Here is a 99,075-nt window from a genome sequence, read left to right on the forward strand (position 1 = left end):
AGCCGCCCGCCGGCTCCGGCCGCGCGGCGCCCGGCGACGGCGACGGGGGCGGGGGCGGCGCGGAGCGCAGAGCGGCGAGGAGCTGCTGGGCGCCGAGCGTCTCGGTGTGGTCGGCGCCCAGCTCCTTCACGCACTCGCCGGCCAGCAGCTCCGCCGCCGTCTCCGCGTCGCCGTACCGGCCCTGCGCGATCAGGATCTCGACGATGCCGCGCTGCGCGCGGACGAGGATCTGCACGTCGGAGGCGGGCGGGACCCGCTGCAACTCGACCACGGTGGCGTAGACCGCCTCCGCCTCCGCCCAGTGCCCCTGGCGTTGCAGTGCCGCGCCCACGGCCGTCAGCGCCCTGGCGGCCTGTTCGAGGGCCTGGCCCTGCTGCCGCAGGCGTGTGCGCAGTTGTGACGTCTGTTCTTCCAGTTCGCCGATCCGCTTCCTGGTGTGGACCACGAGTTGCGGAGGGTGCGCCTCACGTCCCTCCGTCGGCTCGGTGACCTTGTATTGCACCGCCAGCCGATTCCAGGTGTTCTCCCACGCCTGCATCTCGCCCGGCTGGATTCCGCACAACTCGACGAAGGTCAGCAGAAAGGCCTTGCTGGGAAACCTGCGTCCGCGCAGAACCTCGCCGAGTGTGGTGCGGGGCAGTGCCCGTCCCCTTCCCAGGGTGGCGGCGGATTTCTCGAGATCCCGGTACGAAGGGCTGTCGGCCCTGGCGCGGAGCATGCGCAGAAAACGCGCGAGATCTTCCGTGCTGGTGGCCGGAGAGGGATCGATTCGACCCTCTGCCTCGTCATTCATTGGCTCCCCCGACTTCGGGGACGCTGTCCGGCAGCGTCCCGAAACGTCCACCAGGATAGGTGTCCCAAGCCAGGACGGGACAGTGATTGTCCCAACCTGGTGATGCGTCGTCCCACTGCGAGTCGTTTCGGAGCCGGGTTTCATCTGGCTTTGGCGTGACAGATGGTGGGACACCCCGTGGCCTGCTCCTATGAAGCGAGGGAACTCCGATCGGCGTGCAAGGAGGGGAATCGGTGAGCAGGACCTCCAGGCTCTGGTCCCGGATCGAAATGCTGCTGCACCTGGTGCGGTCCGCACTCGTGGGCGAGGACGCGTCACCGTCCCGGACGGCTTATGGAAATCAGGTGGTGGTCCTCGGCGCCCTCGCGGGTACGGGGGCCGGTCTGGCGATGACCTGGCTGGGGGCCTCGGCGGTGGACGCGGGGAGTTTCGGCCTCGCCACCGGCGCGGCGATCGTGAAGGTGCTGTCCGGTCCGCGCCGGGGCGGCGGCACGCCCGAAGGGGCGCCGGACGGAGCCGGCGCGGGTGAGCCGGCGGTGGATCCGTCCGGCGCGCCCGGGGGCGACGACCTTCCGTGCGGACGCACGGCCGACGCGCCGCACGGCTCCGACGGCGGCCGGCCGCGCGGCGAACTCGACCCGTGCGACGAGGGGTGACGCTCCCGGGAGGTGGTGACGCTCCCGGGAGGTGGTGACCCTTCCGGGAGGTGGTGACCCTTCCGGGAGGTGGTGACCCTTCCGGGAGGCCGGTCCCACGGCACATCACCCCGAGCCAAGGCTGATACGCAGCGTGATGTTCCGGGTGGGTCGCAGAGGGGCCGGACGGCTCGCAACCACCCTGAAGGGACGGGCGCGTGACGGCATGACGGGGGCGGGCGCGACGCGGAGGGCCCGGGGGACGAGGAACTCCCCGGGCCCTCCCGTTCCGTTCAAGACCGGCCGCGACCAGGTCTGATCGTCTTTTTTCGACTCCGGTACCGAAGGAGTCGGCGTGTTATCGGTCCTGCGTACGAGACCTCATACCAGAGCGGGACCCTGCCCGGGTGACTTTGTCAACTGCCCACCGCACATGATGCCTTGGCGACTACTGTGAGTGTCCGTCGGACGACGTGCGGCCGAATCTCCGGCTCTCTCGACCGACACCGCGATGGCGCATGCCCGAGTCGCGCACCCCGCGCGCACCACCACGCCCGACGGACAGTACGAGGACCCCGATGTCTCACCTCCGCGCACCGGCCGCACGCGCAGACCGCCGTGAGGGCGGACGGCACGGACGACCGGTCGCCCGCACCGCTCCCGCACCGGCCGAGACACACATACGGCCTCAGCTCCTCCGGCTCGCCGTGCTCCCCCCGACCGCCGTCGCCCTCAGCGCCTGCGCGGCCGTGCTGTTCGCCGTGCGCTCCACCGGCACCCGGCCCGGCCCGACCCTGTGGGCCGTGCTGACCGGCGCCCTCGGGGTGACCACCGCCGGCATCCTGATCGCCGCCGTGGCCGCCGACCGCGCCGCCCGCTCCGTCGCCGACCGCATCGACGCCCTGCGCCAGGACAGCGCACGGGACACGGCCGACCTGCGCGCCCTGCTCGACGCGCTGCGGCGTGGCGAGGTCCCGCCCCGGCGCACCACGCGCGGCCGCCCGCCCGCCGACGCCGACGAGCTGGAACTGCTCGCGGCCGACCTGTCCCGCGCCCACGAGGCGGCCGTCGACGCCGTCGTCCGGGCGGCCCAGCTCTCCAGCCAGGCCGGCAGCGAACAGAAACTCGAGGTCTTCGTCAACCTCGCGCGGCGCCTTCAGTCGCTCGTGCACCGCGAGATCTCGATCCTCGACGAGTTGGAGAACGAGATCGAGGACCCCGACCTCCTCAAGGGCCTCTTCCACGTCGACCACCTCGCCACCCGCATCCGCCGCCACGCCGAGAACCTCGCCGTGCTCGGCGGGGCGGTCTCCCGGCGGCAATGGAGCAACCCGGTCTGCATGACCGAGGTGCTGCGCTCCGCCATCGCCGAGGTCGAGCAGTACTCGCGGGTCAAGCTGGTGCCGCCGATCGACGGCGAGCTGCGGGGCCACGCCGTCGCCGACGTCATCCACCTGCTCGCCGAACTCGTCGAGAACGCCACCGTGTTCTCCGCCCCGCACACCCAGGTGCTGTTGCGCGCCAACCTCGTCACCTCCGGTCTCGCCGTCGAGGTGGAGGACCGCGGGCTCGGCATGCACGTCGAGGAACAGGACCGGATGAACGCCCTGCTCGCCGACCCCGACCAGGTCAACGTCGGCCGCCTGCTGGCCGACGGCCGCATCGGCCTCTACGTCGTCTCCCAGCTCGCCCGCCGGCACGGCATCCGGGTCCGCCTCCAGACCAACATCTACGGCGGCGTCCAGGCCGTACTCGTCGTACCGCAGGCCGTGCTGGGCTCGGCGCCGGCGCCGGCGCCGGACGCACCCGTGCCGCAGACGGAGGAACGCGGCAGGGGAGGGGCGGCGGAGGCGGACGGTGCCCGGGCGCGGGGTGCCCGGGCGATCCAGGCCGCGGCTCCGGCCCCGCCCGGGGGGCGGGTCCCGCCCTCGGCCCCGGTCCGGCCCGAGCGCCCGGGGCGGCACGCGGCCCAGGCACCGGTTCCGGGCCTGGCTTCGGCCGGCTCTCGAAGCCGAACTCCGGCCCAGGCGCAGGCCCCTGCGCAGGCTCCCGCACCCGTACCGGCACCGGTTCCGGCCTGCGATCCGGCTGTACCCGCTCCGGCTCCGGCCGCCGCACCGGTTCCGGCTCCGGCTGCCGCACCGGTTCCGGCTCCGGCTGCCGCACCGGTTCCGGCTCCGGCTGCCGCACCGGTTCCGGCTTCGGCTTCCGTACCCGCTCCGGCTCAAGCCTTGTCCTCGGTTCAAGCCTCAGTCCCGATGCAAGCCCACACTCAGGGGCAGGTTCCGGTTCGAGCTCCGGCCCCGACGCAAGCCCAGGCGCAGGCGCAGGACCCAGCTCTAGCCCCGGCCCGGGCGCAGACCCCAGCTCAAGCCCAAGCCCCGGTCGGGACACGAACTGCTGACCAGCCGCAGATCGGAGCCGGAACCTGGAGCGCGACCGCATCACGGCAGAGCGGCCGGGCCCAGGTCGAGCCGCAGCACCGCCCCCAGGCCGGGCCCCAGGCCAAGCTCCAGGTCGGGCCTCAAGTCGGGCTCCAGACCGGGCCCCAGGCCGGGCTCCAGGTCGGGCCCCAAGTCGAGCTCCAGACCGGGCCCCAGGCCGAGCCGCAGCACCGACCCCAGGTCGGGCCCCAAGTCGAGCTGCAAGCCGGGACCCAAGTCGAGCTCCAGACCGGGCCCCAGGCCGGGCCCCAAGTCGAGCTCCAGGCTGGGACCCAAGTCGAGCTCCAGGCTGGGCCCCAGGCCTGGCCCCAAGTCGAGCCCCAGGCCGGACCGGAGAGCTCCCCCCGTGCGGTCGGCGCCCTCGGCTCCCAGGGCGTCGGTCGACCCCAGCCCTGGCTCCCGTCCCGGCCCGACCCCCTCGGTCGGCCCGAGTCCCAGCTTCAACCCCAGCCCGAGTCCCAGCCTCAACTCCAGGGCCAGCCTCAACTCCAGGGCCGGCCTCGGCCCGACGCCCTCGACGGCCCTCAGGTCCCGGCCCCTCAGCCCCGTCGTACTCCCGACACAGATGCCCCGCACACAGCGGCCACCCACCCGGCCGACCCGGTCTACCTGGCCGCCCCGGCCCCGGCCCCGGCCCCAGCCGTGTCCGCGGCCCCGGTCACGACCGGCAGCCGCCATCGGACCGAAGTCGTGTCGGCACCGGACACGTCGGCCGCGGGTACGGCTCCGTCCTCGGCGGGGCCGCACCAGGTGTCCGGCCGGGCGTGGTCGCCGTTGACGCCGCCCGTGACGTCCGCGGAACCCGAGGCCGACCCCGCGACCCGCGCCCCCGACGGGGTGCCGGGCCCGGACGGCCGGACCCGGCACGACGGACGACGGGCGGACGGGCGCGGTCCGGCCCCCCTGCCCGTCCGCGGCGCGCGCGGGGAGCGGCCCAACCCGGCGGAGGCCGTGCCCGGCATCCGGTCCGGCGACCGGCCCGTCGTGGAGGGGCACGCGGGCCAGGCGCCGCTCCCGCGCGCGGGCGGCGCGGTCCGGGGCACGATGGGCAAGCCCCGACTGCCCCGCCGCCGCGCCCAGGAGCACATCGTGCCCCAGTTGCGCGGCGGCCCGGCGCCCCGTCAGGACACCGACCGGCCCGTCGGCCACGATCCCGGCCTGATGGCGGCCTTCCAGCGCGGCATCGGCCTCGCCGAGGCCCAGCAGAGCCTGGAGGCGGAGGTCCCGGGAGCGGCCGCCGCCGGACCGGCGGAGCCCCTCGCGCCCCCGCCGCCCCTGGCCGAAGGCCACACCGCGTCCGCACCCGCCCCCGGCGAGGCGCACCGCGCCGACGGTCACGACCACCACCCCACCACCCGGCACGACGGGAGCACACCGGCCGGATGAGCACCCCCCTGACCACCCCCACCCTGACCCCGATCCCCACCCCCACCTTGACCCCGACCCCCACCGCTCCCGCGGACCTTCGTACCCCTAGGAGTCGATCCACCATGGCGAGCGACGCGCCGACCGGCCATGTCTCCGATCTCGACTGGCTGATGAGCGGCCTCGTGCAGCGCGTACCGCACACGACCAGTGCGGTCCTCCTCTCCTGCGACGGCCTCGTGAAGTCCGTCCACGGCCTCGACCCCGACAGCGCCGACCACATGGCCGCCCTCGCCTCCGGCCTCTACTCCCTCGGGCGCAGCGCGGGCGTACGGTTCGGCGACGGCGGGGACGTACGCCAGGTCGTCGTCGAACTCGACTCGACGCTGCTGTTCGTCACCACGGCCGGCTCCGGCACCTGTCTCGCCGTGCTCGCGGGCCGCGAGGCCGACGCCGCCGTCCTCGGGTACGAGATGGCGATGCTGGTCAAGAGCGTCCGCCCCTACCTGGTGACGGCGCCCCGGCAGCACGCCGTCGAACCGTCGGTGATGGGGCCTTGAGCGTGGCGGCGGCCGGCGACGGGCCCTGGCTCGACGACGCGGCCGGACGGCTGGTGCGCCCGTTCACGGTCAGCAACGGGCGCACCAGACCCACCGTCGCCCTCGACCTCATGTCGCAGGTGAGAGCCACCGGGGTGACCCCCCTGGGCTACCTCGGCCCCGAGCACGCGCAGGCCCTGGAACTGTGCCGCGCACCCGTCCCGGTCGCCGAGGTCGCCGCCCACCTGAAGCTGCCGGCCGCGGTCACCAAGGTGCTGCTGTCGGACCTCGTCGACTGCGGGGCGCTGACCACCAAGCCCCCCGAGTTCCACCACCACCCCACCGACCGGGCCCTACTGGAGGCAGTGCTCGATGGACTACGACGACAGCTCTGAGCGCGACGAGCACGACGAGCACCATGCGCCTGATGCACAAGGTGCGCACGCCGCACACGCCGCGCACGCCGCACACGCCGCGCACGCCGCACACGCCGCGCACGCCGCACACGCCGCACACGCCCCACACGCCCCACATGCCGCGCGTGACGACGGCCCCGAGCCCTTCCCCACCGCGCTGAAGATCCTCGTGGCGGGCGGGTTCGGGGTCGGCAAGACGACGTTCGTCGGCGCGGTCAGCGAGATCGCGCCGCTCAGCACCGAGGAACTGCTCACCACCGTCAGCGCCGCGACCGACAACCTCGACGGCATCGAGAACAAGGTCGAGACGACCGTCGCGATGGACTTCGGCCGCATCACCCTCGACCCCCACCACGTGCTGTACCTGTTCGGCACCCCCGGACAGGAACGCTTCTGGTTCATGTGGGACGAACTGTCCGAGGGAGCCCTCGGCGCGGTGATCCTCGCCGACACCCGCCGGCTCCAGGAGTGCTTCGCGGCCGTCGACTTCTTCGAGGAACGCGGCCTCGGGTTCATCGTCGCCGTCAACGAGTTCGACGGCGCCCACCGCTACGCCTGCGAGGAGGTGCGCGCCGCCCTCGACCTGCACCCGCGGATCCCCGTCGTGCGCTGCGACGCCCGGATCTCCGCGTCCGGCGTCCAGACGCTGCTCACCCTCGTCAGGCACCTCATCGCGCACGCACCGGCGGCACCCCAGCCGAGCCGCGGCGCCCACAGGTGATCCCCGCAACCGACGCACCGGAGCCCCCCATGTCCCACGCCCACAGCGACGGAGCCCGGCCATGAGCTACGACCCGCCGCGCCCGGCCGGTCGACTGCTGCTCACTCCCGAGGACGAGGAAGCTCCCGCCCGCACCCGACGGCTGCGCCGACTCGGCCTCGGGGAGCGGCCGGAGCCCGCCCTCGACGCCTTCGCGGACCGTCTCGCCGAACTGGCCGGCGCACCGTACGCCATGGTCAACTTCATCGGCGAGGAACGGCAGTTCTTCGCCGGACTGCACACCCCGGACGGCGGCGCGGCCGCCCGCGGCGGCAAGCCCGCGCTGGGCCGCCGGCTGCCCCGCGAGTACGGGTACTGCCCGCACGTCGTCGTGCGGCGCAAGGCGCTGGTCCTGGAGGACGTCCGCGACTACCCGCGCTTCGCGGGCAACCCGGCCGTCGACGAGTACGGCATCCGCTCCTATCTCGGAGCCCCGCTCATCGACACGACCGGCATGGTGCTCGGCACGGTGTGCGTCGCCGACCTCGCGCCCCGGCCCTGGGGGAAGGCCGGCCTGGAGACCATCAAGGCGACCGCCGCCGACCTCGTCGTACGGCTCGACCGGCCGTCGGCGGACGGGCTGCCGTAGCCCGTCGCCGACCGGTGTGAAGGCCGGTGTGAATGCCGGTGCGTAGGCCGGTGTGAAGGCCGGTGTGAAGGAAAGCTGCGGCGCCGCTTAAGAAATCCTCGATGGACCGGGGCGGGCGGAGTACGGCAGATTGCTCCCCGAATCCACCCCTCTCCCCGGATGCGGGCCCCTTCGGCGTGCCCGCGGCCGGGACGTCACCACAGGAGCCGTAGCGTTGAAGGCGCTGGTCAAGGAGAAGGCTGAGCCCGGGCTGTGGCTCGTGGACGTCCCCGAGCCCGCCGTAGGACCCGGCGACGTACTGATCAAGGTCCTGCGGACCGGTGTCTGCGGCACCGACCTGCACATCCGGGCCTGGGACGGCTGGGCGCGGCAGGCGGTCCGCGCCCCGCTCGTGGTCGGGCACGAGTTCGTCGGCGAGGTCGTCGGGACCGGGCGCGACGTCACGGAGATCAGGGTCGGCGACCGGGTCAGCGGCGAGGGCCACCTGGTGTGCGGGAAGTGCCGCAACTGCCTCGCCGGCCGCCGCCACCTGTGCCGGGCCACCGTGGGCCTCGGCGTCGGCCGCGACGGCGCCTTCGCCGAGTACGTCGCCCTGCCCGCCTCCAACGTGTGGGTGCACCGCGTCCCGGTGGACCTCGACGTGGCGGCGATCTTCGACCCGTTCGGCAACGCGGTGCACACCGCCCTGTCCTTCCCGCTGGTCGGCGAGGACGTCCTGATCACCGGCGCCGGCCCGATCGGTCTGATGGCCGCCGCGGTGGCCCGGCACGCCGGAGCCCGCAACGTGGTGATCACCGATGTCAGCGAGGAGCGGCTGGAGCTGGCCCGCAAGATCGGGGTGAGCCTCGCGCTGAACGTCTCCGGCGCGACGATCGCCGACGGGCAGCGGGAGCTGGGCCTGCGCGAGGGCTTCGACATCGGCCTGGAGATGTCCGGCCGCCCCGAGGCCATGCGCGACATGATCGCCAACATGACGCACGGCGGCCGGATCGCCGTCCTCGGCCTGCCGTCCGAGGAGTTCCCCGTCGACTGGGCCCGGATCGTCACCTCGATGATCACCGTCAAGGGCGTCTACGGCCGGGAGATGTTCGAGACCTGGTACGCCATGTCGGTGCTGCTCGAAGGCGGCCTCGACCTCGCTCCCGTGATCACCGGCCGCTACGGCCACCGCGACTTCGAGGCGGCGTTCGCCGACGCGGCGAGCGGCCGCGGCGGCAAGGTCATCCTCGACTGGACCCTCTGAGACCTCCTAGGACTGATGATGTTCGACTCCGTGCGCGACGACCTGCGCGCCACCCTCGACGAGATCCGCGCCGCCGGACTGCACAAGCCCGAGCGCGTCATCGGCACCCCGCAGTCCCGGACCGTCGCCGTCACCGCGGGCGGCCGCCCCGGCGAGGTCCTCAACTTCTGCGCCAACAACTACCTCGGCCTCGCCGACCACCCCGAGGTGATCGCCGCCGCCCACGCGGCCCTGGACCGCTGGGGCTACGGCATGGCGTCCGTGCGCTTCATCTGCGGCACGCAGGAGGTGCACAAGGAACTGGAGGCGCGGCTGTCCGCGTTCCTCGGCCAGGAGGACACGATCCTGTACTCCTCCTGCTTCGACGCCAACGGCGGTGTCTTCGAGACGCTGCTCGGCCCCGAGGACGCGGTGATCTCCGACGCCCTCAACCACGCCTCCGTCATCGACGGCATCCGCCTGTCCAAGGCCCGCCGGCTCCGCTACGCCAACCGCGACCTGGCCGACCTGGAGACACGGCTGAAGGAGGCCTCCGACGCGCGGCGCCGCCTGATCGTCACCGACGGTGTCTTCTCCATGGACGGCTATGTGGCGCCCCTGCGCGAGATCTGCGACCTCGCCGACCGGCACGACGCCATGGTCATGGTCGACGACTCCCACGCCGTCGGCTTCGTCGGCCCCGGCGGCCGCGGCACCCCCGAGCTGCACGGCGTGACGGACCGCGTCGACATCGTCACCGGCACCCTCGGCAAGGCCCTGGGCGGCGCCTCCGGCGGCTACGTCGCCGCCCGGGCCGAGATCGTCGCCCTGCTGCGCCAGCGCTCCCGGCCGTACCTCTTCTCCAACACCCTCGCCCCGGTGATCGCCGCGGCCTCCCTCAAGGTCCTCGACCTGCTGGAGGCCGCCGACGACCTGCGCGTCCGCCTCGCCGAGAACACGGCCCTGTTCCGCCGCCGGATGACGGACGAGGGCTTCGACGTCCTCCCCGGCGACCACGCCATCGCGCCCGTGATGACCGGCGACGCGGCGACGGCGGGTCGCATGGCCGACCTGCTGCTGGAGCGCGGGGTGTACGTGACCGGCTTCTCCTACCCGGTCGTCCCGCAGGGGCAGGCCCGCATCCGCGTCCAGCTGTCCGCCGCGCACTCCACGGACGACGTCCACCGCGCGGTCGACGCGTTCGTGGCGGCCCGGGCGGAGCTGGAGGCCTGAGCACTCCGGACGGACTGGGAGAATCGCTCCGATGATCGAAGCGCGGCGCCTGCACATCCTCCGTGCGGTGGCCGACCACCGCACGGTGACGGCGGCTGCCGCCGCGCTGTACCTCACCCCGTCCGCCGTCTCCCAGCAGCTCACCGCCCTCGAACAGGAGACCGGTCACCGCCTGGTCGAACGCGGCGCCAAGGGCGTACGGCTCACCCCGGCCGGCGAGATCCTGCTCGCGCACACCCACGCGGTCCTCGCCCAGCTGGAGCGGGCGGAGGCGGAGCTCGCCGCCTACGGCTCCGGCGCCGCCGGGACGGTCACCGTCGCGGCGTTCGCGACCGGCATCGCCCTGGTCGTCGCACCCGCGGTGGCCCGGCTCGCCCATACCGCCCCGGGCATACGGATCCGCGTCCAGGACGCCGAGGGCGACGCCAGTCTGCCGATGGTCCTCGACCGGCAGGTCGACGTCGCCGTCGCGGTCGAGTACCGCGGGGCCCCGGCCGCCGACGACCCGCGCCTCACCCATGTCCCGCTGTACGCCGAGCCCTTCGACGCGGTCGTCCCGGTCACCCACCGGCTGGCCGACGAGCCCCGGGTGCCGCTCGCCGAGCTGGCGAAGGACCCCTGGATCGGCCCGTACCCCGGCAACCCGTGCCACGACGTGGTGGTGCTCGCCTGCGAGCACGCCGGGTTCCAGCCCCGCCTGGAGCATTCCTCCGACGACTTCCGCGCGGTCGTCGCGCTGGCCTCGGCCGACGCGGGGGTGGCACTCGTCCCGCGCTCGGCGCTGCGCGGCATGGAGCTGACGGGCGTGGTGGTCCGCCCGGTCTACGGGGCCGCCCCGACCCGCCGGGTCTTCGCGGCGGTGCGGCGCGGCGCGGAGGGCCACCCGCTCATCCGGCAGGTGCTGGACGCGCTCGCGGAGGTCACCCCGGCCGCCACGAACTGACCCGGCCCCCCAGGGGATTCCCGTATCTGGGATACAGTCCCGGATATGAAACAGTCACTCGAGGTCGCGGAGGCGGTCGACGCCCGTCTCGCCGCCCGCCTCGCCCAGTTGCGCGCCGAACGCGGCTGGTCGCTGGGGGAGCTGGCCGAGCGCAGCGGCGTGAGCCGGTCCACCCTGTCCCGTGCCGAGCGCGCGGAGATCAGCCCCACCGCCTCCCTGCTGAACCGCCTGTGCCACGTCTACGGGCGGACCATGTCCCGGCTCCTCAGCGAGGTCGAGGCGGAGCCCGCGACGCTGCTGCGGGCCGCCGAGCAGCCGGTGTGGGAGGACCGCGACTCCGGTTTCGTCCGCCGCTCCGTCTCGCCGCCGCACCCGGGACTGCGCGGCGAACTGGTCGAGGGCCGGCTCGCCCCGGGCGCCGACATCGCCTACGACCGGCCGCCCGTCCCCGGCCTGGAACAGCACGTCTGGGTCCTGGCGGGCGCCCTCGACGTGACCGCGCAGGACGTCGTGCACCGCCTCGGCGACGGCGACTGCCTGCGGCTGCGGGTGTGGGGCCCGACGCGCTTCCGGTGCGCAGGCGACGCGGAGGCGCGCTACGTGCTGGCGGTGGTGCTGCCGTGACGACGATCCGGCCGGACGGCACCCGCCCCGACATCGCCCCGCTCGACACCGTCCGGCTCCAGCACCGCCTCGACGCCCTGACCGACCTGCTGATCGACACGGTGGACGGCGGCGCCTCGATCGGCTTCCTCGCCCCCCTCGGCCATGCCGAGGCCGCTGCCTGGTGGCAGGGGAGGGCCGTCGGGGTGGAGGCCGGCCGGCTCGCGGTGTGGGCGGCCCACGACGGCGGCCGCGTCGTCGGCACGGTGAGCCTGGACTTCCCGGACAAGCCCAACAGTCGCCACCGCGCCGAACTCGTCAAGCTCATGGTCCACCGCGACGCCCGCGGCCGGGGCCTCGGCCGCGCCCTCCTCGCCACCGCCGAGCGGGCCGCCCGCGCCGCCGGGATCACCCTGCTCCACCTGGACACCGAGACCGACAGCCCCGCCGAGCACCTCTACCGCACCGCCGGCTGGACCAGGGCCGGGGTGATCCCCGACTACGCGGCCGACCCCGCCGGGGCCCTGCGACCGACCACCCTGTACTACAAGCACCTCGCCACCGGCTGAGTGTCAGTGGCAGCGGCTACGGTGCGAGACATGCCGGACGCCGAAGACGTACGCCGTATCGCCCTGTCCCTGCCGGACACGACGGAGAAGACCGCCTGGAGCATGTCCACCTTCCGGGTCGCCGGGAAGATGTTCGCCACGCTGCCCGAGGACGAGACCTCCCTCGCCGTGCGCTGCCCCAAGGAGGAGCGGGACGAACTGGCCCTCGCCGAACCCGGGAAGTTCTGGATCGCCGCCCACGAGGCGCAGTTCGCCTGGGTCCGGGTCCGGCTGGCCGCCCTGGAGGACGAGGACGAACTGCGGGACATCCTGGCCGACTCCTGGCGCCAGGCCGCCTCACCGCGCCTGCTGGAGGCCCATCCGGGACTGGGCGTGCCGGCGGACGGGTGAGCCGGTCCGGGGCGGGCCGCCGTAAAGGGGTGCACGACCACCGATCCGAGTGCGGTATGGTTTTCCTGCACGTTCGGCCGGGGGAAACCCCAGGTCAGACGGGCAACGGGACGTGGCGCAGCTTGGTAGCGCACTTGACTGGGGGTCAAGGGGTCGCAGGTTCAAATCCTGTCGTCCCGACCAGCTTCATCGCAGGTCGGAAGGCCGTTTTCCCATCACCTGGGAGAACGGCCTTTGTTGTGTTCGTGTTGTTCGGGTTGGTCGGGTTGCGTTCGGTCTGTCGTCGGGGCTGGGCGCGGGGTGTTCTCGGGGCACACCCGCGGCATGTTCCGCGGGCCGCCTCACCGGCGGCCGCGCGTCCGCTTCTCCCGGGGCGGGCTGATGAACTGGAGCTCCAGCGTGACCGGCGGCTCGGTGACGCCGGGTCCGCCCGCGGCCGCCCAGTCCAGGATCTCCTCCGTGCAGTCGTCGTCCATCGCGAAGCCGACCCAGGCGGCCCGGCCGCCGGCCCGGCGACCGGCGGCGGAGGGCTGCACGACGATGACGTTGGCCTGGTCGCACGGCCCGAGGCAGTCCGTCGTACGGACCTGGAAGGCGCCGTCCGACGCGGCGGCCGCCGCGCGCAGCCGGTCCAGCTGCCAGACGTGGTCGTAGCCGGGGTGCTTGCGGCCGTCACCGCAGCAGCAGCCCCGGCACACGACGAGCGTGCAGGGGCGGCGCGCGGCGGCACCGATCGCCACCGCGCGCCGGCCCGGCAGGGCGGAGTCCGTTCCCACGCCGGTCAGGAGGCCGACAGGCCGACGTGGGCCAGCGCCTGCCGCAGCAGGAAGCCGTGCCCGCCCGGCATCTCGCTCTGCACCGCGGGGGAGGCCGCCTCCTGCGGGTCGAACCACACCAGGTCCAGGGCGTCCTGCCGGGGGCGGCAGTCACCGGTCACCGGCACGATGTAGGCGAGCGACACCGCGTGCTGGCGCGGGTCGTGGTACGGGGTGATGCCCTGCGTCGGGAAGTACTCGGCGACGGTGAAGGGCTGGAGCGAGGCCGGGACGCGGGGCAGGGCCACCGGGCCGAGGTCCTTCTCCAGGTGCCGCAACAGGGCGTCACGGACCCGCTCGTGGTGCAGTACCCGGCCGGAGACCAGGGTCCGGCTGACATTGCCGTCCGGTCCGATCCGCAACAGCAGGCCGATGCTCGTCACTTCACCGCTGTCGTCGACGCGCACGGGCACGGCCTCGACGTACAGGATCGGCATGCGGGCGCGCGCCAGCTCGAGCTCGTCGGCGCTCAGCCATCCGGGTGTGGTCTCGGTCATGTCAGACATTGCTTGATCATACTTTCAGTGTGCGTCGGGGAGCCGGTACACCCGGCGGGCGTTGTCCGCTCCGGCCCACCGGGCCAGCCGCAGCGCGTCGGCCAGGTCCAGTTCGTCCGCGTCCACCCGGTCCTGGAGCAGGTCGCCCAGCCCCCGGCGGAACGCCAGCGCGCCGAGCCCGTAGAACTCGGCGACACCGTAGGCGTCGGAGCTGTACAGCAGTTTGCGGAACGGTGTGATCTCCAGCGCCTCCTCCAGGACCGCCCGGGCCCGGGCCGGGCCGACGTGGTGCAGGGTGAGCCCCACGTCCAGGTACACCTGCTCGTACACGGCGGCCAGGTAGGCGGCCTGCCGCTGGTAGGGCCAGCAGTGCAGGAGCAGCACCGGGATCGTGCCCGCGGTCAGGCGCAGCCACTCCGTGAGATGGCTGGGATCCACGTCGTGCAGGCGGATGTCGCGGTCGCCGAAGCCCGTGTGCAGCTGGAGCGGCAGGCCCAGGTCGACGGCGGTCCACAGCAGGTGGCGGACGAGGACGGGCTCGTCCAGCCGGCCGCCGCGCGCCAGCCAGCGCCGGGCCGCCCGCGTCACCTCCGCGTCCGAGGGGCGGGCCGGGTCCAGCACGAAACCGGTGCGGTAGGCGGCCACCGACTTCACCGCGACCACCCCCGGGCGGCGCACCGCGTCCAGCGCGGCCGCCCGGAACGCGTCGGCGTAGCCGCCCGCCCCGACGCCCCGCGCGGCCACCTCCTCGGCGACCGGCTCCAGCCGTACGACCTCGTGGGCGATCGCGTCCGCCGCCCCGGCGAGTTCGGCGGGGGTGGTGAGCCGGTGCGCGTCGAACCCGGTGTCCACGCAGAGCACGCCGGTACGGGCGGCCCGCAGGAAGCGCCGGTTGACCTCCGCCGGGCCCAGTTCGGCCCGCCGGGCCAGGTACGCGTCGGCGGGGGCGTGCCGCTCCAGGCCGAGGACGGGCGCGCAGTGGCGCCGTACCGCCACACCGGCCGGGGTGTCGAACGGCGAGACGCCCGGCCAGCGGTCGCCCTCGGTGAGCAGCGTCTCGAAACCCGCCCGGTCCAGGGGGCCGGTGACCACGCCGTGGCAGTGGTGGTCCACCAGCTCCAGCTCGTCGAGCGCCTCGTGGACCGGCCCGCGGGCGCCCATGTCAGTACCTCCGGCGGTAGGCCGGGCGCCCATGTCAGTACCTCCAGCGGTAGGCGGCGGCCACCCGCTCGTCGTCCAGCCCCTCCACCGCCGCGATCTCCCCGCGCCGTACGGCGGTCACGGCGTCGGCGAGGACCGGGCCCAGCGCGGCCCGCAGCACGTCGTCCGCACGGAACTCCGCCACCGCCTCCTCCAGCGAGACCGGCAGCCGGCGCACACCGCGGGCCGCGGCCCGGCCGGCGTCGAGCCCCACCGGGTCGCCGGAGGTCTCCTCGGGCAGGGTGGCGCCCGAGGCGAGTCCGTCGAGGCCCGCGGCGATCAGACAGCCGAGGGCGAGATAGGGGTTGGCGGCCAGGTCCACGGGCTTGACCTCCAGGTTCGCCTGTTCCGCGCGCCGGCCCGCGGTGCCCCGCACCAGCCGCAGCGCCGCCTCCCGGGTCTCCAGGCCCCAGGCGGTGAACACCCCCGCCCACTGGGACGGCCTGAGCCGCAGATAGCTGGCCAGGCTCGGCGCGGTCACCGCCGTCAGGGCCGGCAGGCGGTTCAGCACACCGGCCGTGAAGGCCTCCGCGTCGGCCGTCATGCCGTGGCGGCGGTCGCCGCCGGCGTGCAGGTTCACGCCGTCGCGCCAGGCGGAGAGGTGGACGTGGCCGCCGTTGCCGACCCCGCGCGCCTCGACGGCGGGGGAGAAGGAGACCCGCAGGCCGTGCCGCCGGGCCACCGCGCGGATCGTCTGGCGCACGAGCACGCTGCGGTCGGCCGCCGCCACCGGGTCGAGGGCGCCGACGGAGATCTCGAACTGGCCGGGCGCGTACTCGGGATGGACCTGTTCGACGTCCACGCCCTGCGCCGCGCACGCCGCCAGCAGGTCCGCGGCGCAGTCGCTCACCTCCACCTGCCGGATCGCGCCGTACGCCGGTCCCGTGGCCGCCGGGACGAACGCGCCGGCGGGCGCGGAGTCCAGGCCGACCACCCACTCGATCTCGATGCCCGCCCGGAAGGACAGGCCGTGCGCGCGGGCCGCGTCGGCGACGATCCGGCGCAGGAACGTGCGGGAGCAGCCCGGATGCCGGTCGCCGTCCTGGGTGATCCGGTCGACCGGTGCCCAGGCCCAGCCGGGCTGCCCGGCCAGCACCACCAGCCGGTCGAGGTCCGGGAAGAGGCGCAGGTCGCCGTCCGGGGAGCCCAGCACGCCGGTGGTGACGACGCTGTCGTCCGACAGGAAGGTGTCGAAGACGGGGGACATGCCGACGCCCCAGGCCGTCGCCGACGGCAGACCGGCGACCGGGACCGTCTTGACCCGGCCGACACCCGCGGTGTCGACGTAGGACAGGACGACCCCGTGCACGCCGCGCCCCGACAACTCCCCGCTCAGGGCTCTGGCCCGTTCCACGTCACCGGGGCGTCCGCCGGGCAACGGGTCGGCAAGGGTGGTCATACGGCCTCCACGGTCATGGCCCGCACGGGCGGTCGCCGGTCAGGGTCGCACGGCCGGCGCGCCGGACCGCGGCACCACGGCGGCGGAGTCCGGCCCCCGGCCCGTCACCGTGAGCAGGACACCGGCGCGTCGTGCGCCGCCGCGGTGTCCGGCCGCGCCGGCCCGTTCGCCGCGTGTCCGCCCCGCTCACGTCACCGTTCCTTCCCGCGGTGTGCGGTCCGTACGCCACGGTGCCGCCGGGTGATCGACGCCGTCCCGGGAACCGGTGCGGCGGAGACCGCTCCCGCGGGGCACACGGGGTCCCCCGGTAGGGTGACATTCCGGTCGCCCCCCGTACAGGAAGCAGGACATGCCCTACTCTCACGCCCCCCAACTGTCCGTCTCCGAGCCGTCGGCCGCCGCCGCCGACATCCGTCTGATCGTGACCGACATGGACGGAACCCTCCTCGACGACGACAAGCGGGTGCCGCGGGGGCTGTGGGAGGTGCTGGCCCGGCTGCGTGAGCGCGGCGTGCTGTTCGTCCCGGCGAGCGGACGGCAGTACGCGACGCTGGCGCGGGAGTTCGCCGAGGTCGCCGACGGGATGGTCTTCATCGCGGAGAACGGCACCTACGTCGTCCGGGACGGCGCGGAGGTGAGTTCCGACCCGATGGCGCCGGGCGTGGTCACGGACGTCGTGGCGGCCGTACGGCGCCTCGCGGCCGACGGCGTCGACGTCGGGGCGGTCGTGTGCGGGAAGCGGTCGGCCTACGTCGAGCGGGCCGACGAGGCCTTCCTGGCCGAGGTGGCGCGCTACTACGTCCGGCACGAGGTCGTCGAGGACGTCACCGCCGTCGACGACGACGTCATCAAGGTCGCGCTGTTCGACTTCGGGCCGGCCGAGCGGACCACCGCACCCGCCCTCGCGCGCTTCGCCGGCACCCACCAGGTCGTGGTCTCCGGCGAGCACTGGGTCGACGTCATGAACCGCACCGCCGACAAGGGCGCGGCCCTGCGCCGCCTCCAGCGCGACCTGGGCGTCACGCCCGCGCAGACCGTGGTGTTCGGCGACTACCTCAACGACCTGGGGATGCTGGACGCCGCCGACTGGTCCTTCGCCATGGCCAACGCCCACCCCGAGGTCCTCCGCCGGGCCCGCCACCTGGCCCCCTCCAACAACGACAACGGTGTCCTCAAGACGGTCGTACGCTTGCTCGACCTGCCGGTGAGCGGCCTCTGACCGCCCCGGGCCCCGCACCACCCCGGTGCGCGGGACGTCGGTACGCACGACATCGGTACGCAGGACATCGGCACGAAGGACATCGGTATCCCGAAGGGGAGGGAACGGTATGAGTGAGCCGGCCGTCGTCGCGCGTCGGGCCCGCGAGGTGACCTCGGGGCTGAAGGCGGCGGAGCTGGAGGAGTTCTACCGGGACCTGCACCGCCATCCCGAGCTGTCCTTCCAGGAGCACCGCACGGCCGCACGCCTCGCGGCACGGCTGCGCGCGGCCGGGTTCGAGGTGACCGAGGGCGTCGCCCGTACCGGGGTGGTGGGGGTGCTGGCCAACGGGGACGGGCCGGTGGTGTGGCTGCGCGGCGACATGGACGCGCTGCCCGTGCGGGAGGCGACCGGCCTCGCCTACGCCTCCACCGTCGACGGCGTGATGCACGCCTGCGGCCACGACCTGCACGTCACCTGGCTGGCCGGGGCGGCCGAGGCGCTCGCCGGGGCCCGCGAACTCTGGTCCGGCACGCTCGTGGTGGTCGGGCAGCCCGCGGAGGAGGCGGAGGGCGGGGCGGCGGCGATGCGCGCGGACGGGGTGCACCGGCGCTTCCCGCGCCCCGACGTGCTCCTCGGCCAGCACGCCACGCCCGGGCCCGCCGGCTTCTTCCCGCACACCCCGGGGCTGACCCTGTCGGCCTCCGACGACCTGGAGGTCGTCGTCCACGGTGTCGGCGGGCACGGCTCACGCCCGGAGTCCACGGTGGACCCGGTGGTGACGGCCGCGCACATCGTCACCCGGTTGCAGACCGTGGTCTCGCGCGAGGTGTCCGCCGCCGAGTCCGTGGTGCTGACGGTGGGCCGGTTCCACGCCGGGACCAAGCCCAACATCATCCCCGCCGAGGCGCGGCTCTCGCTGAACGTGCGCACCCAGGACACCCGGGTGCGCGAGCGGGTCCTCGGCGCGGTCCGGCGCGTCGTGGAGGGGGAGTGCCGGGCGGCCGGCTGCCCGGTGCCGCCCGAGATCGATCTGATCCCCGGATATCCGGTCACGGTCAACGACGCGGCCCTGGACGAGGAGATCGCCGCCGTCCACCGGGAACTCTTCGGCGCGCACACCGTGTTCGACTTCGGCCGGGCGATGGGCAGCGAGGACTTCTCCCTGCTCGCGCCGGACGGCGTGCCGTACGACTACTGGTACGTCACGACGACGCCGGCCGCGGTGTGGGAGGCGGCGCCGGGCGAGGAACTGGCGGAGAAACTGGCCGCCGTGCCCGGCAACCACAGCCCGTTGTTCGCCCCGGACCTCTCCGTGGTCGTCCCCGGCGTGCAGACGCTGGTCTCGGCCGCGTTGAGCCGTCTGGGGTGACGGGGTGGCGGCGGGGCCGGTTCCGCGGGCGGCGCCGAGGTGGCCGCGGGCGCGGTTCGACGGTCGCGGGCGGCACCGGGGCGGCTGCGGGCACGGTGCCGTGGTCGGCGGGGCGCTGTCCGGCTCGCCGCGTTCGCCGGTCGCGGGCGGGCACCGGGGCGGACGCGGGCGCGGTTCGACGGCCGGCTGTGGGCCGGCGGCCCTCACCCGATTGGCGGCCCGCAGCCGGCCGTCAGGTGAGGGCCGGCGGTCCGTCCGCGGCGTTCACGGCTTGAGCGGGTCGTGGCCGATCGTCATCAGGCGGTGACGCCGGCGGGTGTCGTCCGCCGACTCGGTCTCGGGCTCGCTCTCCGGATCGGTCTGCGCGGTCACCGTGTCCACGACCCGGTGCATCACGCGGAGGTCGTCGTCGGTGAGGTCGGTGCGCCGCTTCTGGAGGATGGCCAGCACGTGCTGCCCGGTCTGGGTGCCCGCCTCGTCGGGCAGGGACTCCGTGTTCTCGCCGGCGTCCCGCACCCGCAGCCAGGCGGCCAGCTCCTGCGAGGTCATGTTCACCACGCGGTGGAACTCCTCCCACAGCGCGTCGAGTTCGAGGGCGTCGGTCATGGTGTGCCCCTTCGTAGGGTGGGGCCCCGTCGTTGCACGGGCGCCCCGGGCCGGGTGGGTCAGTGGTCGCGCGGCCAGTTCTCCGCCTCGAACATCCACCGTTGCTTCTCCAGCTCGGCGGTGATGCCGATGAGCAGGTCCTGGGTGACGGGGTCCGGCTTCTCCGTGGCCTCGATCCGCTCCCGCAGCCGCCCGATGGCGGCCCCCAGGCTCTCCGCGATCACCCGGACGACTTCGTCGTCGCGCAGCCAGCCGTCCTTCGGGGACGGCAGCGTGAACGCCGAGGCGATCGTCTCCGGGCGGCCGTCCGGGGGCAGGCCGAGGGCGGCGGCCCGTTCGGCGACGGTGTCCGCGTGGGAGCGGGCCGCCGAGACGACCTCGTCCAGCTGGAGGTGGATCGAGCGGAAGCGGGGGCCCACGATGTTCCAGTGGGCCTGCTTCCCGATCAGGGAGAGCCCCAGTAGATCGACGAGGGTGCTCTGCAACGCGTCGAAGGTGACCTGACGGGCCGGTTCGGGAAGCGGGCTGTTCACGACAGTCATACCGAGGTTTCTCCTAGTCGCGTCGTTCCGTGCGGGGGAGCGGTGCGACGCGTTTCGCCTTCGCGGGCCCCGCCCCCTCCCCGTACGCCGGGTGTCCGTCCGACGCCCGAAGGCGTGGGCCGGACGGCCGGCGGCGACGGGGCGACGGGCGCGGACGCTCCGGGCGCGGACGTTCCGGGCGTCCGCGCCATCGTGCGGGACCGGTCAGGACGTGCCCACGGGCCACGACGGCCCGGAGTCCTCGCGCCCGCCGACGGCGCTGCGCCACCACTCCATGGGGGCGCGGGTGCCCCGGGCGAATCCCCGCAAACACAGCGTGCGGCGGGGAGGAAGGTGCGGGCGGGCGCCGGGCGCCCCGGCGGGCGGGGCCCGCCCGCTCCGGTCGGCGGCGGGGCCGGTGCCGTGGGGTGGCCGTCCGATGCCGTGAGACGGCCGTCCGGCCCGTGGGGCGGCCGTTCGGTCCGTGGGGCGTCCGTTCGGCCCGGTGGGGCGGCTGTTTGGTCCGGTGGGGCGGCTCGGTGGGGCGGCAGTCCGGTCCGGTGGGGCGGCCGTCCGTGCTCATGGGGTGAGTGGTCCGGCTTCTGGGTCCGTGGGGCGGGCGGCAGTCCGCTCTCGTGGGGTGAGCGGTCCGGCTTCCCGGTCCGGGGGCGGCAGCCGGCCCTCACGGGGCGAGGAGGCCGGCCTCCCGGGCGAGCACGCCGTCGAGGAAGTGGGTCAGGTCGGCGAACACCTCGGCCCGGTTGGTCTCGTGGAACACCTCGTGCCGGGCCCCGGGGTAGATCCGTTCGGTCAGACGGCCCCCGTTGAGCCGCTCGACGCCGATCCGGCTGCCGTCGAGCGGGACCAGCCGGTCGTCCTCGCCGTGCAGCCACAGCACGGGGAGCGTGCCGACGTCACCGCCCCGGGCGACGGCCTCCAGGGCCCGTACGAACGCCTCCAGCGTCGGTCGCCTCATCGGCCCGTGCCACACCAGCGGATCGTCCGCGTACGCGGCGCCCACCGCGGGGTCGCGGGAGAGCGCGGCCGGGCTGACCGGGGTGTCCGGGAGCTCGGGGAGGGCGAGCAGGCGTCCGGGGAGTTCCCAGGTGCCGATGACCGGGCCGGACAGCACGAGCGCGGCGAGCCCGTCGCCGTGCCGCTGGGCGTAGCGGGCGGCGACCAGCCCGCCCATCGAGTGGCCGATCACGACCACCGGCAGCTCCGGGTGGGCGGCCCGCGCGAGCCGGGCCGCGGTGTGCACGTCGGCGACCACGTCCTCGAAGTCCTCGATCACCACACGGTCGCCGGCCGACCGGCCGTGGCCGACGTGGTCGACGGCGAACACGGCGGCGCCGTGGCCGGCCAGGGCGCGGGCGGGGCCCTCGTAGCGCCCGGCGTGCTCGCCGTAGCCGTGTACCAGCAGGGCGACGTAGCGCGGCCGGGGATGCGGCCACTCGTAGGCGGTGAGCGGGCCCCGGGTGCCCGTGAGGACGTGCTCGGCCATGTCTCCTCCGGCAGGGTGGGTGCGGGTTCCCGGGGATCTTCCCAGGGGGCGGGGCACCGGTCTATAGTCCGAAACTAGCAGTGCTAATTAAATGTGCCGTGCCACGGCGTCGGTGCCGTGCCGATCACCCGGTGTCGTCGTCCGCGGCGCCGTCGGTCAGGAGTCCAGTCGTGCGTCCCGTCCATTTCGCGGCCGCCCGCCGCACCCCCATCGGAAAACTGCGCGGCGCCCTGTCCACCGTGCGTCCCGACGACCTCGCCGCAGGGGTGATCCGGGCGCTGGTCGCCGAGGTGCCCGCGCTCGACCCGGCCCGTATCGACGACGTGTACTGGGGCGCCGCCAACCAGTCCGGTGAGGACAACCGCAACGTGGCCCGCATGGCCGCGCTGCTCGCAGGCCTCCCCGAGACCGTGCCCGGCGCCACGGTCAACCGGCTGTGCGCCTCCGGGATGGAGGCCGTCACCGCCGCCGCCCGCACGATCGCCGCCGGCGAGGCCGACATCGTGCTCGCGGGCGGCTCCGAGTCGATGAGCCGCGCCCCCTTCGTCCTGGCCCGTCCCGACGACGCCCTCCCGCACCGCGTCGAGACCGTCGACACCCGGCTCGGCTGGCGTCTGGTCAACCCCGCGATGAAGGACCTGCACGGCCTGCTGGCCATGGGCGAGACGGCCGAAGAGGTCGCCACGCGGTACGGCGTCCCGCGCGAGCGCCAGGACGACTTCGCCCTGCGCAGCCACCGGCGGGCCGCCGAGGCGCGCGAGAACGGCCACTTCGACGACGAACTCCTGCCGGTCCGGCGCCCGGACGGCGTGGTCGTCGACGCCGACGAGGGCATCCGCGAGGACACCTCGTACGAGAGGCTCGCCGGGCTCCGGCCGGTCTTCCGGCCCGGAGGCACGGTCACCGCGGGCAACGCCTCACCGATGAACGACGGCGCCGCGGGCCTCCTGCTGGTCAGCGAGGAGGCACTGAACGACCTGGGGCTGGAGTCCCTGGGCCGGTACGTCGCCGGCGCCTCCGCGGGAGTGCACCCCGACGTGATGGGCATCGGCCCGGTGCCCGCCACCCGCAAGGCGCTCGCCCGCGCCGGCTGGAGCGTCGACGACGTGCAGGAGGCCGAGGTCAACGAGGCGTTCGCCGCCCAGGCGCTGGCGTGCGTGGACCGGCTGGGCATCGACCCCGGCCTGGTCAACCCCAGCGGCGGCGCCATCGCCCTGGGCCATCCGCTCGGCTGCTCGGGGGCCCGCATCCTCACCACGCTGCTCCACCGGATGCGGCGCACGGGTGCCGCGCGGGGGCTGGCGACGATGTGCGTGGGCGTGGGCCAGGGGAGCGCGGTGCTGGTGGAGAGGCACTAGCCGCACGTTCGTCCGTCCCTCCGTGGAGATGCCCGGCCTCACGCGGACGCGCCGCGGCCCCGCGGGGTGCGCCGTCAGGCGAGACGCCGCTTACCGCCGCCCGGTAGGTGCGCATAGCATCTGTTCCTGCAATGAACATGATGACCTTGTGGCACCTCACCGGCTGGGAGTTCGCCGCCCTCGCCCTCGCCGCCCTGCTGGTCGGCTTCTCCAAGACGGCCGTGAGCGGCGCCAACACGGTGAGCCTGGCGATCTTCGCCGCGGTCCTGCCCGCCCGCGCCTCCACCGGCGTCCTGCTGCCGATCCTGATCGCCGGCGACGTCCTGGCCGTCCTCACCTACCGGCGGCACGCCCACTGGCCCACGCTCTGGCGGCTGTTCCCCGCGGTCGCGGCCGGTGTCGTCGTCGGCACCCTCTTCCTGGTGTGGGCCGACGACGCGGTCGTCCGGACGTCGATCGGCGCGATCCTGCTGTTCATGGCGGGGGTCACGGTCTGGCGGCGCCGCACGGCCGAGGCGGCCGACGACCCCGACGCCGTGGTCACCCGGGCGGGCCGGGTCAAGGCCCGCTCCTACGGCGTCCTCGGCGGCTTCACCACGATGGTCGCCAACGCGGGCGGCCCCGTGATGTCGATGTACCTGCTGTCGGCGGGCTTCCGCAAGCTCGGCTTCCTCGGCACCTCCGCGTTCTTCTTCCTCATCGTGAACGTCTCGAAGGTGCCGTTCAGCGTGGGCCTCGGCCTGATCGACGGCCGTTCCCTGCTCCTGGACGCGGCGCTCGCCGTGTTCGTCGTGCCCGGGGCGCTGCTCGGCAAGTGGGCCGTGCACCGCATCGACCAGAAGCTGTTCGAGCGGCTCGTCATCGCGGCCACCGTGGCCGGCGGTCTCCAGCTGTTGCTGCGGTAGACCGGGCGGGCGCACCCGCCCGCGACACCGCCCCGCGCGCCTTCCTCAGGCGTCCCCGGGGTTGCGGCGCAGCAGGTACGTGTCCATGATCCAGCCCTTGCGCTCGCGCGCCTCGGCCCGCAGCCGCTCGATGCGGGGACCGGCCTCGGCGAGGGGGCCGGAGACGAGGATCTCGTCCGGGGTGCCGATGTAGGCGCCCCAGTAGATGTCGATGTCCTCCCGCGCGTACCGCCGGAAGGTCTGGTGGGCGTCCAGCATCACCACCACGTCGTCCACCCCCTCCGGGAAGCCCTCGGCCAGCCGCCGCCCCGTCGTGATCTGCACCGGCCGCGCCACCCGGTTCAGCCCCGTCCGGTGCCGGGCCACGAGCGCCGAGACACTGCTGATCCCCGGCACCACGTCGTACGTGAACGCCACCGAGCCCCGGGCCAGCACCTCCTCCAGGATGCCCAGCGTGCTGTCGTAGAGCGCCGGATCCCCCCACACCAGGAACGCGCCCCGGTCGTCCTCGCCCAGCTCCTCGGCGATCAGCCGCTCGTAGATGTCGGCGCGCGCGGTGCGCCAGTCGCCGACGGCGGGGGAGTAGGCCGCGCCGCCCGCCCGGCGGTCCCGCTCCGGATCGCGCGCCTCCACGATCCGGTACGTCCCCTCCGGCACGTGCGTGTCCAGCATGTCCCGGCGCAGCCGCGTGAGGTCGCTCTTCACCTCGCCCTTGTCCAGGACGAAGAACACGTCCGTGCTCCGCAGCGCCCTGACCGCCTGGAGGGTGAGCTGGTCGGGGTCGCCCGCGCCGATACCGATGACATGAATCTCTCGCACGACCACGAGTCTGCCGTACGCCACTGACAGTGACGGCACCGGATCCCACCGGCCGCCCCCGCGGCCGGGGCGCCGCCTCTGGGGCCGGGGCGCCGCCTCTGCGGCCGGGGCGCCGCCTCCGATCACCGTCATCGCGGCCCGGGCGCCACCTCCGTCACCGCGGCCGGGTCGCCGTCTCCGGCCGTCCGTCGTCGGCCGGGGCGTCGCCTCCGGCCGCCGCCTCGATCGCCCGTCACCGCAGCCGGGGCGCCGCCTCCCGCGCGTCCACCACGGGGTGCGCGCCCTCCACGGTTCCGGCGAGCCCCCGCGCCCAGTCGGCCAGTCCGGCGACGTCGATCCCGTGCGGCCGCCACTGACCCGCGCCCCGGGCCCACTCCTCCAGTGCCCCGGCGCCACGCCGCAGCAGCCGGGCGCCGCCCGTGACGTTGCCGCGCGCGGCGTGCGTGAGCCCCACCGCGAGCTGCGCCAGCCCCCGCCACAGGGCGCGCTCCGCCTCGGGGCCCGACTTCCAGGCGTCCTCGAACACCTCGTGCGCGTGGAACGGCTTGCCGGCGTCCAGCAGGGCCTGCGCCTCCACGACCGTCTCCCGCGGTGTGCGCACCACCCCCTCGGGCTGCCGTTCCACCCCGGGCGCGCCGTACGGCAGCGGCCGCCCCAGCCCGTCCCGGGGCCGGGCGTTACGCGCCCGCCCCTCCGCGTCCCGGTCCCGTACGCCGGCGGGCCGGCCGTCGTCGTTGTCTCCTGTGCTGCCCATGGGGCGATTGTCCCGCGCCGGTGCCCCCTTCGGCGCAGCGCCCGGTGTGGGGTAAAGTGCTGTTCGCGCGATCACGCGGAACTCCGCGGGAAGCGCACCGGGACGTGGCGCAGCTTGGTAGCGCACTTGACTGGGGGTCAAGGGGTCGCAGGTTCAAATCCTGTCGTCCCGACTCATAGGAGTCGCAGGTCAGGGCCGTTTTCGGAGGCATCCGAAAACGGCCCTCGATCATTTTCGGGGACCGGCGGGGACCGATGGGGACCGGTGTCCTTGATCGGCGTCAGCGGGATCGCACGGACACGGGTCGCGGCCGCCGAAGCGCCGCTTCCGGCACACCTCGACGCGCTCCGCGCACCGGGCCCGCCACCGGATCCGCCGCCGGGTCCGGTCGTCGTTGCGTACACGACCCCCACCGCAAGCCAGGACACTCATGAGCATGACAGTCCGCTCGGGTGCGCGTGGCACGGGGCGGCGATCTTTTCCCGGGCCCGTTCTCGGCGCCGTGACGGCCCACCTAGCTTTTGCACTCCGCTTTTCCGCCGTGGATCGAGGAGTCCGACGTGCGCCGTGCATTCGTTCCGAGGCCGGCGGTCTTCGCCGCTGACACGGCGGTGAGCGCCGCGACGCCGGCGCCGAGGTGCCGGAACCCCAGGAGCCGGAGCCCGGAACACCGCGGCACCTGCCCGGCCCGGCCGGAGCCGTCGTCCGGGGGCGCCGGCGCCGTATAAGCCCCGGCCGGCGATCAAGCGCGCTCGTTATCGGAAGTGGTGGCGAAGGCAGATGTGGCGGCTGTTCCTGCGTGCTGTACGCCGACCCGGACGACCGGTCCGGTTCGGTCGCCCCTCCCGCGGTCTCACCGGGCACACCGGCCTGTCCGGTGTCGCCATGACGGCCCGGCCGCCCGGCCCCCGGCCGCCCGGCCCCCGGCCGTCCTCCGGCCGGCTGCTGACCGTCATCGCGCTGGTCGCGTTCGTGAGCACCGCGGACAACGCGGTCCTCGTCGCGGCCCTGACGTCCATTCGGACCGACCTCGGTCTGGGGATGGCGGGCGCCCAGTGGCTCGGCATCGCCTACATGCTGACCTTCGCCGGGCTGCTTCCGGCCACGGGACCGCTGCTCGACCGCTGGGGGCCGGCGGGGCTGCGGGCGGGGCTGGCGCTCTTCGCCTCGGCGTCGCTGGCCGCCGCGTCGGCGTCCGACGCCGCCGTTCTCGTGGCTGCCCGGGTGGGGCAGGGCGCAGGGGCCGCGATCGTGGTCCCCGGCACCCTGCGGCTGTTGCGCACCGGGCTGCCGGCCCGTCACCGGCCCCTGGGGGCCGCCGTCTGGACCGCGGCCCTGGCCGCCGCGCTCGCGCTGGGACCGTGGCTGGGCGGTGTGCTCACCCAGCACGGCCACTGGTCATGGATCTTCCTGGCCCACCTGCCGCCGCTGGCCGCCGCGGCGATCCTGCTCGGCAGGCCGGCGCACGACGGGGCCGATCCGGTACGCACCGCGGTCCCCGTCGGCCCCGCACTGCTGGCGGTCGCCGCGAGCACGGCGGTGACGGCGGCCATCGTGGGGTGGGGCCAGGACTGGTCCTGGCTGCCCGTGGCCGTGGGCGCGGCCGCGCTGACGACGCTCGTACGCCACGAACTGCGCAGCGCCACACCGCTGTTCCCCCGCGAGGTCGTACGGAACTCCGCCGTGCTCGGTTCGGTCGGGGTGCTGCTGCCCTGGGGGATCGGGGTCAGCGGGGCCGTCTACTTCACCCCGATGGTGCATCAGGACGCCTTCGCCCAAGGCCCTGTGGCGGCGAGTCTGCCGCTCGTCGTCATCGCGATCGCGGTGGTGGCCGCCACACCCGCCGTGGTGCGCATGACGAGGTGGTTCGGGGTGCGTGCGACCGTCGCGGCCGGCTGCCTGGTGGGCGGCGGCGGGTTCCTGGCGCTGGCGGGCACCGCTCATGCGCCCGACCTGCTGTCGCGGGTCCCCGGTCTGGTGCTGCTCGGCCTCGGGGCAGCGTGCACCGCGCCTCTGACGGCCCACCCACTGGACACGGTCGCCGGCCGGGACTCCGGCACGGTCGCGGCACTGCTGACCGCGGCACGCGAAATGGCCGCCGCACTGGGCGTCGCCCTGCTCGGCCTGGTGCTGGCCCGGAACGCGGTGGCCGACCTCGCACACGGCTACGCCACGGCGCTGGTGGTGGCGGCCGCGCTCCAGGCCGTCGCCGCGACCGCCGCGCTGACGCTGCTCCGCCCGCCCGAGCAGGCGCCCCCGTGATCTTTCCCCCTCACGTTCCCCGTCCCGTTCCCTCCACGATTGCCGAGAACCCCATGCGCGTGCAACGAGCCGAACCCGCCACCCCCACCCCCACCTCCGAGGCGCCGTCCCCGCGGACGCTGTCCGGCCTGCTGCGCCGATGTGCCGACCGCCGAGGCGACGAACCCGCCGTCACCCACCTCGACCACTCCCGGGTCCGTGACGGCGTGGCCACCACCGTCACCTGGAGAGAACTCGACGAACGAGCCGACGCCGTGGCCGCCTGGATCCGGCCCCGGGCGTCCGCGGGCGACCGGGCCGCGGTGATGTGCGCCCAGTCGATCGACTACCTCGCGTCGTTCCTCGGGGTGATCCGCGCGGGGCTGATCGCGGTGCCCCTGTTCCCTCCGGGCGACGCCCGGCAGTGGCAGCGGTTGTCCGGCGTGCTCGCCGACTGCGCGCCGGCCCTGCTGCTCACCACCTGGCGTGAGGTCCACGCCGTACAGGAGTTCGCGGGCGCCCAGGGCTTCGCCGAGGGCCAGGTGGTGGCGGTCGACGCCCTGCCCGCCGCCGGCGAGCGCATCGCCGAACCCGTCCGGACCGACCCCGACGACATCGCCTACCTGCAATACACCTCCGGGTCCACCAGGGCCCCGGCCGGCGTCATGGTGAGCCACCGCAACGTCCTCGTGAACTGCCGTCAGGTCCTCGACACCTTCGGCATGCGGCCCGGGCACACCGTCAACGTGTCCTGGCTGCCGCTGTTCCACGACATGGGACTGGTGATCGGACTCGCCGCCCCCGTGGTGTCGGCGACCCGGGCGGTGCTGATGGACCCGGAGGCGTTCCTCGCCGACCCGGCCCGATGGCTGCGCGCGATGTCGGCCAACCCGGGCGCGATCACCGCCGCACCGAGTTTCGCCTACGCCTACGCCGCCACGCGTGTCACCGAGGCCGATCGCGCCCTGCTGAACCTCGACCACGTCGTCGCGCTGATCGACGGCAGCGAACCGATCCTGCCCGCGAACATCGAGCTGTTCCGGGCGGCGTTCACCGACTGCGGCCTGCCGCCCCACGCCCACCGCCCCGCCTACGGGCTGGCCGAGGCGACCGTACTGGTGTCGGCCTCCCCCGCAGGGGAGGGGCCGCGGATGATCCGCCTGGACCGGGACGCCCTCGCGGCCGGACACGCCGTCGAAGCGGAAGGAGCGTCGGGAGTGAAAGGAGGGGCGGGCGCGGAAGGAGCGGCGGGCGTGGCAGGAGTGGAAGGAGCGGAAGGCGCGGCGGGCGCGGCCGGAGTGGAAGGCGCGGCGGGTGCGGCCGGAGTGGCCACGCTGGTCGGTTGCGGTCTTCCGGCCGGCCAGCGGATACGGATCACCGACCCGGTCACGGCCGCGCCGCTGCCCGAGGCCCGGGTGGGAGAGATCTGGGTCAGCGGCGGCAACGTGGGCCTGGGCTACTGGGGCAGGCCGCAGGAGACGGCGGCCGTCTTCGTCGAGGACGGGGAGGGCCGCTGGCTGCGCACCGGCGACCTCGGTGTGATCGTCGACGGCCACCTCTGCATCACCGGGCGCATCAAGGACCTCGTGGTCCTGGACGGGCGCAACCACTACCCGCAGGACATAGAGCTCACCGTCGAGCGGGCGCACCCCGGCGTCCGCAGGCACGCGGTGGCCGCCTTCGGTGTCCCGACCGACGACGGCGAACGGCTGGTCCTGCTGGCCGAGCGGGCCAAGGGCGTCGACCCGGACGCCGTCCCCGACAGCGAGATCATCGCCACGGTGCGGACGGCACTGACCGACGTGCACGGCATCGGACTGCACGCGATGGTGCTGCTGGGGCCGGGAGAGGTCCCGCGCACCTCCAGCGGAAAGATCAGCCGGTCCGGCGCCCGGGCCCGCTTCCTGCGGAACGCGTCGTGACGGCCACGCCGCGCGACGAGCGCGCATGGCTGCTCTGGTTACGCACCCTGGTGGGCACCGAGCTGGGCCACGAACTCACCGACGCCGACCTGTCCCGCCCGCTGCGCGAGTGCGGGCTGTCCTCGCGGCAGACGGTCGCCGTCGCCGCGGCCGTCGCCCGCCGGGCCGGCCGCGACCTGCCCCCCACCCTGCTGTGGAGCGCGCCCACGGTCACCGACCTGGCGAAGGTCCTCGCCGAAGCCGCCGGCCCGGACGAAGCGGTCGAGGCGCGCGCGGCCGCCTTCCCGCCGGTCGCGGTGGTGGGCCTCGCGTGCCGGGTCCCCGGCGCCGCCACGGCCGAGGCGTACTGGTCCCTGCTGCTGGAGAGCCGGGACGCGGTCGGCGAGGTCCCCGCGGAGCGCTGGCCCCAGGCGGGCGACGACGTGCCCCGGCAGGCGGGCGTGCTCGCCGGCATCGCCTCCTTCGACGCCGAGTTCTTCGGCGTCTCTCCCGAGGAGGCCGCACTGATGGACCCGCAGCAGCGGCTGCTGCTGGAGGTCGCCTGGGAGGCACTGGCCCACGCGGGGATCCCGCCGGGGCGACTGCGGGGCACCGACACGGGCGTCTGGGTCGGGCTGTCGGCCACCGAGTACTCGCTGCTCACCCTCGCCGACACGGCCCGGGCCGACGCGTGGTCGAGCCAGGGCGCGGCGGGCTCGATCGCGGCCAACCGGCTGTCCTACGCCCTGGGCGTCCACGGTCCCAGCATGACCATCGACACCGCGTGCTCGTCGTCACTGGTGGCCGTGCACCAGGCGGTGCGCGCGCTGGCGCTCCAGGAGGCGGACGCCGCCCTGGCCTGCGGCGTCAATCTGCTCACCACGCCAGGGGTGAGCGCGTCGTTCGCCGCCGCCGGCGCGCTGGCCCCCGACGGGCGGTGCAAACCGTTCGACGCGGCCGCCGACGGCATCGTCCGCGGCGAGGGCTGCGGTGTGGTCGTCCTCAAGCGGCTCGCCGACGCCCGCCGGGCGGGGGACCGGGTCCTCGCCGTGATCCGTGGCGGGGCCGTGAACTCCGACGGCCGCTCCAACGGCCTGCTGGCCCCCAATCCGCTGGCCCAGCGGCGACTGCTGCGTCAGGCGTACGCCGCGGCCGGGGTCCCGGCGTCCACCGTCGACTACGTGGAGGCGCACGGCACCGGCACCCTGCTGGGCGATCCCATCGAGGCGGCCGCCCTGTCGGAGGCCCTCGCCGCCGACCGGCCCGACGACCGCCCGCTGCTCATCGGCTCGGTCAAGAGCAACATCGGCCACCTGGAGGGCGCCGCGGGCATCGCCGGCCTGATCAAGACCGTGCTGGCCCTGCACCACGGCCGCATCCCGGCCAGCCGCAACCACACCGAACCCAACCCCCACATCGACATGTCCCGGCTGCGGGTCGTCACCGAGAGCACCGTGTGGCCCCGCCACTCGGGCCAGGCCCGTGCGGGAGTGTCCGCGTTCGGGTTCGGCGGCACCAACGCCCACCTCGTCCTCGAGGAGTGGCCGCGCTCCGCACCACCGCCGGGCCAGCCGCACGGGCGCCCCGCCGTGATCGGCCTCGGAGCACCGACCACCGAACGGCTCGCGCGCGACGCCCGGGCACTCGCCGACTGGCTGACCGAGCGGGACGTGCCGCCGCACCGGCTGGCCGCCGCGCTGGCCCACGGCCGCGACCACGGCGTCTGCCGCGCGGCGATCGTCGCCACCGACCGGTCCGGCGTCCTCGCCGCGCTGAGAGCCCTCGCCGCCGGCCGCCCCCACGCACTGCTGGACACCGCGCGGCCGTCCCCGGCGCTCGACGAGGCACCGGTCTTCGTGTTCTCCGGCTACGGGTCGCAGTGGCCGGCGATGGGCGCCCGGCTCCTCCAGGAGGAACCGGCGTTCGCCCGAGCGGTGTCCGCACTGGACGGCCACTACGCCGACCTGGCGGGATTCCGGCTCTCGGAGGCCCTGGGCGAGCACGCGGGGGCCCAGGACTTCCGGGTCCACCAGCCCGCACTGTTCGGCATGCAGCTCGCCCTGGCCGAGCTGTGGCGCGCCCACGGCGTGACACCCGGCGCGGTGATCGGCCACTCGATCGGCGAGATCGCCGCCGCCGTCGTGGCGGGGGCGCTGAGCGCTCGGGACGGCCTCCGGGTGGTGCTCGCCCGTACCGCCCTGCTGGCCGAGGTCGACGGTGCGGGCGCGGGGGCGATGGCCGCGGTCGAACTGTCGGCGGACGGACTCGCCGAGCTGCGCGAGGCGTTCCCCTCGGTCACCGTCGCCGTCCACGCGTCCCCGGCCCAGTGCACCGTCAGCGGACCGCGCGAACAGGTCGCCGCCCTGGTCGCCCACGTCGGCGCGGGCGGCGGCATGGCACGGATGCTGAAGGTGGGCGGCGCCGGCCACTCGGCCGCGGTGGACCCCCTGCTGGGCCGGTTCCGCGCCGACCTGGGGCCGGTCCGTCCCGCCCCGCCCACGATCCCCGTGTACTCCACCGTCACCGACGACCCCCGGAAAGAGGCAGCCTTCGACGCCGCCTACTGGGCGGCCAACCTGCGCCGTCCGGTCCGGTTCACCCAGGCCGTGGCGGCCGCCCTCGACGACGGCCACCACAGCTTCGTCGAGGTGTCCGCTCACCCCATAGCGACGATCGCCGTCGAACAGACCGCGGCCGGCCGGGAGCCGGCCGCACAGGTGCTGGCGACCGTACGCCGTGACCCGGACGGCTCGACCGGGGGATTCGCCGCCGCGGTGGCGCGCGCCCACGTCCTGGGACACCCGGGTGTCCTGCTCGCCCGGCACCCCGACCGGGTGGTGCTCGACCTGCCCGCGCCGGGCTGGGAGCACCGCGAGTACTGGGTGCCGCCCGCCCCGGCGGGCCGGCCCGCCGGGGGCCATCCCCTGCTGGGGGAGGGAAACGAACTGCCTGAGGGCGACGGGCACGTGTGGTTCGGCGACGTCGGACTGGCCGACCACCCGTGGCTGGCCGATCACGCCGTCGACGGCGTACCGGTCCTGCCGGCCACCGCCCACCTGGAGCTGGTGCTCGCCGCCGGACAGTCGGTGCTCGGTCCGGTCGGGGTGCGCGACCTGGTGCTGCACCGCATGCTTCCGCTGGCCGAGCGGACCCGGGTGTGCCTGCGCGGACGCCGGACCGGCACCGGACTGGCCGTACGCGTGTACGGACCCGTGGGGGACCGGCACGTCCTGCTGGCCGACGCCACCGCCGTGCCGGCCCGGCGCCACACGGCCGATGCCACCGCCGTGTCGGCCCGGCGCCGTACGGCCGATGGCACCGCCGTGCCGGCCCGGCGCCGCACGGCCGACGCCTTCGCCGTGCCCGACGGCGGCCCGGTCGATGCCTTCGCCGTGTCCGACGGCGGCCCGGTCGATGCCTTCGCCGTGCCCGGCGACCACCCAGCCGATGCCTTCGCCGTGTCCGACGGCGGCCCGGTCGACGTCTCCGCCGTGCCCGGCGACCACCCAGCCGATGCCTTCGCCGTGTCCGACGGCGGCCCGGTCGACGTCTCCGCCGTGCCCGGCGACCACCCAGCCGACGCCCTCGTCGTGCCCGACGGCGCCCCGGTCGACCTCTACCGGCGTCTCGACGGCGTCGGACAGCGCTACGGGCCGGCGTTCCGGGCGCTGCGGTCGGTCACGGCGTCGGCGGGCACCGCCCGGGCCGACCTCGCCGTGCCCGCGCACCTGCGCCTGCGCCGCTTCCACCTGCACCCCGCCCAGGCCGACGCCTGCCTGCACGCGCTGGCCGCGGCGGTCGACGCCGACGAGGCCGCCCGCACGGCCTGGCTGCCGGTCCGCTTCGGCGGCGTCCACGTGAGCGGCGACGCCGCCGCGGGCGTACGGGTCCGGGCCAGGCTCGCGCCGGCCGGACAGGGAGCCGTCCGCCGCGGGGACGTACAGCTCCTCGACGCCCGCGACCAGGTGGTGGCGACGTTCGCGTCCGTCGAGTGCGCCCCCCTGAGCGCTGGAGACCTTCCCCTGGGCCTCGACCGGCTCGGCCATCACGCCGTCTGGACACCCCTGCCGTACGACGGGCCGCCCCGGCCCACGGGACCTCACGGCACCCAGGTGCTGCTGGACCACGGAGCCACCTGGACGGCCGAGCTGGCCGACGAGATCACCGCACACGGGGGACGGGCACACGTGGCCCCGGCGCACCAGGCCGCCGCCCACGCGGCCGGCCGCGACAGCGTGGTCCTGGCCATCGGCGGCCCCTCCGCACCGCTCGATCCGCGAGCGGCCCGCAGGCTCGTCGCCTCCGTCGCGGACACCGTGCGCGCCCTGGCCGAGCTCGACGCCCCGCCGCGGCTGTGGCTGGTGACCCGGGGCGCCGTCCCGATCACCGACGACCAGCCCGGACACCCGGGTCGGGCGGCACTGCGCGCGCTGGTCCGCGTCCTCGCCTTCGAGCACCCGGAGCTGCGCGCCACCCTCCTGGACCTCGACCCGGCGCCCGACGAGCGGTCCGTGGCGGAGGCGGCCGCCGAGATCCTCGTCTCCCCGCCGGACGACGAGGTCGCGTGGCGCGGCGGCGTCCGGTACGTGCGCAGACTGCGGAGCGGCACGCCACCCCCGCGCACCCCGCGCACCCTGCGCACCTCCCGCACCTCCCGCACCCCGGTCGTACGGCCGGGCTCCTACCTGATCACCGGCGGTCTCACCGGCCTCGGTCTGGCCACCGCCGAGTGGCTCGCCGAGCGGGGCGCGACCCGGCTGGTGCTCGCCGGCCGCCGGCCGCCCGCGCCCGCCGCCGCCGGGAGCATCGACCGGATGCGCGCGACGGGCGTCGAGGTGGCCGTGGTCAGCGGTGACATCGCCGACGCCCGCACCGCGGACCGCATGGTCGCCGCGGGCGGCGCGGACGGCATCCCGGTCCGCGGCGTGATCCACGCCGCGGGCGTCCTCGACGACGCGGCCGTGGTGGCCATGACCGACGGCCAGCTCGACACCGTCTGGCGGGCCAAGGCCGACGGCGCCCTGCGGCTGCACGAGGCGACGGCGGCGCTCGATCTGGACTGGTGGGTGGACTACTCCTCGGCCGCGGCCCTGCTCGGCTCCCCGGGGCAGGCCGCCTACGCCACCGCGAACGCCTGGCTCGACGCCTTCGGCGCCCACCGGCGCGCGCGGGGTGTCCCGGTGGTCACCGTCCACTGGGGTGCCTGGTCCGGGATCGGCGCCGCCGTCGCGGCGGCGGAGTCCGCGGCCGCGCGCCTCGGCCCCGTCGAAGGGTTCGCCGCCCTGGGGGAGCTCCTGGCCTCGGGACTGTCCCAGGTCGGTGTGTTCCGACTGGACATGAACTCCGTGCGGGACATGTTCCCCGACGCCGTGGGCCGGGCCTACTTCGCGGAGTCCGCGGCACCGGCGCCGGCCTCGGCGCGGGCGGCCGTCGGCACCACGCCGGAGGCGATCACCGGCCATCTGCTCGTCGTGTTCGGCGAACTGCTCCGTGCCGACCCGTCGTCCCTCGACCCCGACGCGCCGCTGACGGCACTGGGACTGGACTCGCTCACCGCCATGCGGGCACGCTCCACCGTCGAACGCGACATCGGGGTGCCGCTGCCGCTCCCGTTGCTGTTGCGCGGCGCGTCGACCACCGAGCTCGCCGCCGCGCTGGCCGAACGGCTCGCCACCGGGACGACAGCGGTGCCCCGGCAACGGCCGGGCACCGACAGCGCCCCGGGCCCGGAACCGCGCGACACCGCCGAGCGCTGGGTCGCCCGGCACTGGCGCGGGGTGCTCGGTGCCCACGGCCGTGCCGTCGACGTCACCCTGGACACCGCGGGCGCCACGGACGCGGACCGGGTCCGCCTGGCGCACGAGATGAACGCCGCCCTGCCCGGAGACGACCCCGTCCGGCTCACCGGCACGGACACGATCGCCACCGTCGCCGATCTTCTGCGCCACCGGATCGAGGGCGGCGCCGACGGACCGGTGCGGGTGCTCGCCGACCACGGACGGGAAGCGGCGCTCTTCCTGTTCCACCCCGCGGGCGGACCCACCGCGGTCTACCGGCCGCTCGCCGACCGGATCGGCGGGGCGGCGAACTGCTACGGGCTGGAACGGCTCGACGCCGTCGACACCGTGGAGGCCAAGGCCGCCGCCTACATCGCCGAGATCCGCCGCCTGCGCCCCCACGGGCCCTACCGGCTCGGAGGCTGGTCCTTCGGCGGCTGCCTGGCGTACGAGGTCGCGCGGCAGCTGACCGCGGCCGGCGCCGAGGTCGACCTGCTCTTCCTGATCGACGCCATCCTCCCCCTGCCCACCGACGACGTCGACAGGGCCCGCCTCACCCGCGTCGCGCGTTTCGCCGAGCACGTCGAGCGCACCTACGGCGTGCCGCTCGGCCTGGACGCTCCGGCCCTCGGCCAGGGAACCGACCTCGACCTGTTCGACCAGGTCGTCGCACGCATCCGCGAGCGGGTCCCGCAGCTGGGACAGGCCGCCCTGCACCACCAGTACACCTCGTACCTCGACGCGCGCATCGCCGAGACCTACCGGCCGCAGCCGTACGGCGGCCCGGTCCTGCTCTTCCGCGCCGCCGAGCCGCACCCCCTCACCACGTCGCTGGACCCCCGCTACCTGCGCACCGACACCGCCCTGGGCTGGGACGCCCTGTGCCCCGGCCTCGACGTCGTACCCGTCCCCGGAGACCACATCTCCGTGATCGATCCGCCCCACATCGACGTCGTGGCGCATCGGCTGCTCAAGGAACTGGAGTCGACGACACACGTCCCAGGAGGCCACCGTGGCTGACCGCCGCTCCGACGGCACCGCCGTGGACATCGCCGATCTGCTCGCACGCGACGACGAAGTCCTGCGGGTCAACGAGAAGAGCGCGGGCGAACGCCAGCACGCCAAGGGCAAGCTGACCGCTCGTGAGCGGATCGACCTGCTCGTCGATCCCGGCTCCTTCACCGAGTTCGACCGCTTCGCCCGGCACCGCTGCACCGACTTCGGCATGTCGGACCACCGTCCCTACGGCGACGGCGTGGTGACCGGCCAGGCCACCGTGGACGGACGCCCCGTCTGCCTGTTCTCCCAGGACTTCAGCGTCCTGGGCGGCAGTCTCGGCGAGGTCTTCGGCGAAAAGGTCCTCAAGATCATGGACCGTGCCCTCGACATCGGGTGCCCGATCGTGGGCATCAACGACTCCGGCGGGGCCCGCATCCAGGAGGGCGTGACGTCACTGGCGTACTACGCCGAGATCGCCATGCGCAACGTCGCCGCTTCCGGGGTGGTGCCGCAGGTCTCCCTGGTCCTCGGGCCCTGCGCGGGCGGTGCGGTCTACACCCCGGCCCTCACCGATTTCACCGTGATGGTCGACGGGACGGCGCACATGTTCGTCACCGGACCGGACGTCGTCGCCGCCGTCACCGGTGAACGCGTCAGCGCCGCCGACCTCGGCGGCGCCGCCGTCAACAGCGCGGTGTCCGGCAACGCCCACTACCGGGCCGGCGACGAGCCCGACGCCGTCGACTGGGTCCGGACCCTCCTGGGGTACCTCCCGGCCAACAACATGGACCCCGTTCCCACCTACCCGTCCCCCTCCGGCGACGAGATCACCCCCACCGACCGGGCGCTGGACTCCCTCGTCCCCGGCGACCCCGACCGGTCGTACGACATGCGGGAACTCGTCGCCGCCCTCGCCGACGACCACGAATTCCTGGAGGTGCACGACGGGTTCGCGCCCAACATGCTCTGCGCGTTCGCCCGGATCGAGGGCGGCACGGTCGGCGTGGTGGCGAACCAGCCCCGCCACCTCGCCGGAGTCATCGACATCGACGCCTCCGAGAAGGCGGCTCGTTTCGTCCGGTTCTGCGATGCCTTCGGGATTCCGCTGCTCACCCTCGCCGACGTCCCCGGATACCTGCCGGGAGTGGCCCAGGAACGGGCGGGCATCATCCGGCGCGGAGCGAAACTCCTCTACGCGTACGCCGAGGCGACCGTCCCCAAGGTGACCGTCGTGGTCCGCAAGGCCTACGGCGGTGGCTACGCGGTCATGGGCTCCAAGCACCTCGGGGCCGACGTCAACCTCGCCTGGCCCTCGGCGGAGATCGCGGTCATGGGTGCCGAGGGCGCGGTCGCCGTCCTGCACCGGCGCACCCTGCGGGAGACCGACGCGGGCGACCGCGACCGGATCAGGCAAGCCCTGGTGGACGACTACCGGGCCAGGACGGCGTCACCGTATCCGGCCGCCGAGCGGGGCTACGTCGATCGCGTCATTCGCCCCGCGGCGACGCGTGTCGAGGTGGCACGGGCCTTTCGCTCGCTCCGCTCGAAACGCAAACAACTCCCCGCGCGCAAACACGGGAACATCCCGCTGTGAGTTCCGCCCCCCGTCGCCGCTCGCCGGCCCCTCCTCGCCCCTCGTCAGGAAAGGAAAGAGCATGAGAATTCCAGGCGGATATCGTGCGGCTGCCGTGGCCCTGCTGGCCGCCGCGCTGACCGTGACCCCCCTCACCCCCGCGGCCGCGCCCGCCGTCGCCGCGTCCGTGTCCGTGCCCGCCGACGACGGCGCGAGCGTCGTGAGCGAGACCCGGATCGACGACCGCACCGTCGATCTGGAGATCGATTCCCCCGCCCTCGGCCGGCGAGCCATGGTCCGCGTCCTCCTCCCCGAGAACTGGGACAGCCGGACCGACCGGACCTGGCCGGCCCTGTGGCTGCTGCACGGCTGCTGCGACACGGCCGACTACCGCGCGTGGACCCAGTTCACCGACGTCGAGGAGTTCACCGCCGACAAGGACGTGATGGTCGTCATGCCCTCCGACGGGCCGGCCGGAATGTACTCGGCATGGTGGAACTTCGGCCTCAGTTCGAAGCCGGACTGGGAGACCTTCCACGTCACCGAGGTGCGGCAGATCCTCGAACGCAATTACCGGGCCGGCACCCAGCGGTCCGTGGCCGGCCTGTCCATCGGCGGATTCGGCGCCATGCACTACGCGTTCCGGCACCCGGAGCTGTTCGGGGCCGCCGCCTCCTACAGCGGAATGCTCAATACGCTGTCCTTCGGTGTTCCCGCGCTGATAAAGAGCATCCTCGTCCGGGAGGGAATCTGGAACTGGACGGCCCTGTGGGGCGAAGAGCTCCTGACCAACGGATTGTGGCGGTCCCACAATCCGTACGACAACGTCGAGGCACTCCGCGGAAAGGCGCTCTACGTATCGTCCGGAAACGGCCTGCCCAGTGATCTCGCGCCGGACGAGGGCGCGGACGCCCTCGAACCCGCCGCCCTGGGCACCTCACAGCAGTTCGTGGCGAAGCTCCAGGCCAACGGACTGCCGGTGACCAGCGATTTCTACGGGAACGGCACGCACGACTGGCCCTACTGGGAGCGCGCGCTGCACCGGTCCTGGCCCACTCTTGCCCAAGGGCTCGGCATGTGAGACAAGTTGTCAGCAGCAGTTCACACCGTGCCGGCTGGAGGTGCTCGGAGTGGGAAGGAACAACGTCACGGCCCCGATCTACGACCCTTGGTTCGAGTTGCCGGTCGAGATGGCCCACGTGCTGCGGCCCCGAGCGGACACCATCGCCACCGAGATGATCCAGGTCATCCAGCGCAGCGTGGCCAGCTACCGCGGATCGCTGGAGTCCCCCGTCGGGCGCGACCTGGTCGGCGCGGTCCGGCGCGCCGTCTACCAGTTCGTGGAACTCATCGAGGACCCCGGCCGGCCGCAGGACCAGGTCACCGCCTATTTCCGCAGACTGGGCCGCACCGAGTTCTTCGCCGGCCGCGACCTCGACCACCTTCAGGAGGCGTACCGCATCGGGGCGCAGGTCGCCTGCCGCTGCTACGTCGAATCCGCCCGTCAGGCCGATCTGCCGCTCTCGGCGGTGCTGCGCCTGGGCGAGGCCGTGCTGGTCCACATCAACGCCTTGGCCAACGAGTCGACCAAAGGCTATGCCGAGGCCAAAGCGCTGGGCACCGACGAGATCGCCGACCACCGCCGCGCGCTGGCCGAGCGTCTGCTGCAACGCGACCTCGACGGAGGCGCCGCACTGGAGGTCCTGGCCGACAAGGCGCGGTGGCCACTGCCCGACCAGGTCTCGTGTCTCGTCGTCGAGAACCAGACCACGCCACCGCTCGGGCATTTCCCCGACGTTCTGTTCGTCCCTCGCGGCACCGAACTGCGTGCGGTCCTCCCGGTCAGGGCCGGACCGGAAGGGGAGCAGCGCCTGCGGGCGGCGTTCCCCGGCCGGCGCCTGGTCGTGGGGCCGGCGGTCCCCCTGGCGGAGGCGTGGCTGTCGCTGCACTGCGCCCGCCTGACGGTGCACCACATCCGCCGGGGCCGCATCCCGGGCGACACGTCACTGGTGAAGGCCGAGACACATCTGACCGACCTCATCCTGCTGGCGGGCGATCCCGTCAGCGCCCTGGTGGCCGAGCGGCTGGTCGATCCCCTGGAAGGACTGTCACTGGGCAAGGCCAAACGCCTCGAGGAGACGCTGCGCGCCCTGCTCTCCTCCTGGAGCCGGTCCGCGCCGGAGGTCGCCACGGCGCTGGGCATCCATCCCCAGACGGCCCGCAACCGGCTGCGTCAGCTGAGGGAACTCTTCGGGGACCGCCTCGGCGACGCGAACTTCCGGTTCGACGCCGAGCTGGCGCTCCGCCTCCGGGACACGTCGTGCGGACGGGGCGGAGCAGCCGACGCGTGAGGGCCGCGGCGACGGTGACCGTACCGAGCGCGTTTCCGGCGGGCGCCCGCGGCCGGGGCGGCGCCTCGCCCCGAGCGCTACGGCGCCTGGTCCGGCAGGTACGACTCCATGGCCACCTCCATCTCGTAGGCGCGCGCCAGCGCCTGTTCGAGCTCGGACAGCCCGCGCATCGTGTCCGGCTTCGGGGTGTCCACCCGGATCAGGTCTCCCTGGTCCAGCAGCTTGCGGAACTCCCGCTGGTCACGGATCCTCTCGTCGCCGTCCGGGGTGCCGGGGACGGGCGGCACGGTGAGGTCCACCCCGAAACGGGGGATCCGCGCCGCGGGCCGCGCCGGATCGTGCCGGCGTGACACCGTCAGCCGGATCCCGGCCCACCGGCCCAGCCATTCCGGGACCCGGCGCCACCGGGTCGCGCGCCACCGCTCCCGCCGCTCCCGTTCCCGGCGCACCGCGGCCCGGCGGTTGGCCTCCTGGTGCAGCCGCAGCCACCACGCGGCCCCGGCCGCCTCGTCCCAGCCGGCGTACGCGTCCCAGGCCACGTTCGCCGTGTGCCGGGTCATGGCCTCGATGGCCTGCTCGTACTCGGCGGGCCGCTCGCGCGCGAGGTCCTGGAGGAGCAGCAGCGCCCGCACCGCCGTACGGACCGCCTGGGTGTGCGCGCCGGCCCCGCTGAGCGCCCCGGCCCGGGTCCCGAGCACCCGGGCCAGCGTGGGACGGTGGATGGTGGGCTGGTCCTCCACCAGGTGCAGCGTCACCCGCAGGCATTCGTCGATGACCCGCACCGCCGCCGAGTAGCGGTTCAGCGCGGTCAGCTCCAGCGCCTGGTTGTGCAGGGACTCCACCAGGGCGGGCAGGTAGGCGTCCGGATGGACCTGGGCGAGCCGGCGCCGGATCAGGACGGCGTGGGTCACCGTCTCCAGGGCGTCCTGGCCCGGTGAGCGCCGGTTGGCGAGGTTGTGCAGCGCCCCGGCGAGCAGGGCGAGGTGCTGGCGGGTGGGCCGGTCGCGGACCAGTTCCTCCAGGATCTCCACGGCCTCCTCACCGGCGCTGAGCGCCTCCGCGCGCAGGTACCGCGAGGCCAGCACCACGGAGAGGCTGCTCAGCGCCTGCGCCAGCCGGGCCCGGTGCGGCATCGAGGCGGCCGCCGTTCGCGCCTCGGAGCCGGCTGCCGTTCGCGCCTCGGAGCCGGCTGCCGTCCGCGCCCCGGACCCGCCCGCTGTCCGCACCCCGGACCCGCCCGCCACCAGCCGCCGGCCGACCTGCACCGCCTCCGTGCAGTCCGCCAGCGCCTCGCGGTACCGGCCCAGTTCGAACAGCGCGCCCCAGCGCACCCCGATCGACTCGGCGAGCAGCGGGAGGTACGCGCCCGGGTCGCTGCGGGCCAGCCCGCGGTACAGCCGTACCGCACGGCCGCTGCGTTCCACGGCGTCCGTCCACCGCCGTACGGAGCTCAGCCGGACCGCGAGGTTGTGTTCCGCCCCCGCCAGGTCGGCCCGCACCGGGGCCGGGGCGAGGACGCCGCCCGCGAGACGGGCCCGGCGGCGGTGCGCGTGGACGAGTCGCCGGGCGATGTCCAGCGCCTGCTCGCCCAGCAGACGGCTGCGGTCCGGCACCGCCGCGTGCAGCACCTCCAGCAGGTCGAGCGGCAGGTCCGGCCGCTCCACCAGCCGGTGCAGCGCGTGCAGCAGGAAGCCCGGGTTCTCCGACCGCCCGGCGACCACCACCGCCGGGACGGCCAGGGCGTCGGGGTGGCCGACGATCAGGTCCGCCACCTGCTCCGCCAGATCCGGGCAGGGGCAGCCGGGCTGGGCCTCGGCCCGGGCCAGCACGGTCAGCGCCCGTTCGGCCTCACGGCCGCCCAGCCGGGGCAGCAGCGAACCCAGCAGGGCCCTGTTCCCGCGGCACCGCAGGGCCACGTGGTACTCGCCCAGCAGATCGGGCTCCAGGGCGCCCCAGTACGACGCCTCGGTCGGCGGATACAGCCGGTGGAGCCATTTGGCCGCGGCCCTGATCCGCTCCTCGCCGGCCAGGCCCGGGAGCAGTCCCAGCAGTTCGGTGGCGCGGCGCGGATCGGCGGTCCTGGTCAGCGTGGCCGTCGCCACCGCGTCGGCCAGCACGTCGTGGCCGAGGCCGTCGAGTTCGGACCAGGCGCCGGCGGTCCGCTTCCAGTACCGCCGTTCGTGCCCGAGGAGCTGCGCCCGGACGTCCGGCTCCCGGCCCGGGCGGGGGATCCGCGGCGCGGCCGGGCCCGGGCCGGCCGGGGCACGGCTGCTCCCGCGGCTGCCCCCACGGCCGTCCGGAGGGCCGTCCGTCGGCCGGTCCGTCCGGAGGTCGGCCTCCGTGAGGAGGTGCAGCAGGGCCCGCATGTGCAGATGCAGGGCGGAGCCGTTGTCGAAGTCCCGGTAGGGCCGCGACAGAACCGCCCGCTCGACCTCGGCCCAGTCGACGCGGGCGTACTCCGTCAGCTCCCCCAGCCCGGGCAGCCGCCGGGCCAGCGCCCGCACCGCCTCCTCGTACATCAGGGCGCGTCGCGCGGGCGTCGTGGCGACGTCGCGGAGTTCGACGGTGTGCGCCCCGCTCAGCGTCCCGGCGCTGCGCGCGGTGGCACCCGGGAGCTGCTCCCACCACTCGCCCGCGCTGCGGATCAGCACGATCCGTACGGGATGGTGGCCGCCGCGCGCCTCCAGCACCTCCAGCACGTCGCCGATCAGCTCGGGGCTGGTCTCGGCGTAGTCCATGACGAGCAGCATCCGCTGGTCGACGGCGGTCAGCGCCCGCAAACCCCGGACCAGGCCGTCCCGTTCGGCGGCGGACTCGCGCAGCAGCGCGGCGACCCAGCCGCGGGTCGCCATACGCGCCGACAGTTCCCGGGCGAAACGGGACTTGCCCTGGCCGCCCAGCCCGGTGATCAGCCGGGTGGCGAGGCCGCCGCCCTCGACGCACCAGTCCTCGAAGTCCCGCAGCTCCCGGTCCCGGCCGGTGAAGGGCACCGCTTCGGCCTGCGGGCGCAGCAACTCGGACGGCAGCCGCGGGGCGCGGCTGGGCACGGCGGGTTCGCACAGCGCCTCCAGTTCCACCGCCTCGGCCGACGGCACGTACCCCGTGCGCCGGGCCAGCAGCGACCGGAACTCCTCCTGGGCCAGCAGCCGGTGGGCCGGTACCGCCTGGAGCTTGCCGTGGTTCCAGTGCGCCGAGTCCACCACCACCACGCCGCACAGCAGCGGGCCGCTCCACAGCGCCGCCCCCGACATCCCGCTCCACGGGGACTCGCCGAGGTCGGCGGGGGCGCGGTCGACACCGAGTTCCCAGCGGTCGGCGATCATCCGGTCCCCGGGGCTCACCGTGCCGGAGACCTGGGCGGTCTCCAGACCGGCGGGGGAGGAGGCCTGGGCCCGGGCGAACCCCAGGGCGTCGGCGGGCTGCCCCGCCCGCAGGGTCACGAACCGGCCGAACCGCACCGGGGAGTCCGCGACGTCGGGCGGCCAGTCCTCCGGCGCCACCTCCAGCAGGGCCGCGTCGAGGCCCGCCGGCCGGCCGTCCCAGACGACGGCGGCGGGTACGAGCCGCCGGGCGGTGAACAACTGCACCCGCACCCGCACCCGTGCACCGGCGGCCGGCCCGGCGGTCTCCCGCGGGGGCAGCGCGTGGCCCGCCGTCAGCACCAGGCGGGGCGCGATCACGCACCCCGAACCGACCCTGCCGCCGCCGCTCTCCCCGTCGGCACGCACGGCGACCAGCCGGCTTCTGTTCATGGCGTCCGTGCCCCTTCGCGCGGGAGGGGCGGTCAGGAGGCGTCGGGCGCCAGGAAGAGGGCGGAGCCGTCGTCGGCCCCGCCGTCGTCGCCCGGCAGGCCCCCGTCCGCCGGGTGCCCGTCCGCCAGGTTCCGGGAGATCTCCACCGCCCGGCCGTCGGCCCGCTTCGGCGTGAGGGTCAGCGAGACCTTGTGGGTGCGGGTCCGGCCGGCCCTCGCCTCCGCGTCGCCGGACAGGACCCAGGCCCGGAAGCCGGTCTTCGCGGCGACGTCCCGGCGCAGTTCGACCGTGAACTCCATGCCGACCGGGCCCACCTCGAAGCGCAGGTCGTCATGCGTGTCGGCGGCGGCGCTCAGCAACGCGTCGCGCACCAGCCGTACCGCGGCCGTCAGTTCCAGCTCCTCGGGCATCGTGTCCCCCTCGCCGGCGCGGACAGAACGCGCCCCCGTGGTCCTGAGGTGACAGGGTGCCAGACGGGGTGGGGGAGGACCAACGCGGGCGGACCCGGGGATCGAGCGGCGGGGCGGCGGCGGCCGGGCGCGCGGTTACGCTGGGATCATGCCGTCCACCCGCCGTACCGCCCGACAGGCCGACCTGCTGGAACGACTCGTCGCGCTGCTCACGGCGGAGGGGTTCTCGGACCTCACCCTCGACGACCTCGCCGTGCGGCTGCGCTGTTCGAAGACGACGCTGTACCAGCTGGCCCGCAGCAAGCAGGGGCTGGTCGTGGAGGCGGTCAAGCACTACTTCCGGGGGGCGACCGAGGTCGTCGAGAAGCGGGTGGCGCAGACCGTGGACCCGTCGGACCGGGTCCGTGCGTACCTGACGGCCGTCGCCGAGCAGCTGCGTCCGCTCTCCCGCCGCTTCCTCGACGACGTGGCCGACTTCCCGCCCGCCCGGGAGGTCTACGAGGCGAACACGCGGATGGCCGCGGAGCGGGTCCGCCGGCTGATCGCGGAGGGCGTCTCCGACGGCGCGTTCCGCGACGTGCACGCCGCGTTCGTCGGCGAGGTCGCCGCCGCGACCATGCGGCAGATCCAGCAGGGCGAGCTCAAGACGCGCACCGGCCTGACCGACGCGGAGGCCTACGAGCAGCTCGCGTCACTGATCGTGCACGCCGTCGCCCCCTGACGCCCGCTACCCCGCCGTCGCCCCCTGACGCCGACTTCCCCGCCCCCGCCCCTGCCCTCTGACGCCCGCTTCCCCGCCGCCGCCCGCGGCCGCTCCCGCCGCTGCCCGCCGCCCCCGGGGGTGATCTCCCCTCGCGAACGGGTGCCGTCCCACCCTCCCGTGCCGTACTCTGATTGATACGTTCGTACGCACTCCAGTATCACTGGGAGTATCACCCGGAGTGCTACTCGGAGCACTACTCAGTGGAGGTCACCATGCCTGCCACCCGCGCCCTGCCGACCGAGGAAGCCGTCGAGCTCATCCAGCTCACCCGCACCCTCGCCGCCAAGGAACTCGCACCCCGGGTCGCCGACGCGGAGGCGGACGGGGCGTTCCCCCGCGACGTCTTCCGCACCCTGGGCCGCAGCGGACTGCTCGGGCTGCCGTTCGCCGAGGAGGACGGCGGGGCGGGCCAGCCGTACGAGGTGTACCTCCAGGTGCTGGAGGAGATCGCCGCGGTCTGGTCGAGCGTCGCCGTGGGACTCTCCGTGCACGCGCTCTCCTGCTTCCCGCTGGCCCGGTTCGGCAGCGAGGAGCAGCGGCGCGCCTGGCTGCCGGACATGCTGGGCGGGGAGCTCCTCGGCGCCTACTGCCTGTCCGAGCCGCACGCCGGCTCCGACCCGGCGGCCATGCTCACGCGCGCGGTCCGCGACGGCGACGCGTACGTCCTCGACGGAGCCAAGGCATGGACCACGCACGGGGGGTACGCCGACTTCTACACGGTCATGGCCCGCACCTCCGACGACCGCACCCACGGCATCTCCTGCTTCCTGGTCCCGGCGGACGCCCCGGGGCTGAGCGCCGACCCGCCGGAGCGGAAGATGGGGCTGACCGGGTCGGCGACCGCCACCATGCGGCTCGACGGCGTGCGGGTGCCGGTCGCCCGCCGGATCGGTGAGGAGGGGGCGGGACTGGGGATCGCGCTGGCCTCCCTGGACTGCGGCCGCCTCGGCATCGCCGCCGTCGCCACCGGCCTCGCCCAGGGCGCCCTCGACCACGCCGTGCGCTACGCGCGGGAGCGGGAGACGTTCGGCAAGCCGATCATCGAGCACCAGGGGCTGGCCTTCGTCCTCGCCGACATGGGCGCCGCCATCGAGTCGGCGCGCGCCACCGCCCTGGCCGCCGCCCGGCTGAAGGACCTCGGCCTGCCCTTCACCCGGGAGGCGTCCATCGCCAAACTCGTGGCCACCGACAACGCCATGAAGGTGACCACGGACGCGGTGCAGGTCCTCGGCGGGTACGGATACACCCGCGACTTCCCCGTCGAGCGCTACATGCGCGAGGCGAAGGTCATGCAGATCTTCGAAGGGACCAACCAGATCCAGCGCATGATCATCTCCCGTGCGCTGGACCGGAGCGAGGGCGGTGTGCTCACCGTCCTCGGCAAGGAGTGATGATGCAGCTCGAGAACACCGCCGCCCTCGTCACCGGCGGTGCGTCCGGCCTCGGCGCGGCCACCGCGAGGGCGCTCGCCGAGCGCGGCGCCACGGTCTTCGCCCTCGACCTGAAGGACGGCATCGACCGGGCCCCGGAGGTCGCCGGCGTCACCTACGTCGCCGCCGACGTCACCGACCCGGAGCAGGTGCGCGCCGCCGTCGCCACCGCCGCGGGCGCCGGCGTCCCGCTGCGCACGGTCGTCAACTGCGCCGGCATCGGCCCGTCGATGCGGATCCTCGGCAGGAAGGGCGTCCACGACCTCGCCCTGTACGCCAAGGTGATCCAGATCAACCTGATCGGCACCTTCAACGTGCTCGCGCTCGCCTCGGAGGCCATCGCCGGCACCGAGGCCGACGGCGACGGACAGCGGGGCGTGATCGTCAACACCGCCTCCATCGCCGCCTACGACGGCCAGATCGGCCAGGCCGCCTACTCCTCCTCCAAGGGCGGTGTCGTCGGCCTGACCCTGCCCGCCGCCCGCGACCTGGCGCAGTACGGCATCCGGGTGTGCACCATCGCCCCCGGCGTCGTGGAGACACCGATGCTGGCCACGGTGTCGGAGGAGATCCGCACCTCGCTCGCCGCCGGCGTGCCCTTCCCGCACCGTCTGGCCCGGCCGGAGGAGTACGCCCGGCTCGCCCTGGCGATCGTCGACCACGACTACCTCAACGGCGAGACGATCCGCATGGACGGCGCCCTGCGCATGGCGCCCCGCTGAGCCCGCGGCCGCCCGCCCCGGGGCCGCCCGCCCCGCGGCCGGCCCCGGGGCGGAGGGTGACGGCGGTGCGCACGGGGTAGATCGTGACCGTCGGGTGCGTCACCGTCGGGCGCGTCGTCGCCGGGTGTGAGGTTCCCGGCCGCGATCGGATCCTCGTTCCCCGTCGTCCCCGTCGCACAGTGAGGTGCTGGAAAGATGGACAGCTCTTCCCCCTCCCGATCCCGCAGACTCGCCCCGGCCGTGGCCTTCGCCGCGGCGGTGGCCCTGACCCTCGCGGGCTGCTCCAGCGGTTCCGGTGGCAAGAAGGCCGAGGAAGGCGGGAGCGGCGCCGCCGCGGGCAAGGCCGGCACACCGCGGATGACGGTCGCCCTGATCACCCACCAGGCGCCCGGCGACACCTTCTGGGACATCGTCCGCAAGGGCGCCGAGGCCGCCGCCGCGAAGGACAACGTCAAGCTGGTCTACTCCCGCGACCCCAACGCCGGCAACCAGGCCAACCTGATCCAGAACGCCGTCGACCAGAAGGTCGACGGCATCGCCGTCACCCTCGCCAAGCCCGACGCCCTCAAGGCCGTCATCGCCAAGGCGACGGCCGCGAAGATCCCCGTCGTCGGCCTGAACTCGGGCGTGAGCGACTGGCAGCGGCTCGGCCTGCTGGAGTTCTTCGGCCAGGACGAGACGGTGGCCGGCGAGGCCCTCGGCGACAAGCTGAACTCGCTCGGCGCGAAGAACGCCGTCTGCGTCATCCAGGAGCAGGGCAACGTCGGCCTCACCCAGCGCTGCGACGGCGTGAAGAAGACGTTCTCCGGCACCGTCGAGAACCTCTTCGTCAACGGCACCGACATGCCGTCCGTGAAGTCCACGATCACCGCCAAGCTCAAGCAGGACGCCTCCATCGACCACGTCGTCACCCTCGGCGCGCCGATCGCGATGACGGCCGCGCAGTCGGTGTCCGAGACGGGCAGCAAGGCGAAGGTCGCCACCTTCGACCTGAACAAGGAACTGACCGGCGCCATCAGCGAGGGCACCATCGAGTTCGCCGTCGACCAGCAGCCCTACCTCCAGGGCTACCTGGCGGTCGACTCGCTGTGGCTCTACAAGAACAACGGCAACTACCTGGGCGGCGGCGAGCAGCCGGTGCTGACCGGCCCGGCCTTCGTCGACAAGTCCAACGTCGACACCGTCGCCGGCTTCGCGGAGAAGGGCACCCGGTGATGAGCGGGGCCCCGCACGCCGGGCCGGCGGTGGGCACCCCGCCGGCCCCCGGCCCGAAGGGGACCGACGGCCGGACCGCGCGCCGCCCCCTGGTCCGCAGGCTGCTGGCCCGCCCCGAGGTCGGCGTCTTCCTCGGCGCGGTCGCGGTGTACCTGTTCTTCCTCGCCACCGCCCCGCCCGTGCGCGACGGCAGCTCGATGGCCAACATCCTCTACCAGTCGTCGACCATCGGGATCATGGCCCTGCCGGTCGGCCTGCTGATGATCGGCGGCGAGTTCGACCTGTCGGCCGGCGTCGCCGTGATCAGCTCGGCGCTCACCGCGGCCATGCTCAGCTACCAGCTGACCCTGAACGTGTGGACGGGCGTCGTCCTCGCCCTGGTCTTCTCGCTCGCCGTGGGCCTGTTCAACGGCTGGCTGCTGATCAGGACCGGCCTGCCGAGCTTCCTGGTCACCCTCGGCACCTTCCTGATCCTCCAGGGCGTCAACCTCGCCGTGACCCGGCTGGTCACCGGCGACGTCGCCACCGACGACATCAGCGACATGGACGGCTTCGACCAGGCCAGGGCGGTCTTCGCCTCGTCGTTCGACGTCGGCGGCGTCCAGGTGAAGATCACCGTCGTGTGGTGGCTCCTCTTCGCCGCGCTCGCCACCTGGGTGCTGCTGCGCACCCGGTACGGCAACTGGATCTACGCCGTCGGCGGCGACCGGGAGAGCGCCCGGGCCGTCGGCGTACCGGTCACCTTCACCAAGATCTCGCTGTTCATGCTGGTCGGCCTCGGCGCCTGGTTCGTCGGCATGCACCAGCTGTTCTCCTTCAACACCGTGCAGTCCGGCGAGGGCGTCGGCCAGGAGCTGATCTACATCGCCGCGGCCGTGATCGGCGGCTGTCTGCTGACCGGCGGCTACGGCTCGGCGATCGGGCCGGTCTTCGGCGCGTTCATGTTCGGCATGGTGCAGCAGGGCATCGTCTACGCCGGCTGGAACCCCGACTGGTTCAAGGCCTTCCTCGGCGTGATGCTCCTCGGCGCCGTCCTCATCAATCTGTGGGTCCAGCGCACGGCGACCCGGAGGTGACCCCCATGACGACCGACAACACCGGCCCGCACGGCGCCGCCCTCGCGGACCCCCCGCCCCCGGGCGGCGAACGCCCGCTGGTCGAACTGCGGGGCGCCGGCAAGTCCTACGGCAACGTCCGCGCCCTGCACGGGGTGAGCCTCGTCGTCCGTCCCGGCCGGGTCACCTGTGTCCTGGGCGACAACGGCGCCGGCAAGTCCACCCTCATCAAGATCGTCTCGGGACTGCACCAGCACACCGAGGGCGAGTTCCTCGTCGACGGCGAGAAGGTCCGCTTCACCACCCCGCGTGACGCCCTCGCCCGCGGTATCGCCACCGTCTACCAGGACCTCGCCACCGTCCCCCTCATGCCGGTCTGGCGCAACTTCTTCCTCGGCTCGGAGATCACCAAGGGGCCCTGGCCGGTCCGCCGCCTCGACATCGACCGTATGAAGAGGATCGCGGACGGGGAACTGCGCACCATGGGCATCGTCCTCGACGACCTGGAACAGCCCATCGGCACCCTCTCCGGCGGCCAGCGCCAGTGCGTCGCCATCGCCCGCGCCGTCCACTTCGGCGCCCGCGTGCTGATCCTGGACGAGCCGACCGCCGCCCTCGGCGTCAAGCAGTCCGGCGTGGTCCTGAAGTACATCGCCGCCGCCCGCGACCGCGGCCTCGGCGTCATCTTCATCACCCACAACCCCCACCACGCCTACATGGTCGGCGACCACTTCAGCGTGCTGCGCCTGGGCACCCTGGAACTCTCCGCCGACCGCAGCGAGGTGGGCCTGGAGGAACTCACCCACCACATGGCCGGCGGCGCCGAACTCGCCGCGCTCAAGCACGAACTGGCGCAGGTACGCGGCGTGGACGTCGAGGAGCTCCCGGAGGCGGAGGACCTCACCGCGCCCGTCGCGGAACCCGGTGACGGGACGCCGCCCTGACCCGCCCGCCCCCCGGCCGGAAACGGAGAGACCGAACGCCCTGGCCCGCCCCGCCCCCGCCCTGGAGAACGGAGAGCCTGAACACCCGTCACGTACGCTCGGCCGCATGGACGACGAACCGGTACGTCTGACCGCGGGCGCCACCGCGTCGGCCCCCGCCCTGCTGCTGCGCCCCTGGCGCCCGCGGGACGCGGCCCCACTGGCCGGGGTGTACGCGGATCCGGCCATGCGCCGCTGGTCCGGCGTGAGGGTGGCGGACGCGGCGGACGCGGCGCGCTGGGTGGGGGAGCAGCGGCGGGGCTGGCGGACGGGGCGCCGCCTCGCCTTCGCCGTCCTGGAGGTCCGCCCCGGCGACGACGACGGCCGGCTGGCCGGGAACGTCGTCCTCAAGACCCCGCACGGAGCCGCCCCGGAGGTCGGCTACTGGACCGCCGCCCACGCCCGCGGCCGGGGCGTCGCCCCCCGGGCGCTGGGCGCCCTGACGGACTGGGCGTTCACCGCCTTCGCCGGGCTCACCCGCCTCACCCTGCTCCACCAGGCCGACAACACCGCGTCCTGCCGGGTGGCGCAGAAGACCGGCTACGGGCTCGACGGCCTGCTGCTCGCCGCACCGCCGGAGTTCCCGCTCGACGCCCATGTGCACGTACGCGAGCGCGGGAGCTGACGAGCCGGGCGGGCGGCCCGTCCGCGCAACCCCGTCCGTGCGGGGCCGGAGATGAAGGGCGCGCAGGGTGCGCGCCGGTCCCCGGCGGGGGCGGGACACCCGGGCCGGCGGCGGGGCTCTCCGGGGCGCCGCCCGCGGGCCCGGGGCGTGCGCGTCGGCGGAGGTGCCGACAGGCAGCGGTCCGGGACCGCTCCTATCCTGGTGCCGATGGGCCGCATGCGGCCCGTGCCCCTGGTGCGGCCGTGGCCTGCGGCGAACGTCTCCTCGTGGAGGAGTGGGCCCATGACCCACCTGCGTCATCGACTGCGCAGCGGGGCCGTCGTCGCCACGGCGGTGGGCGCGCTGGTGGCACCGGCCGGCGCCGGTGCTGCGCCGCCGCCCCCGGCCGCCGCCCAGGCACCCTCGCCGTCGCCGTCGGGGGACGACGTCCGCGAGCTCACCCCCGCCGTGCAGCGGCAGATCGACCGGGCCGTCCGACGCGTCATGGAGGAGGCGGCCGTACCCGGCGTGAGCGTCGGCATCTGGACGCCCGACAAGGGCCGGTACGTGAAGTCCTTCGGCGTCGCCGACAAGAGCACCGGCGAGGACATGCGGCCGGACCTGTACACGCGGATCGGCAGCGAGACCAAGACGTTCACCGTCACCGCGCTCCTCGAACTGGTCGACGAGGGCGAGATCGGCCTCGACGACACCATCGGCACGTACGTCGACGGTGTGCCGGGCGGCGACGAGATCACCCTGCGCCAACTGGCCGGGATGCGCAGCGGGCTGTTCAACTACTCGGAGGACGACGCCTTCACCAAGGCGCTGACGTCCGACCCGCAGCGCCCGTTCACCCCGCGGCAACTGCTCGACTACTCCTTCCGGCACCCCGTGCTCTTCGCACCCGGCAAGGAGTTCTCCTACTGCAACACCAACCTGATCCTGCTCGGCCTGGTCGTCGAGAAGGTCAGCGGCCGGCCGCTCGCGGACTACGTCCATGAGCACGTCCTCACACCGGCCGGCCTGGACGACACGCTCTTCCCCGAGGGCAACGAGTTCCCCGAGCCGCACGCCCAGGGCTACACCGACCAGACCGCGACCGGCGAGGTCGAGAACGCGACCGACTGGAACCCCTCCTGGGGCTGGGCCGCCGGGGCCATGATCTCCACCCTGGAGGACCTGCGGGTGTGGGCGCGCACGGTGGCCACGGGCCGACTGCCCGACGGGCAGCGGATGATCAGCCCCGCCACGCAGAAGGAGCGGCTGATCACCCCGCCGACCACCATCCCCGGCGCCGGATACGGGCTCGGCATCTTCGACGTGCAGGGGTGGATCGGCCACAACGGCTCCCTGCCGGGCTACGAGTCCCTGACCGTCTACCTGCCGTCGGCCGACACGACCCTCGTCGTGGTGCTGAACACCGACATCGACCACGACGACCAGGAGCCCAGCACCCTGTTCGGCGACGCCATCACGACGATCATCTCCCCGGAGCACGTCTTCGACCTGCCGGCCCAGCCCGCGGCGAGATGACGGCCGTGCGCCCGCCCGCGGCCACGGGCGCACTCCGCGGCCGACACCGTCACCCGGCGCGCACCTCCGCGAGGGTCACCGGCCGGTGCTCGCGCAGCGACAGCGTGCACGCCTCCGCGACCCAGCCGGCCTCCAGGGCGTCCCCGATCGTGCAGGGGGACGGCCGGGTGCCCGCCACCACCTCGGTGAACGCGGTGAGTTCGGCGCGGTAGGCGGCCGCGAAGCGGTCCATGAAGAAGTCGTGGGGCGTGCCGGACGGGAAGGTGGCGCCGGGCTCCACCGACCGCAGCGGCAGCTTGTCCTCCAGGCCGACCGCGATGGAGTCCCGGAAGCCGTGCAGTTCCATGCGGACGTCGTAACCCCGCGCGTTGTGACGGGAGTTGGAGACCACCGCGAGCGTGCCGTCGTCGAGGGTGAGGAGCGCGCCCGTGGTGTCGGCGTCGCCCGCCGCCTCGATGTAGTCGGCGCCCCGGTTCCCGCCGGCCGCGTACACCTCGGCCACCTCACGGCCCGTCACCCAGCGGATGATGTCGAAGTCGTGCACCGAGCAGTCCCGGAAGATGCCCCCGGAGGCCGCGACGTACGCGGCGGGCGGCGGCGCCGGGTCCAGGGTGGTCGAGCGCACGGTGTGCAGCGCGCCCAGCTCACCCGCCCGCACGGCGGCCCGGGCGGCGGCGAAGCCCGCGTCGAAGCGGCGGTTGTAGCCGATCTGGACGGGCACGCCCGTACCCTCGACGGCGTCGAGCACCGCGACGCCCTCCCGCATGGTCCTGGCGACGGGCTTCTCGCAGAAGACGGGGACGCCGGCCTCGACGGCCGCGAGGACGAGCCCCGGATGGGCGTCCGTCGCCGCGGCGATCACCACCCCGTCCACGCCCGAGGCCAGCACCGCCTCCGGCGAGTCCGCCACCTCGGCGCCGAACCGCTCCGCGGCGGCCTTGGCGGCCTCCGCGAACGGGTCGGCGACGACGAGCGACTCGACGGCGTCGAGGCCGGAGAGGGTCTCGGCGTGGAAGGCGCCGATGCGGCCGAGGCCGAGGATTCCGATACGCATGGGGTTGCAGCTCCTTACGAGAGGGTCCAGCGCCACCAGGGGGAAGGGAGGGGAACTAGTCCAGGCCGCCGAGTACGTTCTGGTCCCAGTCGATCACCGAACCGGTGACCACGCCGGACCGCTCGGACAGCAGGAACACCACGAAGTCGGCGATCTCGTCCGGCTGCCCGAGCCTGCCCATCGGCAGCCGCTCCGCCGCCCGCTCGCGCCAGTCGTCCCCGGCACCGTGGAACGCCCGCTGGGTCGCGTCCTCGCCCTCGGTCGCCGTCCAGCCGATGTTCAGGCCGTTGATGCGGACCCGGTCGGAGCGGTGGGCGTGCGCGGCGTTCCGGGTCAGGCCCATCAGCCCCGCCTTGGCGGCGACGTACGGGGCGAGGAAGGGCTGCCCGGCGTGCGCCGAGGACGTGATGACGTTGACGACCGTGCCGGGCGCCCCGCGGCCCACCATGTCCGCGACCGCCGCCTGCAGGGCGAAGAACGGCGCCCTGAGGTTGATCGCGATGTGCTGGTCGAACAGGTCGGGCGTGGTGTCCAGCAAGGTGCCCCGCGCCGTCAGGCCGGCGGAGTTCACCAGGCAGTCGATCCGCCCGTACGCCTCCACCACCCGGGTGACGGAGGCCTTCGCCTGCTCGGCGTCCGCCAGGTCGGCCCGCACGAACAGCGCCTCGCCGCCCGCCCCGGCCAGCTCCGCCACCAGGGCCTCGCCCGGCTCCGGCCGCCGCCCGGTGACCGCCACCATCGCGCCCTCGCGGACGGCGGCCCGCGCGACGGCGGCGCCCACGCCCTGGCTGCCGCCGTTGACGAGGACGACCTTGTCGTCGAGAAGTCCCATGATCGGGGTCCTTTCCACTCCGGCGCCCGGTCGTCCGGGTCGTCCCGGTCGTCCCGGTCATCCCGGTTATCTCGGTAACCCGGTCGCTCGGCGCCCGGTCGTCCGTCAGTTCGCGCCGCTCGCGCGCCGCTCGGCGCCGGCCCGCAGCTCGTCCCGCAGTGCCGCCGGTGTCCACGCCTCGCGCAGCGCCCGTCGTACGGTGTCCGCCTGCGAGGGCGGGGCCAGGCCGTCGACCGGCGGGTCGCTGTCCAGGTTGGTGGGGAAGGGGTAGCCCTCGGCGCTCGCGGCGATCACCCGCTCCAGCGCGGCCGGGTCGGCGCCGTCGGCCGCCTGCTCCAGCAGCACCGGATAGACGGCGTTCACCACGGCCTCGCGGTCGACGGTCTCCATGGCCCGCCCGAACGCGGAGGACACCTGGAGGAGGTTGGCCGTGCGGCGGATGCCGGCGGAGCGGTTGGTCCCGGCGGCGTGGAAGAGGGCCGGGTTGAAGAACACGGCGTCGCCCTTCGCCAGCGGGAGCTGGACGTGGTGGGCGTCGAAGTACTCCCGGAACTCCGGCAGCCGCCACGCCAGATAGCCCGGCTCGAACTTCTGCGAGTGCGGCAGGTACATGGTGGGGCCGGACTCGACGGGCATGTCGCAGTGCGCGACCGCGCCCTGGAGGGTGAGCACGGGGGAGAGGCGGTGGACGTGCGCCGGGTAGGCGGCCGCGGCCTCGTTCGAGAGGAACCCCAGGTGGTAGTCGCGGTGTGGGCTCTGGGCGGCGCCGCCCGGGTTGACCACGTTGACCTGCGAGGTGACCTGGTAGCCGGGGCCGAGCCAGGCGGTGGAGACCAGGGCGAGGAGGTCGTTGGCGTAGTAGTCGGCGAACGCCTCGGGGTCGTGCCGGGCGGCCTTCTCCAGGGCGTTCCAGACGCGGTCGTTGGCGCCCGGCCTGGCGAAGTGGTCGCCCGCGGTGGCGCCCGAGGCGCGCTGCGCGGCGATCAGGGCGTCGAACACGGCGGTGAGCCGGTCGACGACCGCCGGGTCGGGGAACGCGCCGCGCAGGACGACGACGCCGGGGCCGTCGGCGAGCGCGCGGACCACCTCCTCCCGCACCGCCGGTCCGTCGGCGGCCCGCAGCCGGTCACCGTCGTAGACCAGGGCGTTGCCCTCCACGGACGCGGCGTGCGGGTGGTCGGCCAGGTCCGTGGCGCGCTCGACGAGCGCACGGAAGGCGTCGAGGTCGCAGTCCCGCTCGCTCAGCCGGACGGAGGGCGGCGCGGAGGTGGAGGACATCGAGGACATCGTCGTCCCTTCGGTGCGGGGAGCCGGGCGGTACGGGGTCGGGCGCGGTGCGGGGAGCCGGGCGGTGCGGGGTCGGGCGCGGTCCGGGGAGCCGGGCGGCCCTGTCATTCTTGTCAGTACAAACCCCTCGAACAACCGGCGGCGAGCCATCAAAAACCCCTCAGGGCCCGCCTCGACACCCCTCCCAGGAGCCTGCTGTGGGCCATCCCTTCCCGATCCGGGAGATCGCACGTCAGGCGGGCCTGAGCGAGGCCACCGTGGACCGGGTCCTCAACGGCCGCGGAGGCGTGCGCGCGTCCACCGCGCAGGAGGTGCACCGGGCCATCGCCGACCTCGACCGGCAGCGCACCCAGGTCCGGCTCGTCGGCCGCACCTTCATGGTCGACGTCGTCGTGCAGGCGCCCGAACGGTTCACCACCGCCGTACGCGCCGCCCTGGAGGCGGAGCTGCCGTCCCTGCGCCCGGCCGTCCTGCGCTCCCGCTTCCACTTCCGCGAGACCGGCACCGTGGCGGAACTGGTCGCGACGCTGGACCGCATCGCCCGGCGCGGCTCGCAGGGAGTGCTCCTCAAGGCGCCGGACGTCCCCGAGGTCACGGCGGCGGTCGGGCGGCTCGTCGCCGCCGGCGTCCCGGTCGTCACCCTCGTCACCGACCTGCCCGCCAGCGCCCGCCTCGCCTACGTCGGCATCGACGACCGGGCCGCCGGCGCCACCGCCGCCTACCTCATGGGCCAGTGGCTCGGCGACCGGCCCGGCAATGTGCTGACCAGCCTCAGCAGCGGCTTCTTCCGCAACGAGGAGGAGCGCGAGATGGGGTTCCGCGGCGCCATGCGCGCCCGCCACCCCGAGCGGACCCTCGTCGAGATCGCCGAGGGCCAGGGCCTGGACGCCACCCAGTACGACCTCGTCCGCGCCGCCCTCGCCCGCGACCCCGGCATCCGCGCCGTCTACTCCATCGGCGGCGGCAACATCGCCACCCTGCGCGCCTTCGCCGACGTCGGCCGTGAGTGCGCGGTGTTCGTCGCGCACGACCTCGACCACGACAACACCCGGCTGCTGCGCGAGCACCGCCTGTCCGCCGTCCTCCACCACGACCTGCGCCAGGACGTGCGCGAGGCCTGCCACGCCGTGATGCGCGCCCACGGCGCCCTGCCCCCCGCCGGACGGGTCCTGCCGTCGGCGATCCAGGTGGTGACGCCGTACAACATGCCGCCGCAGACGGTGACCGGGTGATCCTCCCGTGGCCGGGTCTCACACCGGCGGGGCGACGCCGACCCATGTCCCGCTCGCCGCCGAGCGGGACATCGCGTCCAGGACGGCCGCGCTGCGCACCGCGTCCGTGAGTGTCGCGCCGTACGGCCTGCCCTCGGCGACCGAGCGCAGGAACCGGTAGGCCTCGATCACCTTCAGGTCGTCGTAGCCCATGGCGTTGGCCGCGCCGGGCTGGAACGCGCCGAACTCGCCGGCGCCCGGGCCGACGTACACGGTGCTGACCGGCTGGTCCTGGTACGTCGTGCCGCGGCTGACGGCCAGCTCGTTCATCCGGCGGAAGTCCCAGAAGACGGCGCCCCGGGTGCCGTGCACCTCGAAGCCGTAGTTGTTCTGCTCGCCGACCGACACACGGCACGCCTCCAGGACGCCGCGGGCGCCGGAGGCGAAGCGGAGCAGGCAGTTGACGTAGTCCTCGTTCTCGACGGGCCCGAGGTCGCCGCCGGTGGCCAGGGCGTGGCCGGCGGTCGCGCCGGCGGGCCGGGCGCGCCGGGGGAGGAAGACCGCGGTGTCGGCGGTGAGCGCGGTGATCTCGCCGAGCAGGAAACGGGCCAGGTCGGCGCCGTGCGAGGCGAGGTCGCCGAGCACCCCGCTGCCGCCGCGTTCCCGCTCGTAGCGCCAGGTCAGAGCACCGTCGGGATGGGCCGCGTAGTCGCTGAACAGACGGATGCGGGCATGCGTGACCGTGCCGATCTCCCCGGAGGCGATCAGCTCGCGGGCCGACTCCACGGCGGGCGCGCCGCGGTAGTTGAAGCCGACCGTGCCCTGTACGCCCGCCGCGGCGACCGCGTCCGCGACCGCGCGGGCGTCGTCGGCGGTGAGGCCCACCGGCTTCTCGATCCACAGGTGCTTGCCCGCCCGGGCCATCGCGACGCCGATCTCGCGGTGCAGGAAGTTCGGCGCGGTGACGCTGACGGCCTCCACCCGAGGGTCGGCGGCGACCTCGCGCCAGTCGCGGGTCGTGGCGGCGAAGCCGTACCGGGCGGCGGCCTCCTCGGCCCTCCCCGGCACCTCCTCGGCGACCGCGACCAGCTCCGGCCGCACGGTCAGCCGCGGGAAGTGATGGTGCACGCGCGCGTACGCCTGTGTGTGCACCCGGCCCATCCAGCCGAACCCGACGACCGCGACCCCCAGCGCCCGCACCATGACGGCCCCTCTCAGCCGGTGCCGGACCGGTCCACAGCCGCTCCGGACCCGTCCTCGAAGCCACCCTGTGGTCCCTCTCCACCCCTGTCAACCACGCCCCACGCACCCCGGGGACGGCCCCGACGGCGTCGGTCGTCGGTCGGTGGTCGGTGGTCGTCGGTCGTCGGTCAGAGGGTGATGGCGTACGCCTTGCGCAGCGTCTCGTGCACGGTCCACGTCGTCCGGTCGCCCGCGCGCAGCACCGCCATGTCCCCGGGGCCGACCGTCAGGGTGGGCCCGTCCTCGACCTCGATCGTCGCCGAGCCGCTGACGACGACGAACACCTCGTCCGCCTCGGTGTCGGTGACGACGCCGGGCGTGATCTGCCAGACGCCGCGGATCTGCCTGCCGTCCTCCGACTTCCACACCACCCTGCCGGTCACCTCGGGCGTCCCGGAGACGATCTGCCCGGGGTCGAGCGGCTCGGGTCCGAGGTCGGCGTCGGCGATGCGGAGAGCGAAGCTGTGCGTCATGGGCCGACCCTAGCCAGCCTGTTCGCGTCGGCGGTGGCGACAGAGTGTGCGGTATCGCCCCGGCGCGCGCGACACATCGTCGCGCCCCGCACGACGCGCTTTTCCGCCACCCTCCTGCACGCAATACGGCAGACAAAATTGTTGACAATCTTGTTTGGCTAGATTTACTTTCGACAGGCACTCACTCAGGGAGGGCACGATGCCGAAAGAAGCCCGTCCGAGCACCGGGGAGCAAGCCAAACAGCATGCGTTCGCGCAGCTGAGGCAGGCGATCCTGCACGGCGAGATGGCGCCGGCGCAGCGGCTGGTGGAGAACGAGCTCGCCGAGCAGTTCGGTGTGACGCGGGCCAGCATCCGCGCGGCACTCATCGACCTGGAGTCCCAGGGGCTCGTCGAGCGGATCCGCAACCGCGGTTCGCGCGTGCGGGTGGTGACCGTGGAGGAAGCGGTCGCCATCACCGAGTGCCGCATGGTCCTCGAAGGACTGTGCGCGGCGAAGGCGGCCGTCGCGGCCAGCGACGACCAGCTGATCGAGCTCACCGATCTCGGCACCGCCATGACCAAGGCGGTCGCCGACGGCGAACCGGTCACCTACTCCGACCTCAACCACGAGCTGCACGTCCGCATCCGGGAGTTCTCCGACCAGCGGACCGCGCAGGAACTGCTGGAGCGGCTCAACGCCCAACTGGTGCGGCACCGCTTCCAGCTGGCATTGAGGCCGGGACGCCCGCAGCAATCCCTGAACGAGCACCTGACCATGATCGAAGCGATCCGGGCCAGGGACCCGCAGGCGGCCGAGTCGGCCGTCCGTGCCCACCTCACCAGCGTGATCGAGGCGCTGCTCGACTGAGAGCCGCGGTCGGTGCGGCCGCAGCCGGCACCGAGGCCGTCATGGAGCCGCGGCCGCGGCCTCGCCGTCGCGAAGCCGCAGGGCCGCAGCGTCACAGCGGCGGGCGGAGCCGTGATCGCGGAACCGCAGCCGGCGGAGGCGCTGTCGGCGGAGCCGTCGCCGGCCGAGCCGGCCGGCGTGCGTGGCAGCCTTCGAGCCGTCCGAGGCGGGCGCCCACCTGTCACCAAGGAGATTTCAGCAATGACCCAGGCCAACGGGCCCGCCCCCCCACGGGCGACCCTCGTCGTCACCGCCGCGCCCGCCGGGGACGTCGTGGGGCGTGCGGGCGGCGCCATCGCCCCGGCGGCCGCCCGGGAGGAGACGGTCACCTTCGCGTGCCCGACCTCCGGTGAGCGCGGCGAGTCCGCCGAGGCGTGGCGCGAGGGCGGCGAGCCCGACGGGATCAAGGTGATCCGCCGGGACGGGGCCGAGCGTGCCGCCGCCCCCCTCGGCGCCCGCGCCCAGCGGCAGCCGTGGGACCACCACACCGGCCTGGCCGCCCGCCGCGGCGTCCGGCTCGAACACCACGCCGGCCCCCACCGGGGCCCGGCGCACCAGACCCAGACCATGACCGAGGCGCACGCGCGCCCCCACTCGCAGATCGTTGAGGAGCCGGCATGAGCGGCGTGATCGTCACCAACCCGCCGAAGGCGGACCTGAAGGACGTCGACGCGCTGGCCGGCTACGGCGTGGCCACCGTCAGCGAGGCGATGGGCCGCACCGGCCTGCTGGGCCCGGACGTCCGTCCGATCCAGCAGGGCGTACGGGTCGCCGGCACCGCCGTCACCGTGCTCAGCTGGCCCGGCGACAACCTCATGATCCACGCGGCCGTCGAGCAGTGCGGCGAGGGCGACATCCTGGTCGTCACCACCACCTCCCCGTCCACCGACGGCATGTTCGGCGAGCTGTTCGCCACCGCGCTCCAGCAGCGGGGCGTCCGCGGACTGATCATCAACGCGGGCATCCGCGACACGCAGGAACTGCGCGAGATGGACTTCCCGGCCTGGTCGCGGGCGGTCTCCGCGCAGGGCACGGTGAAGGCCACCGGCGGCTCGGTGAACGTGCCGGTCGCGATCGACGGCCAGGTGATCCGTGCCGGTGACGTGATCCTCGCCGACGACGACGGCGTCGTGGTCGTCCCGCGCGAGCGCGTCCGCGCCACCGTCGAGGCGTCCGAGGCCCGCGAGGTCAAGGAGGCCAAGGCCCGCGCCGCGTTCATCGACGGCGAGCTCGGCCTGGACCGCTACGGCCTGCGCGGCACCCTCGAGCGGCTCGGGGTCGAGTACAAGACGTACGAGGAGTACGCGGGAGAGCGGTCGTGAGCCGCCTGTCCGAGGAGGTGCCCTGCCTGCTGATGCGGGGCGGCACGTCCAAGGGCGCCTTCTTCCTCGCCGACGACCTGCCCGCCGATCCCGCCGAGCGTGACGGTCTGCTGCTGCGGATCATGGGCAGCCCCGACGACCGCCAGATCGACGGCCTCGGCGGCGCCCACCCGCTCACCAGCAAGGTCGCCGTGGTCTCGCCGTCGGCCGACCCGGACGCCGACGTCGACTACCTGTTCCTCCAGGTGGTCGTGGACCGGCCCGAGGTGAGCGACCGCCAGAACTGCGGCAACATCCTCGCCGGCGTCGGCCCGTTCGCCGTCGAGCGCGGACTGGTCACGGCGGGGGAGGAGGAGACGTCCGTCCGGATCCGCATGGTCAACAGCGGTGACCTCGCGACGGCGACCTTCCCGACCCCCGGCGGGCGCGTGGACTACACCGGGGACGCCGAGATCTCCGGCGTGCCGGGCACCGCGGCCCCCGTGGTCATCGAGTTCCCGCCGAGCGCGAACCCGCTGCTGCCGACCGGCAACGTCCGGGACGAGATCGACGGCGTCCAGGTGACCTGCGTGGACAACGGCATGCCGACCGTGCTCATGGCGGCCACCTCCCTGAAGGTCACCGGCTACGAGGCGCCCCGGGACCTGGAGGAGGACCTCGCACTCGCCGACCGGCTCCGCTCCATCCGGCTCCAGGCGGGCCGGCTGATGGGCCTCGGGGACGTCTCGGACGCCACCGTGCCCAAGCTCACACTGCTCGCCGCGCCCCGCGCGGGCGGCGCGGTCACCACCCGTACCTTCATTCCGGTGCGCTGCCACACCTCGATCGGAGTGCTCGGTGCGGCCAGTGTCGCCGCCGGCCTTCAGATCGAAGGCGGCGTCGGTGCGGACCTGGCACGACTCACGCCCGGTAGTGACCGAATTCGCATAGAACATCCCACTGGGTTCCTGGACATCGAAAGTAGTCTCGGAGCCACCGCCGACGGCCTTCCCTCGGCCCGCCGCACCGCCGTGGTCCGCACGGCCCGCAAGATCTTCGACGGCACCGTGTTCCCCCGCTCCGCCGGAACGGCACCGCTCACCCCGCACCCCCAAGGAGGTCAACGATGACTCCGCCGCTCGGCGACATCGCCCACATCGGCCACGCCCAGCTCTTCACCCCGGACCTGGACGCCAGCGTCGGCTTCTTCACCGACTACCTGGGGCTCACCGTCTGCGGGCAGGACGGCGACACGGTCTACCTGCGCACCTTCGACGACTACGAGCACCACAGCCTGGTCCTCACCGCCCGCGAGCAGCCCGGCCTCGGCCGGCTCGCCCTGCGCACCTCCAGCGAGGAGGCGCTCCAGCGCCGGGTGAAGGCCGTCGAGGAGGCCGGCGGCACCGGCCACTGGGTCGAGGACGAACCCGGCCTCGGCAAGCTCTACGTCACCACCGACCCGGACGGCCACGAGCACGCCCTCTACTGGGAGAGCGAGCACTACCGGGCCCCCGACGAGCTCAGGCCCGCGCTGAAGAACCAGCCGCAGGCCAAGCCCAACCGGGGCGTGGGCGTACGGCGCCTGGACCACATCAACTTCCTCGCCGCCGACGTCCTCGCCAACGCCGAGTTCCAGCAGAACGTCCTCGGCGCCCGGCCGACGGAGCAGATCCAGCTCGACAGCGGCAAGATAGCGGCCCGCTGGCTGACGTTTACGAACAAGTCGTACGACGTCGTCTACACCTCCGACTGGACCGGTTCCGCCGGGCGGCTGCACCACATCGCCTTCGCGACCGACACCCGCGAGGACGTCCTGCGCGCCGCCGACCTCGCCATCGACAGCGGTGTGTTCATCGAGACGGGCCCGCACAAGCACGCCATCCAGCAGACGTTCTTCCTGTACGTCTACGAGCCCGGCGGCAACCGGATCGAGCTGTGCAACCCCCTCACCCGGCTCGTGCTCGCGCCCGACTGGCCGCTGATCACGTGGACCGAGGAGGAGCGGAAGAAGGGCCAGGCCTGGGGCCTGAAGACCATCGAGTCCTTCCACACCCACGGCACCCCGCCGGTCGCCTAGAACCGGCACCACGGGGGGTGGGCGCGCACTGCGGTGCGGGTCCACCCCCTTTCCGTTCCATATCGTTGGAAAGATTGTTGACAAAAGCGTTGACACTCAGGGGAACGGATCCTTAGCGTCTAGCGCACACGGGGTAAGCCGCACGAGCCGCGTCGCCCCTCCCCCGCCCCTCGCCTCGCATCGAGCGGGGGAACCCCGCCACATGAGTCCCCCTCCAGGGAACGCCTCCTGGACGAGAGGAAAACGACGATGTCCTCCTCCCCCGCTCTGTCCGCCCGCGGCAGCAGACTGGCCCTTCTGGTCGTCGGTCTGTGCTGGCTGGCCGTCCTCTTCGACGGCCTGGACATGTTCATCTACGGCTCGGTGCTGCCGCACCTGCTGGAGACGAAGACCTTCGGCCTCACCCCGGACCAGGCCGGCGACCTCGGCAGCTACGCCACCTTCGGCATGCTCGTCGGCGCGCTGACCGCGGGCACCGTCGCCGACCGGATCGGCCGCAAGAAGCTGATGGTCGTCTGCGTGATCGTCTTCTCGCTGGCCTCCGCCATGTGCGCGATGGCGGACAGCGTCGCCGTCTTCGGCCTCGGCCGCACGGTGGCGGGCATCGGTCTCGGCGGTCTGCTGCCGACCGCGATCAGCATGGTCTCCGACTACGCCCCGCGAGGACGCGGCGCGATCGTCATCGGCCTGCTGATGACCGCCCACCACGTCGGCGGCATCCTCTCCGCCTACGTCGCCAAGTGGCTCATCGACCCCGTCGGCTGGCGCGCCGCGTTCTGGGTGTGCGTGCTGCCCCTGCTCTTCGCGCCGGTCCTCGCCAAGTTCCTGCCCGAGTCGCTGAGCTTCCTCGTCGCCAAGGGCCGCACCGAGGAGGCCCAGGAGCTGGCCACCCGCTACGACGTCGAGCTGCCCGCCGCCAAGTCCGGCAAGGCCGGCGCGGGCGACCGCTGGACCAACCTGGCCAACCTCTTCCGCGGCGGCGAGTGGGTCCAGACCCTGCTGTACTGGCTGGCCTCCTTCGGCGGCCTGCTCCTCGTCTACGGCGTCGCCACGTGGCTGCCCACCCTGATGCGCGCCGAGGGCTACGAGCTGGGCTCCGCGCTGTCCTTCGTGGTCGTCTTCAACCTCGGCGGCATCGTGGGCATGCTGGTCGCCGGCCGCGCCGCCGACCGCTTCGGCGCCCCGCGCATCTCGGCCCTGTGGTTCGCGCTGACCGCCGCCGGCGTCTTCCTGCTCAGCGTCCACATGCCGATGACCGTGACCATGATCGTCGTCTTCTTCGCGGGCCTCTTCCTCAACAGCGCCCAGACGATGATCTACGCGACGGTCTCCATCCGCTCCAACCCCGGCACCCGCGCCACCGCCGTCGGCTGGACCTCCGGCATGGGCCGCTTCGGCGCCGTCTTCGGCCCGTGGCTCGGCGGCCAGCTGCTCGCCTCCGGCCAGGGCGAATGGGGCTTCACCGCGTTCGCGATCGCCGGTCTCTCCTCCATGGTGTTCATCGGCATCGCCGCCCTCCGCAGCTCCAAGCCGGCCGGCGAGGACGACCGCAAGGACGAGCTGGTGGCCGCACACTGAGCGACCGGGCAGCGGTCAGGGGCTGCCCGGCCACCGGGGGAACGGACGAACGCCGGCCACCGCACGAGCGAGGTGCGGAGGCCGGCGTTCGGCGTTTCCGTCGCCGGTGCCGGTGCCGGTGCCGGTGCCGGTGCCGGTGCCGGTGACGGGGGCCGCGGTCCCCGGGCCGGTCCCCGGGCCGGTCCCCGGGCCGGTCTCCTGGCCGGTGGCCGGTGGCCGGTGGCCGGTGGCCGGTGGCCGGTGGCTGGTGGCCGGTGGGCAGTGGGCAGTGAGCGGTGGCTGGTCGGGACGGGCCGGTGCCGGCGGGCGGTGGTCCTGGCCGCCCGGGGCCCTGTGGGCCCGCGGGACGCAGGCAGCGTGCCCTGGGCCCTGTGGACCCGCGGGACGCAACCAGCGCGCCCCGGGCTCGCCGCCCCGCCCGCTGCTTGCCGCCCGCCGCCCGCTGCCTGCCGCTCGCTGCCCGCCGCCGGGCTCCGGCTGCTTGCCGCCTGCCGCCTGCCGCCTGCCGCCTGCCGCCTGGTCCCGGCTGCCTGCCGCCTGCCGCCTGCCGCCGGGTCCCGGTTGCCTGCCGCCCGCCGCTTGCTGCCGGGCTCCGGCTGCTTGCCGCCTGCCGCCTGCCGCCTGCCGCCGGGTCCCGGTTGCCTGCCGCTTGCCGCCGGGTCCCGGTTGCCTGCCGCCCGCCACCAGGCCCCAGTTGCCTGCCGCCTGCCGCCGGGCCCCGGCTGCCTGCCGCCCGCCGCCTGCCGCCGAGCCCCGGCTGCTTGCCGCCTGCCGCCTGCCGCCCGCCGCTTGCCGCCGGGCCCCGGCTGCCTGCCGCCTGCCGCCGGGCCCCGGTTACCGGCCTCGGGCACGCCTGGACGGACAGCCGGGCGCTTCGCGTCCGCCGCCGCGCGCCCGTACGGCCGGACCGCGTCCGGTGGGCCGTCGCGTGCCGTGGGCCGTCGTCGCGCTCCTGCCCGCCCTCAAGGGCTCGTACGGCCGCCCTGCGCCGTCGTACCGAGGGCGCAGGGCGGCCGCGGGGCGGGCCCGGAGCCGGGCATGCCGAAGCCGCCCGCGGTGAGGCGGGCGGCGGTGGTGCGGGGCTCGGGGCCGGTGGTCGCGGTGGGTCCGCGGGGCAGGGCGCGCGGCGGGCCGCCGCCGGCTCGACGGGACCGCCCGGCGGCACGGCGCGGGGCGCCCGACGGTCGCCCTCGGCGGCGGCCGGCGGAGCGGACCGGTACACGGGCCGCCCGGGGAGGGGGCGGAGCAGGCCGGGCGGACGCGGAGCGGCCGTGCGTGCCGGGCGTCGCGACGCCGCGGAGATCCGTCAGAAGCGCCCTAGTCGTCCGACCCCATCTGGTCCTCCGCCGACAGGTGCTCCACCGTCTTGCCCGTCTCGGTGAACGTGCGGGTGACGTGCCCCGAGGAGTACACCCACAGGATGCGCAGCGGGCGGTCGCCGATGTTGCGGAAGAGGTGGGGGATGGGGGAGGGGATGTAGGTCGTGTCGTACCGCTCCAGCTTGGTCACCTCGCCGTCGACCCACACCTCCGCCTCGCCGTCGAGGATCGTGACGTGCTCGTCGCAGTTGTGGGAGTGCAGGGGCGCCCCGGAGCCGACCGGGTAGACGCTCATCCCGCTGGTGATCCGGTTCTCCCCGTTCGCCGACGGGGTGGTGATCAGCGGCGTCGTCACCACGGCGCCGCCGCGGTCGAGCAGCGGCACCGACGCGACCTTGATGATGGTGGTCATCCGGAGTTCCTCGTTCCTCTCCACTTCGCAAGGCATTGCGTCGAACGACGTTAGGTCGCCGTCCCGCGAATGGGGGGCCTCCGCCGTGCAGCTTTACCTTGCGCTCCGAGATGGGTGAGCCGCTCGAACACGGCTGTACCTTCACCTGGCACCGCACGGCTTTCGGACCCGTGACCGTAATGCGCTGGAAAGAAAAGGCAGGTATCGGCCAGATGAGGCTCCCCGTACTCGACGAGAATCACATGGACGCGCGGCAGCAGGAGCTGGCCGCCCGCATCGCCGGCCGCCGGGGTGCCGTCCGCGGTCCCTTCCGGGTCTGGCTGCACAGCCCGGAGATGTGCGAGCGGGCCGAGTCCCTCGGCGCCTTCGCCCGCTTCGACTGCAGCCTCCCCAAGCACCTGCGGGAGCTGACCCTGCTGATGGCCGCCCGCAACTGGGACGCGCAGTACTCCTGGAACGCCCACGTCCACCAGGCGATCGAGGCCGGTATTCCGGAGGCCGCCGTCAAGGCGATCGCCGAGAAGCGGGAGGCGGTCTTCGACAACGAGGCCGACCAGGCCTTCTACCAGTTCTGCCGGGAGATCCTGGAGGAGCACTTCGTCACCGACGAGACCTTCGCCCGCGCCCACGAGCACTTCGGCTCCAAGGGCCTGGTGGACACCATCGGCGCGCTCGGCAACTTCACCATGCTCGGCATGTGCCTGAACACCTTCCAGGTGGACCTCCAGGCCGACAAGGAGCCCCCGTTCCCGGACGTCCGCGGCTACGGCCGGGTCGCCCCCGCCACGGACGCCTCCCAGCCGTGAGTCCGCTGACCGACCCGGGCGCACCGGAAGGAGCCGCCGTGACCCCGACGACCCCGGCCCGCGCCGTGGTGGCCGACGGCACCGGCGCCGAGCCGCGCGCCGTGCTGCGGGTGCGCGGCGTGACCAAGCGCTTCGGCGGTGCCCTGGCCCTCAAGGGCGTCGACCTCGACCTGTACCCGGGCGAGGTGCACGCTCTGATGGGCATGAACGGGGCCGGCAAGTCGACCCTGGTGCAGGTCCTCGCGGGCGTCCACCAGGCCGACGGCGGCACCGTGGAGGTCGACGGCGTGCCGCAGTCCGGCCTGAGCGTGCGCAAGGCCCGCAAGCTCGGCATCTCCTTCGTGCCGCAGCGCCGGGAACTCGCCATGGGCCTGACCGTCGCGGAGAACGTCCTGCTGGGCGACCTGCCGACCCGGGGACGCGCGGTGAGCTGGCGGACGGTCCGCGCCGAGGCGGGGGCCGCCCTGGCCGGGCTCGGCATCGACATCGCCGTCGACCGCGTCGCGGGCACCCTGACGGTGGCCGAGCAGACCATGGTGGAGGTGGCGCGCGAGGTCCGCCGGGGCGGCCGGGTGCTGATCCTGGACGAGCCGACCGCGTGTCTGAGCGCCAAGGACGCCCACCGGATCCGCGCCCTGGTGCGCAGGCTGCGGGACGAGGGCGTGGCCATCGTCTACATCTCGCACTACATCGACGAGGTGATGGCGGTCGCGGACCGGGTCACGGTCCTGCGGGACGGCCGGCTCGTGCGCAGCGCGCCCGCGACGGAGATGGACGCCGCGGGCCTGGTGCGCAGCATGGTCGGGCGGGACGTGGTCTCCACCCGCCCCGAGCGCCCCGCGCCGAAGGAGGACAGCGGCCTCACCGTCCGCGGTCTGTCCCACGGGCGGGCCATCCAGGACTTCTCGGTCCAGGTGCGCAAGGGCGAGATCGTCGCCGTCCTCGGACCGGCCGGCGACGCCCAGTCCCGCCTGTTCGACCTGCTGTCCGGCCGGCAGCGCCCGGAGACCGGCGAGATCCACGTCGACGGCCGCCGGATCCCCCTCGGCCGGATCCGGGCCTCCCTCGCCGGCGGTCTGCGGTGTGTCACGGGCGACCGCCGGGCCCTGGGCCTGGTGGCGGGGCTGTCCCTGGACGAGAACCTGATGATGGCGGGCGACCGGTTCGCGCGGCGGCGGCTGCACCGCCGCGGTGAACTCGCCCGCCGGGCCGCCCCGCTGCGCGACAACTACGGCGTGGTCGCCCTCACCGGCAACCCGCCGGTCGGGTCCCTGTCCGGCGGCAACCAGCAGAAGGTGCTGCTCGGCAAGTGGCTGGAGACCGAGCCGGTCGCCTGCTTCCTGGAGGACCCCACCAACGGGGTGGACGTGGCCGCCATGGCCGACATCCACACCCTCGTCGACGACCTCGCCGCCCGCGGCGTGGCCGTACTGCTCGCCTCCTCCTCCGCCGAGGAGGTCATGCGCCTGGCCGACCGGGTCGTCGTCGTGAGCGCCGGCCGCACCGTCGCCGAACACGACATCACCGCCATCACCCGCGACGAACTCGTCGCGACCGCTCTCGGAGGTCAACCGCAGTGAGCCTCAAAACCCCCTCCGCCTCCCCGGACGTCGCGGCCGACGCACCGCCGGGCAAGCCCTCGGGCCTCACCTCCGGCAAACTGCTGCACATACCTCACGGCGGTCTGATCCTCGTCCTCGTGCTCGTGGCGGTCTTCACCGCCGTGCAGGCGGATTCCTTCACCACCTCGCAGAACCTGCTCAACGTGCTGCGGCAGGTCAGCGTCAACGCCGTCATCGCGGCCGGGCTGACCCTGCTGATGACCTCGGGCGGCATGGACTTCTCCATGGGCAGCAACGCCGCCGTGACGCTCTCGGTCGCCGCGCAGCTGCTGCACAGCGGCTGGTCCACCCCGGCGGTGGTCGTCGTCAGCCTGGCGCTCGCCACGGCGATCGGCCTGGTCAACGGCCTGGTGGTGACCTTCACCCGGGTCGCCCCGTTCGTCGCCACGCTCGCCTCCGCGATGCTGCTGGACGGTGTCGCCCTGCTGGTCCTGGACGGCATGAGCGTCACCATCGGCGACAAGATGACCGGCCTGGGCAACGACAAGCTCGCCGGCATCCCGTACCTCACCGTCGTCGCCGTGCTCGTCCTGGCGCTGACCGGCGTGACGATGAAGTTCACGACCTTCGGCCGGGACGCCTTCGCCATGGGCGGCAACGAGCACGTCGCCCGGCTCAGCGGCATCAACGTCCCGGCCCGCAAGCTGGCGCTGTACGCGCTCGCCGGTGTGCTGGCGGGCCTGGCGGGCCTGATGCTGCTGTCGCGGCTCGGCGCCGCGGCGCCCAACACGGCGGGCCTGATGACCCAGCTGACCGCCGTCGCCGCCGTGGTGATCGGCGGCACCTCGCTCGCGGGCGGCCACGGCACCGTCGTCGGCACGGTCCTCGGGGTGATCCTCCTGGGTGTCGTCGCCAACGCGCTCAACCTGCTCCAGGTCAACAGCAACTACCAGTACGTCGTCACCGGCGGCGTCCTGCTGGTCGCGGCGGTCATCAACGAGTTCCAGCGGAAGTCCGCCCCCGGCGGCCACTGACCCGCCGCCGACCCGCCGCCGACCCGCCGCCCCCGGCGAGCGGCCGCTGACCCGCAGTCACCGCGCTCGGTCACCATGCTCGGTCACCATGCTCGGTCACCGCGCGCGGCCACTGAGCCGCGGCCGCCGACCCGCCGGTGACCCCCGGCCGCCGCCGGCCCGCGGCCGTCACCCCGCCGGCCCCGGCCCGCGCCCCCGCTCCGCGCCCGCCCCACCCGTGCGCGCCCCCCACCAGCACCGCACCTTCTCTTCAACGATGCAGGAAAGGCCTACCCCATGAAGCCCATCGCCAGATCCCGCCGTGTCACCGCGGCCTCGCTCGCCGGCGTCGCCGCCCTGGTGCTCTCGGGATGCGGCTCCCAGGACGACGGCGGCAGCGGCGCCTCGGGCGGATCCGTCTCCCTCGGGTTCGTCAACGGCTCCAACACGCACTTCCACAGCTGTCTGCTGAAGGCGGTCGAGCAGGAGGCGAAGGCCCAGGACGCCAAGGTCTACTCGGCCAACTCCAAGCAGGACGCCGGCACCGAGCTGTCCAACATCGAGGACATGATCGCCCGGAACGTGGACGCCCTGATCGTCCAGACCGTGAACGTGGACGCCCTGGAGGGCGACATCGCCAAGGCCAAGGCGGCGGGCGTGCCGATCTACCTCACCTCGGTGGCCACCTCGGACATGGACGACGTCCTCGGCGCGGCCGTGGTCGACCTGAAGAAGGTCGGCGGCATGGACGCGGACTGGATCGAGAAGGACGCCGCGGGCAAGGACGTGAAGGTCGGCATCGTCGCCGGCGCCCCGGGTGCCGCCTCCGACCTGCTGGTGGGCGGGTTCAAGGACGCGCTGCCGGCCACCGCCAAGGTGGTCGCCAACCAGCCCGGCATGTTCAACCCGGCCAAGGCGCAGGACGTCGCCGAGAACATGATCCAGGCCAACCCCGACCTCGACTACGCCTTCGTGGCCAACGAGGAGATGGCGTTTGCGGTCCGAAAGGCTTTTGACGCGGCCGGCGCCAAGGATGTCAAGATCGTGTCCGTGAACGGAACCGAGGACGGCGTCGCGGCGGTCGAGGACGGCCGTCTGTCCGCGACCGTCGCGAACTCCGCGATGACCATCGGACAGACCGCCGTGAAGAGCGCGGTCGGCCTGCTCGACAAGAAGGAGGGTGTTGACAAAATATCCGACATTCCTCTTGTGTTGGTCACGAAGGACAACGTGAGCGAGGCTCCCCAGTACTGCCCGAAGTAGGGCCCCCACCGGGAACCGGCGCCCCCGCACCGCGTCCGAGCCGCATCATTCCCGCCACAAGGCCACCTGTCCCGTAGCCGATGCCTGCCGAGACAGCGTGGCCTTGCGGCGGACCCCTCGCTTCCCGCCATCCGTCGCCGGTCGGGCGGGGAGTGCCGTCGGAGGAAAAACATGGATCGCTTGCTCCTCATGCACAGTTTCGTCACCGTCGCCCAGGCCGGGAGTTTCAACGGGGCCGCCAAGAAGCTCGGCTCATCGGGCTCCCTGGTGTCACGGCACGTCGCCGAACTGGAACGACAGGTGGGGGTCCGCCTGGTCAACCGCACCGCCCGCTCGGTGAGCCTCACCGAACCGGGACAGCGGTACGCCGAATTCGCCGCCCGCATCCTGGACGAGATCGAGGCGCAGGACGCGGCGATCGCCGACTCCCACGACCGTGCGGAGGGCACGCTCAGCATCATCTGCCCGAAGTGGATAGGCAGCCTGGACCTCGGCGACGCGATAGCCGCGTTTTCCTCGGCCCATCCGAAAATCCAGGTCCGCTTCGAACTCGGCGGAATGTCCGACCGCACCTACGACTTCCTGGACAGCGGATTCGACATCGCCTTCCACACACGGGACCTGCGCGACTCCAGCGTCCGGCTGAAGAAGATCGCCTCCCTGCCGTTCGTGCTGTGCGCCTCCGCGGACTACATCAAGCGGCGCGGCACCCTCGCGCACCCCAACGACGTCGCCCACCACGACTGTCTGGTGCACGTCAACGACCCGGTGTGGCGCATCGGCCACGGTCACGCCAGCACCCTGCACAAGATCCGCAACATCGCCTTCTCGTCCAACTCCTACCTCGCGCTCCAGAAGGCCGCCGTGCACGGCCGAGGCATCGCCCTGCTGCCCCAGCGGCCGGCCTACGACGACCTCGGCTCCGGCGCCCTGCAAGTGCTGCTGCCGGACCTCGCGGTCCCCGACCGCCCGCTCTACGCCATCTACGGCCCCGGCCAGGACACCCCGCGCAAGATCAGCGTGTTCCTGGACTTCCTCTCCGAGTGGTTCTCGCAGAACCCCATTCCGGCGATCCGGTAACCGGCGTCGGTGACGGGACGCGGGCGCAACTAACGATTGCGCGTTCCGTAGAGCTCGGGCCATTGAGGCCCCGGCGACCCCAAACCTACGCTCACCTGGCGACCCGGAAACGAGGAATCATGGGAATCCAGAGAATCGAATCGGTCACCTACAGCATCGCCGACCTCGACGAGTGCGTCCGGTTCTTCGACGACTTCGGTCTGTTCCTGGTGGAACGGACCGAGGAACACGCGGTGTTCGAGACGCTCACCGGGCAGACGCTCCACCTCGACACCGACCCCCATCCGCTGCTGCCCCCGCCGGTGGAGGACGGGCCCACCCTGCGCGAGGTCGTGTGGGGCGTCGACACCCGCGAGGAACTGCGCCGGCTGGTGGACGCCGTCGGCCGCGACCACGCGGTGCGCGAGAGCGCCGACGGGATCTTCCACACCGTGGACCGCAGCGGCTTCGGCGTCGGCCTCACCCTCGCCCGGCCGAAGAAGACGGCCGTCGAGCCCCGGCCCGCCAACACCCTGGGCGGCGTCAACCGCTGGAACACCGCCCTGGAGCCGCTCACCCGCGCGTACCCGCTGCGGATGTGCCACGTGGCGCTGAACATCGCGAAGGAGGGCAAGGAGGAAGCGGTCGCCTTCTACACCGGCCTCCTCGGCTTCCGCCCCACCGACGTCGTCGAGCCCATGGGCGTCTTCATGCAGGCCCCCGGCGACGACGACCAGCACACCATGCTGCTGTGCCACCGCCCCGACCGCGTGGGCGTCAACCACATCGCCTACGAGGTGCCCGGCTTCGACGACGTGATCGAGGGCGGCAACCACATGATCGAACGGGGCTGGCGGGAAGCGCGCAAGCTCGGCCGGCACACCATCGGCTCCAACGTCTTCCGCTTCCTGCACGCCCCGTGCGGAGGCCGCGTGGAGTACGCCGCCGACATGGACCGCGTCGACGACACCTACGAGACCCGCGTCCACGAGACGACCCCGCCCCACCACATCTGGGCCCTGCGCACCAACCGCGACCAGGACGCCGCCACCGGCGCCTGAGTCCCCACGGCACCCCGACTCACCCCCAGCCTGAGAGGGCACCCACCCATGACCACCGACCACGGCTACCCCGCCGTCCGCCTGTACATCGCCGGCGAGTGGTGCCAGGGCGGTACCGGAGGTACCGCCCCGATCGTGAACCCGGCCACCGAGGAGGTGATCGGAGAAGTACCCCTGGCCACCCCCGCCGACCTGGACCGCGCGCTCGACGCCGCCGCGGAGGGCTTCGAGATCTGGCGCGCCACGCCCGTGGCCGAGCGCACCGCGATCCTGCACGCCGCCGCCGACCTGCTCACCGAGCGCGCCGCCGAGGTCGGGCGGATCATGACCCTGGAGCAGGGCAAGCCCCTCGCGGAGGCCACCGGCGAGGCCCGCCGGGTCGCCGGCACCCTGCGCTGGCACGCCGACGACGCCCGCCGCGCCTACGGCCGCCTCATCCCCTCCGCCCCCGGCACCGTGCTCTCCGTGCGCCGCGAGCCGATCGGCCCCGTCGCCGCCTTCGTACCGTGGAACTTCCCCGCCGGCGGCCCCATGCGCAAGATCTCCTCCGCGCTGGCGGCCGGCTGCTCCATCGTCATCAAGGCCTCGGAGGAGACCCCGGCCACCGCCATGGAGCTGGTGCGCTGCTTCGCCGACGCCGGACTGCCGGCCGGCGTGCTGAACCTGGTCTTCGGCGAGCCCGCCGAGGTCTCCGCCCACCTGATCGCCTCCCCGGTGATCCGCCTGGTCGCCTTCACCGGCTCCGTCCCCGTCGGCAAGCTCCTCGCCGCCCGGGCCGGCGAGGTGATGAAGCCGTCGCTGATGGAGCTCGGCGGCCACGCCCCCGTGATCGTCTGCGCGGACGCCGACCCGGTGAAGGCCGCCCGCAAGGCCGCCCAGGCGAAGTTCGCCAACGCCGGCCAGGTCTGCACCTCGCCCAGCCGCTTCCTCGTCCACGAGAGCATCGTCGAGGAGTTCACCGCCGAGTTCGTGAAGGCGGCGGAGGCCGTCGTCGTCGGGGACGGGCTGGCCGAGGGCACCACCATGGGCCCGCTCGCCAACGAGCGCCGGCTGAAGGCCCTGGAGCGGCTCACCGCCGACGCCGTCGCCCGCGGCGCCAAGGTCCTCACCGGAGGCGACCGCCCGGACCGCGCCGGCTACTTCTTCGCGCCGACCGTCCTGACCGACGTACCCGAGGACGCCGAGCTGCTGCGCGAGGAGCCGTTCGGGCCGATCGCGCCGATCCTTCCGTTCACCGACCTCGACGACGCGCTCGCAATCGCGAATTCGCTGCCGTACGGTCTGGCCGCCTACGGCTTCACCGACTCCGCCGCGACCGTCGAGAAGCTGTCCGGCGAGCTGGAGGCCGGCATCCTGTCCATCAACCACTGCGGCGGCTCCGTCCACGAAGCGCCCTCCGGCGGCGTCAAGGACAGCGGCTACGGCCGCGAGGGCGGCCCCGAGGCGCTCGACGCCTACCTGGTCACCAAGCGCGTCTCCCACCTGCTGGCGCCATGAGGTACGCGCGACTCTCGGTCGGCGGCCGCGCCGTGTGGGGCCGGGTGGGGGAGGAGGACGTCGAGCTGCTGTCCGGCTCCCCGCTGGAGGGCGAGACCCACGTCACCGGCACGGTGCCGCGGGCCACGGCCGTCTGGCTGCCCCCCGTCGTCCCGCCCGTCTTCTACGCCGTCGGCATGAACTACCCCCGGCACATCGAGCACGCGGCGAAGCTCGGCAACGCCGCCGCCGTCATGCCGGAGCGCCCCGAGGTGGGCTACCGGGCCAACAACGCGCTCACCGGCCACCTCGCGCCGATCGTCAAGCCGGCGGAGGTGGAGGGGCGGTTCGAGGCCGAGCCGGAACTCGTCGCCGTCATCGGCCGCACCCTGCGGCACGCCACCCACGACGAGGCCCGCAAGTCCGTCTTCGGCTGGACCATCGGCAACGACATCAGCGCCCGCGCCTGGCAGCACCAGGACCGCAGCTTCTGGCGCAGCAAGAACAGCGACACCTTCAAGCCCATGGGCCCGTGGATCGAGACCGACGTCGACGCCCTGGCCCAGACGACCACGCTGCGCGTCAACGGCGAGGAGAAGGCCACGTTCCCCACCGGCGACATGGTCTTCGACCCCTTCGACCACATCGTCGAGATCACCCGGTACATCACCATGCACCCCGGTGACGTGCTGTGGATGGGCGCCGAGTCGACCTGCCAGATCGAACCGGGGGACACGGTGTCGGTCGAGATCAGCGGCATCGGCGTGCTGTCCAACCCCGTTCAACCGGAAGAGGAACAAGGGAAACGGCCATGAGTGCAGAACCCCGCTACATCCACCACGTCAACTTCCCCACCACCGACCCCGACCGCACCGCCGAGTGGTACACCAAGGTCTTCGGCATGAAGCGGATCCAGCCCAAGTCCAACACCCGCGTGGTGCTGATGACCCGGGGCAACTTCGACCTGCACTTCACGCCGGTCGAGGAGATGGAGCGCATGGCGCCCTACCACTTCGCCGTCGAGGTCGACGACTGGGACGAGTTCCTCGCCCACCTCAAGGAGCTGGGCATCCGGCACACCCGCCCGATCCAGCGCCCCGAGAACCAGTCGAAGTTCTGCTACATCCACGACCCCGACCACACCATGATCGAGCTGGTCTACCACGCCAAGCGCCCCAACTGACCGGCCCGCTGAGGAGTTCCCTTCCATGCCCTACGTCGACTCCGACGGCACCTCCATCTACTACGAGCGCCACGGCAGCGGTCCGGCGATCATGTTCGTGCACGGCAGCGGCGGCCACCACGCCGCCTGGTGGCAGCAGGTCGCCGCGCTGCGCGACGAGTTCACGGTCATCACCTTCGACCTGCGCGGCTTCGGCAAGTCCGACGCACCCACCCCTCCGCACTCGTCCAGGCCCGAGTTCGACGGCCAGGACTTCCCCGGTGACGTCGTCGCCGTCCTCGACCACGAGGACCTCACCGACGTCATGCTGGTCGGCCAGTCCATCGGCTCCGTCGCCGCGCTCCGGGCCGCCCTGCTGCGCCCCGAACGCGTCTCCTCCGTCGTCCTCGGCCACTCCCTCGGCGGCATCAGCCACGCCGAGCTGAAGGAACTGGCCGCCGCCGACCGCGCCGAGGCCGTCAAGCTCCCCGTCATCGACCGCCTGCTGACCAAGCCGTTCCAGCAGGACCGCGCCGACCTCACCTTCCTGTTCCAGCAGATGGGCACGTTCAACGTCGCCCGGATGCAGGACCTGCGCAACCTGGACACCAACGGCCCCTCCCTGGAGGAGATCGAGGCCTCCGGCGTCAAGGTCGCCTTCCTCGCGGGCGAGAAGGACGCGGTTCTCGGCGTCAAGACGGTCACCCGCGCCCATGAGCTCCTGACCGGCTCGCACCTGGAGATCGTCCCCGGCGCCCCGCACTCCATGTACTGGGAGACGCCCGACGCCTACAACGAGGCCGTCGCCCGTCTGCGCCGCACCCTCACCGCACCCAAGGAAGTCGCATGACCAGCCTGACCCTGGCCGCCGCCGAGGAGATCATCGAAGCCGCCCACCAGCGGGCCCGGGCCGTCGGGAAGGCGGTGAGCGTGGCCGTCGTGGACGCCGGCGGTTTCCCCGTCGCCATCCGCCGCCCGGACGGGGCCCGCCCCCTCACCCCCGACATCGCCCGCGCCAAGGCCTACACCGCCGCGATCATGCAGCGTCCGGGCACGATGCTGAAGAAGTGGCAGGAGAGCCAGCCGGTCTTCTTCTCCCAGCTCTCCCAGCTCCCGGGCGCCGCCCTGCCGATCATGGCCGCCGAGGGCAGCGTCACCATCAAGAAGGACGGCGAGATCATCGGCGGCCTCGGCATCGCCGGCGGCACCGCGGACGAGGACCAGCAGATCGCCGAGGAGGTCCTCGCCTCCCTGGGCTACGAGCTGGAGTTCGCCGCCTGGGGCGTCGCGGGCAAGCCGGCCGGAAAGGACTGACCACCATGGCGGACACGTTCAACTACCGCATCGACCACCACGGCAGCCTGGTCCGCCCGGCCGAGCTCATCGCCGCCCGCGCGGCCGGCGACCCCGAGGCGCTCAGGGCGGCCGAGCTGAAGGCGGTCGAGGAGGCGGTCGTCCTCCAGCGCAAGCTGCGCTCCACCGTCGTCACCGACGGCGACCACCCGCGCGAGGACTTCCGCAGCGCCGTCCTCGACTCCGTCTCCGGCTTCCGCCGCACGGACGAGGTGGACGCCGACGGTATGGTCCGCTGGGTCGCCGAGTCCCTGCCCAAGGCCAACGGCCCGCTGCTCGCCGACTGGGCCGCCCGGCTCGCCGAGCAGACGGTGATCGCCCCCAAGGCGTCCCTGCCGTCCCCCGCCTACCTCGCGGCCACCACCTTCCGGCCCGGCCTCGGCGTGGCCTCCGCCCGCGAACTCGGCGAGGCACTCGCGGAGATCGTCCAGGCGGAGATCGCCCTGCTGGTCTCCCGGGGCGTACGGCTCATCCAGCTCAACAACCCGCTGCTGCTCGGCCAGGTGGCCACCGACCCGGCCGGTCCGGGCGCGCTGTCCTTCGAGGACGCCCTCACCGTCGAGGCGCTGGCGGTCCGGCTGGACGAGCGGCCCGAGGGCGTCCGCATCGGCGTCGCCCCCGGCTGGACGGCCCCCGCGGAGGTGGACCGGGCCCGCGCCGAGAAGCTGTACGGCGAGGTCGCCGCCGACCGCTGGATCCTGCCGTTCGACCAGGGCACCCCGGCCGAGCTCGACCTGGTCCGGGCGCTGCCGGAGGACCGGGACGTCTGCCTGGGCGTGGTCGACGCCACCGTGCCGGAGCTGGAGGACATCGACACGGTGATGAGCCGTATCGACGCGGTCGGCGAGTTCAAGGACCTGGAGGACGCCGCCGTCTCCCCCTCCCGCGGCTTCGCCGACGTGGCGAGCCGGCCGCTGCTGGACGCCGAGGGCCAGCGCAGGAAGATCGTGCTGGTGGAGACCATCGCCCGCTACTGCTGGGGCAACGAGTTCTGAGCAGCGGGGAAGGGCCGGGCGACTCCGAGGAGTCGCCCGGCCCTTCCGCCGTGGCCGCGGTGTGCCTCACAGCACCTCGGCGAACGTCACCGTCCGGTCCGTCAGCAGCGGCCACACCGTCTCCACGATCAGCTCCTCGAAGTGGCCGGCCGCCTTGTGCGCCTCGAAACCGGCCCGGTCGGCGTACCGCTCGTACAGCAGGAAGCCACCCGGCTCCCCCTCGACGGCGTGCACCTCGTACGTCTCGTTCGCCGGCTCCGCCCGGGTGTGCTCGCGCACCTTCAGCAGCGCGGCGCGCACGCTCGCCTCGTCCTCGGGTGCGCAGCGGTAGTGGGCGACGACTGCGTAGGACATGTCCGTATCTCCTCACCAAGTGCTTCCCCGGTGACCCTTCGCAGGCCTCCGGCCTGCCGATTCCAGCACGGAACACGCCTGCGCCCACCCGCGCGCGGCGCAATCAATGACTGCCGCCGCGGGGCTGGCGGCACCGCCCCGACATGGTGTGTTGTCGCTTCCGGCCCCAGCTCAGACCGCACGGCCCCGCACCGCGGCCGACGAAGGAAGTGACCCGACATGCGTACCGTGGAAACCCTCTCCGGCGGGGAGTGGGTGGCGACCGCCGAATGGATCGACGTCCTCGACCCCGCCGACGTCCGCACCCCGATCGCCCGCATCCCGGCCCTCACGGCCAAGGACGTGACCCGGGCCTTCGACCACGCCGAGCGCGGCTTCGCCGTCTGGAAGCGCACCAGCCCCTTCGAGCGGGCCCGCGTCTTCACCGACGCGGCCCGGCTGATCCGCGACCGGGTCGGTGAGATCGCCGCCGACGTCACCGCGGAGAACGGCAAGACCCTGGCCGAGGCCACCGGCGAGACCCTCAAGGCCGCCGACTTCCTCGACTACTACGCGGGCCTCGCCCGCCAGGGCTACGGCACCCTCCTGCACGACGTACGGCCGAACCACCGCACGCACACCCAGCGCGAGCCGATCGGCGTGATCCTGGTGATCAGCCCGTGGAACGACCCGCTGATCACCCCGGCCCGCAAGCTCGCCCCGCTGCTCGCGGCCGGCAACGCGGCCGTGTTCAAGCCGGCCACCGAGACACCGCTGTCCGGACTGCACTTCGCGCGTGCCCTGCACGACGCCGGACTGCCCGCCGGAGTCCTCAACGTGGTCACCGGCCGCACCGCCGAGATCGAGGAGGCGCTCCTGGACGACCCGCGGATCGTCGGCATCACCTTCACCGGCTCCAACGCGATCGGCAACCGCATCCGCCGCCGCCTCGCCGACCGCAACGTCCGCTTCCAGGGCGAGCTCGGCGGCAAGAACGCCACGGTCGTGCTGCGGGACGCCGATCTGCCGGCCGCCGCCAAGGCCGTCGTCGCGGCCTCCTTCGGCCAGGCCGGGCAGCGCTGCACCGCCACCAGCCGCGTCATCGTCGACCAGCCGGTGTACGAGGAGTTCACCCGGCTCCTCGTCGCCGAGGTCGAGGCGCTGAAGGTCGGCCCGGGCAGCGACCCGCACACCACCCTGTGCCCGCTGTCCAGCCCCAAGCAGCGCGACAGCGTCCTCGCCGACCTGGCCAGGGCCGTCGAGCAGGGCGCGACCGTGCTCACCGGCGGCGGGGCGGACACCGAGGGCGACCGGGCGCACGGCTGCTACGTGCAGCCGACCGTGCTGGCCGGCGTCACCCCCGAGACGGCGATCTGGCGCGAGGAGGTCTTCGGGCCGGTCCTCGCCCTGCGCGAGGTGGACGGCTTCGACGCGGCCGTCGAGGCCGTGAACGACTCCGACTTCGGGCTCGCCGCCGCCGTCTTCACCCGCGACCTCACCTCCGCCCACCGCTTCGCCGACGAGGCCGAGTGCGGCCAGGTCGCCGTCAACACCACCACCACCGGCTGGGACGTCCACCTGCCCTTCGGCGGGTTCCGCGACTCCGGCACGGCCTACAAGGAGCAGGGCGAGGAAGTCCTGCGCTTCTCCACGCGCGTCAAGACGGTCGCCGTCCACTTCGGCGCCTGACGATCGGGAGCAGCGAGAAGAGAGAGGAGGATGCCGATGGCTGACGAGACGATCGGCGTCGTCGGCGCCGGCATCGTGGGTCTGGCCACGGCCCGCGAGATCGCCCTGAGCCGGCCCGGCACCCGGGTCGTGGTCTTCGAGAAGGAGCGGGAGGTCTCGCTCCACCAGACCGGCCACAACTCGGGCGTGGTGCACGCCGGCATCTACTACACGCCCGGCAGCCTCAAGGCCGACCTGTGCGTGCGCGGAGTGTCCCTGCTGCGCGAGTACTGCCAGGACCGGCAGCTGCCGTACCAGGAGATCGGCAAGCTGGTCGTCGCGGTCCGCGAGGACGAGCTGGGCCGGATGGACGCGCTCTACGAGCGGGCCCGGAACAACCACGTGCCCGACCTGAGGAGGATCTCCAAGGAGGAGATCCGTGATCTCGAACCCAACGCCGGCGGTATCGCCGCCCTGCACTCGCCGCGCACCGCGATCACCGACTACCCGGCGATCGCCCGCGCCTTCGCCCAGGACGTCACCGGCTCCGGCGGCGAGGTGCGGCTCGGCTTCCCGGTCACCGGCATCACCAACGTGCCCGGCGGCATCGAGGTGGCCTCCGGCCAGCAGCGCGTGCGCGTGGACCGGCTGATCCTCTGCGCCGGCCTGCACTCCGACACCGTCGCGCACCTCGCGCAGGACAAGCAGGAGCCGAAGATCATCCCGTTCCGGGGCGAGTACATGCTGCTCAAGCCGGACCGGACGGCCCTGGTGCGGGGCCTGATCTACCCGGTGCCCGACCCGCGCTACCCGTTCCTGGGCGTCCACTTCACACCCCGCGTGGACGGCTCGGTGGAGGTCGGCCCCAACGCCGTCCTGGCCCTGGCCAGGGAGGGCTACACCCGGACCAGGGTCTCCCCGCGGGACCTGCTCGGACTCGCCCGCTACCCCGGCGCCTGGAAGATGGCCGCCCAGCACTGGCGCACCGGCGTCAAGGAGTACCGCGGCTCCTTCTCCATGGCGGCCTTCATGAAGGACGCCAGGCTGTACGTCCCCGGCGTCGGCGTGCAGGACGTCGTACGCGGCGGTGCGGGCGTGCGCGCCCAGGCCCTGGACCGGGACGGCACCCTCGTGGACGACTTCCGCATCCACCAGGTGGGCCGTATCACCGCCGTGCGCAACGCGCCCTCGCCGGCCGCGACGGCCTCCATGGCGATCGCCGAGCACATCGTCGACGCCGTGTTCAAGGACGCCTCCGCAACCTGAAAGTGCCCTGCGTGCAGCGCACTTTCACGCAACAACAGCTTGCGCTCCCAGGGGCTCCGCAAGGCCTCACCACCCGCCTAGCGTTCCCTCCGCAACGCCCCACCACCGAGCACCACCGAGCACCACCGGGCTCCACCGATCGGCTCCACCGACCGGCTGCACGGATCCAGCTCCACGTATCCAGCTCCACCAAGAGAAAGAAGTACGGGACATGTTCGTCGTCGACACCCAGATCCACATCTGGAAGGAAGAGACCCCGGACCGCCCCTGGGTCCCGGGCGCCAGGGAGCGCATCCGGCTCAACGGCCACCGCGAGGACCCCTTCTCCTACGAGGAGGCCCTGGAGCTGATGGACGAGGCCGGCGTCAACCGCGCGCTGATCCTCCCGCCGTCCTGGGAGGGCGACCGCATCGACTACGCCCTCGAGGCCTGCGAGGCGCACCCCGACCGGTTCGGCATCATGGCCCGCATCCCGCAGAACAAGCCCGAAGAGGGCAAGGCCATGCTGAAGGACTTCGCGCAGAACCCGCACGTCAAGGGCACGCGCCTGACCTTCCACCGCCCGCAGGACCGCAACTGGATGATCGACGGCACCAACGACTGGTACTGGCCGATCGCCGAGGAGCTGCGCATCCCGACGATGGTGCACGCCCCGATCTGGAAGAAGGAGCTCGGCGAGATCGCCGCCAAGCACCACGAGCTGAAGATCATCATCGACCACATGGGCATCATGGCCCGCTGCGTCGACGACGCGATCGGATACTGGGTGTCGGAGACCGCCGACCTGGCCGCCCACCCGAACATCTACGTCAAGGTCTCGGCGCTGCCGGGCTACTCGACGCAGCCGTTCCCGAACAACAACATCCAGAAGTACGTGCGCGAGATGGTCGACAAGCTGGGCCCCCAGCGCTGCTTCTACGGCACCGACATCACGCGGCTCCTGGGCCACGGGATCACGTACACCGACACGATCGAGCAGTTCACCAAGCACTGGGACTTCACGCCCGAGGAGCTGGAGTGGATCATGGGCCGCGGTATCTCCGAGGTCCTGAACTGGCCGATCGAGGGCTGAGGAACCACCAGAGATGACGGACAGCAAGAACACGCCAGGCGCCGACGGCGGTGACGCCGTCGTCTCCGCCTTCAACGCCGTCGGCGCCGACTACATCTTCTGCTCATCGGGGTCCGAGTGGGCCCCGGTGTGGGAGTCGCTGGCCCGCCGCCACCGCGACGGCGAGCCGGCCCCGCAGTACCTGGACCTGACCCACGAGACCGTCGCCGTCGGCATGGCCACCGGCTACGGACTCGTCAAGCGCCGCCCCCAGGGGGTGCTGCTGCACGCGGCCCCCGGCCTGCTCCAGGGGTCGATGGCGGTGCACGGCGCGCTCCTCGCGGGCGTGCCCATGGTGGTCACCTCCTCGGAGTCCACCACGTACGGCGACGCCCCCGGCCACGACCCGGGCGGCCAGTGGTACCGCAACCTGTCGATCGTGGGCGGCCCGCACGGCATCGCCCAGCCGTTCACCAAGTGGTCGAACGAGGCGGCCAGCGTGCACACGCTGCCGACGATGATCTCCCGCGCCGCCGAGCTCTCCTGGCGCGCGCCGCAGGGCCCGGCGTACCTGAACATCCCGCTGGAAGTCCTGCTGGAGCCGTGGGACGGCCGCGAGGCCAAGGCGATCGTGGAGCCCGGCTCCACGCACAGCTCGCCGGAAGAGGTCGACCCGGTCGCCCAGATGATCCGCGAGGCGAAGAACCCCGTGATCGTCACCGAGACCATCGGCCGCGAGGCCGGCGGCTTCGAGGCCCTGGTCGCCTTCGCCGAGGCCTGGAACATCCCGGTCGTCGAGCCCGACTCGGCGGTGTGCGGCAACTTCCCGCGCACCCACCGGCTGCACGCCGGCACGGACATCGGCCCCTGGATGGACACGGCGGACCTGATCCTCCTGGTCAACTGCCGCGTCCCGTTCTACCCGCCGAGCCGGAAGCCGTCGAAGGCGAAGATCGTCGTCATCGACCAGGTGCCGCAGCGGCCGCACGTCGTCTACCAGGTCCTGTTCGCGGACACGTACCTGGAGGGCAACGCCGCCAACACCCTGCGCCAGCTCGCCAAGCGCGCCAAGGACCTGAACGAGGCCGAGGTCGCCGAGCGCGTCGCGGCCCAGGAGACCCGGTTCGCCGCCGAGCAGGCCGCGGTCGCCCAGGCGGAGGCCAAGGCCGCCGGCTCCGAGGGCGTCGACCCGGTGCAGGTCGCCACCCTGCTGCGCAAGCTGCTGGAGGGCAAGGACGGCATCGTCGTCGACGAGACGATCACCCACAGCAAGATCGTCAAGCGGCACGTCCAGACCGACGCCCCCGACTCGTACTTCTACGTGCAGGGCGGACTCGGCCAGGGCATCGCGGTCGCGCTCGGCGTCAAGCTGGCCGCCCCGGAGCGCCCGGTGGTCTTCACCGTGGGCGACGGCGCCTTCGCCTACAACCCGGTCATCCAGTCGTACGACGCCTCCAAGGCGTACGGCATCCCCGTGCTGATCGTGGTCTTCAACAACCGCGTCTACAAGTCGATGAACCTCAACCACCGCAGGTTCTACCCCGAGGGCGCGGCGGCCGAGACCGGCGAATGGCTCGGCCAGGACCTCACCCGCCTGCCCCGACTGGCCGGTTTCGCCGAGCCGTTCGGGCTGCACACCGAGACCGTCGACACCACCGACGCTCTCCTCCCGGCCCTGGAGCGCGCGCTCAAGGCCGTGGAAGAGGGAACCACCGCCGTCGTCGACGTCCTCGTCACCCGCTGATCCAGGAGGCACCCGCCCCATGTCCGACACCCCCACCCCCAAGCCGGGCAAGGTCCTGGTCCCGGCCGAGGACCTGCGCACCTTCTCCGCCGCCCTCCTGGAGAAGGGCGGCCTGAGCGCCGAGCACGCCCGCACCACCGCCGACGTGTTCGTCTGGGCGGCGCTGCGCGGGGTCGACTCGCACGGCATCGCCCGGGTCCCCGCCTACCTGGACCTGCTGGAGAAGGGCGTCGCCAACGCCGACGCCGACATCACGGTCGAGTCCTCCACCCCGGCCGCGGCCGTCCTGGACGCCGACCGCGCCCCCGGACCGGTCGCCCTGTCCGCCGCCGCCGAGGTGGCGGTCACCCGGGCCAGGACGAACGGTGTCGCCGCGGTGGGCGTACGCCGCACCGTGCACACCGGCGCCATCGGCTACTACGTGTCCAAGATCGCCGAGCAGGGACTCGTCGGGATCGGCTTCGTCGCCGGCATGCCCAACATGGGCTACACCGGCGTCAAGGGCGCGGCGGTCGCCACCAGCCCGCTCGCCGTCGCCGTACCGGCCGAGCGGCACGCGCCGCTGCTGCTCGACATGGCCACCGCCACCATCGCCCTGGGCAAGATCCGGCAGGCGAAGGCGAGCGGCACCCCGCTGCCCGAGGGCGCGGCCGCCACCGAGGACGGCACCCCGACCACCGACCCGGAGAAGGCGGTCATGCCGCTGCCGCTGGGCGGGGCGAAGGGCTCCGGCATGTCGCTGGCGTTCGAGCTGCTGACCAGTGTGCTGGTCGGCGCGCCGATCTTCGCGTCGTTCCACTCGGACGACCCGGCCGGACGCAAGCACCGCCAGAACGCCCTGCTCATCGCCGTCGACCCGGCCGCCTTCGGCGGAGCGGACGCCTTCACCGAGGCCGTCGACTCCACCCTGGGCACCCTGAAGGGCCTGCCGGCGGCGGACGGCGCGGAGGGCGTGTTCTACCCCGGCGAGCGCAGTGCCGCGGTGGCCGCCGGGCGCGGGGAGAAGGGCATCCCGGTGGCACCGAAGGTGTGGCGCGACCTGACGGAGCGCGCCGGGAAGCTGGGCGTCGCCCTGCCGGAGACCGCCGCATAGGGGGAACGGTCTCCAGGGCGGCGACCCGGGCACGGGGGAACGGGCCCCGGGCGAACGGGGGCTCGGGGGGCGGGGGCCGGGAGATTAGGGCCCGGGGGAACGGGGGAGGCCGGCGGGTGACGGGCTCCGGTGCGGCGGACGCGGGCCTTCCCCCGGGCCCTCCCTCTCGGCCCCGCCCGCACCGTGTGCGCGGCGGCTGCCGTGCCGCGGGCCCGAGGCACCGCGCGGTACGCGGTCCCGTGCGCTTACGGTAGTGTTTACCTGCGCGTTCGCACGGTTCACCCGGTGCCGGACGCGACGGGACGTGGCGCAGCTTGGTAGCGCACTTGACTGGGGGTCAAGGGGTCGCAGGTTCAAATCCTGTCGTCCCGACTCGCGAGAGTCGTGGTTCAGGGCCGGTTTCGGAGACATCCGAAACCGGCCCTGCTTCTTTCCGTGGGGTGCGCGGTGATCCGCGCTCATGGACATGCCCTGGTGGCCTTGAGTGCCGAGACGCGCGACAGGTCGATCGTGACCTCGCCGGCCGAGGTTCTGAGGACCAAAGTGCCCCGGCCCACCCGGACGGTGGAGCCGCAGAGAGTGCCGGTGGGTGTGGTGACCTGCGTCATCGGGGCAGCGCGCTCCGGGCCGTACCACGTGGTCGCCACCGCGCTCAGCAGCAGGAGCGCGCAGGCGAGGGTCAGCGCGATCCCTCTGCGGAGAGCCTTCGCACAGTCGAGTGCCTCGATGTGGTCGCCGACGGGAGGCGGCAGCAGATCCCGGGCCGGGGTGACGGCCGGCCGGCCGTGGGCGGCGCGCAGGAGCAGCAGTGCTCCCGACGTGCCGGCGATCAGCGCCGCCAGCAGCAGGAACCCCACGGCCACGGCCCAGCGCTCGGCCAACTGGCCGATGTCGGAGCGGCCCCTGATCAGGCTGAATCCCACGAGGGCGGTGAGCAGCGCGCCAAGCCCGTTGCGCCACGCGGTGGCCGCCTCTCGTACGCGCGGCAGTTCCGTGCGCAGCAGCCGGTCGCGTTCCTGTGCCCGGCGCAGGTCGGCGGGGCCGGCCGGCGCGGGGTCCGGTGAGAGCGGGCGGCTCACCGCGGTGCCTCCGGTACGCGCACGGACCAGTAGGCGCCGCATCCGTACCGGCCTTCCGGCCGGTCGGGGTGGTCCTCGTCGCAGGTGCACATCATCAGTTCGACCCGCGGCTCCGCCGCCGCCCCGTCCGGTGCCCCCTGCCGTCGCCTGCCGAACCAGGGACCTCCGCCCCGGAAGACGCCGCTGACGACCGGGATGTCGATGGCTGCCGCACAGCGGGGGCAACGGCCGCTCAGGACAAGTGTGTCGGGCCTCGGCTCGGTCACGGTGAAGGTCCGCGCCACATGCGTTCCGAACTCCTCGGCGGTCGTCTCCCGGTAGGGCAGCGGTCCACGACGCCGGGCGAGGAAGCCGAAGGCCATGGTCCCTCCTGAGGGGTGTCCGGGGTGGAGGGCCTGGGTCAGGGCCCGGTATGGGTGAACGGTGTCCACACACCGGGCGCGAGGCGCCGGTCGTCCCGCAGCGCGCGCACCGCCGTGTGCAGGGCGCGGGCCGACCGCGCGGGCTCGAACCGCCCGGTGGAGGTGAGGTCGCGGTACACCGCTTCGGCGACGTCGGCGGCGATGTCGTCGTACACCGACCACAGGGTCCCGACGACCTGCCGGTAGCCGGTGTAGTGCAGGGCCGCCGCCAGCGTGATGGTCTCGTCGGGGAGCGTCGCCACGCCGGTGGCGGTCTGGCAGGCCGACAGGAACGCGAACTCGCCGCGATGCCGCTGGACGCCGATGTCGGCCACACGGAGAACGTCGCCACCGTGCAGCGACAGGCCCCCTCGGGACGGGTCCAGCAGATCCTGGCCCCCGTGACAGCTGAAGTGCACCCACCGGTGCCGCGGGAGCTCGGAACGGACGAGGTCCGCCGTGGCGTCGCCGCCCTCCAGCAGGGTGTGGCGGCTCGGGAACAGGGAGGTGAGCATCTCCCTTTCGCGGGCGACGTCGGTCAGCGGCACCTGGGCGGGATCGTCGGGCAGCGAGACGATCAGCAGGCGCTCGTCGTCAGGACGGGCGTGGAGCGGCCGCCGGGCCTCCACCAGCGCACGCAGCGTCGGGGTGTAGGACGACACCACCCGGTCCAGGACAGTGCGGAGGCTGCCGTCGTGGTGGCCGGCACCGTGCAGCGGGAGGAGGGTGAGGAGACCGGTCGGACACCACCACAGCCGCGGCCACTCGGCGGTGTCGCCGTCGGGCGGCTCGACGAAGCCCAGGACCGCCAGCACCGGTTCGGCGACGGTGTCCCACAGCCATCGCAGGAGCGACACCAGCGTCGTCTCCCGCTTGTCCAGAGCGCGGTGCAGGGACAGCATCGCCTGCGAACGGCGCCTGGCCGCGGCCGCGGTGGCTTCGCCCGGGCCGTGCTCCAGGCGGGCCGCCCGCAGGTCGTGGACGGCCAGGTCCACTTCCTGGAGGGCTTCGAGGTAGGTCAGGGTGCGGTCGACGATCGACTGCTGGGACAGCCGGGGCAGAGGCTCGACGTGTACGCCGCCCGTGGTGACCACCAGGGCGTCGCACCGCCACCGGCTGGTGTTGAGGATGACGACCGGTCCGGCCTGCGCGGCGGGCAGGAGGGTGCGCAGCCGTGGTGCGAGGAAGTCCTCGAACCCGTCGAGGCCACGGGCCTGTTCGACGAGCCGGTCCCACTCGCGTGCCAGGGCCATGCGTCTTTCGGCCCGGTGTGCGGCGGCGGTGTCGGGCCGTGGGGCACTCGTCATGTCGGGTCCCCCGCTTCCCCGGGCGGTGCGGTCACTCGTCGAAGGCCGGCCGTTGCCGCACCGCCGTCGGGGGGCGGTGCGGACGGCCGGAAGACGTCGGTCTCGTCGAGGGACGTGTCGCCGAGTTCGAGGGAGACGGCACGGAGCCGGTCGGCCAGTTCACGGTGGGCCGCCCGCAGGGCGGCGAAGTCGTCGTGCGCGTCGAGGATCTGGTTCCAGATGACGTTCCGTCCCTGTTCCAGCAACTCCACGGCTCGGTCCGCCCGGCCGGCCGACAGGGCGCAGGCAGCGGCGTCGCCCGTCACGTCCACCACGCTCTGGAGACGCTGTTCCCGGCTGCGGCGCTCGATCGCGCGCGAGGCGACCAGGGGGAGCAGGGCGACCGCCGCCTCGTACAGGTCGGCCGCCGCTCTGCTCCCCGGGTCCAGTGCCGCCGCGGCGTATCCGGCGGCTCGTGCGGCCGTGACGCGCGTCGTCACCGGCGAGGTCGCCAGTGCCGCCGCCTCGCTCCACAGCCCGATCGCCCGGTGCGCGTCGGCCGACGACGCGGTCAGTTCCGCGGTCAGGTGCAGACAGGACGCCGCGTTGGACAGCAGGTGGCCTCTGTCGGCGTGGTCGGCGGGAAGTGCGTCGAGGGCCGCCCGCGCGAGTGCGCCGGCTTCGGCCGCGTCGGCTGTGGCGCCGTCGCGTTCCGCCCGGTTCCGCAGCATCAGCGCCCGGCCGGCGAGCCACCGCGGCCGGTTCTCATGACCCACGGGCGTCAGATCGAGGGCCGCCCGGCTCACCTCGATCGCCTCGTCGAGATCACCGGGCGACCCGATGCCCAGCGTGGCGCGCATGCTCAACAGCGCCGCCAGGTTCGAGAGATACCGATTGCGGTCCCGGTCCGACCGCAGACACGCGTCCACCGCCGCACGCGCCGCCGTCAGGGCCGCGTCGAGATCCGCGGGCCTCTGCGACTGGACGAAGAGCCGCTGCAGGTTGGCGCTGAGGTTGGACAGGCACAGCGCCCGGTTCCCGGAGGAGGCGACGGCCACGGCCGCCCGGCTGACGTCGATGGCCTCGCGGAGGTCGGACAGGGCGCCGAGCCAGGCGAAACGGGTGCCGAGCGCGCCGCTCAGGTTGATGAGGCCGTGGCTCTCCTCCTGCGCGCCGCCGTGGTCCTCCGCGGCACGGGCCACGGCCGCCCGGCCCAGCGTGATGGCTTGGTCCAGGTCCTCGACCGAGGAGTTGCGCTCGGCCCGGATCCTCAGCTGTCCGGCAAGCGCGGTGAGGTAGTCGGCCTCGCGGGCGTCCCCCTCCGGTACGAGGGACAGGGCGTCGCGGGTGATTCCCACGGCGTCGTCCAAGTCGGTGACGGTGCCCGTGTGCTGCGCCCGGAGGAGCAGGGATTCTCCCAACTGGACCTTTCGCCAGGGAAGTTCTTCGTCGTCGGCCGAGGACGCGGCGACCGCTCCGCGCAGCGCGTCTATGCCCTCGTCCAGATCGGAGAGCGAGCCGGACTCGTGGAACCGGCCGACCAGGAAGAAGCCCAGCCCCTCCAGTCGTCGCGCCCGGTGCGGATCGTCGGCGTTCGTGATCTCCGTGACGGCCCGGCTGAGCGCGACGCCGTCGTCCAGCAGCCCCTCGAACCGCTCGGTCGATTGCAGGGCGGCATCCAGCAGGGACCGCCGCTGTTCGTGTGCGAGGTCTGTCGTCGGGGTGGCCGAGACCGAAGCCCTGAGCAGGTCGATCGCTTCTTCCAGTTCGGTGAGGTTCGTGGTGCGGGTGAACCGGGTGAGCAGGGCCCGGCCCAGGTGGAACTGCGCTCGGGCCCGGTCGGACGGTGAGGACGCGTACAGCACGCCCTCCCGTCCCGCGCTGATGGCCTGATCGCAGTCGTCCGGTTCGTGGGAGCGCCGGAACCGGGCGAGGTACGCCGCGGAAAGCAGCGCGGCCACCACTGCCCGCTGCGGGTTCTCCGCGGAGACGCGGGGGAGGGCGGCGTGCAACAGGCCGATCGCCTCGTCGAACTCGAAAGCGAACCGACCGGCGATGTCCGTCTCGGTGAGGATCCGTCGAGCCCGGTCGGCGACCAGGAGCGCCGCGACCTCGTCGGCGTTCCGGCAGGCACGGAACGCTTCGGGTACGAGAGCCGGATTCGATCGCAGCGCCGTGGCCGTCAGATGGGCGGCGATCCGCAGGTCCGGTGTCTCTTCCCCGGTGGGGAGCAGGTGGTGGCGAATGCTGTGGAACTTGATCAGCACCACCGTGGCGATCGCATGCGGTGCACGGCTCTGTTCGAGCAACCGCCTCAGCCGTGTGGCATCCTCGACCGCCGCCGCGTCGAGCGCCGCGAGCCCGGCGCCGCCGCCGGTGATGTCGATCCCTTTGATCCGTGCGTCGAGTCGTAGCGACAGGGCCAGCATCTGAACAGACTTGCGAATCCCCACTGTTGGCTTCCTTGGACCAGAGGTGAGCGCCTGACGTGTGCCATGTACCCGACGTCACGTCAGCGCTACTCGGAGTCAGCGCCGTCGGGTTCAACGGTGCCTGTTCGGCCCCTCGGAGGCAACCCTGAAGTCGGGGCCGGGCACTTTTCCGGGGCCGGTCGGGGGTGAGCCCGATGCGCGGCACTCCTCGGCCGTCACTGAACATGAACGTGACAATGTTTCAGGTTATGCGCTAGCGTCCCGGCCATGACCGACTCGGGCTCCATGCTGGGTCAGGAGCGGGCCGCCGTGGCGGACGCCTGCCGGCGCCTGGGGGCCGAGGGCCTCCTCATCGGCACGGCGGGGAACGTCAGCGTGCGGGTGGGGGAGCGGGTCGCGGTCACCGCCACGGGAGCGGTCCTCGCCGAACTGACCCCGGAGCAGGTGACCGTCGTGGGCCTGACGGACGGCGAGGTCGTGGCCGGAGCGCTGCGGCCCACCTCCGAACTGGAACTGCACCTCGGCGTCCACCGCCGCCGCGGCGAGGGCGCGGTCGTCCACACCCACGCGCCCATGGCCACCGCGGTCTCCTGCGTGCTGGACGAACTCCCCTGTATCCACTACCAGTTGCTCGCCCTGGGCGGCACGGTACGGGTCGCGCCGTACGCGACCTTCGGCACCCCGGAACTCGCCGAGTCGGTGCTCGCCGCACTCGACGGCCGCAGCGCCGCCCTCATGGCCAACCACGGCGCGGTGACCCACGCCGCCACGCTCGCCCAGGCGGTCGAACACGCGCTGCTGCTCGAATGGGCCTGCGGTGTCTACCAGCGGGCCGCCGCCATGGGCCGGCCCCGGGCCCTGGACGAACGGCAGCAGCTCGCGGTGATCGAGGCCGCCCTCGCCCGCGACTACGGCACCACCCACCCGGCACCACCCGCGCAGGAGGGGACCCGATGAAGGTCGTCACGATGGGCGTGCACGTCCTCGACGTACTGGTACGGCCGGTGGAGGCCATACCGGACGGGCAGGACGCGACCCTGGTGGAGGACATCCGGATGACCGCCGCGGGGACGGCCGGCGGCACCGCCCTCACCCTCGCCAGACTGGGCGCGTCGGTCCGCACCGCGGGCGCCGTCGGCACCGACCCCACCGGCGACATGCTCGTCCAGCTCCTCCGGCGCGCCGGCGTCGACACCGAGTTCCTCGTCCGCAGGGCGGACACCCCGACCTCGGCGAGCGTCCTGCCGATCCGCCCCAACGGCGACCGGCCCTCCCTGCACCTGCTCGGCGCCAATCTCACCTACGGCCTCGACGACGTGCCCTGGGACGCCGTCGCCGAGGCCGGCCACCTGCACCTGGGCGGGCCCGAACTGATCGGCGCCGACGTCGCCGCCCGCATCCTGTCGTACGCCAAGGACCACGGCACGGTCACCTCCGTCGACCTGCTCGCCCCGGGGGCGCTGGGCGGCTTCGAACTGATCGGGGCCGCGCTGCCGTACGTCGACCATCTGCTGCCCAACGAGGACCAGGTGCTCGGCTTCTCCGGTGAACGCGATCCGGTGGCCGGCGTGGAGAAGCTGCGCGCCGCCGGCGCGGGCGTCGTCGCGGTCACGCGGGGCGGGGACGGCGCGCTCGTGGTGAGCGCGGACGGGAGCTGGACGGTCCCCGCCTTCGCGGTCGACGTCGTCGACACCACCGGATGCGGGGACGCCTTCTCGGCGGGTTATCTGCGTGGAGTGGCACTGGGGCGCGCGCCGCGGGAGGCGGCCGTCCTGGGCTGCGCCGCGGCGGCCCTCGTCGCCCAGGGGCTCGGCAGCGACCACGGCGACTTCGACCTGGCGGCCGCCGACGCGTTCGCGGCGAGCGCGAGGACACGCGCGTGAGGTGAGACGGCCCGCCACGGCCTGTCTCGGCCTGCCACGGCCTCTCGGCCTCGGGCCGGTGCGGGGCGGGCCGCCGTGGAGGGGGCGCGTCGCGGACACGAGGTGCCGTGGTGACGGAGTGCCGCAGCGGACGGGGTGCCGCAGCGGACGGGGTACCGCGGCGGACGGGGTGTCAGACGGGTGTCGGCTCCCCGCGACCGGAGGGACGAGGGGCGCCCGCCCGGCCGCGCCGCGCGGCCTTCGGCAGGCGCGGCCCGCTCACCCCGTGGACACACTTGCACTCATCCCGTGGACGCCCTCTTGACGCCGACCGGAGGCGGATCGACACTCGGTGGCGGGAATCCTAGTGAACAGGTAGGGATACATGGGGCGCCTTGAGCCGTTCGCCAGCCGAGCGAGCCGCACGGCATGGTCGTCGCCCCTTCTCACCTCCCGCCGTCACATCGATCTGCTGCGCGTCTGCAGCGCAATCGACATCCAGGGCTGAACCGGCCCGTCACCGCGCCGAGCCGACCGGGCCGTGCCCAGGGCACCGCCCGCCGAGGCGCGCGCGGACAGGGCCGCGCCCTCCCGCAAGCCGTCGCATCCGCCGCGCGTCCGTCCGCGCGCCCGCCCCAGGGGAGAGCCATGTCCTCCACGCCGCTGACCACCGACCCCGCCCACGCGTCCCCTCACCCCGCCCCCTCGCCCGCCCACACCTCCGCCCGCCCCGTCCCCGCCTTCCGCGGGCGCATCGGCCGCGACGCGCGCAGCGGCCACTACGCGGTGCCGCGCCGCTACCGCCTCCACCTGTCACCGGCCGACCCCGACGGCCTGCGCATCGCCGTCACCCACAGCCTGCTCGGCCTGGACCGCGTCTGTCCTGTGACCTTCCTGCCCGCCGTACCGGACTGTCCCGACGGCGGCCACTCCGCGCTGCGACCGCTCTACGACGCCAGCGCCCACCGCTACACCGGACCCGCCCTCGCGCCGGTCCTCAGCGACGACTGGTCCGGACGCATCGTCTCCACCTACGGCCCCGACATCGCCCGCGACCTGGCCCGGCACTTCGGCGGCGGACGTACCGCGCTGTACCCGTGCGGCCGCGAGTCGGAGATCGACGCCGTCGAACGGATGTGTGCGCAAGGTGTGGAGGAGGCGGCTCAGCACGCCGGAGCGGCCGGGGCCGGCGAGGCGGAGCGCGCCGCCGCGCTCGACACGCTGCTCGGCACGCTGGGCGTGCTGGAGCGGGGGCTCGGCGCGCACCCGTACCTGATCAGCGACCGGATCACCGCCGCCGACGTCGAGTTGTGGGTGACGCTGGTCCAACTGGACACCGTGCACCGCCACCACCTGGACGCGGCCGCCGTGCACCGCGTCGCCGACCACCCCGCCCTGTGGGCCTACGCCCGTCGCCTGGCCGCGCACCCGGCTTTCGGCGGTCACCTCGACCTCGACGCCATCAACCGCCGCCATCACGCCCGCTGCCAGGGACTGGAGGCCGCCGGAGCCGCCGTCCAGATCCTGGACTGGGCCACCCACGCCACCCCTTCCACTCGGCCCACCCACTCCACTCAGCCCACCCCCTCCCCCCGGACCTCCCCCGCCCCGGGCGCGCGGCCGCAGGCCGACCGGCCCTGACCGCACTCCGCCCGCGACACGCCAGACCGTCAGTACGGCAGGCCGTCAAGTACGGCAGGCCCTCCGCGGCGGTGCGGAGGGCCGCGCGCAGGCATACGGCCATCTCGCCGTCGGCGGCGCCCCCGTCGGCGGTGGAGCGCGGGGCGAACTCCTCGGCCGCCGCACGCAGCACGCCGTTGACGGTGGCCGCGTGCACCTTCACGCGTAGGTCGTCGGGGTCCGCGGCGGATCGGCGGGCGAGGAGTTCACCGAGGACGGGCAGCGCGTCGTCGTGCGCCGGGAATCGGACGGCGCGCGGCGCGGGCTCGGTGCGGCGCAGCTCCACGGCGGCGAGCGGCGGCACCGCCCACCTCCAGGCGTAGAGCCGGCACGGGCAGACATCTTGTCACTGAGTGACAGGGCCCTCTACTCTCCCGATGTGACTTACCAGTAAGTAAGAACGCGGCGGGATCTGCATGTCATGTACCTGACTACTTTGCGCGTCCGGCCGGCCGACCCGCACCACCCGGCCCCCCCCGCCCGGCTCCTCCAGCCTCCCCCCCACCTCCCAGCCCTCCCCCCCACCCACACCGGAGTCGCCATGTCCCTCACCCCGACCAGGCGCACCTTCCTCACCGGAGCCGCCGGGATCGGAGCGGCGAGCCTGCTCAAAGCCCCCGCCGCGGCCGCCGCGTCCGCCTGCGTGACCTTGACGAGGGAAGAGCACCGGGCCGTCGTCATCGGCTCGGGATTCGGCGGCGGCGTCGCGGCGCTCCGGCTGGCCCAGGCGGGTGTCCCGGTCACCGTCCTGGAACGCGGCCGGCGCTGGCCCACGGGACCGAACGCCGAGACCTTCCCCCACGTGTCCGGCCTGGACAAGCGGATGCTCTGGTACGGCACCCTCCCGGAAGCGGTCCGCCCGCTCGCGCAACTGCTGGGCACACCACTGGACTTCACGCCCTACGCCGGGCTGCTCGAACCGGTGCTCGGCCGGAACATCCTGGCGGTCTGCGCGTCCGGGGTCGGCGGGGGATCCCTCGTCTACCAGGGCATGACCCTGCAACCGTCGGAAGCGGTGTTCACCGCCTGGCTGCCCGAACAGCTCGACTACCAGCGCATGAACAGCGTCCACTACCCGCGCGTCGCCCGGATGCTGCACACGGCCACCGCACCCGACGAACTGATCGCCACGCCCACGTACTATGCGGCCCGGGTCTTCGCCGAACGCGTCCGCGAGGCCGGCTACGGCCTGGAGAAGATCCCCATGCCGATCGACTGGGACTACGCCCTGGCCGAACTGCGCGGCGAGATGAAACCGTCGTACACGAACGGGGACTGCGCGCTGGGCGTCAACAACGGCGGCAAGCACTCGGTCGACGTCACCTACCTCCGACAGGCCGAGGCGACGGGCAACGTCACCGTCGCCACGCTCCACAACGTCACCTCCGTCGCCCGCGCCCGGGACGGCCGCTGGGAGGTGCACGTCGACCGGACCGACGACGCGGGCACCGTGGTCGAGCAGAAGATCCTCACCACCCGCGCCCTGGTCATGGCGGCCGGCAGCCTCAACACCAGCCGGCTCCTGGTCCGCGCCGGCGCCACCGGCGCCATCCCCGACCTGCCCGACGGCCTCGGCGAGGGCTGGGGCACGAACGGTGACCGGATCTACGCCTGGACCGACCTCCAGGAGGACTTCGGCGCCGAACAGGGCGGTCCCGTCGTCTACGGCAGCAAGGACTGGGCCGACCCGGCCACCGCCCACACGATCATCCAGGCCTCGCTCCCCCCGCTCGGCATCGACGCGAGGACGACGATGCTCGTCGGCTTCGGGGTGAGCGCCGACCGCGGCCGGTTCCGTTACGACTCCCTCACCGACTCCGTGACACTGCACTGGCCCCTGGGCGGCGACAGCGCCGTCCACCGGCAGATCCATCGGCGGGTGTCGGCGGTCGCCGCCGGCCTCGGCGTCCTCACCGACACCAACTCCCTCGTCAACAGCACCTGGCACCCCCTCGGCGGCGCACCGATGGGCACCGTCTGCGACCTGGAAGGCCGCGTGAAGGACCAGCCCGGCCTGTACGTCCTCGACGGCGCCCTGATCCCGGGCACCACCGGCGCGTGCAACCCGTCGATGACCATCGCCGCCGTGGCCGAACGGGCGATGGACGCCATCGTCACCCAGGACGTCGGCACCACCGTCTAGTACGGGGACCGCGCCGGACCCGCCGCGCGTATGCGGGCCGGGCGACGTCTCCCTCCCCCGAAGGCGACGTCGCCCGGCCCATCCCCCGCCGCCGGACTGGTCGGTGTGCCCGCGTGGCCGCGGGCCGTGCTGTCACCAGCACATGACGGCCGTCTCGCCCGACCCCCAGCCGGAGTACAGGCGTACGCGGACGAAGTAGCGGCGGCCCCTGACGAGGCGCGCCCTGATGGTGGCGTTGTGCTCGGTGCCGCCGTCGTCCCGGCCCGCGAGGAAGCGGGGCTCGCCGTCACGCTCCTCGAAGACCACGACGACGGAGTCGCTCGCGCCGAAGGTGCCCACGGCGTACTCGCGGGTCTCCGGCGGCTCGACGGTGAAGTCGGCCTGCTCGCCCGGGCCCAGCGACAACGCCACCGAACGGAACGGCGTCAGCGCGGGCGGCCGGGGTGTGTCCAGGGGCGGGTACCAGCGGAGCGCGAACTCCTTGTCCAGGGCGGACAGCCCGCCGGGGGTGTGCACGCCCCCGCGGAACTGCTCGGGTTCCAGGATCAGCCCCGCCGCGAACGGGTACTCCATGACGGACTGCGGGTCCCACACCGAGCCGTTGACCTCGGCCGGGTCCAGCTTGCGCAGGATGTTGAAGAAGGTGCGGTCCCGGCTCCAGAAGTTGGGCGGGCCCGCCAGATCGGCGTACACGGCCTCGTCGTCCCAGTGGATGCCGGCGAACGGGCTCTGGTGTTCGTGCTGCATGCCGAGGGCGTGCCCGATCTCGTGCAGCGCCGTCGCGCGCTCCCCGGGTGAGGTCAGGTCCCACCCGAAGTTCATGGTGCGCTCGTGCAGGCCCGGCAGCAGCGCGTCCCGGCCCACGGCCGACCAGGAGCCGTCGCCCTGCTGGAAACCTATGCGCAGTTCGGCCTCCGAGCGGTCGAAGACCTCGGTGAACCCGATGCCGATGCCGAGGTCCCGCCACTCGCGGAAACAGTCGCGCACCACGTCCCGCTGTTCGTGGCCGCCGACCCACGAGACCCGGCGGGTGCCGGCGGCACCGGGGACCGGGATCACGGATCCGTCGGTGTCGCCGTCGAAGAAGTAGTAGTGCAGCACGGTGCCGTTGACCCACATCCGGCGTCCGCCCATGAGCGCACCGACCCGCTCGGCGGCCAGCCCCGGGGCGAACGCGGGGGCAGGCTGCTGCACGAGCGAGCAGTAACGGGCGGTCATGGGTTCCAGGGTGCCCCGGGGACCCGTCCGGGGACCTGAGTCGGGGCCTACTCAAGTCGCCCTGTATCAGGAATGAGTATGCGGACTCCTGTGGATGTGACGACTTCCGTACGCGCCGCCCGCGCCCCCCGGCCGCTCTCCTCGCCGGACCTCGTGCCGGTCCCCCCGACGCTCCTCCCGCCGCGCCGCGGGCCGGTCCGGCCGACGGCCGCCCCGCCCGCTCCGTCGCCGCTCGCGTCGGTGTCGCCGTCGGCGCCGTGGACGTTCACCGGCCGGGAGGAGGAACGGGAGCTGGTCCGGCGTGCGTCGGCGGCCGGCCGGCCCGGCATCGTGGTGACCGGGCCGGCCGGCTGCGGCCGCACCCGGCTGGCCGCCGAGGCGGTCCGCGGCACGGACTGCGTACGCGTGGCCGGCACCCCCGGGACACGGGGCACCGCGTTCGCCGCCTTCGCCCATCTCCTGCCCGAGGGTGTCACCCTGCACCGGGCCGTCCGGCTCCTGTCCGGCGTACGGCTGCTGCTGGTCGACGACGCCCACCTCCTCGACGACTCCTCCGCCGCCCTCGTCCACCAACTGGCCGTCCAGGGCCGCACCCGCCTGCTGGTCCTCGTCACGGACGGCGCCCCCGCGCCCGGCGCCGTGACCCGGCTGCGGACGGGCGAACTCCTGCCCCGCCTCGCCCTGGAGCCGCTGCCCCGCGAGGAGATCGCCACGCTGCTGGCCGAGGCCGCCGGCGTCCCCCTGGAGCCCCTGACCCTCAACCGCCTGCACCACCTGTCCGGGGGCGACCTGCGCCTGCTGCGCGACCTGCTGGACGCGCTGCGTGAACAGGACCTGCTGACCCGGTCCCCGGACGGGGAGGGGAGGTGGCGCGGCCGGCTCCCCCTCACCCCCGTCCTGCGCGAACGCGCCGCGCCCGTCCTGACCCGCGCCTGCCCCGACGAACGGGAGACGCTCGACCGCCTCGCCTTCGCCGAGCCGCTGCCGGTCCGCGTCGACGACCTTGATCTGCACGTCCTCGAACGTCTGGAGTCCGACGGTCTGGTCCACGCCGACGACGACACGGCCGTCCGCCTCGCCCACCCCCTGCACGGCCCCGTGCTCCGCGCCGCCGCCGGCCGGCTGCGGGCCCGCCGGCTGTCCGCCGCGCGGGGGCCGCTCGGCCCGGCCCTCGACGCGGAGGCCGCCGGCCTGACCCGCCGTATCGCCCGGCTGGACGTCCGTACGACGCCCACGCCGGTGGGGGAGTGGCTGGTGGCGGAGGGCGAGCCGGTCCCGCCGCCGTACGCGGCCGTCCGCGCGCGGTTCGCCCGGCTGCGCGGCGAACTGCGCGAGGCGGCCGCCTGGGCGAGGGAGGGCCTGGCCGGCACCCCCGACCACGACGAGTGCCGCCACCAACTCGCCCTGACCGCCCTCCAGTCGGGCGACGAGTCCGGCCCCGGCGCCCCGCACGCCTCCGGCGCCCCGCACGCCTCCGGCGCCCCGTCCGGCTCCGGCGTCCCGTACGGTCCCGATGTCCCGTCCGGCTCCGGTGTCTCGTACGGTCCCGATGTCCCGTCCGGCTCCGGTGTCTCGTACGGTCCCGATGTCCCGTCCGGCTCCGGTGTCTCGTACGGTCCCGATGTCCCGTCCG

The 99,075-nt window shown here is 73.7% G+C and carries 83 protein-coding genes, 3 tRNA genes and 2 pseudogenes (1 of these 88 running past the window's edge); 63 read left to right on the plus strand and 25 right to left on the minus strand.

Translation table 11 applies throughout. The annotated features are described in order from the left end of the window. Nucleotides 1–718 carry the start of an FxSxx-COOH system tetratricopeptide repeat protein gene (fxsT, locus tag ACFYWQ_RS33840; RefSeq protein ID WP_389521868.1) on the minus strand. It extends 2,186 nt beyond the left edge of the window, so 718 of the gene's 2,904 nt are visible here — the first part of the coding sequence; its start codon is at nt 716–718; its stop codon lies beyond the left edge, outside the window. Nucleotides 719–1,026: 308 nt separating this feature from the next. Between fxsT and ACFYWQ_RS33845 the strand changes: the two genes are divergently transcribed. From ACFYWQ_RS33845 to ACFYWQ_RS33905, 13 genes and pseudogenes are all read left to right on the plus strand, one after another. Beyond that, nucleotides 1,027–1,449, plus strand: coding sequence for a hypothetical protein (locus ACFYWQ_RS33845; protein ID WP_389521869.1), 423 nt, complete (start codon nt 1,027–1,029; stop codon nt 1,447–1,449). A gap of 557 nt (nt 1,450–2,006) precedes the next feature. Next, nucleotides 2,007–3,998: pseudogene (locus tag ACFYWQ_RS33850) on the plus strand (sensor histidine kinase); the annotation flags it as partial. A 1,364-nt stretch (nt 3,999–5,362) separates the two neighbouring features. Continuing rightward, complete coding sequence (locus ACFYWQ_RS33855) at nt 5,363–5,797, plus strand: roadblock/LC7 domain-containing protein (protein ID WP_385068802.1); 435 nt, start codon at nt 5,363–5,365, stop codon at nt 5,795–5,797. A gap of 2 nt (nt 5,798–5,799) precedes the next feature. Continuing rightward, a complete protein-coding gene (locus ACFYWQ_RS33860) occupies nt 5,800–6,171 on the plus strand; it encodes a DUF742 domain-containing protein (RefSeq protein ID WP_365458594.1) in 372 nt (123 codons plus the stop codon). 178 nt (nt 6,172–6,349) lie between these two features. Then, nucleotides 6,350–6,913, plus strand: a complete 564-nt coding sequence (locus ACFYWQ_RS33865) for an ATP/GTP-binding protein (protein WP_389522033.1) — start codon at nt 6,350–6,352, stop codon at nt 6,911–6,913. Nucleotides 6,914–6,974: 61 nt separating this feature from the next. After that, the gene (locus tag ACFYWQ_RS33870; protein WP_389521870.1) at nt 6,975–7,541 is read left to right on the plus strand and encodes a GAF domain-containing protein; all 567 of its coding nucleotides are present in this window, start codon (nt 6,975–6,977) and stop codon (nt 7,539–7,541) included. A 214-nt stretch (nt 7,542–7,755) separates the two neighbouring features. Further along, entirely contained in the window at nt 7,756–8,784 is a 1,029-nt protein-coding gene (gene tdh / locus ACFYWQ_RS33875) for an L-threonine 3-dehydrogenase (RefSeq protein ID WP_389521872.1), read from the plus strand. A gap of 18 nt (nt 8,785–8,802) precedes the next feature. After that, entirely contained in the window at nt 8,803–9,996 is a 1,194-nt protein-coding gene (locus ACFYWQ_RS33880) for a glycine C-acetyltransferase (protein ID WP_389521874.1), read from the plus strand. A gap of 31 nt (nt 9,997–10,027) precedes the next feature. Next, complete coding sequence (locus ACFYWQ_RS33885) at nt 10,028–10,939, plus strand: LysR family transcriptional regulator (protein WP_389521876.1); 912 nt, start codon at nt 10,028–10,030, stop codon at nt 10,937–10,939. A 45-nt stretch (nt 10,940–10,984) separates the two neighbouring features. Further along, nucleotides 10,985–11,563 carry a helix-turn-helix domain-containing protein gene (locus tag ACFYWQ_RS33890; protein WP_389521878.1) on the plus strand — a complete coding sequence of 193 codons (579 nt, stop codon included), beginning with the start codon at nt 10,985–10,987 and terminating at the stop codon, nt 11,561–11,563. 32 nt (nt 11,564–11,595) lie between these two features. Next, nucleotides 11,596–12,111: a GNAT family N-acetyltransferase gene (locus tag ACFYWQ_RS33895; protein ID WP_389522034.1), complete on the plus strand. Its 516-nt coding sequence runs from the start codon at nt 11,596–11,598 to the stop codon at nt 12,109–12,111. Between the two features lie 30 nt (nt 12,112–12,141). Further along, nucleotides 12,142–12,501, plus strand: coding sequence for an MmcQ/YjbR family DNA-binding protein (locus ACFYWQ_RS33900; protein ID WP_389521879.1), 360 nt, complete (start codon nt 12,142–12,144; stop codon nt 12,499–12,501). A gap of 106 nt (nt 12,502–12,607) precedes the next feature. After that, a tRNA-Pro gene (locus tag ACFYWQ_RS33905) sits at nt 12,608–12,684 on the plus strand. Nucleotides 12,685–12,842: 158 nt separating this feature from the next. Here ACFYWQ_RS33905 and ACFYWQ_RS33910 read toward each other — a convergent pair. The 4 genes from ACFYWQ_RS33910 to ACFYWQ_RS33925 are packed head-to-tail and all read right to left on the minus strand — an operon-like array spanning nt 12,843 to nt 16,412. Then, on the minus strand, nt 12,843–13,235 hold the full coding sequence (locus ACFYWQ_RS33910; RefSeq protein ID WP_389522036.1) for a (2Fe-2S) ferredoxin domain-containing protein: 393 nt from the start codon (nt 13,233–13,235) through the stop codon (nt 12,843–12,845). A 47-nt stretch (nt 13,236–13,282) separates the two neighbouring features. Further along, nucleotides 13,283–13,813: an NUDIX hydrolase family protein gene (locus ACFYWQ_RS33915; RefSeq protein ID WP_385068863.1), complete on the minus strand. Its 531-nt coding sequence runs from the start codon at nt 13,811–13,813 to the stop codon at nt 13,283–13,285. A 24-nt stretch (nt 13,814–13,837) separates the two neighbouring features. Next, a complete protein-coding gene (locus ACFYWQ_RS33920) occupies nt 13,838–14,974 on the minus strand; it encodes an amidohydrolase family protein (protein ID WP_389521881.1) in 1,137 nt (378 codons plus the stop codon). A 34-nt stretch (nt 14,975–15,008) separates the two neighbouring features. After that, entirely contained in the window at nt 15,009–16,412 is a 1,404-nt protein-coding gene (locus ACFYWQ_RS33925) for a glutamine synthetase (RefSeq protein WP_389521882.1), read from the minus strand. A 349-nt stretch (nt 16,413–16,761) separates the two neighbouring features. On the opposite strand from ACFYWQ_RS33925, the gene ACFYWQ_RS33930 reads away from it, so the two are divergent. Beyond that, complete coding sequence (locus ACFYWQ_RS33930; protein WP_389521883.1) at nt 16,762–17,631, plus strand: Cof-type HAD-IIB family hydrolase; 870 nt, start codon at nt 16,762–16,764, stop codon at nt 17,629–17,631. Between the two features lie 109 nt (nt 17,632–17,740). Then, complete coding sequence (locus tag ACFYWQ_RS33935; protein WP_389521885.1) at nt 17,741–18,982, plus strand: amidohydrolase; 1,242 nt, start codon at nt 17,741–17,743, stop codon at nt 18,980–18,982. 264 nt (nt 18,983–19,246) lie between these two features. On the opposite strand, the gene ACFYWQ_RS33940 is transcribed toward ACFYWQ_RS33935, so the two are convergent. The 3 genes from ACFYWQ_RS33940 to ACFYWQ_RS33950 form a co-directional block, all read right to left on the minus strand. Continuing rightward, the gene (locus ACFYWQ_RS33940) at nt 19,247–19,588 is read right to left on the minus strand and encodes a DUF3140 domain-containing protein (RefSeq protein ID WP_389521887.1); all 342 of its coding nucleotides are present in this window, start codon (nt 19,586–19,588) and stop codon (nt 19,247–19,249) included. A gap of 59 nt (nt 19,589–19,647) precedes the next feature. Continuing rightward, on the minus strand, nt 19,648–20,130 hold the full coding sequence (locus ACFYWQ_RS33945) for a Dps family protein (protein WP_389521889.1): 483 nt from the start codon (nt 20,128–20,130) through the stop codon (nt 19,648–19,650). 661 nt (nt 20,131–20,791) lie between these two features. After that, the gene (locus ACFYWQ_RS33950; protein WP_389521890.1) at nt 20,792–21,613 is read right to left on the minus strand and encodes an alpha/beta hydrolase; all 822 of its coding nucleotides are present in this window, start codon (nt 21,611–21,613) and stop codon (nt 20,792–20,794) included. Between the two features lie 170 nt (nt 21,614–21,783). Here ACFYWQ_RS33950 and ACFYWQ_RS33955 point away from each other — a divergent pair, with 170 nt between their 5' ends. Beyond that, nucleotides 21,784–22,971 carry a thiolase family protein gene (locus tag ACFYWQ_RS33955; protein WP_389521892.1) on the plus strand — a complete coding sequence of 396 codons (1,188 nt, stop codon included), beginning with the start codon at nt 21,784–21,786 and terminating at the stop codon, nt 22,969–22,971. A 131-nt stretch (nt 22,972–23,102) separates the two neighbouring features. Then, nucleotides 23,103–23,876 (plus strand): sulfite exporter TauE/SafE family protein, encoded by a 774-nt coding sequence (locus tag ACFYWQ_RS33960; RefSeq protein WP_389521894.1) that lies wholly within the window; start codon nt 23,103–23,105, stop codon nt 23,874–23,876. 45 nt (nt 23,877–23,921) lie between these two features. Here the strand turns inward: ACFYWQ_RS33960 and cobF are convergent, their stop codons facing one another. After that, nucleotides 23,922–24,695, minus strand: coding sequence for a precorrin-6A synthase (deacetylating) (gene cobF / locus ACFYWQ_RS33965; RefSeq protein WP_389521895.1), 774 nt, complete (start codon nt 24,693–24,695; stop codon nt 23,922–23,924). 232 nt (nt 24,696–24,927) lie between these two features. Then, a complete protein-coding gene (locus ACFYWQ_RS33970; protein WP_389521896.1) occupies nt 24,928–25,449 on the minus strand; it encodes a DUF309 domain-containing protein in 522 nt (173 codons plus the stop codon). A 98-nt stretch (nt 25,450–25,547) separates the two neighbouring features. Between ACFYWQ_RS33970 and ACFYWQ_RS33975 the strand changes: the two genes are divergently transcribed. The 7 genes from ACFYWQ_RS33975 to ACFYWQ_RS34005 all read left to right on the plus strand — a co-directional run bounded on the left by ACFYWQ_RS33975 (nt 25,548) and on the right by ACFYWQ_RS34005 (nt 40,291). Further along, nucleotides 25,548–25,621: transfer RNA gene (locus ACFYWQ_RS33975), tRNA-Pro, on the plus strand. A gap of 713 nt (nt 25,622–26,334) precedes the next feature. Continuing rightward, nucleotides 26,335–27,711 (plus strand): MFS transporter, encoded by a 1,377-nt coding sequence (locus ACFYWQ_RS33980; RefSeq protein WP_389521897.1) that lies wholly within the window; start codon nt 26,335–26,337, stop codon nt 27,709–27,711. Between the two features lie 53 nt (nt 27,712–27,764). Next, entirely contained in the window at nt 27,765–29,612 is a 1,848-nt protein-coding gene (locus tag ACFYWQ_RS33985; protein ID WP_389521898.1) for a fatty acyl-AMP ligase, read from the plus strand. Further along, on the plus strand, nt 29,609–36,388 hold the full coding sequence (locus ACFYWQ_RS33990; RefSeq protein ID WP_389521900.1) for an SDR family NAD(P)-dependent oxidoreductase: 6,780 nt from the start codon (nt 29,609–29,611) through the stop codon (nt 36,386–36,388). Before ACFYWQ_RS33985 ends, ACFYWQ_RS33990 begins: the two co-directional genes overlap by 4 nt. Then, nucleotides 36,381–37,961 (plus strand): acyl-CoA carboxylase subunit beta, encoded by a 1,581-nt coding sequence (locus ACFYWQ_RS33995; protein WP_389521902.1) that lies wholly within the window; start codon nt 36,381–36,383, stop codon nt 37,959–37,961. Before ACFYWQ_RS33990 ends, ACFYWQ_RS33995 begins: the two co-directional genes overlap by 8 nt. A 61-nt stretch (nt 37,962–38,022) precedes the next feature. Continuing rightward, nucleotides 38,023–39,021, plus strand: a complete 999-nt coding sequence (locus ACFYWQ_RS34000) for an alpha/beta hydrolase (RefSeq protein WP_389521903.1) — start codon at nt 38,023–38,025, stop codon at nt 39,019–39,021. A 49-nt stretch (nt 39,022–39,070) separates the two neighbouring features. Next, nucleotides 39,071–40,291 (plus strand): helix-turn-helix domain-containing protein, encoded by a 1,221-nt coding sequence (locus ACFYWQ_RS34005; protein WP_389521905.1) that lies wholly within the window; start codon nt 39,071–39,073, stop codon nt 40,289–40,291. Nucleotides 40,292–40,368: 77 nt separating this feature from the next. On the opposite strand, the gene ACFYWQ_RS34010 is transcribed toward ACFYWQ_RS34005, so the two are convergent. Together ACFYWQ_RS34010 and ACFYWQ_RS34015 are read right to left on the minus strand one after the other, a co-directional pair. Continuing rightward, the gene (locus ACFYWQ_RS34010) at nt 40,369–44,043 is read right to left on the minus strand and encodes a tetratricopeptide repeat protein (protein ID WP_389521907.1); all 3,675 of its coding nucleotides are present in this window, start codon (nt 44,041–44,043) and stop codon (nt 40,369–40,371) included. A gap of 32 nt (nt 44,044–44,075) precedes the next feature. Beyond that, the gene (locus ACFYWQ_RS34015) at nt 44,076–44,453 is read right to left on the minus strand and encodes a trypco2 family protein (protein ID WP_389521909.1); all 378 of its coding nucleotides are present in this window, start codon (nt 44,451–44,453) and stop codon (nt 44,076–44,078) included. A 148-nt stretch (nt 44,454–44,601) separates the two neighbouring features. Between ACFYWQ_RS34015 and ACFYWQ_RS34020 the strand changes: the two genes are divergently transcribed. From ACFYWQ_RS34020 to ACFYWQ_RS34055, 8 genes are all read left to right on the plus strand, one after another. Beyond that, nucleotides 44,602–45,174: a TetR/AcrR family transcriptional regulator gene (locus ACFYWQ_RS34020; protein WP_389521910.1), complete on the plus strand. Its 573-nt coding sequence runs from the start codon at nt 44,602–44,604 to the stop codon at nt 45,172–45,174. Nucleotides 45,175–45,428: 254 nt separating this feature from the next. Continuing rightward, nucleotides 45,429–46,607 carry an acyl-CoA dehydrogenase family protein gene (locus ACFYWQ_RS34025; protein ID WP_389521912.1) on the plus strand — a complete coding sequence of 393 codons (1,179 nt, stop codon included), beginning with the start codon at nt 45,429–45,431 and terminating at the stop codon, nt 46,605–46,607. 2 nt (nt 46,608–46,609) lie between these two features. Next, a complete protein-coding gene (locus ACFYWQ_RS34030) occupies nt 46,610–47,368 on the plus strand; it encodes an SDR family NAD(P)-dependent oxidoreductase (RefSeq protein ID WP_389521913.1) in 759 nt (252 codons plus the stop codon). Nucleotides 47,369–47,563: 195 nt separating this feature from the next. After that, nucleotides 47,564–48,583, plus strand: coding sequence for a sugar ABC transporter substrate-binding protein (locus tag ACFYWQ_RS34035; protein ID WP_389521915.1), 1,020 nt, complete (start codon nt 47,564–47,566; stop codon nt 48,581–48,583). Next, nucleotides 48,583–49,659, plus strand: a complete 1,077-nt coding sequence (locus tag ACFYWQ_RS34040; RefSeq protein WP_389521916.1) for an ABC transporter permease — start codon at nt 48,583–48,585, stop codon at nt 49,657–49,659. The genes ACFYWQ_RS34035 and ACFYWQ_RS34040 overlap by 1 nt, the downstream gene beginning before the upstream one ends. Before the next feature lie 5 nt (nt 49,660–49,664). Beyond that, nucleotides 49,665–50,582 (plus strand): ATP-binding cassette domain-containing protein, encoded by a 918-nt coding sequence (locus ACFYWQ_RS34045; RefSeq protein WP_389521918.1) that lies wholly within the window; start codon nt 49,665–49,667, stop codon nt 50,580–50,582. A gap of 106 nt (nt 50,583–50,688) precedes the next feature. Next, nucleotides 50,689–51,246, plus strand: a complete 558-nt coding sequence (locus tag ACFYWQ_RS34050; protein WP_389521919.1) for a GNAT family N-acetyltransferase — start codon at nt 50,689–50,691, stop codon at nt 51,244–51,246. Between the two features lie 282 nt (nt 51,247–51,528). Next, nucleotides 51,529–52,761: a serine hydrolase domain-containing protein gene (locus ACFYWQ_RS34055; protein ID WP_389521921.1), complete on the plus strand. Its 1,233-nt coding sequence runs from the start codon at nt 51,529–51,531 to the stop codon at nt 52,759–52,761. 49 nt (nt 52,762–52,810) lie between these two features. Here ACFYWQ_RS34055 and ACFYWQ_RS34060 read toward each other — a convergent pair whose 3' ends face one another. From ACFYWQ_RS34060 to ACFYWQ_RS34070, 3 genes are all read right to left on the minus strand, one after another. Next, nucleotides 52,811–53,815 carry a Gfo/Idh/MocA family oxidoreductase gene (locus tag ACFYWQ_RS34060; RefSeq protein ID WP_389521923.1) on the minus strand — a complete coding sequence of 335 codons (1,005 nt, stop codon included), beginning with the start codon at nt 53,813–53,815 and terminating at the stop codon, nt 52,811–52,813. Between the two features lie 55 nt (nt 53,816–53,870). Beyond that, a complete protein-coding gene (locus ACFYWQ_RS34065; protein WP_389521924.1) occupies nt 53,871–54,647 on the minus strand; it encodes an SDR family oxidoreductase in 777 nt (258 codons plus the stop codon). Nucleotides 54,648–54,752: 105 nt separating this feature from the next. Further along, nucleotides 54,753–55,925 carry a phytanoyl-CoA dioxygenase family protein gene (locus ACFYWQ_RS34070; protein WP_389521925.1) on the minus strand — a complete coding sequence of 391 codons (1,173 nt, stop codon included), beginning with the start codon at nt 55,923–55,925 and terminating at the stop codon, nt 54,753–54,755. Nucleotides 55,926–56,131: 206 nt separating this feature from the next. Here ACFYWQ_RS34070 and ACFYWQ_RS34075 point away from each other — a divergent pair, with 206 nt between their 5' ends. Continuing rightward, the gene (locus tag ACFYWQ_RS34075; RefSeq protein WP_389521927.1) at nt 56,132–57,166 is read left to right on the plus strand and encodes a LacI family DNA-binding transcriptional regulator; all 1,035 of its coding nucleotides are present in this window, start codon (nt 56,132–56,134) and stop codon (nt 57,164–57,166) included. Nucleotides 57,167–57,184: 18 nt separating this feature from the next. Here the strand turns inward: ACFYWQ_RS34075 and ACFYWQ_RS34080 are convergent, their stop codons facing one another. After that, nucleotides 57,185–58,348 carry a Gfo/Idh/MocA family protein gene (locus ACFYWQ_RS34080; protein WP_389521929.1) on the minus strand — a complete coding sequence of 388 codons (1,164 nt, stop codon included), beginning with the start codon at nt 58,346–58,348 and terminating at the stop codon, nt 57,185–57,187. Between the two features lie 167 nt (nt 58,349–58,515). Then, nucleotides 58,516–58,860 (minus strand): cupin domain-containing protein, encoded by a 345-nt coding sequence (locus ACFYWQ_RS34085; RefSeq protein ID WP_389521930.1) that lies wholly within the window; start codon nt 58,858–58,860, stop codon nt 58,516–58,518. Nucleotides 58,861–59,059: 199 nt separating this feature from the next. On the opposite strand from ACFYWQ_RS34085, the gene ACFYWQ_RS34090 reads away from it, so the two are divergent. From ACFYWQ_RS34090 to ACFYWQ_RS34115, 6 genes are all read left to right on the plus strand, one after another. Beyond that, entirely contained in the window at nt 59,060–59,710 is a 651-nt protein-coding gene (locus ACFYWQ_RS34090) for a GntR family transcriptional regulator (RefSeq protein WP_389521931.1), read from the plus strand. 240 nt (nt 59,711–59,950) lie between these two features. Then, nucleotides 59,951–60,370, plus strand: coding sequence for a hypothetical protein (locus tag ACFYWQ_RS34095; RefSeq protein ID WP_389521933.1), 420 nt, complete (start codon nt 59,951–59,953; stop codon nt 60,368–60,370). Further along, nucleotides 60,367–61,071 (plus strand): 4-carboxy-4-hydroxy-2-oxoadipate aldolase/oxaloacetate decarboxylase, encoded by a 705-nt coding sequence (locus ACFYWQ_RS34100; RefSeq protein ID WP_389521934.1) that lies wholly within the window; start codon nt 60,367–60,369, stop codon nt 61,069–61,071. The genes ACFYWQ_RS34095 and ACFYWQ_RS34100 overlap by 4 nt, the downstream gene beginning before the upstream one ends. A gap of 5 nt (nt 61,072–61,076) precedes the next feature. Then, entirely contained in the window at nt 61,077–62,180 is a 1,104-nt protein-coding gene (locus ACFYWQ_RS34105) for a 4-oxalomesaconate tautomerase (protein WP_389522038.1), read from the plus strand. Continuing rightward, a complete protein-coding gene (locus ACFYWQ_RS34110; RefSeq protein ID WP_389521935.1) occupies nt 62,177–63,127 on the plus strand; it encodes a catechol 2,3-dioxygenase in 951 nt (316 codons plus the stop codon). The genes ACFYWQ_RS34105 and ACFYWQ_RS34110 overlap by 4 nt, the downstream gene beginning before the upstream one ends. Before the next feature lie 249 nt (nt 63,128–63,376). Next, nucleotides 63,377–64,705, plus strand: coding sequence for an MFS transporter (locus tag ACFYWQ_RS34115; RefSeq protein ID WP_389521937.1), 1,329 nt, complete (start codon nt 63,377–63,379; stop codon nt 64,703–64,705). A 1,317-nt stretch (nt 64,706–66,022) separates the two neighbouring features. On the opposite strand, the gene ACFYWQ_RS34120 is transcribed toward ACFYWQ_RS34115, so the two are convergent. Continuing rightward, nucleotides 66,023–66,436 carry a cupin domain-containing protein gene (locus ACFYWQ_RS34120; protein WP_389521938.1) on the minus strand — a complete coding sequence of 138 codons (414 nt, stop codon included), beginning with the start codon at nt 66,434–66,436 and terminating at the stop codon, nt 66,023–66,025. A 242-nt stretch (nt 66,437–66,678) separates the two neighbouring features. Between ACFYWQ_RS34120 and ACFYWQ_RS34125 the strand changes: the two genes are divergently transcribed. The 12 genes from ACFYWQ_RS34125 to ACFYWQ_RS34180 all read left to right on the plus strand — a co-directional run bounded on the left by ACFYWQ_RS34125 (nt 66,679) and on the right by ACFYWQ_RS34180 (nt 78,186). Beyond that, on the plus strand, nt 66,679–67,242 hold the full coding sequence (locus tag ACFYWQ_RS34125) for a carboxymuconolactone decarboxylase family protein (protein WP_389522039.1): 564 nt from the start codon (nt 66,679–66,681) through the stop codon (nt 67,240–67,242). Nucleotides 67,243–67,280: 38 nt separating this feature from the next. After that, nucleotides 67,281–68,822 carry a sugar ABC transporter ATP-binding protein gene (locus ACFYWQ_RS34130; RefSeq protein WP_389521939.1) on the plus strand — a complete coding sequence of 514 codons (1,542 nt, stop codon included), beginning with the start codon at nt 67,281–67,283 and terminating at the stop codon, nt 68,820–68,822. Further along, entirely contained in the window at nt 68,819–69,838 is a 1,020-nt protein-coding gene (locus ACFYWQ_RS34135) for an ABC transporter permease (RefSeq protein ID WP_389521940.1), read from the plus strand. The genes ACFYWQ_RS34130 and ACFYWQ_RS34135 overlap by 4 nt, the downstream gene beginning before the upstream one ends. Before the next feature lie 276 nt (nt 69,839–70,114). After that, on the plus strand, nt 70,115–71,080 hold the full coding sequence (locus ACFYWQ_RS34140) for a sugar ABC transporter substrate-binding protein (RefSeq protein WP_389521942.1): 966 nt from the start codon (nt 70,115–70,117) through the stop codon (nt 71,078–71,080). Nucleotides 71,081–71,251: 171 nt separating this feature from the next. Continuing rightward, nucleotides 71,252–72,160, plus strand: a complete 909-nt coding sequence (locus ACFYWQ_RS34145; protein WP_389521943.1) for a LysR family transcriptional regulator — start codon at nt 71,252–71,254, stop codon at nt 72,158–72,160. Between the two features lie 119 nt (nt 72,161–72,279). Next, entirely contained in the window at nt 72,280–73,200 is a 921-nt protein-coding gene (locus ACFYWQ_RS34150; RefSeq protein WP_389521945.1) for a VOC family protein, read from the plus strand. Between the two features lie 48 nt (nt 73,201–73,248). Then, the gene (locus tag ACFYWQ_RS34155) at nt 73,249–74,697 is read left to right on the plus strand and encodes an NAD-dependent succinate-semialdehyde dehydrogenase (protein ID WP_389521947.1); all 1,449 of its coding nucleotides are present in this window, start codon (nt 73,249–73,251) and stop codon (nt 74,695–74,697) included. Beyond that, a complete protein-coding gene (locus ACFYWQ_RS34160) occupies nt 74,694–75,491 on the plus strand; it encodes a fumarylacetoacetate hydrolase family protein (protein WP_389521949.1) in 798 nt (265 codons plus the stop codon). The genes ACFYWQ_RS34155 and ACFYWQ_RS34160 overlap by 4 nt, the downstream gene beginning before the upstream one ends. Further along, nucleotides 75,488–75,859, plus strand: a complete 372-nt coding sequence (locus ACFYWQ_RS34165) for a VOC family protein (RefSeq protein ID WP_389521950.1) — start codon at nt 75,488–75,490, stop codon at nt 75,857–75,859. The genes ACFYWQ_RS34160 and ACFYWQ_RS34165 overlap by 4 nt, the downstream gene beginning before the upstream one ends. Nucleotides 75,860–75,884: 25 nt before the next feature. Next, entirely contained in the window at nt 75,885–76,688 is an 804-nt protein-coding gene (locus ACFYWQ_RS34170) for an alpha/beta fold hydrolase (RefSeq protein ID WP_389521952.1), read from the plus strand. Beyond that, nucleotides 76,685–77,152, plus strand: a complete 468-nt coding sequence (locus ACFYWQ_RS34175) for a heme-binding protein (RefSeq protein WP_389521953.1) — start codon at nt 76,685–76,687, stop codon at nt 77,150–77,152. The genes ACFYWQ_RS34170 and ACFYWQ_RS34175 overlap by 4 nt, the downstream gene beginning before the upstream one ends. Before the next feature lie 5 nt (nt 77,153–77,157). Further along, the gene (locus ACFYWQ_RS34180) at nt 77,158–78,186 is read left to right on the plus strand and encodes a methionine synthase II (cobalamin-independent)-like protein (RefSeq protein ID WP_389521954.1); all 1,029 of its coding nucleotides are present in this window, start codon (nt 77,158–77,160) and stop codon (nt 78,184–78,186) included. 66 nt (nt 78,187–78,252) lie between these two features. Here the strand turns inward: ACFYWQ_RS34180 and ACFYWQ_RS34185 are convergent, their stop codons facing one another. After that, nucleotides 78,253–78,540, minus strand: a complete 288-nt coding sequence (locus ACFYWQ_RS34185; RefSeq protein ID WP_389521956.1) for a putative quinol monooxygenase — start codon at nt 78,538–78,540, stop codon at nt 78,253–78,255. A gap of 219 nt (nt 78,541–78,759) precedes the next feature. Between ACFYWQ_RS34185 and ACFYWQ_RS34190 the strand changes: the two genes are divergently transcribed. The 6 genes from ACFYWQ_RS34190 (at nt 78,760) to ACFYWQ_RS34215 (ending at nt 85,713) form a co-directional block, all read left to right on the plus strand. Continuing rightward, a complete protein-coding gene (locus ACFYWQ_RS34190) occupies nt 78,760–80,208 on the plus strand; it encodes an aldehyde dehydrogenase family protein (RefSeq protein ID WP_389521958.1) in 1,449 nt (482 codons plus the stop codon). 36 nt (nt 80,209–80,244) lie between these two features. Then, nucleotides 80,245–81,453 carry an L-2-hydroxyglutarate oxidase gene (gene lhgO / locus ACFYWQ_RS34195; RefSeq protein WP_389521960.1) on the plus strand — a complete coding sequence of 403 codons (1,209 nt, stop codon included), beginning with the start codon at nt 80,245–80,247 and terminating at the stop codon, nt 81,451–81,453. A 211-nt stretch (nt 81,454–81,664) separates the two neighbouring features. Next, nucleotides 81,665–82,525 (plus strand): amidohydrolase family protein, encoded by an 861-nt coding sequence (locus ACFYWQ_RS34200; protein WP_389521961.1) that lies wholly within the window; start codon nt 81,665–81,667, stop codon nt 82,523–82,525. A gap of 13 nt (nt 82,526–82,538) precedes the next feature. Beyond that, complete coding sequence (locus ACFYWQ_RS34205; protein WP_389521963.1) at nt 82,539–84,248, plus strand: thiamine pyrophosphate-dependent enzyme; 1,710 nt, start codon at nt 82,539–82,541, stop codon at nt 84,246–84,248. 19 nt (nt 84,249–84,267) lie between these two features. Next, nucleotides 84,268–85,341: an Ldh family oxidoreductase gene (locus tag ACFYWQ_RS34210; RefSeq protein WP_389521964.1), complete on the plus strand. Its 1,074-nt coding sequence runs from the start codon at nt 84,268–84,270 to the stop codon at nt 85,339–85,341. Nucleotides 85,342–85,639: 298 nt separating this feature from the next. Beyond that, a tRNA-Pro gene (locus tag ACFYWQ_RS34215) sits at nt 85,640–85,713 on the plus strand. An 86-nt stretch (nt 85,714–85,799) separates the two neighbouring features. Here the strand turns inward: ACFYWQ_RS34215 and ACFYWQ_RS34220 are convergent. From ACFYWQ_RS34220 to ACFYWQ_RS34235, 4 genes are read right to left on the minus strand one after another with little or no spacing between them, the layout of a single operon-like run. Beyond that, nucleotides 85,800–86,420: a hypothetical protein gene (locus ACFYWQ_RS34220; protein ID WP_389521966.1), complete on the minus strand. Its 621-nt coding sequence runs from the start codon at nt 86,418–86,420 to the stop codon at nt 85,800–85,802. Continuing rightward, the gene (locus ACFYWQ_RS34225) at nt 86,417–86,782 is read right to left on the minus strand and encodes a hypothetical protein (RefSeq protein WP_389521968.1); all 366 of its coding nucleotides are present in this window, start codon (nt 86,780–86,782) and stop codon (nt 86,417–86,419) included. Before ACFYWQ_RS34225 ends, ACFYWQ_RS34220 begins: the two co-directional genes overlap by 4 nt. A 38-nt stretch (nt 86,783–86,820) precedes the next feature. Then, nucleotides 86,821–88,128 carry a CHAT domain-containing protein gene (locus tag ACFYWQ_RS34230; RefSeq protein WP_389521970.1) on the minus strand — a complete coding sequence of 436 codons (1,308 nt, stop codon included), beginning with the start codon at nt 88,126–88,128 and terminating at the stop codon, nt 86,821–86,823. Continuing rightward, a complete protein-coding gene (locus tag ACFYWQ_RS34235; RefSeq protein ID WP_389521972.1) occupies nt 88,125–90,560 on the minus strand; it encodes a hypothetical protein in 2,436 nt (811 codons plus the stop codon). The genes ACFYWQ_RS34230 and ACFYWQ_RS34235 overlap by 4 nt, the downstream gene beginning before the upstream one ends. Nucleotides 90,561–90,806: 246 nt before the next feature. On the opposite strand from ACFYWQ_RS34235, the gene ACFYWQ_RS34240 reads away from it, so the two are divergent. The 4 genes from ACFYWQ_RS34240 (at nt 90,807) to ACFYWQ_RS34255 (ending at nt 94,042) form a co-directional block, all read left to right on the plus strand. Continuing rightward, entirely contained in the window at nt 90,807–91,496 is a 690-nt protein-coding gene (locus ACFYWQ_RS34240) for a class II aldolase/adducin family protein (RefSeq protein ID WP_389521974.1), read from the plus strand. Beyond that, nucleotides 91,493–92,422: a carbohydrate kinase family protein gene (locus ACFYWQ_RS34245; RefSeq protein WP_389521976.1), complete on the plus strand. Its 930-nt coding sequence runs from the start codon at nt 91,493–91,495 to the stop codon at nt 92,420–92,422. Before ACFYWQ_RS34240 ends, ACFYWQ_RS34245 begins: the two co-directional genes overlap by 4 nt. 364 nt (nt 92,423–92,786) lie before the next feature. Then, nucleotides 92,787–92,909, plus strand: a complete 123-nt coding sequence (locus ACFYWQ_RS34250; RefSeq protein WP_385071512.1) for a putative leader peptide — start codon at nt 92,787–92,789, stop codon at nt 92,907–92,909. A 140-nt stretch (nt 92,910–93,049) separates the two neighbouring features. Beyond that, nucleotides 93,050–94,042 carry a glutathione S-transferase C-terminal domain-containing protein gene (locus ACFYWQ_RS34255; protein WP_389521978.1) on the plus strand — a complete coding sequence of 331 codons (993 nt, stop codon included), beginning with the start codon at nt 93,050–93,052 and terminating at the stop codon, nt 94,040–94,042. Nucleotides 94,043–94,106: 64 nt separating this feature from the next. Here the strand turns inward: ACFYWQ_RS34255 and ACFYWQ_RS34260 are convergent. Continuing rightward, a pseudogene (locus ACFYWQ_RS34260) lies at nt 94,107–94,385 on the minus strand (TetR family transcriptional regulator); the annotation flags it as partial. Nucleotides 94,386–94,622: 237 nt separating this feature from the next. On the opposite strand from ACFYWQ_RS34260, the gene ACFYWQ_RS34265 reads away from it, so the two are divergent. After that, nucleotides 94,623–96,224 (plus strand): GMC family oxidoreductase N-terminal domain-containing protein, encoded by a 1,602-nt coding sequence (locus ACFYWQ_RS34265; RefSeq protein ID WP_389521980.1) that lies wholly within the window; start codon nt 94,623–94,625, stop codon nt 96,222–96,224. A gap of 132 nt (nt 96,225–96,356) precedes the next feature. On the opposite strand, the gene ACFYWQ_RS34270 is transcribed toward ACFYWQ_RS34265, so the two are convergent. Continuing rightward, a complete protein-coding gene (locus ACFYWQ_RS34270; protein ID WP_389521982.1) occupies nt 96,357–97,442 on the minus strand; it encodes a M12 family metallopeptidase in 1,086 nt (361 codons plus the stop codon). A 240-nt stretch (nt 97,443–97,682) separates the two neighbouring features. Between ACFYWQ_RS34270 and ACFYWQ_RS34275 the strand changes: the two genes are divergently transcribed. Continuing rightward, the coding region (locus tag ACFYWQ_RS34275; RefSeq protein ID WP_389522041.1) for a hypothetical protein at nt 97,683–99,075 on the plus strand (1,393 nt) is incomplete at its 3' end.

Source organism: Streptomyces sp. NPDC003247 (genome assembly GCF_042888135.1).
GTDB lineage: Bacteria > Actinomycetota > Actinomycetes > Streptomycetales > Streptomycetaceae > Streptomyces.

Bases quoted from the DNA above. Each gene is read 5' to 3' on its own strand.
- ACFYWQ_RS33855 (WP_385068802.1), top strand. From the start codon at position 5,363: ATGGCGAGCGACGCGCCGACCGGCCATGTCTCCGATCTCGACTGGCTG.
- ACFYWQ_RS33870 (WP_389521870.1), top strand. From the start codon at position 6,975: ATGAGCTACGACCCGCCGCGCCCGGCCGGTCGACTGCTGCTCACTCCC.
- ACFYWQ_RS33880 (WP_389521874.1), top strand. From the start codon at position 8,803: ATGTTCGACTCCGTGCGCGACGACCTGCGCGCCACCCTCGACGAGATC.
- ACFYWQ_RS33885 (WP_389521876.1), top strand. From the start codon at position 10,028: ATGATCGAAGCGCGGCGCCTGCACATCCTCCGTGCGGTGGCCGACCAC.
- ACFYWQ_RS33890 (WP_389521878.1), top strand. From the start codon at position 10,985: ATGAAACAGTCACTCGAGGTCGCGGAGGCGGTCGACGCCCGTCTCGCC.
- ACFYWQ_RS33900 (WP_389521879.1), top strand. From the start codon at position 12,142: ATGCCGGACGCCGAAGACGTACGCCGTATCGCCCTGTCCCTGCCGGAC.
- ACFYWQ_RS33915 (WP_385068863.1), bottom strand. From the start codon at position 13,813: ATGACCGAGACCACACCCGGATGGCTGAGCGCCGACGAGCTCGAGCTG.
- ACFYWQ_RS33920 (WP_389521881.1), bottom strand. From the start codon at position 14,974: ATGGGCGCCCGCGGGCCGGTCCACGAGGCGCTCGACGAGCTGGAGCTG.
- ACFYWQ_RS33925 (WP_389521882.1), bottom strand. From the start codon at position 16,412: ATGACCACCCTTGCCGACCCGTTGCCCGGCGGACGCCCCGGTGACGTG.
- ACFYWQ_RS33930 (WP_389521883.1), top strand. From the start codon at position 16,762: ATGCCCTACTCTCACGCCCCCCAACTGTCCGTCTCCGAGCCGTCGGCC.
- ACFYWQ_RS33935 (WP_389521885.1), top strand. From the start codon at position 17,741: ATGAGTGAGCCGGCCGTCGTCGCGCGTCGGGCCCGCGAGGTGACCTCG.
- ACFYWQ_RS33940 (WP_389521887.1), bottom strand. From the start codon at position 19,588: ATGACCGACGCCCTCGAACTCGACGCGCTGTGGGAGGAGTTCCACCGC.
- ACFYWQ_RS33945 (WP_389521889.1), bottom strand. From the start codon at position 20,130: ATGACTGTCGTGAACAGCCCGCTTCCCGAACCGGCCCGTCAGGTCACC.
- ACFYWQ_RS33950 (WP_389521890.1), bottom strand. From the start codon at position 21,613: ATGGCCGAGCACGTCCTCACGGGCACCCGGGGCCCGCTCACCGCCTAC.
- ACFYWQ_RS33960 (WP_389521894.1), top strand. From the start codon at position 23,103: ATGAACATGATGACCTTGTGGCACCTCACCGGCTGGGAGTTCGCCGCC.
- ACFYWQ_RS33970 (WP_389521896.1), bottom strand. From the start codon at position 25,449: ATGGGCAGCACAGGAGACAACGACGACGGCCGGCCCGCCGGCGTACGG.
- ACFYWQ_RS33980 (WP_389521897.1), top strand. From the start codon at position 26,335: ATGACGGCCCGGCCGCCCGGCCCCCGGCCGCCCGGCCCCCGGCCGTCC.
- ACFYWQ_RS33985 (WP_389521898.1), top strand. From the start codon at position 27,765: ATGCGCGTGCAACGAGCCGAACCCGCCACCCCCACCCCCACCTCCGAG.
- ACFYWQ_RS34000 (WP_389521903.1), top strand. From the start codon at position 38,023: ATGAGAATTCCAGGCGGATATCGTGCGGCTGCCGTGGCCCTGCTGGCC.
- ACFYWQ_RS34010 (WP_389521907.1), bottom strand. From the start codon at position 44,043: ATGAACAGAAGCCGGCTGGTCGCCGTGCGTGCCGACGGGGAGAGCGGC.
- ACFYWQ_RS34015 (WP_389521909.1), bottom strand. From the start codon at position 44,453: ATGCCCGAGGAGCTGGAACTGACGGCCGCGGTACGGCTGGTGCGCGAC.
- ACFYWQ_RS34020 (WP_389521910.1), top strand. From the start codon at position 44,602: ATGCCGTCCACCCGCCGTACCGCCCGACAGGCCGACCTGCTGGAACGA.
- ACFYWQ_RS34025 (WP_389521912.1), top strand. From the start codon at position 45,429: ATGCCTGCCACCCGCGCCCTGCCGACCGAGGAAGCCGTCGAGCTCATC.
- ACFYWQ_RS34030 (WP_389521913.1), top strand. From the start codon at position 46,610: ATGCAGCTCGAGAACACCGCCGCCCTCGTCACCGGCGGTGCGTCCGGC.
- ACFYWQ_RS34035 (WP_389521915.1), top strand. From the start codon at position 47,564: ATGGACAGCTCTTCCCCCTCCCGATCCCGCAGACTCGCCCCGGCCGTG.
- ACFYWQ_RS34040 (WP_389521916.1), top strand. From the start codon at position 48,583: ATGAGCGGGGCCCCGCACGCCGGGCCGGCGGTGGGCACCCCGCCGGCC.
- ACFYWQ_RS34045 (WP_389521918.1), top strand. From the start codon at position 49,665: ATGACGACCGACAACACCGGCCCGCACGGCGCCGCCCTCGCGGACCCC.
- ACFYWQ_RS34050 (WP_389521919.1), top strand. From the start codon at position 50,689: ATGGACGACGAACCGGTACGTCTGACCGCGGGCGCCACCGCGTCGGCC.
- ACFYWQ_RS34055 (WP_389521921.1), top strand. From the start codon at position 51,529: ATGACCCACCTGCGTCATCGACTGCGCAGCGGGGCCGTCGTCGCCACG.
- ACFYWQ_RS34060 (WP_389521923.1), bottom strand. From the start codon at position 53,815: ATGCGTATCGGAATCCTCGGCCTCGGCCGCATCGGCGCCTTCCACGCC.
- ACFYWQ_RS34065 (WP_389521924.1), bottom strand. From the start codon at position 54,647: ATGGGACTTCTCGACGACAAGGTCGTCCTCGTCAACGGCGGCAGCCAG.
- ACFYWQ_RS34070 (WP_389521925.1), bottom strand. From the start codon at position 55,925: ATGTCCTCCACCTCCGCGCCGCCCTCCGTCCGGCTGAGCGAGCGGGAC.
- ACFYWQ_RS34080 (WP_389521929.1), bottom strand. From the start codon at position 58,348: ATGGTGCGGGCGCTGGGGGTCGCGGTCGTCGGGTTCGGCTGGATGGGC.
- ACFYWQ_RS34085 (WP_389521930.1), bottom strand. From the start codon at position 58,860: ATGACGCACAGCTTCGCTCTCCGCATCGCCGACGCCGACCTCGGACCC.
- ACFYWQ_RS34090 (WP_389521931.1), top strand. From the start codon at position 59,060: ATGCCGAAAGAAGCCCGTCCGAGCACCGGGGAGCAAGCCAAACAGCAT.
- ACFYWQ_RS34095 (WP_389521933.1), top strand. From the start codon at position 59,951: ATGACCCAGGCCAACGGGCCCGCCCCCCCACGGGCGACCCTCGTCGTC.
- ACFYWQ_RS34100 (WP_389521934.1), top strand. From the start codon at position 60,367: ATGAGCGGCGTGATCGTCACCAACCCGCCGAAGGCGGACCTGAAGGAC.
- ACFYWQ_RS34110 (WP_389521935.1), top strand. From the start codon at position 62,177: ATGACTCCGCCGCTCGGCGACATCGCCCACATCGGCCACGCCCAGCTC.
- ACFYWQ_RS34115 (WP_389521937.1), top strand. From the start codon at position 63,377: ATGTCCTCCTCCCCCGCTCTGTCCGCCCGCGGCAGCAGACTGGCCCTT.
- ACFYWQ_RS34120 (WP_389521938.1), bottom strand. From the start codon at position 66,436: ATGACCACCATCATCAAGGTCGCGTCGGTGCCGCTGCTCGACCGCGGC.
- ACFYWQ_RS34125 (WP_389522039.1), top strand. From the start codon at position 66,679: ATGGACGCGCGGCAGCAGGAGCTGGCCGCCCGCATCGCCGGCCGCCGG.
- ACFYWQ_RS34140 (WP_389521942.1), top strand. From the start codon at position 70,115: ATGAAGCCCATCGCCAGATCCCGCCGTGTCACCGCGGCCTCGCTCGCC.
- ACFYWQ_RS34145 (WP_389521943.1), top strand. From the start codon at position 71,252: ATGGATCGCTTGCTCCTCATGCACAGTTTCGTCACCGTCGCCCAGGCC.
- ACFYWQ_RS34150 (WP_389521945.1), top strand. From the start codon at position 72,280: ATGGGAATCCAGAGAATCGAATCGGTCACCTACAGCATCGCCGACCTC.
- ACFYWQ_RS34155 (WP_389521947.1), top strand. From the start codon at position 73,249: ATGACCACCGACCACGGCTACCCCGCCGTCCGCCTGTACATCGCCGGC.
- ACFYWQ_RS34160 (WP_389521949.1), top strand. From the start codon at position 74,694: ATGAGGTACGCGCGACTCTCGGTCGGCGGCCGCGCCGTGTGGGGCCGG.
- ACFYWQ_RS34165 (WP_389521950.1), top strand. From the start codon at position 75,488: ATGAGTGCAGAACCCCGCTACATCCACCACGTCAACTTCCCCACCACC.
- ACFYWQ_RS34170 (WP_389521952.1), top strand. From the start codon at position 75,885: ATGCCCTACGTCGACTCCGACGGCACCTCCATCTACTACGAGCGCCAC.
- ACFYWQ_RS34175 (WP_389521953.1), top strand. From the start codon at position 76,685: ATGACCAGCCTGACCCTGGCCGCCGCCGAGGAGATCATCGAAGCCGCC.
- ACFYWQ_RS34180 (WP_389521954.1), top strand. From the start codon at position 77,158: ATGGCGGACACGTTCAACTACCGCATCGACCACCACGGCAGCCTGGTC.
- ACFYWQ_RS34185 (WP_389521956.1), bottom strand. From the start codon at position 78,540: ATGTCCTACGCAGTCGTCGCCCACTACCGCTGCGCACCCGAGGACGAG.
- ACFYWQ_RS34190 (WP_389521958.1), top strand. From the start codon at position 78,760: ATGCGTACCGTGGAAACCCTCTCCGGCGGGGAGTGGGTGGCGACCGCC.
- lhgO (WP_389521960.1), top strand. From the start codon at position 80,245: ATGGCTGACGAGACGATCGGCGTCGTCGGCGCCGGCATCGTGGGTCTG.
- ACFYWQ_RS34200 (WP_389521961.1), top strand. From the start codon at position 81,665: ATGTTCGTCGTCGACACCCAGATCCACATCTGGAAGGAAGAGACCCCG.
- ACFYWQ_RS34205 (WP_389521963.1), top strand. From the start codon at position 82,539: ATGACGGACAGCAAGAACACGCCAGGCGCCGACGGCGGTGACGCCGTC.
- ACFYWQ_RS34210 (WP_389521964.1), top strand. From the start codon at position 84,268: ATGTCCGACACCCCCACCCCCAAGCCGGGCAAGGTCCTGGTCCCGGCC.
- ACFYWQ_RS34225 (WP_389521968.1), bottom strand. From the start codon at position 86,782: ATGGCCTTCGGCTTCCTCGCCCGGCGTCGTGGACCGCTGCCCTACCGG.
- ACFYWQ_RS34230 (WP_389521970.1), bottom strand. From the start codon at position 88,128: ATGACGAGTGCCCCACGGCCCGACACCGCCGCCGCACACCGGGCCGAA.
- ACFYWQ_RS34240 (WP_389521974.1), top strand. From the start codon at position 90,807: ATGACCGACTCGGGCTCCATGCTGGGTCAGGAGCGGGCCGCCGTGGCG.
- ACFYWQ_RS34245 (WP_389521976.1), top strand. From the start codon at position 91,493: ATGAAGGTCGTCACGATGGGCGTGCACGTCCTCGACGTACTGGTACGG.
- ACFYWQ_RS34250 (WP_385071512.1), top strand. From the start codon at position 92,787: ATGGGGCGCCTTGAGCCGTTCGCCAGCCGAGCGAGCCGCACGGCATGG.
- ACFYWQ_RS34255 (WP_389521978.1), top strand. From the start codon at position 93,050: ATGTCCTCCACGCCGCTGACCACCGACCCCGCCCACGCGTCCCCTCAC.
- ACFYWQ_RS34265 (WP_389521980.1), top strand. From the start codon at position 94,623: ATGTCCCTCACCCCGACCAGGCGCACCTTCCTCACCGGAGCCGCCGGG.
- ACFYWQ_RS34270 (WP_389521982.1), bottom strand. From the start codon at position 97,442: ATGACCGCCCGTTACTGCTCGCTCGTGCAGCAGCCTGCCCCCGCGTTC.